General features: G+C 44.2%; 104 protein-coding genes, 1 tRNA gene and 2 other annotated features (1 of these 107 only partly in view). Of the genes, 14 read left to right on the top strand and 91 right to left on the bottom strand.

The genetic code is table 11. The features are described from left to right. Positions 1-419: 419 nt before the first annotated feature. From FT12353_RS06990 to gmk, 5 genes are read right to left on the bottom strand one after another with little or no spacing between them, the layout of a single operon-like run. The gene (locus FT12353_RS06990; protein ID WP_059393935.1) at positions 420-794 is read right to left on the bottom strand and encodes a hypothetical protein; all 375 of its coding nucleotides are present in this window, start codon (positions 792-794) and stop codon (positions 420-422) included. 10 nt (positions 795-804) lie between these two features. After that, entirely contained in the window at positions 805-1,185 is a 381-nt protein-coding gene (locus FT12353_RS06985) for a CvfD/Ygs/GSP13 family RNA-binding post-transcriptional regulator (protein WP_059393936.1), read from the bottom strand. Positions 1,186-1,232: 47 nt separating this feature from the next. Then, complete coding sequence (locus FT12353_RS06980) at positions 1,233-1,811, bottom strand: peptidylprolyl isomerase (protein ID WP_059393937.1); 579 nt, start codon at positions 1,809-1,811, stop codon at positions 1,233-1,235. A 1-nt stretch (position 1,812) separates the two neighbouring features. Continuing rightward, the gene (rpoZ, locus tag FT12353_RS06975) at positions 1,813-2,028 is read right to left on the bottom strand and encodes a DNA-directed RNA polymerase subunit omega (RefSeq protein ID WP_047974323.1); all 216 of its coding nucleotides are present in this window, start codon (positions 2,026-2,028) and stop codon (positions 1,813-1,815) included. A gap of 11 nt (positions 2,029-2,039) precedes the next feature. Beyond that, positions 2,040-2,639: a guanylate kinase gene (gene gmk / locus FT12353_RS06970; RefSeq protein ID WP_168779101.1), complete on the bottom strand. Its 600-nt coding sequence runs from the start codon at positions 2,637-2,639 to the stop codon at positions 2,040-2,042. 281 nt (positions 2,640-2,920) lie between these two features. Here gmk and FT12353_RS06965 point away from each other — a divergent pair, with 281 nt between their 5' ends. Beyond that, positions 2,921-3,250, top strand: a complete 330-nt coding sequence (locus FT12353_RS06965) for a hypothetical protein (RefSeq protein ID WP_059393939.1) — start codon at positions 2,921-2,923, stop codon at positions 3,248-3,250. 56 nt (positions 3,251-3,306) lie between these two features. Here the strand turns inward: FT12353_RS06965 and FT12353_RS06960 are convergent, their stop codons facing one another. From FT12353_RS06960 to FT12353_RS06945, 4 genes are all read right to left on the bottom strand, one after another. Then, the gene (locus FT12353_RS06960) at positions 3,307-4,389 is read right to left on the bottom strand and encodes a metaphase chromosome protein 1 (RefSeq protein WP_203619228.1); all 1,083 of its coding nucleotides are present in this window, start codon (positions 4,387-4,389) and stop codon (positions 3,307-3,309) included. Between the two features lie 15 nt (positions 4,390-4,404). Further along, complete coding sequence (locus FT12353_RS06955; protein ID WP_047974319.1) at positions 4,405-4,752, bottom strand: hypothetical protein; 348 nt, start codon at positions 4,750-4,752, stop codon at positions 4,405-4,407. Between the two features lie 151 nt (positions 4,753-4,903). Continuing rightward, positions 4,904-7,303, bottom strand: coding sequence for an endonuclease MutS2 (locus tag FT12353_RS06950; RefSeq protein WP_059393941.1), 2,400 nt, complete (start codon positions 7,301-7,303; stop codon positions 4,904-4,906). 19 nt (positions 7,304-7,322) lie between these two features. Beyond that, entirely contained in the window at positions 7,323-7,844 is a 522-nt protein-coding gene (locus FT12353_RS06945; RefSeq protein ID WP_059393942.1) for a CvpA family protein, read from the bottom strand. Between the two features lie 148 nt (positions 7,845-7,992). Here FT12353_RS06945 and rnhC point away from each other — a divergent pair, with 148 nt between their 5' ends. Beyond that, a complete protein-coding gene (rnhC, locus tag FT12353_RS06940; protein WP_059393943.1) occupies positions 7,993-8,943 on the top strand; it encodes a ribonuclease HIII in 951 nt (316 codons plus the stop codon). Positions 8,944-9,083: 140 nt separating this feature from the next. Here the strand turns inward: rnhC and FT12353_RS06935 are convergent, their stop codons facing one another. The 43 genes from FT12353_RS06935 to FT12353_RS06725 all read right to left on the bottom strand — a co-directional run bounded on the left by FT12353_RS06935 (position 9,084) and on the right by FT12353_RS06725 (position 55,754). Beyond that, entirely contained in the window at positions 9,084-9,389 is a 306-nt protein-coding gene (locus FT12353_RS06935) for a hypothetical protein (protein WP_059393944.1), read from the bottom strand. Positions 9,390-9,402: 13 nt separating this feature from the next. Further along, on the bottom strand, positions 9,403-9,777 hold the full coding sequence (locus tag FT12353_RS06930; protein ID WP_047974314.1) for a DUF948 domain-containing protein: 375 nt from the start codon (positions 9,775-9,777) through the stop codon (positions 9,403-9,405). A gap of 130 nt (positions 9,778-9,907) precedes the next feature. Next, the gene (gene rny, locus FT12353_RS06925) at positions 9,908-11,464 is read right to left on the bottom strand and encodes a ribonuclease Y (RefSeq protein WP_059393945.1); all 1,557 of its coding nucleotides are present in this window, start codon (positions 11,462-11,464) and stop codon (positions 9,908-9,910) included. Between the two features lie 208 nt (positions 11,465-11,672). Further along, positions 11,673-12,137, bottom strand: a complete 465-nt coding sequence (gene smpB, locus FT12353_RS06920; RefSeq protein ID WP_059393946.1) for an SsrA-binding protein SmpB — start codon at positions 12,135-12,137, stop codon at positions 11,673-11,675. 31 nt (positions 12,138-12,168) lie between these two features. After that, the gene (rnr, locus tag FT12353_RS06915; protein WP_203619227.1) at positions 12,169-14,664 is read right to left on the bottom strand and encodes a ribonuclease R; all 2,496 of its coding nucleotides are present in this window, start codon (positions 14,662-14,664) and stop codon (positions 12,169-12,171) included. 71 nt (positions 14,665-14,735) lie between these two features. Beyond that, positions 14,736-14,972 (bottom strand): preprotein translocase subunit SecG, encoded by a 237-nt coding sequence (secG, locus tag FT12353_RS06910; RefSeq protein ID WP_047974310.1) that lies wholly within the window; start codon positions 14,970-14,972, stop codon positions 14,736-14,738. A 52-nt stretch (positions 14,973-15,024) separates the two neighbouring features. Beyond that, positions 15,025-15,798, bottom strand: coding sequence for a TrmH family RNA methyltransferase (locus FT12353_RS06905; RefSeq protein ID WP_059393948.1), 774 nt, complete (start codon positions 15,796-15,798; stop codon positions 15,025-15,027). A gap of 17 nt (positions 15,799-15,815) precedes the next feature. After that, positions 15,816-16,763, bottom strand: a complete 948-nt coding sequence (yidC, locus tag FT12353_RS06900; RefSeq protein ID WP_059393949.1) for a membrane protein insertase YidC — start codon at positions 16,761-16,763, stop codon at positions 15,816-15,818. A 151-nt stretch (positions 16,764-16,914) separates the two neighbouring features. After that, positions 16,915-18,018 carry a sensor histidine kinase gene (locus tag FT12353_RS06895; protein ID WP_047974307.1) on the bottom strand — a complete coding sequence of 368 codons (1,104 nt, stop codon included), beginning with the start codon at positions 18,016-18,018 and terminating at the stop codon, positions 16,915-16,917. Between the two features lies 1 nt (position 18,019). Next, on the bottom strand, positions 18,020-18,709 hold the full coding sequence (locus FT12353_RS06890) for a response regulator transcription factor (protein ID WP_047974306.1): 690 nt from the start codon (positions 18,707-18,709) through the stop codon (positions 18,020-18,022). Positions 18,710-18,809: 100 nt separating this feature from the next. Continuing rightward, positions 18,810-19,373 (bottom strand): YceD family protein, encoded by a 564-nt coding sequence (locus FT12353_RS06885; RefSeq protein ID WP_059393950.1) that lies wholly within the window; start codon positions 19,371-19,373, stop codon positions 18,810-18,812. Between the two features lie 4 nt (positions 19,374-19,377). Further along, the gene (locus tag FT12353_RS06880) at positions 19,378-20,559 is read right to left on the bottom strand and encodes a nucleotidyltransferase (RefSeq protein ID WP_059393951.1); all 1,182 of its coding nucleotides are present in this window, start codon (positions 20,557-20,559) and stop codon (positions 19,378-19,380) included. Further along, positions 20,556-21,320: a class I SAM-dependent methyltransferase gene (locus tag FT12353_RS06875; RefSeq protein WP_059393952.1), complete on the bottom strand. Its 765-nt coding sequence runs from the start codon at positions 21,318-21,320 to the stop codon at positions 20,556-20,558. Before FT12353_RS06875 ends, FT12353_RS06880 begins: the two co-directional genes overlap by 4 nt. Before the next feature lie 78 nt (positions 21,321-21,398). Beyond that, complete coding sequence (rsfS, locus tag FT12353_RS06870) at positions 21,399-21,773, bottom strand: ribosome silencing factor (protein WP_047974302.1); 375 nt, start codon at positions 21,771-21,773, stop codon at positions 21,399-21,401. A gap of 12 nt (positions 21,774-21,785) precedes the next feature. Next, the gene (yqeK, locus tag FT12353_RS06865) at positions 21,786-22,370 is read right to left on the bottom strand and encodes a bis(5'-nucleosyl)-tetraphosphatase (symmetrical) YqeK (protein WP_203619226.1); all 585 of its coding nucleotides are present in this window, start codon (positions 22,368-22,370) and stop codon (positions 21,786-21,788) included. Between the two features lie 42 nt (positions 22,371-22,412). Further along, a complete protein-coding gene (yhbY, locus tag FT12353_RS06860; RefSeq protein WP_047974300.1) occupies positions 22,413-22,730 on the bottom strand; it encodes a ribosome assembly RNA-binding protein YhbY in 318 nt (105 codons plus the stop codon). Next, positions 22,730-23,884: a ribosome biogenesis GTPase YqeH gene (gene yqeH, locus FT12353_RS06855; RefSeq protein WP_059394008.1), complete on the bottom strand. Its 1,155-nt coding sequence runs from the start codon at positions 23,882-23,884 to the stop codon at positions 22,730-22,732. The genes yhbY and yqeH overlap by 1 nt, the downstream gene beginning before the upstream one ends. Before the next feature lie 29 nt (positions 23,885-23,913). Beyond that, a complete protein-coding gene (locus FT12353_RS06850) occupies positions 23,914-24,477 on the bottom strand; it encodes a YqeG family HAD IIIA-type phosphatase (protein ID WP_059393954.1) in 564 nt (187 codons plus the stop codon). A 109-nt stretch (positions 24,478-24,586) separates the two neighbouring features. Then, positions 24,587-25,243 carry an aggregation-promoting factor C-terminal-like domain-containing protein gene (locus tag FT12353_RS06845; RefSeq protein WP_083994444.1) on the bottom strand — a complete coding sequence of 219 codons (657 nt, stop codon included), beginning with the start codon at positions 25,241-25,243 and terminating at the stop codon, positions 24,587-24,589. A gap of 143 nt (positions 25,244-25,386) precedes the next feature. Continuing rightward, positions 25,387-26,706, bottom strand: coding sequence for an APC family permease (locus FT12353_RS06840; protein ID WP_059393956.1), 1,320 nt, complete (start codon positions 26,704-26,706; stop codon positions 25,387-25,389). Positions 26,707-26,948: 242 nt separating this feature from the next. Next, positions 26,949-28,103 carry a PTS sugar transporter subunit IIC gene (locus FT12353_RS06835; protein ID WP_168779089.1) on the bottom strand — a complete coding sequence of 385 codons (1,155 nt, stop codon included), beginning with the start codon at positions 28,101-28,103 and terminating at the stop codon, positions 26,949-26,951. Between the two features lie 273 nt (positions 28,104-28,376). Further along, positions 28,377-29,372 (bottom strand): D-2-hydroxyacid dehydrogenase, encoded by a 996-nt coding sequence (locus tag FT12353_RS06830; protein WP_059393957.1) that lies wholly within the window; start codon positions 29,370-29,372, stop codon positions 28,377-28,379. A gap of 227 nt (positions 29,373-29,599) precedes the next feature. Further along, positions 29,600-30,595, bottom strand: a complete 996-nt coding sequence (locus FT12353_RS06825) for a D-2-hydroxyacid dehydrogenase (protein ID WP_059393958.1) — start codon at positions 30,593-30,595, stop codon at positions 29,600-29,602. Between the two features lie 70 nt (positions 30,596-30,665). Beyond that, on the bottom strand, positions 30,666-31,274 hold the full coding sequence (locus FT12353_RS06820; RefSeq protein WP_047974296.1) for an ATP-dependent Clp protease proteolytic subunit: 609 nt from the start codon (positions 31,272-31,274) through the stop codon (positions 30,666-30,668). 83 nt (positions 31,275-31,357) lie between these two features. Continuing rightward, positions 31,358-32,302, bottom strand: coding sequence for a DNA-binding protein WhiA (whiA, locus tag FT12353_RS06815; protein WP_059393959.1), 945 nt, complete (start codon positions 32,300-32,302; stop codon positions 31,358-31,360). Between the two features lies 1 nt (position 32,303). Beyond that, entirely contained in the window at positions 32,304-33,269 is a 966-nt protein-coding gene (locus FT12353_RS06810; protein WP_059393960.1) for a gluconeogenesis factor YvcK family protein, read from the bottom strand. Positions 33,270-33,350: 81 nt separating this feature from the next. Continuing rightward, the gene (locus tag FT12353_RS06805; protein WP_047974293.1) at positions 33,351-33,983 is read right to left on the bottom strand and encodes a JAB domain-containing protein; all 633 of its coding nucleotides are present in this window, start codon (positions 33,981-33,983) and stop codon (positions 33,351-33,353) included. A gap of 68 nt (positions 33,984-34,051) precedes the next feature. Next, positions 34,052-35,452 (bottom strand): MFS transporter, encoded by a 1,401-nt coding sequence (locus FT12353_RS06800; protein WP_047974292.1) that lies wholly within the window; start codon positions 35,450-35,452, stop codon positions 34,052-34,054. Further along, positions 35,434-36,642: a bifunctional folylpolyglutamate synthase/dihydrofolate synthase gene (locus FT12353_RS06795; protein WP_059393961.1), complete on the bottom strand. Its 1,209-nt coding sequence runs from the start codon at positions 36,640-36,642 to the stop codon at positions 35,434-35,436. Before FT12353_RS06795 ends, FT12353_RS06800 begins: the two co-directional genes overlap by 19 nt. A 126-nt stretch (positions 36,643-36,768) precedes the next feature. Next, positions 36,769-38,319 (bottom strand): degradosome RNA helicase CshA, encoded by a 1,551-nt coding sequence (cshA, locus tag FT12353_RS06790; protein WP_059393962.1) that lies wholly within the window; start codon positions 38,317-38,319, stop codon positions 36,769-36,771. A 128-nt stretch (positions 38,320-38,447) separates the two neighbouring features. Further along, entirely contained in the window at positions 38,448-39,626 is a 1,179-nt protein-coding gene (locus FT12353_RS06785; RefSeq protein WP_059393963.1) for a serine hydrolase domain-containing protein, read from the bottom strand. Then, positions 39,619-40,983 carry a UDP-N-acetylmuramoyl-tripeptide--D-alanyl-D-alanine ligase gene (locus FT12353_RS06780; protein WP_203619225.1) on the bottom strand — a complete coding sequence of 455 codons (1,365 nt, stop codon included), beginning with the start codon at positions 40,981-40,983 and terminating at the stop codon, positions 39,619-39,621. The genes FT12353_RS06785 and FT12353_RS06780 overlap by 8 nt, the downstream gene beginning before the upstream one ends. A gap of 189 nt (positions 40,984-41,172) precedes the next feature. Further along, complete coding sequence (rlmD, locus tag FT12353_RS06775) at positions 41,173-42,561, bottom strand: 23S rRNA (uracil(1939)-C(5))-methyltransferase RlmD (protein WP_168779081.1); 1,389 nt, start codon at positions 42,559-42,561, stop codon at positions 41,173-41,175. 103 nt (positions 42,562-42,664) lie between these two features. Next, entirely contained in the window at positions 42,665-42,925 is a 261-nt protein-coding gene (locus tag FT12353_RS06770; protein ID WP_047974287.1) for a type B 50S ribosomal protein L31, read from the bottom strand. 87 nt (positions 42,926-43,012) lie between these two features. Next, entirely contained in the window at positions 43,013-44,299 is a 1,287-nt protein-coding gene (murA, locus tag FT12353_RS06765) for a UDP-N-acetylglucosamine 1-carboxyvinyltransferase (RefSeq protein WP_059393966.1), read from the bottom strand. A 69-nt stretch (positions 44,300-44,368) separates the two neighbouring features. Beyond that, entirely contained in the window at positions 44,369-46,825 is a 2,457-nt protein-coding gene (pheT, locus tag FT12353_RS06760; RefSeq protein ID WP_059393967.1) for a phenylalanine--tRNA ligase subunit beta, read from the bottom strand. A 2-nt stretch (positions 46,826-46,827) separates the two neighbouring features. Then, the gene (gene pheS / locus FT12353_RS06755) at positions 46,828-47,877 is read right to left on the bottom strand and encodes a phenylalanine--tRNA ligase subunit alpha (RefSeq protein ID WP_059393968.1); all 1,050 of its coding nucleotides are present in this window, start codon (positions 47,875-47,877) and stop codon (positions 46,828-46,830) included. 322 nt (positions 47,878-48,199) lie between these two features. Beyond that, positions 48,200-49,132, bottom strand: a complete 933-nt coding sequence (locus FT12353_RS06750; RefSeq protein WP_203619224.1) for a phosphoglycerate dehydrogenase — start codon at positions 49,130-49,132, stop codon at positions 48,200-48,202. Positions 49,133-49,151: 19 nt separating this feature from the next. Then, on the bottom strand, positions 49,152-50,945 hold the full coding sequence (gene pepF, locus FT12353_RS06745) for an oligoendopeptidase F (protein ID WP_203619234.1): 1,794 nt from the start codon (positions 50,943-50,945) through the stop codon (positions 49,152-49,154). Between the two features lie 392 nt (positions 50,946-51,337). After that, positions 51,338-52,015: a competence protein CoiA gene (locus FT12353_RS06740; RefSeq protein WP_059393970.1), complete on the bottom strand. Its 678-nt coding sequence runs from the start codon at positions 52,013-52,015 to the stop codon at positions 51,338-51,340. Between the two features lie 53 nt (positions 52,016-52,068). Beyond that, positions 52,069-53,514 carry an ABC transporter substrate-binding protein/permease gene (locus tag FT12353_RS06735; protein ID WP_059393971.1) on the bottom strand — a complete coding sequence of 482 codons (1,446 nt, stop codon included), beginning with the start codon at positions 53,512-53,514 and terminating at the stop codon, positions 52,069-52,071. Positions 53,515-53,559: 45 nt separating this feature from the next. Continuing rightward, positions 53,560-54,309, bottom strand: coding sequence for an amino acid ABC transporter ATP-binding protein (locus FT12353_RS06730; protein ID WP_047974281.1), 750 nt, complete (start codon positions 54,307-54,309; stop codon positions 53,560-53,562). Beyond that, a complete protein-coding gene (locus tag FT12353_RS06725; RefSeq protein WP_059393972.1) occupies positions 54,306-55,754 on the bottom strand; it encodes an ABC transporter substrate-binding protein/permease in 1,449 nt (482 codons plus the stop codon). Before FT12353_RS06725 ends, FT12353_RS06730 begins: the two co-directional genes overlap by 4 nt. Positions 55,755-55,881: 127 nt before the next feature. Here FT12353_RS06725 and FT12353_RS06720 point away from each other — a divergent pair, with 127 nt between their 5' ends. Beyond that, positions 55,882-56,880 (top strand): sugar transferase, encoded by a 999-nt coding sequence (locus FT12353_RS06720; RefSeq protein WP_203619223.1) that lies wholly within the window; start codon positions 55,882-55,884, stop codon positions 56,878-56,880. Positions 56,881-56,952: 72 nt separating this feature from the next. Here FT12353_RS06720 and FT12353_RS06715 read toward each other — a convergent pair whose 3' ends face one another. Both FT12353_RS06715 and FT12353_RS06710 read right to left on the bottom strand, forming a co-directional pair. Beyond that, complete coding sequence (locus FT12353_RS06715) at positions 56,953-57,390, bottom strand: hypothetical protein (RefSeq protein WP_047974276.1); 438 nt, start codon at positions 57,388-57,390, stop codon at positions 56,953-56,955. A gap of 6 nt (positions 57,391-57,396) precedes the next feature. After that, positions 57,397-60,075 carry a cation-translocating P-type ATPase gene (locus FT12353_RS06710; protein ID WP_059393974.1) on the bottom strand — a complete coding sequence of 893 codons (2,679 nt, stop codon included), beginning with the start codon at positions 60,073-60,075 and terminating at the stop codon, positions 57,397-57,399. A gap of 518 nt (positions 60,076-60,593) precedes the next feature. On the opposite strand from FT12353_RS06710, the gene FT12353_RS06705 reads away from it, so the two are divergent. Then, the gene (locus FT12353_RS06705) at positions 60,594-62,015 is read left to right on the top strand and encodes a cryptochrome/photolyase family protein (RefSeq protein ID WP_059393975.1); all 1,422 of its coding nucleotides are present in this window, start codon (positions 60,594-60,596) and stop codon (positions 62,013-62,015) included. A 67-nt stretch (positions 62,016-62,082) separates the two neighbouring features. Here FT12353_RS06705 and FT12353_RS06700 read toward each other — a convergent pair whose 3' ends face one another. The 3 genes from FT12353_RS06700 to FT12353_RS06690 form a co-directional block, all read right to left on the bottom strand. Continuing rightward, positions 62,083-63,270: an MFS transporter gene (locus tag FT12353_RS06700; protein WP_203619222.1), complete on the bottom strand. Its 1,188-nt coding sequence runs from the start codon at positions 63,268-63,270 to the stop codon at positions 62,083-62,085. A gap of 142 nt (positions 63,271-63,412) precedes the next feature. After that, positions 63,413-64,291, bottom strand: coding sequence for a LysR family transcriptional regulator (locus tag FT12353_RS06695; RefSeq protein ID WP_059393977.1), 879 nt, complete (start codon positions 64,289-64,291; stop codon positions 63,413-63,415). A gap of 82 nt (positions 64,292-64,373) precedes the next feature. Next, positions 64,374-64,862 (bottom strand): P-loop NTPase family protein, encoded by a 489-nt coding sequence (locus tag FT12353_RS06690; RefSeq protein WP_059393978.1) that lies wholly within the window; start codon positions 64,860-64,862, stop codon positions 64,374-64,376. Between the two features lie 235 nt (positions 64,863-65,097). Beyond that, positions 65,098-65,360, top strand: a binding site (T-box leader). A gap of 85 nt (positions 65,361-65,445) precedes the next feature. Here FT12353_RS06690 and FT12353_RS06685 point away from each other — a divergent pair. The 5 genes from FT12353_RS06685 to FT12353_RS06665 all read left to right on the top strand — a co-directional run bounded on the left by FT12353_RS06685 (position 65,446) and on the right by FT12353_RS06665 (position 70,379). Continuing rightward, positions 65,446-66,285 (top strand): MetQ/NlpA family ABC transporter substrate-binding protein, encoded by an 840-nt coding sequence (locus FT12353_RS06685; protein ID WP_059393979.1) that lies wholly within the window; start codon positions 65,446-65,448, stop codon positions 66,283-66,285. 36 nt (positions 66,286-66,321) lie between these two features. Continuing rightward, the gene (locus tag FT12353_RS06680; protein WP_059393980.1) at positions 66,322-67,161 is read left to right on the top strand and encodes a MetQ/NlpA family ABC transporter substrate-binding protein; all 840 of its coding nucleotides are present in this window, start codon (positions 66,322-66,324) and stop codon (positions 67,159-67,161) included. Positions 67,162-67,224: 63 nt separating this feature from the next. Continuing rightward, positions 67,225-68,562, top strand: coding sequence for a M20/M25/M40 family metallo-hydrolase (locus FT12353_RS06675; protein ID WP_203619221.1), 1,338 nt, complete (start codon positions 67,225-67,227; stop codon positions 68,560-68,562). Between the two features lie 42 nt (positions 68,563-68,604). After that, positions 68,605-69,687, top strand: a complete 1,083-nt coding sequence (locus FT12353_RS06670; RefSeq protein ID WP_059393982.1) for a methionine ABC transporter ATP-binding protein — start codon at positions 68,605-68,607, stop codon at positions 69,685-69,687. Beyond that, a complete protein-coding gene (locus tag FT12353_RS06665) occupies positions 69,684-70,379 on the top strand; it encodes a methionine ABC transporter permease (protein ID WP_047974268.1) in 696 nt (231 codons plus the stop codon). The genes FT12353_RS06670 and FT12353_RS06665 overlap by 4 nt, the downstream gene beginning before the upstream one ends. 61 nt (positions 70,380-70,440) lie before the next feature. On the opposite strand, the gene FT12353_RS06660 is transcribed toward FT12353_RS06665, so the two are convergent. Next, the gene (locus tag FT12353_RS06660; RefSeq protein ID WP_047974267.1) at positions 70,441-71,139 is read right to left on the bottom strand and encodes a GntR family transcriptional regulator; all 699 of its coding nucleotides are present in this window, start codon (positions 71,137-71,139) and stop codon (positions 70,441-70,443) included. Between the two features lie 236 nt (positions 71,140-71,375). Here FT12353_RS06660 and FT12353_RS06655 point away from each other — a divergent pair. The 4 genes from FT12353_RS06655 (at position 71,376) to FT12353_RS06640 (ending at position 73,856) form a co-directional block, all read left to right on the top strand. Then, a tRNA-Gln gene (locus FT12353_RS06655) sits at positions 71,376-71,447 on the top strand. Between the two features lie 116 nt (positions 71,448-71,563). Beyond that, complete coding sequence (locus FT12353_RS06650) at positions 71,564-72,067, top strand: GNAT family N-acetyltransferase (RefSeq protein WP_059393984.1); 504 nt, start codon at positions 71,564-71,566, stop codon at positions 72,065-72,067. A gap of 5 nt (positions 72,068-72,072) precedes the next feature. Beyond that, positions 72,073-72,648, top strand: a complete 576-nt coding sequence (locus FT12353_RS06645; RefSeq protein ID WP_059393985.1) for a TetR/AcrR family transcriptional regulator — start codon at positions 72,073-72,075, stop codon at positions 72,646-72,648. Between the two features lie 149 nt (positions 72,649-72,797). Next, positions 72,798-73,856: an ABC transporter permease gene (locus FT12353_RS06640; protein WP_059393986.1), complete on the top strand. Its 1,059-nt coding sequence runs from the start codon at positions 72,798-72,800 to the stop codon at positions 73,854-73,856. Positions 73,857-73,968: 112 nt separating this feature from the next. Here the strand turns inward: FT12353_RS06640 and metF are convergent, their stop codons facing one another. The 7 genes from metF to FT12353_RS06605 form a co-directional block, all read right to left on the bottom strand. Continuing rightward, positions 73,969-74,874, bottom strand: a complete 906-nt coding sequence (metF, locus tag FT12353_RS06635) for a methylenetetrahydrofolate reductase [NAD(P)H] (protein WP_059393987.1) — start codon at positions 74,872-74,874, stop codon at positions 73,969-73,971. Then, the gene (gene metE, locus FT12353_RS06630; RefSeq protein WP_203619220.1) at positions 74,861-77,140 is read right to left on the bottom strand and encodes a 5-methyltetrahydropteroyltriglutamate--homocysteine S-methyltransferase; all 2,280 of its coding nucleotides are present in this window, start codon (positions 77,138-77,140) and stop codon (positions 74,861-74,863) included. The genes metF and metE overlap by 14 nt, the downstream gene beginning before the upstream one ends. A gap of 75 nt (positions 77,141-77,215) precedes the next feature. Further along, positions 77,216-77,461: a binding site (T-box leader), on the bottom strand. Beyond that, positions 77,462-78,622, bottom strand: coding sequence for an aminotransferase class V-fold PLP-dependent enzyme (locus FT12353_RS06625; protein ID WP_059393989.1), 1,161 nt, complete (start codon positions 78,620-78,622; stop codon positions 77,462-77,464). Further along, on the bottom strand, positions 78,615-79,814 hold the full coding sequence (locus FT12353_RS06620; RefSeq protein ID WP_083994438.1) for a PLP-dependent transferase: 1,200 nt from the start codon (positions 79,812-79,814) through the stop codon (positions 78,615-78,617). The genes FT12353_RS06625 and FT12353_RS06620 overlap by 8 nt, the downstream gene beginning before the upstream one ends. 181 nt (positions 79,815-79,995) lie before the next feature. Further along, positions 79,996-81,276, bottom strand: a complete 1,281-nt coding sequence (locus FT12353_RS06615) for an O-acetylhomoserine aminocarboxypropyltransferase/cysteine synthase family protein (RefSeq protein WP_059393990.1) — start codon at positions 81,274-81,276, stop codon at positions 79,996-79,998. Continuing rightward, complete coding sequence (locus FT12353_RS06610) at positions 81,251-82,156, bottom strand: homoserine O-acetyltransferase/O-succinyltransferase family protein (protein ID WP_059393991.1); 906 nt, start codon at positions 82,154-82,156, stop codon at positions 81,251-81,253. The genes FT12353_RS06615 and FT12353_RS06610 overlap by 26 nt, the downstream gene beginning before the upstream one ends. Before the next feature lie 500 nt (positions 82,157-82,656). Then, positions 82,657-82,854, bottom strand: coding sequence for a hypothetical protein (locus tag FT12353_RS06605; RefSeq protein WP_059393992.1), 198 nt, complete (start codon positions 82,852-82,854; stop codon positions 82,657-82,659). Between the two features lie 187 nt (positions 82,855-83,041). On the opposite strand from FT12353_RS06605, the gene FT12353_RS06600 reads away from it, so the two are divergent. Beyond that, positions 83,042-83,707 (top strand): YoaK family protein, encoded by a 666-nt coding sequence (locus FT12353_RS06600; protein ID WP_158531871.1) that lies wholly within the window; start codon positions 83,042-83,044, stop codon positions 83,705-83,707. 166 nt (positions 83,708-83,873) lie between these two features. Here FT12353_RS06600 and FT12353_RS06595 read toward each other — a convergent pair whose 3' ends face one another. The 26 genes from FT12353_RS06595 to FT12353_RS06470 all read right to left on the bottom strand — a co-directional run. Then, positions 83,874-84,023: a hypothetical protein gene (locus FT12353_RS06595; protein ID WP_168779055.1), complete on the bottom strand. Its 150-nt coding sequence runs from the start codon at positions 84,021-84,023 to the stop codon at positions 83,874-83,876. A gap of 134 nt (positions 84,024-84,157) precedes the next feature. After that, positions 84,158-84,961: a CPBP family intramembrane glutamic endopeptidase gene (locus tag FT12353_RS06590; RefSeq protein ID WP_203619219.1), complete on the bottom strand. Its 804-nt coding sequence runs from the start codon at positions 84,959-84,961 to the stop codon at positions 84,158-84,160. 335 nt (positions 84,962-85,296) lie between these two features. After that, on the bottom strand, positions 85,297-85,518 hold the full coding sequence (locus FT12353_RS06585; RefSeq protein ID WP_203619218.1) for a hypothetical protein: 222 nt from the start codon (positions 85,516-85,518) through the stop codon (positions 85,297-85,299). Positions 85,519-86,130: 612 nt separating this feature from the next. Next, a complete protein-coding gene (locus FT12353_RS06580; protein WP_203619217.1) occupies positions 86,131-86,835 on the bottom strand; it encodes a DUF3800 domain-containing protein in 705 nt (234 codons plus the stop codon). 119 nt (positions 86,836-86,954) lie between these two features. Beyond that, positions 86,955-87,818: a peptidoglycan amidohydrolase family protein gene (locus FT12353_RS06575; RefSeq protein WP_203619216.1), complete on the bottom strand. Its 864-nt coding sequence runs from the start codon at positions 87,816-87,818 to the stop codon at positions 86,955-86,957. Continuing rightward, a complete protein-coding gene (locus FT12353_RS06570; protein ID WP_203619215.1) occupies positions 87,818-88,129 on the bottom strand; it encodes a phage holin, LLH family in 312 nt (103 codons plus the stop codon). The genes FT12353_RS06575 and FT12353_RS06570 overlap by 1 nt, the downstream gene beginning before the upstream one ends. A 30-nt stretch (positions 88,130-88,159) precedes the next feature. Further along, positions 88,160-88,447 (bottom strand): hypothetical protein, encoded by a 288-nt coding sequence (locus FT12353_RS06565; protein ID WP_203619214.1) that lies wholly within the window; start codon positions 88,445-88,447, stop codon positions 88,160-88,162. Further along, positions 88,434-88,835, bottom strand: a complete 402-nt coding sequence (locus tag FT12353_RS06560) for a hypothetical protein (protein WP_203619213.1) — start codon at positions 88,833-88,835, stop codon at positions 88,434-88,436. Before FT12353_RS06560 ends, FT12353_RS06565 begins: the two co-directional genes overlap by 14 nt. Next, complete coding sequence (locus FT12353_RS06555) at positions 88,836-88,964, bottom strand: XkdX family protein (protein WP_203619212.1); 129 nt, start codon at positions 88,962-88,964, stop codon at positions 88,836-88,838. Beyond that, on the bottom strand, positions 88,957-89,310 hold the full coding sequence (locus FT12353_RS06550) for a hypothetical protein (RefSeq protein WP_203619211.1): 354 nt from the start codon (positions 89,308-89,310) through the stop codon (positions 88,957-88,959). Before FT12353_RS06550 ends, FT12353_RS06555 begins: the two co-directional genes overlap by 8 nt. A gap of 11 nt (positions 89,311-89,321) precedes the next feature. Next, positions 89,322-91,292, bottom strand: coding sequence for a hypothetical protein (locus tag FT12353_RS06545; RefSeq protein WP_203619210.1), 1,971 nt, complete (start codon positions 91,290-91,292; stop codon positions 89,322-89,324). A 1-nt stretch (position 91,293) separates the two neighbouring features. After that, complete coding sequence (locus FT12353_RS06540) at positions 91,294-91,905, bottom strand: hypothetical protein (RefSeq protein ID WP_203619209.1); 612 nt, start codon at positions 91,903-91,905, stop codon at positions 91,294-91,296. Beyond that, positions 91,898-93,058 carry a baseplate J/gp47 family protein gene (locus FT12353_RS06535; protein WP_203619208.1) on the bottom strand — a complete coding sequence of 387 codons (1,161 nt, stop codon included), beginning with the start codon at positions 93,056-93,058 and terminating at the stop codon, positions 91,898-91,900. Before FT12353_RS06535 ends, FT12353_RS06540 begins: the two co-directional genes overlap by 8 nt. After that, positions 93,048-93,401: a GPW/gp25 family protein gene (locus FT12353_RS06530; RefSeq protein ID WP_203619207.1), complete on the bottom strand. Its 354-nt coding sequence runs from the start codon at positions 93,399-93,401 to the stop codon at positions 93,048-93,050. The genes FT12353_RS06535 and FT12353_RS06530 overlap by 11 nt, the downstream gene beginning before the upstream one ends. Continuing rightward, entirely contained in the window at positions 93,398-93,742 is a 345-nt protein-coding gene (locus FT12353_RS06525) for a hypothetical protein (protein ID WP_203619206.1), read from the bottom strand. Before FT12353_RS06525 ends, FT12353_RS06530 begins: the two co-directional genes overlap by 4 nt. Beyond that, positions 93,742-94,593 carry a phage protein gene (locus tag FT12353_RS06520; RefSeq protein ID WP_203619205.1) on the bottom strand — a complete coding sequence of 284 codons (852 nt, stop codon included), beginning with the start codon at positions 94,591-94,593 and terminating at the stop codon, positions 93,742-93,744. Before FT12353_RS06520 ends, FT12353_RS06525 begins: the two co-directional genes overlap by 1 nt. Beyond that, complete coding sequence (locus FT12353_RS06515; protein WP_203619204.1) at positions 94,586-94,951, bottom strand: phage baseplate plug family protein; 366 nt, start codon at positions 94,949-94,951, stop codon at positions 94,586-94,588. Before FT12353_RS06515 ends, FT12353_RS06520 begins: the two co-directional genes overlap by 8 nt. Positions 94,952-94,963: 12 nt before the next feature. Next, positions 94,964-95,536, bottom strand: a complete 573-nt coding sequence (locus tag FT12353_RS06510; protein ID WP_203619203.1) for a LysM peptidoglycan-binding domain-containing protein — start codon at positions 95,534-95,536, stop codon at positions 94,964-94,966. A 2-nt stretch (positions 95,537-95,538) separates the two neighbouring features. Continuing rightward, positions 95,539-100,056, bottom strand: a complete 4,518-nt coding sequence (locus FT12353_RS06505) for a tape measure protein (protein ID WP_203619202.1) — start codon at positions 100,054-100,056, stop codon at positions 95,539-95,541. Between the two features lie 241 nt (positions 100,057-100,297). Further along, positions 100,298-100,699 (bottom strand): hypothetical protein, encoded by a 402-nt coding sequence (locus FT12353_RS06500; protein ID WP_203619201.1) that lies wholly within the window; start codon positions 100,697-100,699, stop codon positions 100,298-100,300. A gap of 21 nt (positions 100,700-100,720) precedes the next feature. After that, positions 100,721-101,116, bottom strand: coding sequence for a hypothetical protein (locus FT12353_RS06495; protein ID WP_203619200.1), 396 nt, complete (start codon positions 101,114-101,116; stop codon positions 100,721-100,723). Between the two features lie 17 nt (positions 101,117-101,133). Further along, positions 101,134-102,156 (bottom strand): DUF3383 family protein, encoded by a 1,023-nt coding sequence (locus FT12353_RS06490; protein WP_203619199.1) that lies wholly within the window; start codon positions 102,154-102,156, stop codon positions 101,134-101,136. Positions 102,157-102,162: 6 nt separating this feature from the next. Beyond that, positions 102,163-102,651, bottom strand: coding sequence for a phage neck terminator protein (locus FT12353_RS06485; RefSeq protein ID WP_203619198.1), 489 nt, complete (start codon positions 102,649-102,651; stop codon positions 102,163-102,165). Further along, a complete protein-coding gene (locus FT12353_RS06480) occupies positions 102,648-103,019 on the bottom strand; it encodes a hypothetical protein (protein WP_203619197.1) in 372 nt (123 codons plus the stop codon). Before FT12353_RS06480 ends, FT12353_RS06485 begins: the two co-directional genes overlap by 4 nt. Beyond that, positions 103,016-103,504 (bottom strand): hypothetical protein, encoded by a 489-nt coding sequence (locus tag FT12353_RS06475; protein ID WP_203619196.1) that lies wholly within the window; start codon positions 103,502-103,504, stop codon positions 103,016-103,018. The genes FT12353_RS06480 and FT12353_RS06475 overlap by 4 nt, the downstream gene beginning before the upstream one ends. Continuing rightward, on the bottom strand, positions 103,497-103,583 hold the 3' portion of the coding sequence (locus tag FT12353_RS06470) for a hypothetical protein (protein ID WP_203619195.1). Its footprint extends 453 nt past the window's final position; 87 of the gene's 540 nt are visible here — the last part of the coding sequence; the start codon falls outside the window, past its right edge; it ends in the stop codon at positions 103,497-103,499. Before FT12353_RS06470 ends, FT12353_RS06475 begins: the two co-directional genes overlap by 8 nt.

The raw sequence follows: 103,583 nt of genomic DNA, 5'->3' as shown, positions 1-103,583 counted from the left end.
ACCGTTACAGATTTGTTTGTTCAAAGTTTTGTTCAGTTTTCAATGTGCGATGCCTTGTTGGGCAACTCATTTAGTTTACCATAGCTGTGAACCAAAGTCAACAACTAATTTGGAAAGTTATTTGAGCTGCTTTGTTAGGGCAACTTGATTAGTTTATCAGGAATGTTGAACGATGTCAACAACTTTCTGAAAAACTTTTATCAACTGCCGGCTACCAGAGATAACCAGCGCCTCGCTAGAAGCACGTTTGCTTCGTAACGAACAATAACTAGTATAGCGCCTACCTTCTTACTCGTCAACACTTTTTCCATGTTTTTTAAAGAGATTCTAAAAGGGCGAAAGATACTTTCTCTCGCCCTTTTATTAACGGATAAAATACGAACATTATTGCTATTGATTATTGAATCATCCATTAATATTTAACTAGCATCAAAGGATGTGAATGTTGATGGCTGAATCGTTGTCAACAATTCACGGATATCATCAGCACTCTTAAAGACCAATTCCTTCGGTAACTGCTTCTGTAATGCCTGATAATCAGTCACATGAAAGGAGTATAACGATTCGGCATGGCCTTCATCTTCGACTGCAGTGGCCAATTCACCCAAGCGCCAATCGTCAAAATTAGTCACCCCAATCTTTTGAAAGGCAGACAGAATCGTCCCCAAAGAAGTCTTTTCTTCATGATGGTGAACCTTCACTGCCCAAAAATGATCACCTGAATCTTTTTGATGGACTAAAAAATAGGGAATATCGTGGTCATATGCAATAACCGTCGCTGCTACCATTGTCATATAGTACTCCTCAGCTAATTCTTTTCTTTGCTTCCTCAATCCAACCTGGCAAGGCTAACGCAATTGGTTCAAAACCATAGTCCAAGTGATAGTTCGTCCAGAAATGTCGTTTCACGCTGTTGTTTTTAATAATTGGCGTGTCCTTGAGTGGCATGATGCCCACCTGACGAAGAGAGAGGGAAATTTTACCAGTGTACTGGTCAATATCCAATACAATCACCTGTACCTGGTCACCGACTTTCAATTCGCCGTTCAAATTTTTAACAATCCCTGATTTGAACTCCGAAATATGAACCAAACCTTGCGTTTGCTCGTCTAATTTAATAAAGCCACCATAGGGCTGAATACCGGTAACTGTTCCTGTCACCAGCTGTCCAATTTTATAAGGCATCTTTTTTCTCCTACTGTCCTCATTATAGCAAAAAGCGCCCAACACTTTTAGTGAAGGACGACTTTTTCAATGACAATATCATCGATTGGGCGGTCAGCATAGTCTGCTTTCGCCTTAGCAATCTTATCGACAACATCCATCCCAGCCACAACTTGACCAAAGACAGTGTGCTTGCCATCCAACCATGGGGTTCCCCCATTTTCTTGGTAGGCAGTTTGAATTTCTTCTGGCAATCCCTTGAGGGCTGCCTTCATTTGCTTAGGAAAATGACTCGCTTGAACAATAAAGAACTGTGATCCGTTCGTCTTTGGTCCAGCATTCGCCATTGACAAAGCACCGCGAAGGTTAAACAAGTCATCTGAGAACTCGTCTTCAAAAGGCTTGCCCCAAATACTTTCACCACCGCGACCAGATCCTTCAGGGTCTCCCCCTTGAATCATAAAATCAGGAATCACTCGATGGAAGATAACGCCATCGTAGTAACCTTCCTTGGCGTGGGTCAAAAAGTTTTCGACTGCCTTAGGTGCTTGTTCTTCAAAGAAAATCAGGTCAATATCACCATAGTTGGTTTGCAAAGTGGCTTGTGCTTCTTTTGCCGCCAAATCTAACTGTGGAAAATCAGCCATCTTATTCTCCTTCATCCTGAACAACAGGGTTAATGACAACATCCCCTGCTTCAATTTCTTCTAGAGCTTGCCCAACTGATTTGTTGGAATCAAACTTAACCTTTGTTGCTGGCATCCCGGCATCCAATTCACGGGCGCGCTTTGAAGCTAAGGCAATCAACTTATACCGTGAATCAACTCGCTCTAACAACTTATCTACTGATGGATACAATAACATGTGCTACTCCTTTAATCCGCAATTTGATCAAATACGCGGCTAACCTTCAAACGTTCAGCAGTAATAATTGCCTTAATTCGGTCAACGGCTAACTCGACGATATCATTCTCGACGGCATAATTATAATTGATCATCTTCTTCAATTCGTCCTTAGCGGCTTCAACACGTTGGTCGATGACTTCAGGCGAATCAGTTCCTCGGCCCTCTAATCGGGTACGGAGATTTTTAATGTCAGGTGGGGTCAAGAAAATATAAACCCCTTCTGGCATTTTTGTCTTCACTTGCAAGGCCCCTTGGACATCAATTTCCAAGAAAACATCCTTACCGGAAGCTAAAGTTTCATCAATGAAAGAACGTGGCGTTCCGTAGTAATTACCGACGTATTCGGCATATTCCAACATGTCACCTGCCTGAATCTTTTCCTCGAATTCCTCACGGGAAACAAAGAAGTAATCCTGGCCGTCCACTTCACCAACTCGTGGCTTACGAGTTGTTGCTGAAATGGAGTAACGGAAATCAACACCGTCATCTTCAAAGATTGCCTTACGAACTGTTCCTTTTCCGACACCAGATGGGCCTGAAAGGACGATTAACAAACCACGTTGTGTCATGCTCTTCCTCTTTAACATCAAAATCTACTTTAATGTTTGTATTTTACCAGAATTTTTCTCATTATTCAATGACGGGCTCAAGTAACCACTGATTTGTCAACCTAATTCTAACCTTCCCAGAGACATTTTAGAAAGTCTGTTCGCCTGAGGGGAACAAAGCCCTAAACGCCTTTAAATCAGCCTTAAACTAGTTCTTAATAAAAATTTAACCAAGAAAAGCACTTGCAATACCAAACATTTGTTCGTATACTAAAGGCAACAGTGAAAGAGGAGGCGGTCTCATGCAAGTCAATCTTGATAGCCGGACTTATTACAATCAAATCATTAAGCAAGGCAAGCATGTCTTTGCCCGCTTACGCGAACACTTTGCTGTCGTTCCATTGAAGCAGCAACAAAATAGCCAAGAACTCATTACTCGCTTAGAGTTGGCCATTAATCTCCAAGAACCGGTGGACGTCCAAATGAACTATGGCTTTGACCAAGAACAAATCCAGGACTTCCATGGCGTCTTATCTCAGACGCCAGCCGGCGCATTGTTGATTCAGGATCAAAAGACGAAGCAAATTCACCAATTGATGCCAGACCTCTTGCGCCATATCTCATTTTCATAATTCTGCTAAAAATGCCTGTTGGTTTTCATTGAAGACCAGCAGGCATTTTTTTATCTTTACTTTTCTTGGACTAGTTCTTCAACGTCAGCAATCGTCAACTGTCCTAAGAGCTTATTTAAGGCAGCAACGTCCAGGTAATGGTCAACGCCAGTTAGACCAGCTTCCATCTTCTTAAAGTCCGTCACGGCCTTCTTACTAGCTAAGAATTGCAAATAGCGGGTAATCTCGCCCCCTAAACCATCCAACGAGTCAAAAACCGGTTGCCAATAGTCAAAGAGGTCCTCTTTGACAAAGGTAGCAATCAAGCTAGCCGTCCACTGGTGGTGATCAGCCTGGAACTTTTCTGCCAATCCTTGGTGTAAGGCCTGCAAAAGCGCCATTTCCTGATCCGACACCACTCCGGCCGTCGATGTCTTTTGGAAGGTTTCCACCATCCGTTTGCCAAAGGCAATTTCTTCTTCCAGTTGGTCCGCCGTTAAAGCAGGTGTCAAAGGCTTCGCATCGGCATTTTTTAAATCAGGTAACGTAACCGTTAACCCGCGAAAGACTTCCTGAATCGTTTCCAGGTCAAAGTCATCGGCATCCCCGTTTTGCTTTAAGAATTTAAATTGCAAGTCATCGATTGCTGATGACTCACTCATCAACTTGGCAACATCCTGGCCCTGGAAACGGAAGTAATTCACCGCCATGACCGTTCGCATAATCATTTTCCAGAAATTTGGATCAAACTTAGTCGTTTGCACGCCATAACGTGGTGAAACCTGCCCTTCCTTGGCCAAAAAGGCTTGGATATCATACAAAACTGGCGTCAGCAAGACAAAGTAGCGCCAGTCACGGTCCGTTGACTGAACCAAAGTGGCTTGCATCGCCTCGTTTAAGTTGACGATTACCCGTTCATCACTCGTAAAGGCAGAAAAATTCTGCTGCACCATGGTGGCAATCAAGTCATCTAAGAAGAATGAGGCCGCCTCAAAGACAGCTGGTTGATAGGTATTATTCTTGGTCAAAAAGAACCGTGCCCGCAAGAAACCAGCAAATTCATTGTAATCAAATGGTGCTAACTTCTTATTTTCACGAAACTTGTGCTTTGTATTTTGGTGTTTAAATGCTTTAATTTGTGCGGACTTTCCTTGTTTCACATTGAGCCTCCTACCTTAAATTGATAAATCGAGTTGGTAACGTCCGTGACCAAACTCACGCAGCTTAAATTGGAAAATTTGTTCCTTACGCTCTAAGTTCGGTGTTTGAACCTTGGCCTGCAAGTCACCTTCAAGTTCTGCCACTTCGATGGCCTGGTTAATGGCCGACATGACCGGTGCAAAACTCTTAGGATCAGCAGAAGCATAAAAGAGCTCCGCATTCCCGTAGGTATTGGAGCGACGAACTAAGTTCACAGACACTTTAAAGCGGTTGGCTTCAAAGACCAAGTGATTATAGTTAAAATCGCGGGCGTATAAAAATAGTGCGGATAAAAATTCTCCGGCTGGGTACTTATCAGACATGTTGTCTTCCCTTCTCGTTGTTTCAAGTAATTGGTGGCGGATTAAATACGTTACTAACATCAGGACTAAGCACGCCTTTTATAAATAAAGACGGGATTATTGAGCTGCTGCAAGGCTGATTTTTCAACCTTGACCAAATCCAAATCAGGCCTTAGCGCAAGGTCACGATCGTGGCACCATCCCCGCCAGCATTAGCGGAAGCAAAATGGAAGTCCTTGACCCGACGGTCGGACCGCAGAAAATCAGTGACACCCTTGCGTAATGCACCGGTTCCCTTTCCGTGAATAATCTCCACGGAAGAGAGGTTGGCCAAAACTACCGTATCCAAGTACCGGTCCAAATCAGTAATGGCTGCCTCGTAGCGAACGCCACGCAAGTCAAGCTTAGCCTGCACGCGGCCGGTTGCTGAACTGCTGTGGGCCGTCTTAGCAACCTTTTGTCGGTGCTGCTTCTGCTTTTCCTTTTGGGCCTTAGCAGTTGCTTCAGTCTTCGTCAGGTCGTCTTCGTCAACCAGCATCTTTAAGATGCCCAATTGGACTTCCCACTGACCATTCTTATGCTTTTTCACCAGAGTTCCCTGCTGGTTATAGGATTGAACCACCACATCATCCCCAGGAGCAAGCACCTTGGCCCTCTTAGCCTTCTGGAGAATCTTATTTTTCTCCAAGTGATCACTTTGATGCAAGGAAGAGATTGCCTGCTTTTGCTTTTGCAGATCCTGCTCGGACAAGCCAGCCTTTTGGCCACCGGCCAAGCGTTCCTTGCGGATAGCGGCAATTAATTGGTCAGCCTCTTTTTTGGTCTTCGCAACCAAGTGGTTAGCTTCCTTCTTGGCATCCATCATGACCTTGGCCTGATTTTGCTCCAACTTTAACGTCTTTTCTTCCAGGAGTGTTTGTTCACTTTGAACTTGAGCCGTCTTCTTTGCCAAATCAGCTCGCTCGCCCTTGGCCAATTGGCGCTGGTCAACCAGGTCCTGAATCATCTTATTCAAGTTTTGGTCCTCAGGGTTCACCAATGATTGGGCATCCGCCAACAGCTCATCGTCAAAGCCTAAGCGCTTGGCAATAGCCAGGGCATTTGACTGTCCTGGTACACCAATTAAGAGCTGGTAAGTAGGCTTGAGCGTCTCCACATCAAAGACCATGGAGGCGTTTTCCGTTTCTGGACGGTCATAACCATAAAGCTTCAATTCTGGATAGTGGGTTGTAGCGATGGTTTTGGCCTGCAAAGAGCGCGTCCGATCCAAAATTGCCATGGCCAATGCGGCCCCCTCTTGCGGATCCGTTCCGGCTCCCAATTCATCAAAGATGACCAGGGATTGGTCATTGGTCTGTTGCAAAATCTGCTTGATGTTAGCCATATGTGAGGAGAACGTGGATAAGTTCTGCTCAATTGACTGTTCATCCCCAATATCAGCAAAAATCTGGTCAAAGACCGCTACCGTCGATGGCCGACCGGTCGTAATAAAGAGTCCCGACTGAGCCAAAAGCTGCAAAAGTCCCAACGTCTTGATGGTAATGGTTTTTCCACCGGTGTTCGGTCCGGTAATAATCAATGTTTGGTAGTCGATGCCAAGACTAATATCGTTTTTAACGGCCTTCTTTTCACCAATCAACGGGTGCCAGGCCTGGTTTAAGACAACCGACTGGTCGGTTGACAGAGCTGGTGCCTGAGCATTTTGGCTTTTCGCTAACCGTGCCTTGGCGTTGGCAAAATCCAATTGGCCCAAAATCAAAGCATTGGTGACCAGGTCTTCACTATGCAGGGCCAGTTCAGCAGAGAGTTCAGCTAAAATCCGATTTTCCTCAGCTCGGGCCAAAACATTTAATTCTGACCATTCATTGGCTAATTCAACCACCACCTGCGGTTCAATGTAGTAGGTCTGACCACTTTGGCTTTGGTCATGGACAACCCCTGGAATTTGGTGCCGGTATTCGGCCTTCACCGGCAAAACATAGCGGTCCGACCGTTTTGTGACAATCGGTTCCGAGAGGTACTGGGCTGATTTTCCCCGCGTGTACCCCTGCAGCTTCTGCCGGATAGCATTCTCATGCCCCGTCATTAGCCTTCTCAGGCTCGCCAGCGCCGAAGAAGCACTGTCCAATACTTGCCCCGTCTCATCAATGGCCTTGTTGACCTGAGCCGTCAATTCGGGCAAGAGTACCAGGTCGGCCGCTTTAGCAGCCAGACGGTCTACTGACCCCGCCAAATCATCATCTTGAATATTTTCAAAGAAATGAGCAATTGCGGCGGTAGCAGTTAACACTTGGGCCAAACTGACAATTTCCGCCCCGTTGAGGCTTGCCTGAATTTCCAATCGACGAACCTGATCCTTAATGTCCACCAAGGCCGGCAACAACATGCCGCCCTTTAATCGATCAATCAACACGGCCTCGTTGGTTTCCTGCAACCAGGCAGACACCTGGTCAAAATCAGAAGACGGTTGTAAGTGATCAACTAGGACTTGTCCCTGTTCGGTCTGAATAAAGGGATACAGTTGGTCTTTTACCTTTTCATATTCTAATGTCTGTAAGACTTTTTTATTCATACTATTTGTTCCTTATTACTTAAAGCCACCACTGATAAATCTGGTTCGAAAGAACCGGCGTGGTGTTCAAAAACTGATTTAAAATTGGGCTTTGGCTAAACTGCATCTGCAGCCAGGCATTGGGGACAACCGATAAGACCTGCAAAATAACAAAGCTTAAAACAACTCCGATTCCCAAATACAAGATGCCACCCAACAGGCCGTCAAGTGCTCCTAAAATTGGCAAACGACGGATAAAGCGGATGGGGCGCAATAAATAGTGGCCAACAAAAGAACCCAAGGCCATCACGACCATAAAGGCCAAGCCCGATGATAAGAACTGGGTTCCTTGACGAGAAACTTCTTCTGGCACACCTGGACGAGAGAACTGGCCCGAAACCCAGTTGGAGAAGAGATCAGCGAGTGGCTTGGAGTAAACCGTGGCCATATAAAAGACCAAACAAAAAATCGCTAAACGGGCCAAGACGTGGACCAAGCCTTCCCGGTATCCGGACAAGGCCATGAGGAAAATTACAACAGCAAAAATCAGTGAAAGAATCATTTTCAAGCTCCTATTTCGGCGCGATTTTATCTGGCTCTCCCCCAACCAAATGCGCTCAATTCACATACTTAATACGGTCAATTATACCATTAAAACTGCTATAATTAAGTGGTTACTACCCCATTTACCAAGAAGAAAGCGGGCTTCAATGCAAAGCGTACTATCCTTGTCAAAGGCAACCATTAAGAAATGTCAGGACTACTATGCAGGTCACATGAAAGAATCAGCACCGGCTGGCGCACTCTTCCAGGCCCAAACAAATGAGACGACCATCACAGCTTACCATTCCGGTAAAGTGCTCTTCCAAGGCAAAAATGCCAATCTAGAGGCAAACCGGTGGGCTGATCAGCAATTAGACCTCAGTAAAAGGGGTGAAAAAAGAGTCAAGGTACGACCCCAGCAGGATCAACCTGGCCAAAATCTTCCTGCTGGCTTTCAAAATTGGAGCGTCATCGGTTCTGACGAAGTTGGTGCCGGGGCCTACTTTGGTCCACTAACAACAGCGGCCGTTTATGTACCACAAGACCAAAATGCCTGGGTCAAAAGCCTTGGTATCGCTGATTCGAAGACACTGACCGACGAAAAAATTAAGGCCATGGCCCCTCAGATCATCGAACGCCTCCCGCACCACGTCGTCAACCTCATGCCGGATAAGTACAACCAATTGCAACAAAGCGGACAAAACGTGGTGGCAATGAAGGCCCTTTCGCACAACTTTGTTTTAGCAACCGTCCTCGGAAAAATCAGCCCGACAAAACCGGATGGTTTCTTAATTGACCAATTCGTCACACCCAATTCTTATTTTCGCTATCTAAAAAAGAACCACCAGCAGCCAATCGTGGAAAATCAGGTCTACTTCACCACCAAGGGTGAGCGGTACCACCTAGCCGTCGCCGCGGCTTCTATTCTCGCCCGCTACGTCGAACTGATTTCAATGGCCGAACTGAGCCAGGAAGCCGGTATTCACCTACCAATCGGTGCTGGTAAGGAAGCAGACCGCGTTGCTAGCCGCCTTATCAAAGAGGGAAAAGACTTGAACCACTTTGCCAAGGTCCACTTCGCCAACACCAAAAAGGCTGAAAAATTAGCCCGCGGGTGAGTTAATGCTAGTGAGCGGTAAAAGGTTCCAGGAACTCTCGGTCGCTTAAACCAAAACACTCCCCCAAAGCGACTCTATTCCAAACCAAATTTTATCGACAAGAAAACCACTAAGCAGAATCACCTGCCTAGTGGTTTTCTTTACTTGTCATCGTTTAAAGACAAGTCGTGTTCACTAATTTCAATATCATTGCGGTCCTGATCTTCCTGATCAACCACTTGATTGGCCAGTTCTGCCTTCTTAGCAGCCAAGGTTTCCTTGGCTTTCGAAACATAGGGCGCCAAATTGTCTTGAACGCGACTAGCAGCCTGCTTCGCCTGGTCGGCCTTCGCCTGAACCTTTTCTTTAAGCTCATCCTTTTGTTCTTCATGCATCAACTTGTAGGCCGCAGTGACACCAAGACCAAACAAGAAACCAGCAAAAATGCCATTCGTTGCTTTTGACATAGCAATTCCTCCGTTACTTTTTATTTTTTTTAGAAAAGAGACCGAAAACCTTCGACAATGCTAACGTAGCACCAGCCTTTGAGATTGTCCCCATCCCCGCTAAGTTATTTGATGCCTTTCGAACCGAACCATTCAAATCGGAAACTGTCTGTGATAAATCAGCAGCAGCCTGAACAGTAACGTCTAGCGTCGCCATCTTATCGTTGACATCATCCAACAACATGTTTGTGTTCGCCAAGACCTCGTTAGAAGAGCGGGCGATGGTATCGATATCAGTTGTCAAGATGCTGACCGATCGGGTTAATCGCAACAAAAAAATACCGATAAAAACAACCAAAAGCAAAAATGCTAAGGCAAAAATTAAAATTGAAAGTTCTCCAATAGTCATAAAGTGAGATTCTCCTCTCGTTTCAATAAAGGACAGGTGATTTGCTCCTATTGTAGCAGACTTGAAACATTATTGCAGGCTCAGACATTAATTTAGTCCCTCAAATAAAAAAGCCCCAAAGGGCTTTTCATTAACGAGCGTAATCAACTGCTCTCGTTTCTCGAACAACTGTCACCTTCACATGACCCGGATATTCGAGTTGTTCCTCGACTTCGGCCTTAATATCATGGGCCAAAACCGTTGCTTGAATGTCGGTCACCTTTGAAGGCTCAACAATCACGCGAACTTCTCGACCAGCTTGGATAGCATAGGCTGATTTAACACCCTGATAACCATCCGCAATATTTTCAAGGTCGGTCAGACGCTTCACGTAGTTTTCAAGCGATTCTGATCGAGCACCTGGACGAGCAGCAGAAATTGCATCCGCAGCTGCGACCAAGTCTGCTAGTGGTGAAATTGCCTCCGTATCGCCGTGGTGGGCGGCAATGGCATTCACAACCACTGGCTTTTCCTGATATTTCTCAGCTAAGCGAACGCCTAGTTCTACGTGAGAACCTTCAACTTCCGCATCAACAGCCTTACCAATATCATGTAAGAGACCAGCACGCTTTGCTTGTGCAACATCCATTTTAAATTCGGCAGCCATCAAACCGGTAATCTTCGCCACTTCAATTGAGTGTTGCAAGACATTTTGTCCGTATGATGTCCGATAATTCATTCGACCAATTAACTTAATTAAGTCTGGGTGTAGGCCACGCAGTCCTAGTTCAAAGACGGCTTCCTCACCCTTTTGTCGAATATTTTCATCCATTTGGCGACGCGCCTTTTCAACAGCTTCTTCAATCTTAGCTGGGTTAATGCGCCCGTCAGAAATCAGAGCCTCTAAGGCGTTTTTAGCAATTTGGCGACGCAGGGGGTCAAACCCTGACAAGACAACTGACTCTGGCGTATCATCGATAATCAAATCAATCCCAGTCAATGCCTCAAGCGTCCGAATGTTGCGGCCTTCACGACCAATAATCCGACCCTTCATCTCCTCACCAGGTAAGTTCACAACGGAAACCGTGACATCTGAAACGGTGTCAGCAGCCGAACGCTGGATCGCTTCCACTACCACGTTCCTTGCCCGCTTTTCGCCCTCGCTTTTAGCATCAATTTCATACTCTTGAATCAAAGCTGCTCGTTCACGATCCAACTGAGCACTCGTTTCAGCTAGAATTTGATCCTTGGCCTGTTCTCGAGTCAATGCCGCAATTTCCTGCAACTTCTCTTCCTGTGCAGTCAAAGTAGCCTGTGCAGCATCAGCCTTTTTTGTGGCTTCTGCTAATTGGCTTTGTACCTGGTTCTCTTTTTGAATCAGCGAAGCATCTCGCTGGTTCAAAGTTGCGTCTTTTTGATCCAAAGTATCTGTCCGGTCCTGCAGACGACTTTCTTGGGCTTCGACCTTTTTTTCCCGACCTGACAGTGATTCAATCACTTCATGACGGTACTTTTGGGCCAAGTCCTTTGCGTCAACTTCTGCATCCCGTTTGATACTTTTGGCTTCATCATTTGCTTGTTTTAAAATGTTTGCTGCAACCTGCTTGGCGCTATTGAAACGCATCTTGTCTAAGATTTGTTTTACAAAATAGCCACCAGCCAAGCCGATTATCAAAGCAAAGAATGCTGAAATAATAATCATACCCATCGTATTTTCTTCCTTTCAGCAGTGAATTTTTTTCAATTCACAATTCTAGTATAGACAAAAATAGTCTTTGGGTCAATTAGAAAAGAGAATGTCTTTTTCTTGTTTTTTTAAATAAAATATTTTAAAAATCTTCGATAAAATCAAAACAAAAGCACAATTAATGAAAACAGGTCTGTTCTTAAATGACACAAGAACAGACCTGTTATCCTTAATTTTTAAAACGACGATTTAAATCTCGTTCCTGGTCGCGCTTTTTAATTGATTGGCGCTTGTCATATTGCTTTTTTCCACGACCAACACCAATTAAAACCTTGGCAAAACCACGCTTCAGATAAACCTTCAACGGCACAATGGTTACCCCGGGTTCCTTTGCCAACCCGTTCAATCGGGCAATTTGTTTTTTGTGCAAAAGTAGCACCCGGTTGCGTAAAGGATCAACGTTAAATTGATTACCATTTTCATAGGCCGCAATATGAACATTGGTGAGGATTGCTTGACCATTGTTGATAGTCACAAAACCATCCCCAATCGTAATTTGACCGGCTCGAACTGATTTAATCTCGGTTCCAGTCAAAACAACCCCGGCCTCCAGGGTTTCTTCAATCGCATAGTTAAAGCGAGCCTTGCGGTTCTGCGCCAGGGCTGGATCGTCTTTGATTTTCTTTTTGGCCATCCGGCTTCCCTTCTGCAAGTTTTAAAACTGCTTACTTTCGATGGTTAACCTTAAATTGGTGTTTCCCGTTACTTGAGCCATTCTTTTGTTGGCCTGGTTTGGTTGAGTGATTCGAGTTATGACCACTAACACTACGATTACCACCGTGATTGCGTTGTTGGCTACCAGCTGGCTTCTGACCGTTCTGGCCGCCATGGTGACGGTTACCGCTACCGGAACGGTTATTTGAACCATGACCGTTCGACTTCTGGCTAGAGCCGTTCCCATGACCAGCACCCTTATTCTGGCCACCACGACGGTTGCCACGACCATTGCGGTCACGGCCAAACTTCCCCTGATTTTGTTGTGGTACCCGAATATCGGTCGTTGGTGCTTCCTCAGGATTCAAGAGCACAAAGTCAACAGTTGATTCTTCCTTATTGGCACGAATGACCTTGATTTTGACCTTTTGACCAATCTGGAAAATATGGTGCTTTGAACGACCAATTAGAGCAGCATGCTTTTCATCGTACTCATAGTGGTCATCCGTTAGGTTTGAGATATGGACCAAACCTTCGACCGTGTTTTCCAGGGAAACAAAGAGGCCAAACTTGAGGGCAGCATTGACAACACCATCGTATTCCATGCCAACCTTGTCTTCCATGTACTCGGCCTTCTTCATCGAATCAACTAATCGTTCCGTATCGATGGCCCGACGTTCACGCGTTGAGGTATCAATTCCAATCTGTCCCAATGAAGAGGCATACTTTTCTTGCGCTTCAGCACCTGTACCATTTTTGGCATACCACTTAATTAAGCGGTGAACAGTCAGATCAGGATAACGCCGGATTGGTGAGGTGTAGTGCGTATAGTAATCAGCACCAAGACCAAAGTGGCCCAGTGGTTCCGGTGAATACTTGGCCTGCTTCATTGCTCGTAGCATCATCGTTGAAATCATTTGCTCGGCTGGATCATCTTTGACTTGCTCCATCAAGGTCTGCAACATCATTGGCGTAACCTTGGCAGGATCTCCCTTGACAGGGTGTCCTAAAGCCTTACTAAACTCGAAGAAGGACTGTGCCCGTTCTTCATCTGGCACTTCGTGAATTCGATAAAGGAACGGTACTTTCAGACGGTCATAGTGTTCAGCCACGGTTTCATTGGCCGCCAACATAAATGATTCAATCATTCTTTCGGCCGTCCCTCGTTCGCGGACAACCACGTCAATCGCCTTCCCGTTTTCATCAACGACAATTGAGGCTTCTGGCGTATCGAATTCAATCGCACCACGGCGAACACGCTTTTGATACAAAATTTGGTGTAACTCACCCATTTGATCAAACATGTCAGTCAAACCGCTGTACTCTTCTCGGGTCTGATCATCCCCGGCCAAGATTTCGTTCACGGCCGTATAGGTCATTCGTGCATGAGAACGAATGACTGATTGCTTAATTTCATGCTTGACAACCTGGCCTTCGCGGTTAATTTCCATCTCCACGGACATAGCCAAGCGGTTGACGTCTGGGTTTAAAGAAGCAATCCCATTTGACAACTTTTGCGGTAGCATTGGAATTACTCGGTCTGTCAAATAGACAGACGTTCCTCGGTTGTAAGCTTCCTTATCGATGGCTGAACCAGGACGAACATAGTGAGAAACATCCGCAATATGGACACCAAGGTGGTAATTGCCGTTATCCTTTTTCCAGACTACGACGGCATCGTCAATATCCTTGGTGTCGGCACCATCAATCGTTACCAATGGTTGGTCAGTAATATCCTGACGGCCTTGATAATCTTCTTCCAACACTTCATTTGGAATCGCATCGGCCTCAGCCATGACCTCATCGGGGAAGTGGTTCGGTACCTTCTTATTTTCAACAATTTGCATGATATCCATGCCGGGTTCATTTTCATAACCCAAAATTTGGGTCACGGAAACCAAAAGTTGCTTAGGGTGAACACGGTCAGCAAAGCGGTCGACTTCTGCCACCACTACCTGGCCATCGTGCAATTCTAAGCCATCCTTAGCTTTTTGCACCAAAACCTGATAAGAGCCCGCCTTCTTATCGTTTAAACGAATTTGACCCAGGGCCCCCTCTTGTTGTGAGCCTGCCGTATAAATGCCAACAAGGCGTTGGTAGGCATGGTCAATAATTTCTTCAACGCGGCCTTCAGGACCGCGGTCTTCAGACTGTGCCGGTTTCACCATCGAAACGCGAACAGTATCGCCTTGCATTGCCTGGCCAGTATTGTCAGGGGCGATAAAGTAGTCGGGTAAGTTTTCATCATAGCGGACAAAGCCAAAGCCCTTGTCATTGGCCTTAAATTCACCCTCAATTTCACCGCTTACTGCTTGGTATTGATAGGCATCGCCCACCTGCTTAGCCGTCTTAGAAACGACCATCTGGTCCAAAACCCCAACTACCTGTCTGTAACCGGCTGCATCATTCATGCGCAGACCGTCAGCCAAGTTTTGTGCCGTAAAGGCCTGAGTTGAATTGGCCTTCAAAAAGCCCGCGATTTGTTCTTTTAATTGTTTTAATTCCATTATTTTCTTAATGTTCTCCTAAAAATGGTAAATAAAAAATCAGTCTACAAAAAAGTAAACTGACCTTTCAATTAATGAGCGGCAATATACATCAAGGCCAAGGCAATAATGAACCAGATGGCTCCCAAAATGGTTGTTGCCCGACGCAACACGGCTTCAAAGCCGCGTGACTTTCGCTCGGTAAATAAATCGGCTGCTCCACCAGACAAAGCTGACAAAGCATCCTGTTGTTTGCTTGGCTGCATCATGACTGTCACGACTAACAGAAAACCGACAACCAGCAAAAGGATGGTGAGAATATTCGTCACAATGACCGCCTCCACTCGCTATTTCATATTTCTTAGTATAGCAGAACTCGCCTTAATTTCCAAGGCTCAGCCGGAACATCAAAATTCCGCCAGCCACGGCAACGTTCAATGATTCTGCTTGACCCAAAATTGGAATGTAGAGGTTAGCCGTTGTCTTCTTGGCGAATTCAGGGTTAATGCCCTGACCTTCATTTCCAACAATCAAAGCACCAGCCGACAACCCTTGAATTTCTTGGTATGGCTTGGCTTCCTCATTCAATTCGGAACCGTAAACGGGCAAGTTGTTGTCTTCAAAAGCAGTAATCCAATCGTTTAGGTCCCCCTGCAAAACTTCCAAATGGAAGTGTGAGCCTTGCATAGCACGAACAACCTTCGGTGCATAGGCATCAGCAGTTCCTTCACCCAAAACAACTCCCTTAAAGCCAGCAGCATCCGCTGTTCGGATTAAGGTCCCAACGTTCCCTGGATCTTGGATGGCATCCAAGAAGAGCCAAAGGCCATCATGGACATAGGCAGGATCAAAAGTCTTTTCAGGTAAGGTTACTTCGGCAAAGATTCCCTGTGGCGTCTTTGACCCAGCAATATGGACAGCAACTTCCTTTGAAATTTCAAAGGCAGGCACACCATGGGGAACATCTGGCAAGTGTTCTGCCATCTGCTCTTCTGTTGCCATGATAGCGTGGAACTTTGCCCCCGCTTTGATAGCTTCCTGCACTAGGTGCCAGCCATCAAGCAAGTAAGTCTTTTGCTCAAGCCGTCCCTTTTTTGTGGCTAACTTGGCCCAAGCTTTCACTTTGGCATTTTGTTTGGATAAAATTCGTTCCATTATATGTCCTTTATTAATTATTTCTCGTTCCGGCGTTGTTGCTTGCCGGCATTTCGTGGGCCAGATTGTTGGCTCTTGTCATCATTTGTTACATCTCGAGGGCGCAAATCTTCGGGGCGAACACGATTCTGATTTGTCCCAAAGGCAGCGGAAGCTGGTTGGCTCAACAAATCATCGGCACCCTTTTTAAGAACAAAGTTCTTATCCACGTCGTCCTCTAACTTAGCATACATCAAATGCACGATGAATGCTTGCAAAACAACGGTAATTCCACCAACAATAAAGTAAAGACCCAAGGCCCCAGATGAAATCAGGGTAATCCCAGCAATCATTACTGGTGAAATCCACAACATTTGTCCGGCTGTCTTCTTTTGTTCAGCTGGCATGTGAATCAATGACAAGTATGCTTGAGCGGCATAGATCACAAAGACGACCAGTGACAGCAAGATTTCAGGCTTTGACAAAGGTAAACCAAAGAAGGTAGCCGTCTTCAGGCCATCAGCGTGTTGGATAGCCAGGTACAAACCAGAAAAGATTGGCAATTGAATGGCCATCGTCAACCAGGAAATCCCACCGGTCATCGAAACACCATTCTCACGGTACAAGGACATTGAGGCCATCGAAGCCGCCTGCTGCTCTTCTGGTGTCTTGGCACTCTTCACAGCCGCTTGAACCTTTTCCAACTCTGGTCGCAACTTTTGCATCTTTAATGATGACTTTGTCGTGTTAATTTGTTGGTTAACAAAAATTGGCAACAGGATTAAACGAATAATCGCCGTTAAGATAATAATGGCCCAACCAATGGCGTTGACACCGCCGACCCACTTGGCAATCTCCGTCAAAATGTGAGCAATTGGTGTCGAAACAAACCGATACATTCGGCCATGAACGCCGTAACCACCGGTCATTAAGTAGATATCTAACAGGACAAACAAAATCGTGAATGTCCGCTTTGCTGATTTCATGAAAAAATTCCTCTTTTAATAATTTAATTAGTCTTAAACATTATAACAAGAATGTTCGCGAAAAACTTTCTTTTCTGAATACAAATAAAAAAGACTAGTTCGTTGATACGCCAGAACTCCCAAAATTGGAAGTTAATAGCCAATCAGCCAATCAGTCTTTTTGATGGTTATCTGTTTCTTTCACCAGCGGGAAGCGCAACCGGAAAACCGAACCGGAACCAAGCGCTGATTCAACCTGAACCTGGCCACCATAGGCGGCGACCATCTTTTTCACGATACTCAAGCCTAAACCATTTCCACCAGTTTGGTGCACCCGCGCCTTATCGACACGGTAAAAACGATCAAAAACGCGATCCAAGTCCTCAGCGGCAATTCCTTGACCGAAGTCTTGGACGCCAATATCAACCCAAGAACCGGATTCCGCCAAAGCCAAGTGAATTTCCTTCCGGTCGGTTGAGTACTTCAGAGCATTGTCGATCAAAATAATCAGGAGTTGCTCCAAATGATCTGAACGCACTGCCACTTCAGCCGGAGCCCCCAAAGCATTGTCCAATGTCCACGAAAAATCTGGATGGACCATCTGCAAGTCGTGGTAAACCCGTTCCAAAACGGGTGCCACCTCAGTCTTTTCGGGTTGACTGCTGACCGTTAAGTTTTCTGCTCGAGTCAACATCAGCATTTCGTTGACCAAGGTTTCCATTCGAGATATCTCAGACAAGGAAGAGTGAATGGAATCTTCTAGGACCTCTGGATCATCCTTCCCCCAGCGTTCCAACAGCTCCAAATGTCCCTTAACGATGGCCACTGGGGTCCGCAATTCATGCGAGACATCTGAAACAAAATCCTGCTGAGCGTGGATAAGGCCCTGGACCTTATCCATCGTCTCGTTTTGCACCTGCCCCAAGTCATTGAGTTCCTTATTGTAGGCAACCGGCTTGACTCGGTCATCTGTCACAGGGTCCTCTTCAAAGGCCAGCATCGTTTCTTGTAACTTTTTAACTGGGCGCACCAAAAATTGAGCCAAAATCCAAGACAAGCAAATCGTCCAAATCACGGCGACAATGACTAGAAAAGCCCACCAATGGCTCAGCTTCTCAATCGTTTCACCATGAATATTTGGGCCTAAAATCAGGTCTAAACAAAATAAGATCACGGCTAACAATAGTAAAAAACCCACCGACAAGGCCAGCGTCAATAACGTCTGGATTGAAAGGGTCGGTGAGACATCTTTTGTTTTCTGCTTGCTTGCTTTCATCTTAGCTCCGCATTACATAACCCGTTCCACGAACAGTTTGGATATAAGAAGTCTTTGATTCTGGATCATCCAACTTATTACGCAAGTAACGGATATAAACATCAACAACGTTGGTTTCGATTTGTGTGTCAAAGCCCCAAACTTCTTTGAGTAACTTTTCGCGTGACTGAACAACATTAATGTTTTCAACCAATAGCAACAGCAAATCGTATTCACGCTTCGTCAAGTTAATCACTTGATCATCACGACGGGCAATCCGGTTTTCTTTTTCCAGTTGCAAGTTCTTAAAGCGAATAATCGAAGGTGACTTATCTGCTGGGTTTTGTTCAATATCGATTCGACGCAAAAGTGACCGCACGCGGGCCAACAATTCTTCAATGGCAAACGGCTTGACAACATAGTCATCAGCACCATAATCCAAACCTGAAACTCGGTCAATCACGGAGTCACGGGCCGTCATCATGATAATCGGTGTCTTCTTCACTTCACGCAAGCGACGAGCGACTTCAAAGCCATTTAATTCTGGCAACATCAAATCAAGCAAGATTAGGTCAAAGTCCTCGTTTAAGGCCTTGTCCAAGCCCTCGCGGCCGTTTAAGACCGTTTCCACGTCATAACCTTCATGCTTTAGCTCTAAACTGACGAACTTCGCCAAGTTTTCTTCATCTTCTACAATTAAAATCCGACTCATATTTTCCCTCACGACGTCCCTGGATGCTCAATAGCTCAAGCGCCATCGAACAAAAATGAATAAGTTCTAATCTTATTCTACCATAAACGTCAAAATTTTCTCATTTTTTAAAGAAATCATCCAGTTTCGACAGGCGGGGATCAAGAGCCTGTTTCTCATCTGTTGCTTCTTCTTTCTTTTCTTGTTCTTGTTTGGCAAAGTCCTCTTCTGAGATAACTTGCCAGTCCTGACCAGTTGGCAGGTCTGCCCCTGCGGCCTCTTCTGTGGTCAAAATTTGACTTGGCAAAACGGCTACCAAATTATCTAAGATAACCGAATCCAAGTCCAGGCTGCTTTCTTCTAAAACAAAAACTGTCTCATCCTCATCAAAACGTTGTAAGCGCTCTTCATCAGCAACATAGGTTTCATGGATATCAACAGCAGTTGACCAATCAACCGGTGCAAGTGACCGTGATGATGGCAGGATTAAATCAGCATGGACACTGGCAGACAAAATGATGTCTTCGTTTGCCAATGTTTTAATGGTCCCCTTAACCTGCACGAATGGCGCCTTAATAATTAAATCAGAAAAACGCTCATCAATCAAATATTGTAGGTCTAATTTTTCATCAATTACTAATGGGCTTTGTTGAAACTTTGCTAATTGTTGTTTGGCATACTTCATAATTTTACTCCTGACCTTGATAAATTGGCTTGCGGCCGACGTCTTGCCCCTGCTTGGCATGGGTTTGACCAGCTAATATCTGCCACATTTGTCCGGCCTTATAATCGAGTCGTAAATTAGCTTTCGCCAAGGACATGTCGACTCTTGAAATAATTGGCAGCGTTACTGTTCGCTTGACTTCACTCAAATAGGCCTGGCCCAAATCATTAAAGCCGAGCAAGCGGATATAAGAATCCGCCATCGCGGCCTGCATTTGATCGACCTTAATGTTCAAAAGTGTGTACAACAACGTTCGTTGAATGCGAGCAAAGGTGTAGCGCTTAGTCTTTACTGATTTAATAAAGGACTGGTAAGACTGTGGTCCTTCAACAGCAGCTGCAACACCCGCCAGTCGGTGTTCCAAACCTTCGGCCATTTGGTACACCTGGCCTAGCTGACCGACCGTATCAGTCAACAGGCGGTAGCGAAGCAACTCAAAGAAGGGCTTTTCAAACGCTAAAGCGGTTGGCTTTGTTGACAGGGCCTCGAAGGCTTGGTCAGAAACGACTGGCTTGATTTTTTCAAACTTGCCCTTGTGAAGAGCAAGTCGAATTGAAGAGGCCGAAGCAATCGTCTGCCCCTCCTCAAAGGTCTGATCATGGTAACTCGCTTCCAAACGGCCAATTGGGTGCAATTGCATTTCCTGACCACTCGCAACCACGGCTTTGGCATAGGAAAATGCCAAAATATCATTTGGATCTTCCATTTTAAAGCCAGTCTGCTCTTCTAGCTGTTGAGCGTAGGCCGAAGCATAGGTCTGAGTCCGGTCAGTAAACTGCCCTTCGCTTTCGATAGTCAAGGCTTGCTTGGCCAAATCCAGAAAGTCAACTTCCGGGTGTTCCGAACCAAAAACCAGGTCTTTAACACCCAGCGCTTGCAAAATTTGAATGGCGCCAGCTGCAAACAAGTGGCCAGGTTGCACCGCATAAAAGACCGGTAATTCAACCACCAAATCGGCACCAGCAGCCAAAGCCAGTTTGGTCCGCTCCCACTTATCCAAAATGGCCGGTTCACCACGCTGGACAAAGTTGCCAGACATCACCACTACTGCTAAATCAGCATTCGTTAGCTCTTTGGCCTTTTGAATATGATAGGCGTGGCCATTATGGAAGGGGTTATATTCTGCAATAATACCGACTGCTTTCATGATACTCCTCCTTTATGAGCCACAAAGAACCAGCGATCATCCTGATCATCAGCTGTTTTACGGCCAAAATCAGCACTGATTTCTACTTGGTCAAAGCCAGCCTTGCGCAAGGCCTTTTGGTAGTAAGCCATATCATAGGTCTGTTCGTGATGAACTTCGCGCACTAGGTTAAAGGCATCGATATCCTCATTGTACAAAAAGAACTTTAAATCATGATCAACGGAATTCTTTTCTTCACCGGGGAAACTAGTCCACATAAAGATTTGGTCCGGATCATCATCATTGTTATAGCAGTAATTGTCATACAAAACATTGACTTGGTAGGGCGTAATGACATCGAATAAGAAGGTCCCACCGGGCTCCAAGTGATCGTAAACCTGCTTAAGGCCCGCTTGAAAATCAGCTTTCCCAGGCAGGTAGTTAAAGGTATCCGCAAAGGAAACAATGGCCGGATACTTTTCTTCCCAATCTGAAAAATCGCGAATATCGGCCTCCAATAAACGTAGGTCAACATTTGCCTCTTCGGCATGCTTTTGCGCCAAGGAGAGCATGGCGGGTGCCATATCTAAGAGATCAACTGTAAAGCCTTTTTTCGCCAATAAAACAGCCAGGCGACCAGCGCCACCACCCAAATCAAGAATTTTACTAGCGGGTAGATGGTCTTCTACATAGTGCTGCCAGTCCACGTACAAATCACCATCGAAGAGATTGTCATAGAGGCTAGCAAAGGTTTGGTATGGTGCATTATTTTCGTCAGTCATCTTTTTCTCACTTAAACAACATTGGCTGGTGGCCAGTCCATCAAAGACCAACCCCCAGCCAGATATCTTACTGATTGATTAATATACTTCTTCTGCGAGGTAATTCGTTAAGTCGACATTTTCAGCATCGAACCAAAGGCGGTCCAGATGGTAGAAATCACGAGACTCTTCATCAAAAACATGGACGATAATATCACCGAGGTCTAATGAAACCCATTCGGCACGGTCGTAGCCCTCAATATTGAGTACCTGTCCCCCGGCCTTTTGGACTTCTTCCTTGACTTCACGGACAATCGCTTGCACCTGGCGGCTAGAACCCGCCGATGCAATCACAAAGTAGTCAGCCAGCAAGGATACCTTTTGCATATCTAAGGCGGTGATGCGATCACCGTGCTTGCTATCAATGGCGGAAACGACTGTTTGCAACAAATCCTTTGAATTGATGGTTGTCATGTAAACTCCTTCTTATTCTGCAAAATGACGAGCCCAGTCATTATAACTGGTGAAGGTCTTGGGATAGATCACGTTACCATTCTCGGCCAAAAACGAGAGGGTGTGCTGTAATTGATAAAACACACCCCGGTCCAAGGACTTATCCGTGATTTCTCGGGCCTCTTTGACACCGGGAAAATCACGACCAGTTTCCAAGTAATCGGCCATGAAAACAATCTTCGCTAAAGTCGGCATCTCAACACCGTCTCCAGTTGTGTGCAACCGAACTGCATCTAGGATGGCTGGGTCATCAATCCCCAGTTCATCTTGAATCATTTCTGTCCCAACAACACCGTGCCAAATAGCTCGGCTCCAGTTTTTCAAATCAGGATCCAAGTGAAAACGGTCAATTGCTGCTAAAAAGTCCTCAGCTGGCCGTTCTTTGGCGTAGTCGTGGACCAAACCGGCCAATGCCGCTTGGTTCTCATCAACACCATTTTCTTGAGCCAACTTACGGGCATAGTCTGAAACGCGTAAGCAATGTTGGAACCGGCCATCTGAAAGCTGGGCCGAAACCTTTTTTTCAACTGCATGCAACTCTTCTTCAAAAGCTGTCATCTGTTCCCCCTCTTCACAAAATTTAGTGGAAAAGTCCTCTGTCTAACGAATCTTTTCCACTTCAACTGAATACTTCACATATTTGGCATCCGTTGCTGGTTCATACAAGACCAAGGTCTTTCCAATTACCTGAGCAACCGTCACCGTTGATTCTTCTTCAATAAAGGCAGCCAAGTCCTTGGCTGACCAGTCACTTCCTTGTTGCAAGTTGACCTTAATCAACTCACGCTTAGCCAACGCCTTTTTGACCTCTGCCAACCATTCCTGGTTAGCTCCGGCTTTCCCAACAGAGAAAATCGGTGTTAACCCGTTCGCCTGTGACCGCAGGTAGCGTTTTTGTTTTCCAGTTAAATTTTGCATTAAATCATTGCCTTTCGTAAGAAGACCCCGACTCCCTTAGGAGCATAGGCCTGGACGTGAATCCCAGCTGGCAGGGTAATAAAGCCCAAACCAGCATAGACCAAGTCCGTCTTTTCGTTAATTTTAAATTCGTATTTAGCGAAGTCAACATTTTCATCAGCTGGTGCTGGTGTCAATAATTGCCCTTTGTGCTTTGCATAGAAATCATCTGCACCCTGACGTTTCGTGCGATGAATCATCAGATTATTTTCAAAGTAAGCCGTAACAGCCGCTTTTGCTCCGTCTGCAGGACCAGTTACCAAATCAAAGCGCGCTAGAGCTCCGAAGAAAAGTGTTTGATCCGGATTTAATTGATAAGTCCGGGATTTAATCTCAGCCTTTGGCAAAACATACTTTAAATCTTTATCAGTCACCCAATGGGCGTACTGATCCTTTTTAATAATCCCGGGTGTATCAATCAAAGATTGGCCATCGTCCAATGGAATCGCAATTTGATCCAAGGTCGTTCCTGGGAAGCGTGAAGTCGTGATTAACTCTTGAACACCTGTTTTTGACTTAATAATTTGATTAATCAAGGTTGATTTACCAACATTGGTTGTTCCAACGACGTAAACGTCACGGCCATCGCGCAGTGTATCAATTTTATCTAAAATTTGATCCAAATTTTTTGGATGGGCAGCAGAAACAAGTTCAATCCCAACGGGGTTAATGCCCTGTTCCTTTAACTGTCCTTGGACCCAATTCTTTAACTTATGTTCCTTTAAGGACTTAGGCAACAAATCCACCTTGTTGGCAAGGACCAAAATTGGATTCTCTTGGCCAACAAAGCGTGGTAGGCCAGGGATTGTTGACCCTGAAAAATCAAACAAATCCAAAACGTAGACAATCAAAGACTTCGTCTTAGAAACCTGGTGAAGCAAATTAGCAAAGTCATCATCCGTTAATTCAACAGGTTGAATTTCGTTATAATGGCGCAAACGGAAGCAACGTTGGCACAGTAACTCTTCGGCCATCAGTTGCTTCTTTAAAGCGGAAAGTGGCAAAAAACCAGCTTCTTCCTTATGATCAATTTGCATTTTAGCGCCACAACCAATGCAGTATAATCCCTCAGCTAAAGCTTCCTGGACTTCTTCATCGGTTGCAATCGTTTGCACTTGTTCTTGCTCAAATTCTTTTTCTGTCATCAATTTTTATCATTTTCCCTAGCAGAAACAGCTTCCTTGAAAGTTGCGTGCCAGATTAGCGGTTGCTTTTGGCTATAAATCAGTTTTTTAGCTAACTTTTCAAGTGACCGGTTGAACCAAGTTTGCCACATGTCTGATTCGACCAATTGCTTGACCAAAACAGATTTAACGCCAGCCAAGTGAGCCGCCCAAACATCGGTTAGCATCTGATCACCAACCATCAACACATCTTCTTTTTGCAAGCCCTGCTTTTTGAGTACCTTCAAAATGCCACGCGGCAACGGCTTCAAGGACCAGGCAACATAGTCAACATCCAAACCAGAAACAGCCTTCTCGACTCGATCCCAGGTGTTATTTGAAACGACGACAACCTCAATCCCGGCTGCTTTAAGTTCTTTTAACCAAGCATGCAATTCAGGTGTCCCATTGGGGTTATTCCAAGCCAGCAACGTATTATCTAAGTCTGTTAATACGGCTTTTACGCCTTGGTCTTTTAACTCCGCCACCGATAAGTTATAGACGGACTCAACCGTATAGGTGGGCTTTAAAAAATTAAGGGGCATATCTGTCTTCCTTTTTTATTTCCTTAGTCCCTATTATACACGATTAGGCCTTTCTTCGAGCAAAAAAGGACCCCTTAACGGGGCCCTTTTGTTTTCCGATTTTTATAGCTTAGTACCAACCATTACTTTGGAAGTGACTAATAGCATTTGCTACAGAACCATAGCGGGCAGCAATATAAGCCTGCATAGCCTGTAATTGAACGGCATAATTACCTTGGTAGTTTTGGCCAGGTACATAAGTTGCATAGGCCGCAGGAGACAATTGTCCGATACCATAGAATTGTCCGTTTTGTGCATTCACGTTTCCGCCTGATTCACGAGAAATCAACCAGTTAATGTCACCAGAGGCTGTTGAAGTTGTTGCAGCTGCTGATGTCGTTGCTGTTGATACGGAAGAAGTTGATGCAGCTGCCGTGCTTGTCGATGAAGCTTGGGCAGCAGTTGAAGTGGCCACAGGCGTAGCTTGCGCTGCCTGAGTTGTCGTTGCAGACAACGAAGTCACTTGGCTTTGACTGTTGGATGTATCGTCAGATGCACTGGCAGTGTCATCATCAGATGAAGCAACAGTCTGGCTAGCTGCAGTATTTTCCAAGCTCTTGAGATTATCAACAGATGAAACGGCAGTAGAAACCTTCTTGGTGTTCACTGAGTCAGTAACCTTGACCGCTTGGTCAGAGGTTGATTTTCCTTTATTAAATTGTGTGTTGGCGGCAGTCAGTGCTAAACCGGCTACGGCCATACTTGTAAGTAAAACTTTATTAAACATCATGGTTATTATTTTCCCCAATCAATATTACGAGAATATTAAAACAGATAACGCTTCCGTAACGTTCGTCAGGAAAATATACAAACACAGGATGTTTTGTATCAGAACTACTCGATTTCGAGAAATTCGCGTTTATCTAAGTGTCATTTCTTTCGATTCAACCACCAGTAAAGTGGCAAACCAGCTAGAACTATGATAACCGAAATTCCGATTCCATGCAAATCGTTAATAATTTCAGAAATCTCAACGTAGAGTGAACCCAAGATAGCCACAATGGGAATAACAGGGTACAACGGCATTGAGAAAGTTCTTTTCAGCCCCTTTGGATCTTGTCGGCGCAACTTAAAGGCACCAATAAAGACCAGGATATAGAACAAGAAAGTCACGAAGATCGCGTAATCCGATAATTGATCAGGGTCCGTCAAGGCCATCATTAAGTAGGCAATGGCAACCATTAACCAAATTGCGGCATTCGGCGTCTTGGACTTGTGGTTGATTTTAGCAAAAGTTTTAGCAAAAGGAAAGTCTCCTTTTTTAGCCATCACATACAAAATCCGTGGAAACGAGACAACCTTGCCGTTTAACGTACCGATTAATGAAACCAAAACAGCGACCGAAAGAACACGGCCACCCCAGTAACCAAAGGCATTTGTGGCCATCTTCAATGTGGTGTTTTCCCCCAAAGCAACAATTTCATTAGCAGTTAATGAACGATAGGCCCCGTAAGAAATACCCATATAGGCGACAATCACAATCAAGATTCCGGTAATGATTGCCTTTGGCAAGACTTTTTGTGGGTTTCTGATTTCACCAGAGATGTTTGCTAATGTCACCCAGCCATCATAGGCAAAAAGCGTAGCCAAAACAGCGACTCCAAAACCACCAGCACTTGAGTGCGACATCGTCGTCACCATCTGACCTAAGGCATCGTGCTTTCCAAAGAAAAGGCCGAAAATAATCAAAGCGATAATCGGCAACATCTTAATCACAGTTGTTAAGACCTGGAACCCAGCGGAAAAATGATTTGGAATCGAATTTAATAAACCAACCAGAGCGAGGGCCACCATACCGGCAGGCAACGACCACACACTCTTTAAACCAAACAGAGAAACAAATAAAACACCAAAGTAAGCAGAGATTGCCCCCATCATCGCTGGGCCGTAAAAAATCACCTGCATCCAACCAGCCAAATAACCGGTTGTTTTACCGTATAGATGAGTTAAGTAAGAATAGATGCCACCCGTTTCGGCCATTTGTGAGCCAACTTCGGCTACCGTCATGCCGGCGGTCAAGGTCAGGATTCCTCCCGCCAACCAGGCCCAAAGGGCAGTATTCGTGTCACCTGCGGTTTGCAGGACGGATCCCTGCTTAAAGAAAATCCCAGAACCGATGATGGTTCCGATCACTAATGCTAACGATGACCAGAGGCCAAATCCTCTGTTCAACTTTTCTTCTTCTGCCATGAGTGGCCCTCCAATTTAGATGAAAATTCAACATTTCTATTCTAGCATATCTTCGGACATTCTGACTATATTTTCTCATAATCAATTTAATATAATAAAAAAGCCGAACATTGTCAGCTTTTTATGTGATTTTATTTCTTTATATTTGCCGAAAGATTGAAAAAAGATACCATAATATTCTAACTAAGGTCTTCTCAAAAGGCAAGAAAAAAAGGACCTTGCGGTCCAATTTCATATTTATTTTAAAGTTCTTGTTTCAAGTCTTCTGGTTCGAAAAGGTGCAAAACTTTGACGAAAATAAATTGAGTCAACAAACCTACCACGACAGGAATAACTACCCAGGCTAATAGTGCAACAACTGGTGAGATAAAGTTATTCATGACTGAACTTGGTACGGCAGCATCCTTAATCATTGATTGCAATGGTGAAACCAAACCAATATAACCGAAACCGGCCGTTGTTGGCGTTCCTTGGATGTCAAAGAGTGCCACTGCGATACTTGATAATGCACCCGCAAACATGAAGGACAAAATCATCACAGGCTTCTTAAAGATTGAAGGCATCATTCCCTTCATCGCTCCTAAGAAGATGGCAACCGTTGTTCCCTTCTTATTGACCTTCCATGAGTTCAAAAGCAAGATAATTGTTGTTGCAACAACACCCATGGCTGCTGCACCGGAAGCCATTCCGTGCAAGTTAATGGCCAAGGCAATTCCAACTGTTGAAATTGGTGTGATAATGATGACGGCAAAAGCCATTCCAATCAAGATAGCCATTGGTAATGGGGCTAATTTCGTGAAAACTTCCACCATATCCCCAATCCAAGTTGTAATCCGAGCGACATAAGGTGCAATTACCTTACCAAACAAACCAACGCCACCAGCAACGATAATTGGTGACAAGATAATCGCCACTGAGCCAAAACCGGCCAGATAACGGTCAACCAGCCAGATAGCCAAAACAGCTAGACCAGCTACCAACATCGCATTGATCACATCACCAGCGCCGTTAGCAACAAAGAGACGCGTTGGAACAGCCAATGTCTTACCAGAAACGGGTTGTACCGTACCAGCCTTAACCATTGCCCATTGAATTGAGTTTGAAGCAGCAACTGTTGCCAGTGCTACAACGCCCGTGTCAAGAGCCTTCATCTTGAAGTTCATCGCCACGGCCATTCCGATTAGGAATGGAATCATTGATGTAAAAAGTGTCAAAATTGCTGAGTAATCAGCCCCAAGGGTTGTTTTACCCAGACCTGAGAATTGAATGATGTACTTCATCACGGCTGATGGTAGCACACCGATTAAGATTCCTTGGGCGGACCCGGAAAGAACCTTAAAGAAGAAGTCCTTCACGCCCAATGGCGTTTTACCGGAAAATTGTTCTGCTGTTGTCATATTTTTCCTCCGCTTCACGTCTTATAATTGTGAAGTTTTTATATTGCATAAAATAGTATAACAGGTCTTTTTGAAATTGTGAAGTCCATTACAGGAATTTTTGTGCCCATTGCCCCAATTTAATAGACTTTCACTTGTTTATAATCATTATTATTTCACTTATAAATCGCAAAAATATAACGTGAAATTCATAACTATATCATCAAAGTTCGGATTTTACAGAATTTTGTGCACAAAAAAAGCTCAAACTATTCCTAATTTGAGCTAAAATTCTTAATATTCTAAAGCGTTATCTGGTGTTTGACCATTCGCAAAAGCTAGTGCAGCACTCATTGATTGGTAAACCATCTCATGGATTGCCTTTGTTGTGTAAAAAGCAACGTGCGGCGTGATTAAGACGTTATCACGAGCAATCAAGTCGGCCAATTTTTCATCAGGCAACTTTTCATGCGACCAATCATGTTCAAAGATACCAACTTCGCCCTCGTAAACATCCAAGGCTAAATCAGAAATCTTACCAGAATCCAAAGCAGCAATCGCAGCATCCGTATCGATTAGGTTACCCCGTGATGTATTGACAATCACAACGCCATCCTTCATCTTAGCAAGACTTTCTTCATTAACTAAGTGAACGTTTTCAGGAACACCTGGCACATGCAATGAAATGGCATCGGCTTGAGCAAAGAGCTCATCCAAGGTGTCAACGTACAATCCTTCTTCTTGCAACTCCTTGTTTGGGAACTTATCATAGGCAATGACTTTAGCACCGAAGCCCTTCAAGATGTTAATGGCCTTACGACCAATGTTACCAGTACCGATAACACCAACAGTTTGCATCCGGACTTCACGACCAATTGTTGGCGCCCAGCGCAAATCATGCTTAGCAACCTTTGCATCCATTGGCTTCGTGCGGCGAAGCAAACGAGACAATTGAATCATCGCATGTTCGGCGATGGCATTTGGTGAATAAACAGGAACGTTTGAAAGATTAAAGCCTAAACGCTTAGCAGCTTCAAAATCAATTGTTTCCGTTCCGACATTACGTAGGGATAGGTTCTTGATGCCTAAATCAGCCAAACCTTCTAAGACATCTGCCCCATAAGGGTCGAGCTGCAAAGTGACAACAGAATTAGCTCCCTTAGCCAGGGCAACTGTATCAGCGGTCAACACTTCGTTCGTGTAATCAACCTCAACAGTGGGGTTTTCTTCTTGCCAGCTTTTCAAAGCTGGTACTTCGTCATCACGAATTCCATAAGCAAAAACTTTCATTTCGACCTCCATTAATCGAGTTATTTATCGCTAAAAGTATAATACGCTCTTTTAAGTAAAAGGTCAACTAAATTGCCCAATTATAAAAATCTAATTTAGCTCCTATAAACCCCTTGATAATCGCTCTTCAAACTAAAAAAGGAATCTCAGCGCTAATTTTTTAATCGACTGAAATGGCAAACAAATAAAAAAGCTAGGAACAATTATTCCTAGCTTTTTAAAATCAATTAAAACTTAACAGCGATGGCTGGTGTTTCGCCCTTAGCAAAAGCAACAGCGGCATCAAATGATTGGTGAACCATTTCGTCAACGGCCTTAGTAGTATAGAAGGCGATATGTGGCGTAACCAAGACATTGTCGCGAGCAATCAAGTCCGCAATCTTTGGATCAGGGAATTCCTTACCTGACCAGTCTTCGTTGAACAAGCCAACTTCTTCTTCATAAACATCCATGGCAAAGTCGGAAATCTTACCTGAGTTCAAACCATCGATAACATCATCGATGTCCATCAAGTTTCCACGAGAAACGTTAACCAAGACAACGCCGTCCTTCATCTTAGCGATGCTGTCCTTGTTAATCAAATGATGGTTTTCAGGAACACCAGGAACGTACAATGAAATGGCATCAGCTTGTGCATACAAGTCATCCAATGAATCAACGTACAATCCTTCTTCTTGCAATTCCTTGTTTGGGAACTTGTCGTAAGCAATAACCTTAGCGCCGAAGCCCTTCAAGATATTGATTGCCTTACGACCGATGTTACCAGTACCGATAACACCAACAGTTTGCATACGCATTTCACGACCGATAGTTGGTGCCCAACGCAAGTCATGCTTAGCAACCTTAGCGTCCATTGGCTTCGTACGACGAAGCAAACGAGACAATTGAATCATCGAATGTTCTGCAATGGCGTTTGGTGAATAAACTGGGACGTTTGAAACGTTGAAGCCCAATTCCTTGGCAGCATCGAAATCAATGTTGTCAGTTCCAACGTTACGCAAAGACAAGTTTGTTACCCCAACTTCAGCCAAGGCAGTCAAAGATTCCTTTGTGTAGTCCAATTGTTGGTAAACAACAGCTGAATCTGACCCCTTAGCCAATTGAGCAGTTTCGGGCGTCAACAATTCTTGCGTGTAACCAACCGTTACATCTGGGTTCTTCTTTTCCCAATCTTCCAAAGCTGGCTTTTCATCATCACGAATTCCGTAAGCAAAAATTTTCATTTTCGTCCTCCAAATTAACTTTCTAACAATATTATACACTAAAATTAGTCAAAAAATCTGGTTAAATTACTTATTTTTTCAAAGTAATTGGCTTTTCGCCAGCCTTTTCCATGATACCATCAATCAAACCGTATTCTAAGGTTTCTTCGGCAGACATCCAGAAGTCACGTTCTGTATCGTGTGCAATTTCATCCAAGCTCTTACCAGAACCATCGGCTAAAATCTTGTTCAACTTGTTACGCGTCTTAGTCAACTGGTCGGCAATAATGGCCATATCAGTTTGCTGTGTACCACCGGCTGCCCCACCCATTGGTTGGTGGATTAGGTATTCGGCGTTTGGCAACATAAAGCGGTGCCCCTTTTCACCAGAGGCGGCAATGATGGTTCCCATGGAAGCAGCCAATCCCATGACAATCGTTGTCACGGGGGCCTTGATGAAGTTCATCGTGTCTGTAATCGACAAACCAGCGGTCACAGAACCACCTGGTGAGTTAATATACATTGCAATTTCTTTTTCAGGATCTTGGGCTTCCAAGAAGAGTAGCTGGGCAACAATCGATGTTGCCATGCTATCCTCAACCTCACCTTGAACCAAAATAATTCGGTCCTTTAGTAAACGGGAAGGCAAGTCATAGGATTCACGCCCATTAGCGGTTTGTTCAATTACTCCTGGCCACATAGCAATACTCCTTTGTAGTGTTCTTAGAATATAATTGTAACGCACTTTATCAAGAAACTAAAATAAAGGCGAATGATTTCAAATTAAATGTTGTCCAAATCAAAGTCACCACCAGATTGAATTAAATCAGCTAATTTCGCTAATTTACGCATGCGGTGGTTTGCTCCTGATTTGGAAATCTCCAAAATATCGCCGATTTCAGCCAAGGAACCATCAGGATGGTCGAGTCGAGCTCTGGCAAAATCAGCTAACTTAGCTGGTAACTCATCAAGGTCACCAATTTCTTTTTGGATGGTCAAAATGGCTTGGACTTGGCTATTGGCTGCAACAGCCGTGCGCTGCATGTTGGCGACATCGGCGTTATTCATCCGATTGACCGAGTTCCGGGTATCGCGAGCAATTCGGATATCGGCAAAATGAAGCATGGTTTGTACAGCACCAATTAGTTTTAGAAAATCAACAATTTTCTCAGCTCGCTTCATATAAACAATGTAACCAGAATGCCGGGGAGTCACCTTGACCTGCAGGTCAAAGTTTGTCATCAATGCCACCAGTTGCTCAGCTAACTCCTCATGACCAGTGTAGATTTCCAAATGGTAATTGGCCTTCTCCGGTGAGTTTACCGAACCAGCGGCCAAAAAAGCTCCTCGCAAAAAGGCTTGCTGCTTTTTTTGGCTGTTCAATAACCAAGCCGGTACTTCCTGGTCAATTCCCAATGGATCAACGCCCAGCTCTTTTAAAATTTGCTCAACCTGACTTTGTAAAACAACTAAAAGCTTTTTACGGTCAGATAAAGCGGCCCGCTGATTAACCTGAACTTCCACCACTGCTGTTGGATAAATCTGCTTAATCAAAGTATAAATACGACGAGCAATAGCCGGATTTTCAGTTTGAACCCGGACTTCCTGCTCAATCCCCCAACTCGAAGCGCCATTCATTTGTAAAAGCGCAGCCAATTCTGATTTGGCAGCATCGTCTGAAACCGTTCGCCCGGTTAATTCTTTTTTTACTTCTGCTGCGTACGACATCTTACTCCTCTGTCAGTGAAACTAACACATCGGCAACCTTGTCGCCATCATGAAAGGCCCCGGCATCACGCAGGGCCAAGAAGTCTTTAGAAATACTCTTAGCCCCAGCTTGTCTGATTTTTTCTGGGTCTTGAACCACTTGTTTGGAAATTTCGCCCCACTTTTGGTAGTCAACGAAATCTGCTGGTACCTCTTGATCATTCGTTAAAACATAATCAATCAAGTTTTGCCCTAAATGGCGATTTAGGACCGCTAAGTGTTCGGCATCAGTATAGGAATCCGTTTCCCCTTTTTGGGTCATAATGTTGGCAATGTAAACCTGCTTAGCCTTCGTTTCTTGCAAGGCCTCTTTAATACCTGGCACCACAACATTCGGTAAAATCGATGTAAAGAGTGATCCCGGTCCAAAGACAATTAAATCAGCATCCAAAATAGCTGCAATGGCTTCCGGACTGGCGACAATTTCTTCACCTTCGTCATTTGGCTCTACCCAAACATGGTCCAAAGACTGGTGAGCAGCCGTAATGGCTGCCTCGCCCTCCAAAAATTGACCACTTTTCGTTTTGGCATGTAAAATCAGTGGCTGTTTCGCTACAGGAAAGACATGGCCCTTAATTTTTAAATAATGGGCTAAACGGGCAATCGCTTCCGAAATATCACCGGTCATTTCCGTTAAAGCCGCAATCAGTAAATTACCAACTGCATGTTTAGCCAAAAAAGCATCATTCGTTTTAAAGCGGTACTGGAAAAGGTCTAATAGTTCCTGGTCCCCTTCAGACATGGCTACTAAGATATTGCGAATATCCCCAGGTGGAATAATGTTCACGTAGTCACGCAATAAACCAGAAGAGCCACCATCATCAGCAACCGTTACGATTGCCGTCAAATCGACATCGTGTTGGATTAATGGGCGAATGATGACGGGTAATCCCGATCCCCCACCAATCATCACAATTTTTGCAGTCATCTTTCGATCCTCTCTCGTGCTATTACTAACAATATTTTACCATTTTTACTGGTTTACCATGAGAGCGAAAGAAAGAAATTTCTAAACAAAATCAGTGGCTTCATCAATTTCACCACCCAGTAATTGGCCATTTTCTTGCATCGACCAATAGCCATCCTTGGTCACGATAAAGGCATCAAGGAGTGGCAAGTTTAGGTCCTGCCCCAAACAGTATAGTCGTTTGGTAAACTGTTTGTCTTGAACCGAAGGTCGTAAGTTTCCTGACGGATGGTTATGAGCAATGATGATGGCATAGGCATTGGCCAACAAGGCTCGTTGGAAGATCTCACGCGGTGAAGCAGCCACTTCGGTTAAGGTGCCAACAAAGACGACTTCCCAACCAATCACGTCTAATTGCGTATTTAAGAGGGCCAAAAACAGTTGTTCCTGCTTTAACGGTCCTAATTTTTCCTTTGCAAAAGCGCCAACCATGTTGGAATGCCGGGCAGAAAGTAAGATTGGTCGACGTTCGGATGCAAAGGTTACTCCTAAGTGCATCGCAATCAACAAGGCCCGGTTCGGTCCCGGATTTTCAGCGATAAAATCAGCCTTTGTCTCATAATCGAGTTCCCAAAAAAGATATTTTTCGGGAAAATACAGCTGAAAAATTTCACTATTCTTTTGGCCATCCTCGCCAATCGCCTCGTAAAAATTAAAAACCTGATTTTTCATCATATTGCAATTCTCCTTCATGCAATCAGACGAAAAAATCAGGTTAAAATCATCAAAAAAGAAAAGAGTCTTTAGTCCTTAATGACCATTGGACCATCACCAGCATCTTTCATGACCTTCAACGACAAGTAAACAGCCAAGGCAATCAGAATCACATCAAAGCGATAAGTCCACTGAATACCATTCAAAGTTGCAGCAGACAAATTCGTTGCACCCTTTTGGAAAATAGAAATAATCGAGGCAGCCAAGGCGATTCCAACAGCGGCTGAATAATTATTAACTGCTGAAAAAATCGAGTTACCAGCACTATGAAAGACTCGGTCTAGGTGTGAAATGGCATTGGTCATATTGTTTCCAAACCAAAAACCACCACCCAACTGGGTAATCACAAAGGCAATCGTCATCGACCAGACGGTAAATGGTACCAAGACAATCCAGACCATGCCAAGAACAATGAATCCTAGACCAATCGCATTAGGCAACTTAGGGCCAAAGCGGTCATACAAGTTTCCAGAGATGATGGACATGATTGCAAAACCAATGGCACCAGGGAAAAGTGACAAACCAGCAACGCTTGAACTCTGCTTCAAAACCAGCTGCAACCCCATTGGGATTGCATAGTTAAAGGTCAAGTTAACGACCTGAATTAAGACGGCCGCTAGGACCGCCTGGCGAAACATTGGCAGTGCAAACATCTTTGGTGAAAGCAGTGGTTCCTCTTCTTTTTGAGCATAGAAATAGTACCCGAAGATTCCAACCAACATCACTGCTAAAGCCGTTAAGCTCAAAATGTTAAACAGACCGTGACCAGACAAACGATCGACCGTGATTAAGCCACCAACAAAGAAGCAAGACAACAATAACCAGCCAATCAAATCAAAGCGGGCTTTCTTAAGCGGATCAATTTGCTGAATGGTGAACCAACCAACGATTAGGGCAAAGAGCTGGATTGGCAAAACCACCCAGAAAATCATGTGCCAACCATAATAAGCCGTTAAGAAGCCACCAAAGGCTGGGCCCAAGGCCGGCGAAAAAGAAACAATTAAGGAAGCTAAACCAATCATCGTTCCCCGGCGATTGTCGGGAACCTGTTCAAAAACGACGTTGTTCATGAGGGGCAAGCCAACGCCGGCTCCAACACCTTGCAGGAGGCGGCCAAAAAGGATGAGACCAAATTGGTTAGAAGTGGCATCGATGAAAATTCCAATCAATGACACTACCCCGGCCACCATAAACTGAGACCGGTTACTAAAGCGGGCCTTCAACCAAGGCGACATAATGACAATCATCGACGTCAATAAGATGACCCCGGAGGTCAACCACTGAACCGTCGCTGAATCAACATGCAATTGCTTCATCAAGGCTGGAAAGGAAACGTTTAAAGCCGTCTCCAACATAATATCCGTAAAGCCAAGTAAGGCAATTGCCAAAATACTCAAAATGAGCCGAGGGCTTAAGACTTTTTCTGGCATAATTCTCTCCTAACATCACTAATAAAGTACAAAGACCCTGTAATCACAACGGTTTTCTCCTGATTTTCACTGAGGGCCTGGTCCAATGAATCGTACCAAATCAGGTCCTGATTTGCTAAGTCCACCTGGTCTTTTTGTAGGCCAGGGCGGCCGGCAACACCCTCAAATGGCACCAAGGCCAACGTAATCTGCGGGTCTTTTTCAAGTTCCAAGAAAGCTAAATCAACATTTTTATCGGCCAAAGAGCCAATAATAACTGTCACGGGGCCAGCCAAATTTTCCTTAATTGACCGGTGCAGGGCCTGAATACCAGCCTGGTTATGAGCACCATCTAAGTAAATCTTTGGCTGAATTTGTTCAAAGCGCCCGGCCAAAAAGGCCTGGTCCAAGCCGGCCTGAATCACCTCATCTTGCAAATTGGGACGCCAAGTTTTCAGTGCTAACACCGCAGTCGCCGTGTTATCAGCCTGAAAACTACCGGACAATGCCGAATGGAAGGAACCAACCTGCGCCACCAGTACCGGACTGCCCACCTCTTTGGCCTGGGCCTCAATCACCTCTTTGGCCTCAGCTGTGACACCTGGCCCAATCACCGTCTTTGAACCCGGCTTGATAATGCCGGCTTTTTGACCAGCGATCGCTGCAACGGTGTCACCTAGCATTGCCTGATGGTCTAAAGCCACAGTCGTCACCACGGCAACCTTGGTCGTCTTTAAAATATTGGTAGAATCAAAGCGACCACCAATCCCTACCTCGATCACAGCCAAATCAAGGTCTTGGTCAGCAAAGTACAAAAACATAATGGCCGTCACCACTTCAAATTCGGTTGGCGTCAGTTGGCCAGAAGATGCCTGCTCCACCCGGTCGGTTGCTTCCTTCACCTTATTGGTATACAAAATCAGGTCAGCCGGTGTGATTAATTCCCCATTGATTTGAAAACGTTCTCGAAAGTCGGTCATAAATGGTGACGTAAAGGTCCCAACACGCAGGCCGACTTCTTTAGCGACCGCCGTCACCATAGTCGCAACGGACCCCTTCCCGTTCGTACCAGTAATGTGAATGGTTTCTGCCAGACGGTCTTCGGGATGACCCAAAACCGTCATCAAGGCGTCTAAACGGGTGAAGCTATCTTTTTTGCCAGCCTTTGGCCGACCGTGAATATAGGCCAAGGCCTCTTCAATTCTCTTCACTAACGGTTCTCCCAACTATAGTTCTAATACTCATTATAACGAGATAGGGACAAAAAAACCGCCTGATTACAGACGGTTTTACACTTTTTTAAGCGACAAATCCGCTCAATTTGTAGTGTATCTAATTTAGTCTTTTTCGCGGACGGTAAAGTCACGGCGACGACGGTTGCCACCACCTTGGTGTCCACCACGGTTATCGCGATTTTCAGAATGTGAACGGTTACCACCACGGTAGCCGCCACCATTACCATTACGACGACCGCCGCCATTACCTCGGTAGCCACCACCGTTACCATTTGAACGACGATTGCCACCACGATAGCCACCACGACGTGATGATGAACCACCCTTGCGACGAGGCAAAGGACGTTCGCGTGACAAAACAACTGGTGCGTTTTGCTTATCCAAGCCAGCCACGGCAGCCAACAAACCGGCGGCCAATTGTTCGGCTGTGAATTGTGACGTCATTTGGTTAACTTGGTCTTGCAATTCAGCTGGGTTCAAGCCCTTAATAGTTGCGGCTGCGGTATCAATGGCACCATTAATCCGACCAATCCGAGCTTCCTTCAAAGTTGCTGGTTGCAATGGCGTCATGCGCTTCTTCGTCAATTCTTCAACGGCACGCAAGTAATCCATTTCGTTTGGTGCAACTAGGGTTACTGAAACACCTTCAGCACCGGCACGACCAGTACGACCGATACGGTGAACATATGATTCTGGATCTTGTGGAATATCGAAGTTATAAACGTGACTCACGTCCTTAACATCCAAACCACGGGCCGCAACATCGGTTGCAACCAAAAGATTGATTTCATGGGCCTTAAATTGGTCCAAGACACGTGAACGCATTTGTTGCGTCAAATCACCGTGCAAACCAGCGGCACGGTAACCACGAGCTTCCAAACCACGAGCCAATTCTTCAACTCGACGCTTTGTCCGACCAAAGACAATGCCCAAGAATGGTTCTTGGATATCGATTGTTCGAGTCAAGGCATCAAACTTTTCTTCGTGACGAACGCGAATGAAGTATTGGTCAACCAAATCAGTCGTCAATTGCTTGGCCTTGATTTGGATGTATTCAGGATCCGTCATAAACTTCATCCCGATTCGCTTGATAGCTTCAGGCATTGTTGCAGAGAACAACAGTGTCTGACGGTGGTCAGGCACCTGAGCGATGATGGCTTCAATGTCATCCAAGAAGCCCATGTTTAACATTTCATCGGCTTCATCCAAAACCAATGTCTTAACACCGCCAAGCTTGGCAGTCTTACGGTTAATATGGTCTAACAAACGACCAGGAGTTCCAACTAAAATTTGTGGGTGTGACTTCAAGCCCTTAATTTGTGGGCGGATATCGGCACCACCGAAGACAACTTGGACGTTAACTGATTTGTCAGAACCAAGCTTCTTCAATTCTTCGGCAGTTTGGATTGCTAATTCTCGTGTAGGTGAGATGATAACGGCTTGGATGTTTTGGTCATTCAAGTCGATGTTTTCCAAGATTGGCAGACCAAAAGCGGCTGTCTTACCAGTTCCTGTTTGGGCCTGGCCGATAACATCCTTACCTGCTAAGGTCAAAGGAATTGTCTTTTCTTGAATGGGGGTTGCTTCAACGTAGCCGTGGGCTTCGATTGACTGCAAAATGGCTTGTGACAAGCCGAGTTCATTAAACTTCAAAATTATCTCCTTTTTGCGCACTGGTTCAGCGCGCCCTGACTCATCACTGAGTCGTTTCCATCATAACGTGCCACCAGCACGTCAAAAATACGCCAAGCAGTTTATAGTCTAGCTGGGCTGACTAGTGTTTAGGAAGGAAACTTCGTTCCCGTTAGCTTCTCGTATAGGTCATGTGAGAGGCCCTCAAAACTGTGGCCATGGTAGTACTGATTTGCCAATAGAATCACAGCATCTTGGCTGTTCTTGCCCAAAACAACGGATGGCTCAAAACCGTTAAAAATCCCATGAGAGGTATAAACGTTGCCATAACGATAAAGACCAGAGACATAGTGGGCCGGCAAGTGCTGAACCAAGAGGTCCATTGGGTTCTGAAAGAAATCACCATGGAAGAAGAGCCAATAGGCTCGGTAAAGCATACCAGCTGACATCGCGAGGTTTCCTGTTCCGGTTTCTCGCTCATTTTCAACCTTGGTGACACCAGTTGGGCTAGTAGTATCTTTTTGATAACCCAAGGCAGCCTGATTATCCTCTGCAAACTGTGCATAATCGTCAATACCGAGCTTGTACTGCTTGTTATAGTAGTCTTTAACCATTTTGTCAAAGGACTGACCCGAAATCTTCATTAAAATACCAGCCAATAACCGGTAATTAACTGGCTGATAAGACCAACCAGCCCCAGAACCAATGGCCGCTCCGGTATTCTCCGTATTATCAGCCGAGAATTGAGCGTTATCTTGATCAGACGTAAAAGTCGTTGGTTGCAACTTTTGCTGCAACGAAGAGGTCATCGTCAACAAATCTCGAATCGAAATCTGATCAGCATTAGCAATGTTTGGATAAAACTGGCTGAGATGGTCGTCATAGGAAAGCTTCTTTTCAGAAACTGCCTGACCGACTAAAACAGCTGTCAAAAATTTAGCAGAAGACGCAATATGATAAACCGTTTGGGCATTATTGTGCACCTGCTTACTATAATTAGCAAAGCCATAACCCTGGTTCAAAATGATTTTGCCATCCTTGATGACTAGGGCTGTTCCGGTGAAATTTTCACTCTTTAATTTTTGATCAATTTCTTCAGCGGTCTGATTTTGCGGACTAAGGTCCTTTTTTAAATTTTTGACATTATCAGCCGAAAATATTTTTTGTTCAGTCAAAATCGCTTGTGGACTAGCTTTGGTTAACTTTGCTAAGCCAATTGCTCCCCCAATAAAAAGAATAATCAAGGTAATCGTTGACAAAGCCAGCCAATGGTCCCTAAACCATAGTGATTTTACTTTTTCTGGGAAAAGATCGACCCGTTTAAGCATGGATACCTCCCTGCTTGCCTTGATTAGCGACCAAATGGTCCACCACCTTCTCCAAATGGATGCCATGACTGGCCTTCAAGAAGATACAGTCATTTGAATCAAGGTCTTTTGTCAAATCAGTCATGAGTGCTTCTAACTGGTCAGTTTGATATAAGTGAACCTGATCAGATGGCAACGTTTCTTTCAAAACTGTTCCTAGGTTTTCCACCATCAAAGGACCGACTAGGTAAACCGCCTTTGGTTGTGACTGCAAAACAGCTTCCTTTAAGCCAGCGTGAAGAGCCGGTGCTGCTTCACCAAGTTCAAGCATATCACCGAGAACTAAGACCAAATTTTCAGTATGATCCTTTGCCAACGCCGCCAAAACTTCCTTGGTCGCCGTTGGGTTGGCGTTATAAACATCCGAAATGACCATTGCCCCATTAGCTGCCGTCAGCAACTGGGTGCGGTTTTTCGTTAACGCAAAATTTTTCAAGGCTGAAGCAATCGTTTGGAGGTCCAAATCGAAAGCTTGGCCAACACGAATTGCCGCCAAGGCATTCCTAACATTATAACGGCCCAGGAGCGGAATTGCAAATTCTTGACCCTGATCGCTAAATTTTGTTTCCTGCAGCGTTTCAACACAGTCCTTTGGTTCCGGTCCAAAACTAACCGTATTGGCTGGCAAACCTTCTGCATCCTGCAAGAGTGGTTCATCTTTTGGAATCAACAATTCCCCACCTGGCTTCAGACCAGCAATAATTTCCAACTTGGCTCTGGCAATGTTGGCTCGTGTCTTAAAGAATTCAAGATGGGCCTCACCAATCATGGTAATAACGGCCAAATCATTTTGAGCCAGCGTCGACAAAGCCGTCAGCTGACCCGGACGGTCCATGCCCATCTCCAAGACCAAGACCTCAGTTGTCTCTGGCATCGTCAAAATAGTCACCGGCAAACCAATTTCGTTATTAAAATTGGCTGGTGTCTTGAAAGTCTGATACTTCGTGGCCAAAATCGCGGCAACCATATCCTTAGTTGTCGTTTTGCCATTCGAACCAGTAATGGCAACGACCTTTGGCTGAATCGTTTGCAGGTGAAATTTCGCTAATTCCTGCAAGCCTACCAAAGTATCGTCAACAACCACCGCTGGTACAGCCCCATCGATGACATGTTGTGTCTGTGCTAGAACACCGGTGGCACCGTTTTTGAGTGCCTGATCAATATAATCATGACCATCTTGGTCACCAACTAAGGCGACAAACAGGTCACCGGCTTTCACCTGGCGAGAATCGAAGGCGACACCCGTCACAGTCTGTTCGGCTGGTCCTTGCAGACTTCCTTTAGTTGCTTGTGCAATTGTTTGTAACGAAAGGTTCATAGCAATTGATTTCCTTATTTAGTAAAAATTTAGGTGGCACTTGATCCTGTTGCTTTTTAAAAGACCAGCAGCTGATTTCAATGGTGCTTAATTTTAATGTCTTATAAACGACTAGCATCTGATTTCAATAGCACTTAATTTTAATGCCTTTAAATGACCAGTACCCGATTTCAATACCCCTTATAGCACTTAGTCTTCGCGCTTTTGTAAAACGGTAATCGTCTCGATATGAGCAGTCTGAGGGAATTGGTCCACCGGAACAACCGGCCCTTTGACCTCATAACCCAAGTCCTTAAACAGGGCGACATCACGAGCAGCCGTCACGGGATTACAAGAAACGTAAACCACGCGGTCAGGGCCCATTTCAGCTGTCTTTTCAATTAACTTCGGCGTCAATCCCCGGCGTGGTGGGTCGACAAAGACAACGTCTGGTCGAATCCCTTGCTTTTGCCAATCCTCAAACTGATCAGGCGCATCGCGCTCAATATAACTAGCATTGTCAATCTGATTTAATGCCAAATTTTTCTTAGCATCCAGTACTGCCCCGGGAACAACCTCAACACCAATCACTTCCTTGACACGGTCAGCGACTGAAATTCCGATTGTCCCAATTCCCGCATAGGCGTCAACGACAACATCCGTCGGCTTTAAATCAGCCAAATCAGCTGCCTTTTGATACAGCTTTTCCGTCATGACCGGATTAACCTGGTAGAAGGAATTTGGGCCGATTAAGAATTTTTTGCCGAGCAACGTGTCCTCAATGGTCGCCGAACCAAAGAGAACCCGGTTGTTGGCACTTAATTGGACATAATCTTTTTTAGGTGCAAAGTTCAAAATTAAGGAGGTCAAATCAGGCAAGGCATCCACGATATCAGCCACAAGACCCGCCTCGTCGGGCAAATTCTCCTCGTTAGTCACCAAAACCACCATTAACTGCTGGCTATAGTACCCCCGGCGCACCATCACATAGCGGATGGCCCCCTCTTCTTGGTCTGGATCATAGGCAGAAACGCCCCGTTTAGCAAGAATCTCACGAACGATGACAATCACTTGGTCTACCCGGGCATCATTAACATAGTAGTCTTCCATCGGTACCAAATGATGGCTACCTCGTTGATAAAAGCCGGATAAAAGCTGACCATCCTGCCACTTAAGGGGCACAACGGTTTTGTTGCGATAGTAGGTTGGCGTTGTATCCATCGTAATCGGATCAGCAACAGTGACCTTTAGGCCAGCATCGTGAAAGTTTTTTTGCACAATTTGCTGCTTAAATTCTTTCTGATTTGCATAAGCCCAGTTAACCAAGGGAGCCGTCCCGGCCTCAATCAAATATTGGCGGTTCTGATTTTTGCGCCCAGTACTCTCTTTAACCCAAGCCAAAATTTTTCCGTAGGCGGAATACTTATCCACCTGGATAATGTCAATTTCAACTTCTTCACCAAGCATGGCATCAGCTAAATAAATCGGATAATCTGGCCAACCCTCTAAAAAGGCCATGCCCATCCCATTTTGGCGAATCTCTTTGATAGTGACCGTCAATTTTTCATGTAATTTAACAGGTACGATTGTCTTTGCCATCATGCCTCCAGCACTTTGCTTGGTGATAACTCACTGCAAACAAATCCTTTTTCCACAAGCCAAGAAAAAACGCCCACCGAGGTGAGCGTTTTTATAAAACAACTTAGTCGTTGTTCTTGAAGCCGAAGTTAGCAAACTTCTTGTTAAACTTGTCAACCGCACCATCAGCTTGAGTAAACTTCTGCTTACCAGTGTAGAATGGGTGTGAATCTGAAGTGATTTCCATACGTACTGATGGATATTCTTGACCTTCAAAATCAGTAGTTGTGTCAGTTGCAACAACAGATGCTGACAAAAACTTCTTACCAGTTGCGGCATCAATAAAGACAACTGGACGGTAATCTGGATGGATTTCTTTTTTCATGAGTATCTCCTTAGCGCCCTGATTTTATTAAATCAGAGTCAGTTATTAACTTAACTATTCTATCACAGGGATATTATCCATGCAAGGTTAAGGCATCAAGTTGATTAAATCAACACCTTCAATTTTCAAGTCGACCCCTAGAGAAGCTAATTTATCAGCTAAACGGTCGTAACCGCGCAAAATATGCGTGGCATTTTCAATCACGGTTTGGCCGTCGGCCATAATACCGGCAATCACCAAAGCGGCTCCTGCACGAATCTCTGCCGCTTCCACAGTTGCGCCAACCAAACGCTCGGAATGGTTAACCTTAATTTCACCTGGGTTCAATGATGATAACTCTGCACCCATCCGTCGCAATTCAGCAATATGCTTATTGCGCATCGGATAAATGGTTTCGGTAATCGTGCTTTCACCGTCGGCTAAAAACAAGAGTGGCGTGATTGGCTGTTGCAAATCAGTGGCGAAACCTGGATACGGCATCGTCTTAATGGCAACAGGTTTCAAATCGTGGCTTGGTCCGATAAAGACGGAATCTTCACCGATTTGCATATCAACGCCCATTTCCAACAACTTTGAAGTGTATGACTCCAAGTGTTCTGGAATGACGTTTTTGATGGTTACGCCATCACCAAAGGCAGCGGCCATCGCCATGTATGTTCCCGCCTCAATTCGGTCAGGAATCACTGTGTGGGTATTGCGTGCTTCCAAACGATCAACACCAGTAATACGAATTGTGTCGGTTCCAGCACCGCGAATATTGGCCCCCATGTTGTTCAAGAAGGTCGCAATATCAATGATTTCTGGTTCCTTGGCGACGTTTTCGATAATCGTCTGCCCCTTGGCCCTTACGGCAGCCAAGATAATATTGATGGTGGCCCCAACAGAAACCGTATCAAGAGTCACACGTGCCCCAGTTAAACCATGGGCAGTTGCATCAAGGGTAATAATATCACCGACTTCAGTCACCGTTGCACCCAAAGCTTCAAAGCCCTTGATATGCTGGTCAATTGGTCGTGATCCGAGATTATCACCACCAGGGAAAGTTACCGTTGCTCGACCAAAGCGACCAAGCAACGCCCCCATGAAGTAATAAGAGGCGCGCAATGATTTAATGGCCGTTGAAGGCAATTCGGATTCCGTAATCGTAGTTGGATCAATCGAAAGGTCACCGTTTGCGAAATTAGAACGAACGTTCATCGCAGCGAGAATATACTGTAAGTTTTTAACATCTAAAATTTGTGGAACATTGTCAAAATTGACAGGCGTGTCGGCCAGAATTGCGGCTGGAATTAATGCAACCGTCGAGTTCTTAGCTCCGCCAATGGTCACCGCACCTGAAATCTTGTGGCCACCGTTAATAATAATTTTTGCCATAAGGGCTATCCTACTTGCTTGTGGTTTTACCCTAATTATATCGTTTTTGTTACAACAAGACAATCAAAATCAGCGGATTTCCGCACTTAATTCTGCCGTCAAAGTTGCCGTCATTTTTTCAAAAGCATCCGTCACAACTGATTCAACTAAGGTGTCAGTCTTATCTTGATAAGTCAACTGATAAGCCAATGACTTTTTACCTGCTGGCAATCCCTGACCTGTGTACAAGTCAAAGAAAGTCACGTTTTGAAGGTAATCCCCACCATTGGCTTTAATCACATCAAAGACCTGTTGTTGGTCGATACTGTCATCAACTAAGACGGCCAAATCACGACTGATTTGTGGGTACTTTGAAACAGGTTGATAAGCAACTGGTGCCTGCGAATGATCGATGACCACTTCCAGGTCAATTTCAAAGGCAAAGACTGCAGGTAGCTTGGCATTCGCCAAAACGGCCGGATGAATTTGACCAACAAAGCCAAGGTAAGTAGAGCCAAGATAAACATCCGCTGTCTGTCCCGGGTGCATGGCTTCGTGTTGTGCACTTTGCTCAAAGCGCACTGCACTTGAATCAAGACCAATCGTCTGCAAATATGCCTCTAAGCGTCCCTTGATATCGTAGAAATCAGCAACTTCATCTTTTTCACCCGTCTGCCAGCTTGATTCAGCCACATTGCCAACCAAAACGCCGGCTAGGTGTTCACGTTCTTCCGGTTGAACATTCTCGCCTTGGGCCAAAAAAATTCGTCCCTGCTCATATAGGGCAATGTCCTTAACTGACCGAGCAACGTTATAGGCGACATCATCCAACAGACCGGACAAAAGGTTTTGTCGAATCGTTGTCCGATCTGATGACATTGGGTAATCCAGGGCTACCACGCCACGGCCCTGGTCCAAGTTAAAGGCCGTTGCCTTTTCGGGAGTTGTCAGGGCATAAGAAATGGCCTGGTCAAAGCCGAGGCTTTCCATAATTTCTCGACTAGCACGAATTTTCTTTTGCCGTGGTGTCAAATCACCCGGCGTGCTCTGTCCTTCAACCAAGGCCGTTGGTAAATTGTCATAACCGTAAAGACGTCCCACCTCTTCAATCAAGTCAGCTGGGATGGTCAAATCCGTCCGACGACCAGGAATGGTTACTAAGTACTGCCCTTCCTTTTCATCAATCGGCAAAGCCAAGCGAGTGAAAATGGCAGAAATTGTGGCCACTGACAAATCAGTCCCCAAAATCTGATTGATGCGGTCGCGACTGATGGCAATCGTTTCCGGTGCCCGATAAGCAAAGCCAAACTTACTCAAACCAACAACAATCTTACCCTTAGTCAACATGGCCATTTCGGCAGCCACTTGATCAAGGACTTCAAGGGTTTGATCCAAGTCAATTCCGCGTTCAAAACGGAATGACGACTCTGACCGCAACGTGTGGCGGCGAGCACTTTGCCGCAAAAGACTTGGGTTAAATTGGCCGGCTTCAACAACGACCTTCGTCGTATCAGCCGTCACAGCAACTGCAGGGTTCGTGGCGATTCCAGCCAAGGACAAGATTTGATCACCTGCTGCAACCACAATATCCTGGCCAGCACGAAGAGCCATCGCCTCTTCTTCTCCTTGAGGCAAAGTTTCACCTTCTTTTGCCAAACGAACTTCCAGCTGCATCGTGGCTAATTTATCCAAGTCATAGACGTGCAAAGGTTGCCCCGTCAGCAAGAGCCAATAGTTGGCCAAATCAGTAATTTTGTTTTCTGGCTTGAAACCGGCATTCCACAGGCGGCTTTGCAACCAGAGAGGTGATGGGTCGTTTTTAACTTGGCCCAAGACACGAACTGCATACCCCGTTGCCAAATCAGCGTTTCCAGCAACCGTCACCACCGCATTTGACTCGGATTGATCACTCAAAACCGTTGTCTGTGGCAGCATCACCTTTTGGTCAGTCATGGCAGCCAATTCATAGGCCATCCCCCGCATTGACAAAAGATCAGCCCGGTTAGGGGTCAAATCGGTATCAATCATCGGATCGTTAAGGCCCAAGACTGCGAGTGCATCATCCCCTGGCTTGACACCATCTTCTTCTGTGAAGACGTGAATGCCTTCCTCAAAGTCCTGTGGTGCCACAGCATCAGCTAAGCCGATTTCTTGCAAGGCAACCAGCATCCCATATGAGGTTTCCCCACGAAGCTGGGCCTCCTTGATGGTCACCAAGTCACCGCTTTCACGGTCGACAATCTGAGCGCCAACACGAGCTAAGATTACCAACTGGCCTTCGGCCACGTTTGGTGCACCGGTCACAACCTGGATGGTCTCTTGACCATCAAAAACCTGTGTGATCACCATGTGATCAGAATCTGGATGGGGCACAACCGAATCAACTCGGACAACCACGAGACCAGACTGCTTGGCAGCAGCCGTTCCAACAGATTCCAATTCCACACTGGTCAATTCAATTTGCTGTGCCAAATCCAAGACAGCCTGTTCACTCAAATCAAGCCCCGGCTGTAAGTATTCGTTTAACCACTTTAAATTGGTCTTCATGATTAGTTCCCCCGCTTATTAAATTGATCCAAGAACCGGACATCGTTTAAGTAGAATTGACGAATGTCTTCCACGCCATACTTCAGCATTGCAAAACGATCAGGACCCAAGCCAAAGGCAAAGGCTGAGTATTCTTCTGGATCAACGCCATCCATCTTCAAGACATTTGGATGAGTCATCCCCGCTCCCAAAACTTCAATCCAACGGATATCTTCTGGCTTGGTATCTTCCGTCACTTCGTTCCAAGAAACGTCAACTTCGACAGAAGGTTCCGTAAATGGGAAGTAAGATGGGCGCAGACGAATTTGGTGCTTTTCACCGAAAAGCTCCTGCATGATTGACAGCAATGTTCCCTTCAAATCAGCCATGGTAATGTTCTTACCAACAACCAAACCTTCCACTTGGTGGAATTGGTGTGAGTGCGTTGCATCGTCAGTGTCACGGCGGTAAACCTTACCCGGCGCAATCATCTTCAATGGTCCCTTAGAAAAGTCATGCTTCTCCAAAGCACGTGATTGAACGGGTGACGTCTGCGTCCGCAGCAAAATTTCTGGCGTCACATAAAAAGTATCCTGCATATCACGGGCTGGGTGATCCTTTGGCAGGTTTTCCCGCTCAAAGTTGTATTCATCCGTTTCCACTTCAGGTGAATCGATTGGATCATCAATCACTTGATAGCCCAATCCCAAGAAATGGCTTTCGATTTCATCCATGATTTGTTGCAACACATGACGGTTACCCAACTTGGGCTTTGCTCCCGGCAGGGTCACATCAAGCGTTTCCGCCTGCAACTTGGCATCCATCGCCGCCTTTTCTTGAACGGCCTTCATGGCTGCTAAGCTATCTTGGATTTGTTGGCGGACCTGATTGCCCACCTGGCCGACGGCCTTCTTTTCATCGATTGAAAGGTCCTTCATCGACTTCAAAACCGTTGTGATTTTTCCCTTCTTACCAAGGTAAGCCACCCGGACTTGTTCCAAGTCGGCTCCCGTTGCTGCCAAATCAGCCTCAGCTTGCTTGGCGATTGCCTGTAATTCATCAATTAATGTCATTCATCTTCCTCTTTTTCCCAATAAAAAAGTCCCCTATGTTGTTCACACAACATAAGGGACGTAAGAGAACTTCCGCGGTACCACCCAGTTTCTGACCAAAAGGCCAGCACTCTTGGCCGGTATCGGCGGCTTACCGTTGACTGTTAGGCCAAAGTCTCCAGACTGAAATTCGAGGCACCAGCAGACGGTCTTGCACTAGACACCGTTCGCTTTGCTACTGGCTGACCCCTACTAGGTCCTTCATCGTAACTCTAGTATAACAAAAATCAGGAAAACCGCCTAGCCTGTTTTTAGCTCGACGGTTTGAAAAATTCCTATTGATCTAATCGTTAACTTGGTCCTCGGAAGGCTTCCCCTCGAAAACTGCTAAGACATTCTTAGCGGCTGTCTTGGCGACTTCAAAGTCAGCTTCCTTTGAGTGCGCTGCCACGTGTGGCAAGACAAAAGCATTTGGTAGGGATAACAGTTCGTTATCCGGACTAATTGGCTCTTGGTTAACCACATCCAGACCTGCAGCGGCAATCTTACCAGACTTTAGGCTAGCAATCATAGCAGCTTCATCAATCACTGGGCCACGACCAACATTGACCACCACTGTACTTGGCTTCATCTTGTCAAAGGCCTTTTGATCAATCAAGCCCGTCGTGCTTGGCGTTGCTGGCAAGGCTGAAACAACGAAATCAGCCTGTTGGAAGATTTCATCGAGGTCAGCCATTCGACCATTGGGAACATCACGGTCATGACGCGCATAGGCCAAGACGTGAACGCCAAAGCCAGTCAATAATTTAGCAATTTCTTGCCCGATATGACCAAAGCCGATAATCCCAACAATTTTACCTGAAACTTGCTGGCCACTCTTGCCAACCATGTAGTCAGCGGCCTTCTTGTCCGTAATGGCATCGTGACTTGTTTCAAACAAGCGCCCTGCCATCAACATCAACGTAATTGCTGTTTCAGCCACCGCACCGGCATTCGCACCAGGCGTGTTGGTCACAGCAATGCCGCGTTCACTAGCAGCTTGCAAATCAACGTTGTCATAGCCAACACCATGACGAGCGATAACCTTCAAATTTGGGAAGCGGTCCATGACTGCTCCGTCAACTGGATACATCATCAAGATGATACCAATAACCTCATCATCGCTTGCAAAATCCTCTGATGTTGCCTGTGGGTTTGAGACGATTTCTAACCCTGCTCGCTTCAATGGAGCAAGAGCGTTTTCATCAATCCCATCAAATACTAAAACTTTCGCCATGATTATCGAAACTCCCTTCTTACTTTGCCTGACCAAGTAATGCTTCAAGCTGATTTAACCGGTCTTCAAAGACGGCAAAGGCTTGATCTAAGTATGCACCTTCTGTCATATCAACGCCAGCCTTGGCGATAACTTCTAATGGACTCGCCGAGTTACCGGCCTTCAAATAGTCCTTATAGCGTTCCGCCTCACCCTTTTCCAAAATGTTTTGGGCCAGCGTTGTGGCAGCCGCTTCACCAGTGGCGTACTGGTAAACGTAGAAATTGTAATAGAAGTGTGGAATCCGTGACCATTCGTAAGCAATTTCTGGGTCCTTAGTCAAATCAGGACCATAGAACTTTGAATCCAAATCGCCATAGTAGGCAGCCATGGCTTCGGCTGTCAACGGTTGACCAGCAGCGTCCTGGTCATGAATCCAAGCTTCAAAATCAGCAAATTCCGTTTGACGGAAGACCGTCCCCTTAAAGCCATCTAAGTACTGGTTCAAAACATAAGCTTGGACCTTAGGGTCATCATAGGTCTTCAAAAGGTAATCCGTCAAGAGGGCTTCGTTAGTCGTTGAAGCAATTTCAGCCAAAAAGATTGGATAATCACCGTAGTGGTATGGCTGGTTGTGTCGAGTCAAATAAGAATGAACGGTGTGACCCATTTCGTGGACCAAAGTATAGACGTTATCCAGTGTATCCTGCCAATTCAGCAAGATATAAGGGTTGGTATCGTATGCCCCACCAGAGTAGGCCCCTGAGCGCTTTCCCTTGTTTTCGACAACGTCAATCCAGCGCTCAGCAAAGGCCTTCTTGACCACTTCCAGATAATCCTCGCCCAATGGTGCTAATGCCTTTAAGGCGATTGCCTTGGCATCTTCATAGGTAACAGGTAAATCCACATCATCCGTCAAGGAAACATACAAGTCGTATGAGTGAACCTCTTCCAAGCCCAAGACTTCCTTGCGCAAAGAAACGTAGCGATGCAAAAGCGGCAAGTTCTTTTCAACGCGGTCCGTCAAGGTATCATAAACGGCCGTTGGAATCTGATTTGACAGAACGGCTGCTTCCTTAGCGGATTGATAGTGGCGAGTCTTCGCCAAGAAGTTGTGCTTCTTAACCGTTGAGGACAAAGTGGAAGCAAAGGTATTCTTCAACGCCATATAAGCGTCGTAGAGTGTCGTAAAGGCCTGTTGACGGGTTGGCTGGTTCTTAGACCGCAGCATCACACCATAGAGGCCATTCGTTAATTCTTCAACTTCACCGTTTTCCGTTACAACATCACCAAAGTCCATGTCGGCGTTGTCGAGGGCCGAGAAGGTTTGTTCGGCCGATGACAAAACGGTTGAGGCACCCGCTAACAAAGCCTCTTGGTCTGCTGGCAGTGTGTGGGCCTTTTCCGAAAGCAAGACATCAAAGAAATGACGGTAAGGCACCAGTGCCTGATCTTCGAGATAAGCGGACAAAGTCTTTTCATCAATTGCCAAAACTTCTGGTTGGAAGAAGGCAGTTGCCTGGCTCACAGCGGCCAAAAGGTCCTGAGCTTGGGCATAAACACCGGCATAGTGGTTATTTGCCGTGTCTTCATCATATTTTTGATTGGCATAAACGTAAATCTTTTCAAATGACCGTTCGATTTGGAGGTCCGTTTCCAAACCGGCCAACAGGGTCTGGGCAGAATCACCAAGGTGACCGACATACTGGTCCAAGTCGACCAGGCTAGCCTTCAAAGCGGCAACCGCTTCTTCAAAGGCCTGGTCATCTGCAAAGACCGTGGTTAAATCCCAAGTCAGTTCCGTTGGCACTTCTTGTCGTTTGATTTGTCCCATATAGTTGTTGCCCAAGGCATTGGCTTGCTTCAGGCCCCCCTTTTCTGATATTTTACTCATTTTAACATAGCAATCTTAATCTGCGACAAATTGCAGAAGCTTTATCACTAAAATTTTGTTGTCTTGTAAGCAGATGACGCCGCTGGCTGCCAAATCAGCATATGTCGCTTTCAAAATTTTCTCGTGGTCTTGAAAACTGGGGTAAAAATACTGTCTTAATCGGGCACTAAGACTTTCCTCAAAAATCCAATGACTAAGTCCAACTCTTTCCAACAACAAGACAAGAACCAACCGAAAGTGCCAATTGGGGACTGCTAGGCCAAAGGCTTGCCCCAGTAAACACCAATCTGGCAGTTGATCAAGCCGATGCCCCCGTTCATAAAGATAGTTAATCAGGTCAACCTTGTCTGATTAACGATTAGTTGGCCGGTTAACTGCCTCCCTACTCGCTCGTCATTATCAGTACCATTAGCCACGCTGGACAAGACGACCCCAAAACCAGTCTGGCTTTCATACTGTAGTTTATGGAAGTCCGTTTTAGAAAAATTAAACCGAGTATCAAAACGTTTCTGCTTGGGCACATAAAAAAATAGTCGGCCGCCGTAGAGAAACCGACAAGTTAATTCGCCCGACAAACGTCGCTGATAGTAGGCCGGCCCCAAAACCCATAGGACCTCTAATCCGAGACTATGCATACCCTCATTGCGCTCTTGAAGGCGTTTTTTTCCAATGGGTGAACACTGGTATTCAATTGCCAAATCCGCCCCTCGCGGGCGTTTAACCAATAGATCCGGGCGCTGACTAATTTGACTTAAGACGGGTTCGACTACCACCTGATAGTCTTTTGCAAAATGTTGATACAGTGCCATCTTGCCTAAGAGATGATCGATTGTTTCGCCCTCCGTAAAAGAATGGCAGCCCTCTTGCACCTGATGAGCAAAGTGGGCCACATTTTGTTGGCCATGGCGAAGCACCACCGGCTTCTTGCAGGCCGGACAACGATAACTTTCGCTTCGATTGGCGAAGTTGGCAAAGCAATATTGGTTGGATGAATTAATCGCAAGTAACATAAAAAGGGCCTCTCAGTCAGTTAGACGAGAGAACCCTTTAAAATCATTTTTAATTAATCTAAACGCTTCTTTAACCAGTTTGAGAACCAAGTCAACAGCGTAATCACAATCATGTAAATCAGACCGATAATAGCCCAAACACGGAATCCTTGTGAGTTACGAGCAACAATCAATGTTCCCGTTTGTGTCAATTCCAAAATTCCGATAGCAGACAAGATTGACGTGTCCTTCAAAGTAATGATGAACTGGTTAACAAACGATGGCACCATAATCTTCAAACCTTGTGGCACCACGACCTTAGACATTGCCTTACCGTAAGGCAATCCCAATGAACGAGCAGCTTCCATCTGTCCTCGGTCAACGGCTTCAAAACCACCGCGAACAAAGGCACCGGTATAAGCACCCTCATTCAAAATCAGCGTCAACAAGCCGGCCGTAAAGGCAGGAATCTTCGTGCCAATAACACCTGGCAAACCAATATAAATGAAGAAGGCCAAGACCATCAGTGGCAAACCACGGAAAGCGTAAATAATCGTTGTGGATAACCCACGCAAGAACTTTGACTTAGCCACACCCATCAAACCAAGAACCAAGCCCCAAAGAGAAGCGAGGATAATACCGGCGACGGTCAACTCGATTGTTTGAACCAAACCATCGAAGAAGGCCTTCTTGTTTGAACGCAAGATACCCCAAGTAGAATTGTTATCTGCAGATGAACCCGTAAAGTTCTTCTGGTCTGATTTCAAATACTTATCAACAATCTTTTGATAAGAACCATCGGCCTTCATTTCCTTCAAGGTCTTGTTAAAATCAGCAATCAACTGTGGGTTTTGCCCCTTCTTAACGAAGAAGCCGTAACCACCGGCATTACCAGGGTTATTTGGATTCTTAACTTCCAAATCTAAGCCGTTTTTAATGGCGTACTGGATAACCGGCATGTCTTCAAAGGTTGCGGCACTGTTACCGTTGACAACATCGTTGTACATGGTATCAGTATCGTTAAAGTACTTAACCTTAAAGCCATACTTCTTCTGCAAAGACAAACCGTAGTTTGAGGCAGCCGTTCCAGACTTCAAGGCAACCGTCTTCCCCTTCAATTCGGATAATGACTTAATCTTTGAGCCCTTCTTGGTAATCCAAGCGACACCAGTCTTATAGTAAGGATCCGAAACATCATAGACTTGCTTCCGTTCGTCCGTGATGGCCATTCCGGCAATGATTCCATCTGCCTGGCCGTTAGCAACCATTTGGGCAGCGGCATTGAAAGACATTGGCTTCAATGTGTAGGTGAAGTGGTTTCTCTTGGCCACTTCCTTCAAAATATCTTGGTCAATACCGACGTACTCATTATTTTTGTCTTGGAAATCAAAGGGTGCATAAGTTGCATCCGTTGAGATGACATAATTGGGTTCAGCAGCATTTGCCTTCGTTCCAAAGGCAAAAAGCCCCAAGAAAAGCGTGAACGCCACCAAAATCGGCTTTACTCGTTGGTTGACCATTGTATTCATTCTTCCTATCTTTTCGTGTTAAGCGACCGATTGATCTTAGGCTTGCATTACCTTTGACAAGAAGGTTTGCAAACGCTCGTTCTTTGGTGCATTAAACACTTCTTCAGGCGTACCAGATTCTTGAATCTTACCAGATTCGAAGAAGACAACCCGGTCAGCCACTTGCTTGGCAAAGCCCATTTCGTGGGTAACAATAATCATCGTCATTCCTGACTTAGCCAAATCCTTCATAACATCCAAAACATCGCCAACCATTTCTGGATCCAAAGCTGATGTTGGCTCATCAAAGAGCATGATGTCCGGGTCCATTGCCAAAGCACGGGCAATGGCAACACGTTGCTTTTGTCCACCTGACAATGAATTAACTGATTTGTCAGCCTTATCTGACAGGCCAACAGTTGCTAACAATTCCTTACCACGCTTGTCTGCTTCTTCCTTTGTCATCTTGCCCAATTGAACAGGTGCCAAAGTAATGTTTTGCAAAACAGTGTAGTTGTTAAAGAGGTTAAAGTTTTGGAACACCATTCCGATGTTTTCGCGAACCTTATTAATATCAGTCTTTGGATCAGAGATGTCATAGCCATCAACTTCAACCAAACCAGAGTTTGGCATTTCCAACTGATTTAACATCCGCAAGAAGGTTGACTTTCCTGAACCAGAAGGCCCAATCATAACAACAACTTCGTTGGCCATCACGTCCAAAGAGATGTCACGCAAAACGTGGTTATCGCCATATGACTTGTTAACCTTGTCTACGTGTACTTTCACTTGCTTTTCTTCACTCATGCTCGTGTCCTTTTTTCAACCCAGTTACTCAACCATGTAAGTAACGTAATTACAATTAAGTATATCACAGCGATAATTGCCCAGACACGGAATCCCTGGGAATTCCGAGTAACAATCAATGTACCAGTCTGTGTCAATTCCAAAATACCAATAGCAGACAAGATTGACGTGTCCTTCAAGGTAATAATAAATTGGTTAATAAAACTTGGAATCATTAACTTCAAACCTTGCGGAATAATAACCTTACGCATGGCCTTTGAATGAGAAAGTCCCAATGAACGGGCAGCTTCCATCTGACCACCGTCAACAGAATTAAAACCACCACGAACGAAGGCCCCTGTATAAGCACCTTCATTTAAAATCAGTGTCAAAACACCGGCTGTAAAGGCAGGAATCTTCACGCCAATCACACCAGGCAAACCGATATAGATGAAGAAGGCCAAAACCATCATTGGCATTCCACGGAAGATATAGATAATCGTTGTTGACAAGCCACGCAAAAACTTTGACTTTGCCACACCCATGACACCCAAGAACAAGCCCCAGATAGTTGCCAGGATAATTCCAACAATCGTCAAGTAAAGTGTTTCCTTCAAGCCAGTCCAGAAAGCTGATGAGTTTGAACGCAAGATACCAAAGACGGAGTTGTTGTCAGAAGCTGAACCAGTAAAGGTTGATGCCTTCGCATCCAAGTACTTGTTGACGATTTTGTCGTAAGTACCATCCTTCTTGATGGCAGCAAAGCCCTTGTCAAAGGCAGCCAACAAAGCAGCGTTAGCACCCTTCTTAACGGCAAAGCCATAGTCACCGGCGTTAAATGGATCCTTAGGGTTTTGAACCTTCAATTCTGTTCCGTTCTTAACGGCGTACTGCAAAACTGGCAGATCACCGAACGTAGCGGCTGTGTTCCCGTTAATCACATCACGGTATGAAGTATCGGAATCAGAGAAGTAAGTAATCTTGAAACCATACTTTGATTGGATTGATTCGGCATACTGTGCACCGGCAGTTCCAGTCTTCAAAGCAACCGTCTTGCCCTTCAAATCAGACAAAGACTTGATCTTTGAATTTTTGGCAGTTGCCCAACCAATTCCACTACGGTAGTAAGGGGTTGAAAAATCAAAAACCTGACGGCGGGCGTCAGTAATTGACATTCCAGCAATCACCCCATCGGCCTGATCAGAAGCAACGGCCTGGGTAGCGGCGTTAAAGGACATTGGCTTTAATTCATATGTAAATCCTTCACGCTTGGCGATGGTGGCCAAGATGTCTTGGTCAATTCCAACGTACTTGTTATTCTTGTCTTGGAAATCAAAGGGTGCGTAAGTAGCATCCGTGGCGATAATGTAGTGGGGTTCGCTGGCCGAAGCTGGCTTTTGGCTTGCCACACCAAAGGCCAGGAAGGCTGCCACTGCAGTCACCAAAGTCATTAGTACTTTTTTCATAATAACCTCTTTTTCATAATGTTCCTATTATATCAAAAACTAACAGAGCATTTACTGACAATGTTAGTTTTTATTACGTTAGTGGTCTAGTCCGAAAGGGGGAATGGAGTCTGCTATAATAGACTTCATGACTAATTGGATTACCCAAACAATCGAACCGTGGATGCCAAAGGGCGCTTTAAAGGCCAAGGACGACTATGCCAAAATCGCTCAAGCAAGCGGTTTCTCTCGCCTTCCTCTTGAACGCTATAACGATCAGCGTTTTTCAAAAACCGAACGTCAAAAGCGAATCGAGGAGGCACTCAAGCTGATTGTACCAGGTGATACCGTGGTCCATCAATTCCCAACTTACATGAGTGCTGATTTTGAAGCCGAATGGTTGACAGCTATTAAAGACAAAAAAGCCAATTATGTCTTATTAATTCACGACTTTGAACCATTCCGAGTAACAAAAGCTAACCCGACGGAATTCACTCTAGCCCAAAAAGCCGACCTCATCATCACCCATTCAGAGGCGATGAGCCAATACTTAGCAAAAATGGGTGTTAACAAAAAAACGATTGTCCAACCCCTTTTTGACTATTTGGGACCAAATCCGCCCCTAGCCAGTTACCAAAAAATTCTAAATTATGCCGGCACTTGGCAAAAGGCCCCCTGGCTACAAGATTATCAAGGACCGGCGCTGAAGCTTTTTGGTAATCGGCCTAAGAAGTGGCGCGATTGGCAAACACCAGCAGACATCGAATGGACCGGCAACTTCGAACCAGACGATATTCAAAACCACTTGGACAGCGGGTTTGGCTTACTTTGGGATAGCGATTTCGATACCCTCCACTATCAAAGCTACACGAAAATCAATGCGCCACATAAGGCCAGCCTCTACCTCAAGGCTGGCCTGCCCCTCATCGCCTGGCAAGAAAGCCATATCGGCCGGTTGATTGACCGCTACCAAATCGGTTTCACCATCAACGATTTGGATGAACTGGAAGACCTGATGAAAACCTTGACGGCCGACCAGTATCAAAGCTGGCAGGCTAATCTCTTGCCACTGCGAGAACAGGTTAGCGAAGGATTCTTTACTAAAACAACGCTTGAGGCTGTCACTGATTTCTTCCATAGAAGTTAACTGATTGCATTAGCACATAGAAAAAGCACCGCGAAGCGACCAAATTTACTTGGTCGTCCGCAGTGCTCTTTTTTATACACCAAAGATTTTAGCAACTTGCGCTTGAACCTTGTTCAAGTAAGTTTCCTGATCAGCTTCAGATTGAGCAAACTTTTCGTCGTCAACCTTTTGGCCATCAAGGATCAATGCATCAGCCATCATGGCTGTTGCGTCGGCGTAATCCTGGTAAGCCTTCGCCAACGTCTTGTGAGCACCCATAAAACGAACGGGTACGGTCAAGGCGGCTAAAGTCTTAGCGTTTTCTTGGTAAACAGCCACAGCATCATCAAATTCCGCCTTTACTTCGGCAAAATCAGCCTTGGGCATGTCAGCGACTGCTGATTCTTGCTTAGCTGAATCTAATTTGACGAAAAATGGTGAAACGTGGTCAGCTGTCTCCTGTGTCTTTGTCAAGACATCTTGGAGTGCTTGGAGATAATACTGTAATTGCTTGGGGTTAAATTTTGCCACTATGCTTTATCCTTTATTGAAAAATTGTCGTTGCACCCATTTTACCAGTTCGACAATCACAATGATAGAGAAAGCTGCTAGGACAACGGTCAACCACTGGTGACTATCAAGGTAAGTCACGTGGAAGATTGGGTTCAATGGCTTGATAAAGACAACGGCCATCATAGCAAAGAGTGAGAAGACCAAGGCCCAGTTGAAGAACTTGTTGGCAAAGGCCTGTGGTCCCAACTCCGATTGGTAAACGCTCTTAACGTTAATGGCATTAAACATTTGCATCAATCCTAAGGTCATAAAGGCCATCGTCAAGGCATCCCCGTGAATCAATTCTGATCCTTGGTGCTCTGGGAAGGCCAAGGCAATGCCATAAACTGCCAAAACAAGGATGGCCTGCATCGTTCCCTGCCAGATAATAGCTGGGCCGACCCCACCAGACAAGAAGTTAGCGGTCTTACCACGTGGCTTCTGTGACATCACGCCCTTTTGAGCTGGTTCCAGTCCCAAGGCAATAGCTGGCAAGGTATCCGTTACTAAGTTAATCCACAAGATCATCACGGGTGCGAGCACTTCCCAACCAAGCAACGTCATCATAAAGATGGCAATCACTTCGGCCAAGTTTGATGCCAGCAAGTATTGTAAGGCCTTTTGAATATTGGCAAAGACCTTCCGGCCTTCCTTTACGGCCGCAACAATCGTGGAGAAGTTATCATCGGCCAAAACCATGTCGGCCGCTTCCTTAGAAACTTCCGTTCCAGTAATTCCCATGGCCACCCCGATATCGGCAGTCTTCAAGGCTGGCGCATCGTTGACACCGTCTCCAGTCATGGCCACGACCTTGCCCTTACCCTGCCAAGCCTGAACAATCTTAACCTTGTGGGCTGGTGCCACTCGGGCATAGACACGAACATCCTTAACTCGGTCTTGGAAGTCTTCTTCCGGCATTTCATCCAATTCCGCACCTGTCATCACGGCCTTGGTACGGTCATCTTCATCCGTTAAGATGCCCAAACGACCGGCAATCGCAGCGGCGGTCTTAGGATGGTCACCCGTAATCATAATTGGTTGGATGCCAGCCTTCTTGGCTTCAGCAACGGCGCCCTTAACTTCAGGACGTTCCGGATCGATCATGGCGATTAAGCCAACCAAGATTAAGTCCTTTTCCACATCATCAGCTTGCGGATTGTCTGGCACTGCTGCCAAATCCTTGTAGGCAAAAGCCAAGACACGGAGGGCCTGATCGGCTAACTCAGCGTTGATGTCTTGGTACTTGGCCAAATCAGCATCGGTCACGGGCCTGATTTCACCGTGGTCTAAGACCTGGCTGACGCGAGCCAAAATCGAATCTGGTGCCCCCTTAACCGTTGCTTCAAAACCACTAGCAACCGGGTGAATCGTTGTCATCAACTTTCGTTCGGAGTCGAACGGAATTTCACTGACACGTGGCATTTGAGCAAGCGTGTCCTTGTAAGCCGGACGGTACTTCTTATTAAAGGCAATCAAGGCAGTTTCGGTTGGATCACCCAGCAAGCCGTCATCGATTTCCTTCGTATCGTTATTCAAAGCCAGCAAGTCGGCCAACTTCAGCAAATCAGGGTTCACCTGGTCGGCCTCGAAAGGATTTTCAGCCTTCAAATCAACGATTTCCCCATCCAAGACCAACTTTTCAACGGTCATCTTGTTTTGGGTCAAGGTTCCAGTCTTATCGGAACCAATGATATCCGTTGATCCCAAAGTTTCAACGGCAGGCAACTTCCGAACCAAGGCGGCCTTCTTGGCCATTCGGGCTGTTCCCAAGGCCAGAGTAACCGTGACGATGGCTGGCAACCCTTCAGGAATGGCAGCCACGGCCAAGGAAATCGAAGTCAAAATCAAGTCAATTACTTTAGCATCTTGGGTAAAGTAACCAACCACGAAGGTCAAGGTTGCAATCGCCAAGATCAGGTAAGTCAAAATCCGACCCAACTGTGCCAAATTTTCCTGCAATGGTGACTTGGTTTCATCTGTTGACTGCAGTGATTCCGCAATCTGACCGACCTGAGTCTGCATTCCGGTCGCAATCACGATACCAGTTGCCTTTCCATAGGTCACGTTGGCGTTCATAAAGGCCAAGTTCGCTTGGTCACCCAACGGCAAGTTGTCACCGGTCAAAACGGCATCCGTCTTTTCCACCGGCACTGATTCACCGGTCAATGTTGATTCTTCCACCTGTAGGTTGGCAACAGAAACTAAACGCAAATCGGCTGGGACAACATCCCCAGCTTCCAAATACACAAGGTCACCCACGACCAAATCAGGGGCAAGCACTTCCTGGTCGCGACCAGCACGGACAACTCTAGCCTTTGGTGTTGCCAAAGCCTTCAAGGCTTCGATAGCTCCTTCAGCCTTGCTTTCTTGGAAGACACCGAAGACCGCGTTAATAATCACGATAGCCAAAATAAAGGCAGCATCGGTTGTTTCCCCCGTAAAGGCAGCCACTAGGGCGGCGGCCAACAGGATACCAATCATCAAGTCCTTAAATTGGTCGACAAACTTTTGAAAAAGGCTACGCTTTTTCTTAGCGACCAGGGCGTTTGGACCATCCTTTGCCAAGCGTTCTTGGACTTGTTCTTCGGTTAAACCAGTTTGCACATTGGTTTTGAGCTCGCTGGTCAAATCAGTGACATCAATTTGATACGGTTGTTTTGCCACAATTCTCTCCTTTTCTGACTACTCTCTTTTTTATCTGGTCTGGGTAAAAGAAAAAAGACCCATACCAAACGCAAAAAAGCGTTATGGTATGAGTCTCACTGTTTAAGGCTGAGCCGGTGCAATAAAGCTTGCACGATATAAAACACTACTGTTTTGCTTTGACGGTTATCAGCCACGAACATTTCGTCAGTTACTCCCTCAGAAATTTTATTATGTCTTTAGTATAACAGAATTTTTACAGCTGTATAGTGCTTTTTGGTATTTCTAAATGAATTAAAAAAATTAGAACAACGAGGTCCTTCCGACCGGCAATTAATCGCATTTTGCCGACAACAACAAGTAGGATAAAATAGGAAATAATTGCAAATCAGCCAAGCATTCGCTTGAACAAAAATCTATGGTCAAAAAGCAGATTTTTCCCGTCCAATTAAGCGAAACAATCAAAGCACAGTTAGCACCGCTGATTTTTCATTTCTACACTCGGTAATTCAAAAGCAATCATTTAATAAGGAAAATAAATGGCAAAAACAAGTATTATGTGGTTTCGCAGGGACCTGCGACTGACCGATAACCAGGCGCTGCATGCCGCCATACAAAATAGCGACCAGGTCATCTTCATTTTTATCATTGACCCACAACAAGTCCAAAATAATGCAAGCGTTAACCAGAGCGCCTTCTTTGCTAGTGTCTTACATTTTAAAGAGACCCTTGCCGAAGACAATATCACTCTCTCAATCCAAAATGGTTCGGTGACCGATGTTATTACAGAAATCAAAGAAGCAGTTCCCTCCATCAGCGACATCTACCTCAATTTCGATGAGCGTGGTTACGGTCGCAAAAGGGACCAGCAAACCATCCGCTACCTCTCACAAGAACTCGGTATCGTCGCTCACCCCTTTTTGGACTTTACCTTGACCAGCGCCTCTTCAATCAAAAAACAGGACGGAAGCGCCTACCAAATCTTTACTCCTTACTATAAAAAGTGGTTACCTTCTAAAAAAGACCAGCCATTGCCGGTTCTAGCCAGCACTGCAATTCGTAATAAACAGGTGGCGAAACCTTTCGAGGACCGCATTGATGACCTAAGAAAATTAATCAATCCCAACCACAGCTATGCCTACCAGGACAGTCTTGGTGAGCAGCAAGCAAGCAGCACTTTAGAGGACTTTGTCTCTAATAAATTAGCCGACTACAACCAAAACCGAGATATTCCAGCGCTGGATGGTACCAGCCATTTATCACGGTACTTAAGAACTGGTGAAATTTCCATCCGAACGGTTTACGATGCGGTCAACCGCCAACCTGATAGTCTGGGAAAAGAGACTTTTATCAAGGAACTCTGCTGGCGCGACTTTTATAATATGATTTACACCGTTTACCCTGACCAAAAGGACCAGGCTATTAACACGAAGTTCCAAAGCATTCCCTGGATTAACGACGAGGCCCAGTTTGAAGCCTGGAAAAACGGCACGACCGGCTTTCCTATTATCGATGCGGCCATGCAGCAGTTGAACCAAACCGGTTGGCTCCATAACCGTTTGCGCATGATTGTTGCTTCCTTTTTAACCAAGGACTTACTGATTAATTGGACATGGGGCGAGCAATACTTTCAAGAAAAACTAGTCGACTATGACCCCGCTAGCAATATCGGTGGCTGGCAGTGGGCTGCCTCAACCGGCACGGACAGCGTTCCTTACTTTCGAATCTTTAATCCATTTACCCAGGCCGAAAAATTTGATCCGGATGCCAAGTTTATTAAGCAATACATCCCCGCCCTCGCTGATTTGCCAGCCGATAAAATTCACCATATCGACCGCCTGAGCGAAGCCGACCAGCAACAATACCAGGTAATTCTTGGAAAAGATTATCCAAAACCAATCGTCGACCATGCCCTTGCCCGCAAACGGGCAATCGCTAGCTATAAGAATTTAAACGCATAAAAAAGAAGGAACTTTACTGTAAGTTCCTTCTTTTTTTTCGTTCAATCAATTACTATAAAAAATCAGCTTAGCTTTCTGCACCAATCTTCTTACTAAAGATAATTCCGAATCCTAAGAAGCCCAAAGAAATCGACAGAATCAAATAAATGGCAAAAATCATGTCCCAAGAATGGAATTGGTTAATTAAGTAACCAGAGGCAATTGGCCCAATTGCAGCCGACAAGTAACCGGCTGACTGAGCGGTTCCCGATAATTCGGCCGTTTGTTCAAAGCGAACAGTCTTCTGTTGGAAAAAGACAATACTTAAGGTAAAGGCAGACGCTGTCCCCATTCCAGACAGAGCTGACCAAAGGGCGTTCAAGAAAAAGCTATGAGTAGGGAAAAGCATGCCAAAAGTTGCCACTGAAACAGCAATAGCACTAAATAACGCCATCCCAATCATCCCTGGCTTCCGCTTGGCAATCATTGGGGTCACAATGGCCATTGGATTCCCAAAAATCTGGAAAAAAGTAGCCAAGACGCCGGATGTTGTTGCCACAAAACCATGGTCAATCCAATATTTTGGCATCCAAGTCATTAATGAGTAGGCCAACAATGACTGAATTCCAAAGAACAACGTAATCAACCAGGTTACGCGATAATTTTTGACCGAAAAATCACCTTCAGCTTCTTCTTCGCTTTCCAGCTGATGGTTAGTTTGTGGTAATTGCTTAAAAGCACTTCCCCATACGATCAACGTTAAGACCGTTAAGACAGCAAAAACCATCATAGTTGTGGAAAAATTTGTTGCCTTTAAAATTGGTACCACCGTTGCTGTCCCGATACCAGAAAAGAGTGTCATCATCGCTGGGTAAATTCCTGTCAATAAAGCACTTTGCTTTGGAAAATACTCCTGAATAATACTTGGTAACAAAACGTTCCCACCGGACAGACCAATCCCAATTAAAATCATCCCCACAAAGAGCAAAATCGGATTCGTAATGACCCGAATAGCTACTCCAACCGTTAATAGTAACAGAGAATAGAATAAGACTTGCGGATTCCCAGCACGCACGCCCCATTTCCCAATTGCTGGTGATACTAAGGCAAACATCAAAACTGGAATCGTGGTGAGCCAGCCACTCACGCTGGTTGGCAAACCTAAAATGGTATGTAATTGAGGCAAAATTGGTGGCAAAATCGTAATTGGCAAACGTAAGTCAGCACCAATTAAAATGATGCCGAGTCCGGCTAACAAATAAACTCTTTTTTTCAAAAATCAGTTCCTCACATTCTATAAAATCGCACAAAAAAGGTCGCTAACGCGACCAGAGCAAACTTTGCTTCTTTCGTATATTTTTATCTTAACCCCAAAATTGATATACGTATAATACTTATTAAGCTGATTTTCATGCCTTTTAGGCATTTTTGACCAATTGAATAAATTCCTGAGCAGTTGGATTTAAAATACGGTCCTTCTTCCAGACCAGCATTCGGTCATTTTCCAACCGTGGCTCTAAAGGAATAAACTTTGTCCCATCCGTATTTTCATTGCTGGCCCCCTCGATTGCCAAAGCAACGCCAACCCCTTCTCGAACCAGTGGCAAGACATTAAAGAGCAAGTTGTACATGCCAATAATATTCATCTTCTCGGGATCAAACTGGCCCCACTGATAAAAACTCTCTTGCACTGCATCCCGCTTGGCGCCAATGATTGGCAAAGGTAAAAGATCGGCGGGTGTCACAGACTTTTTATCGGCTAGCGAACTCTGCGAGGCAACCACAATCCCCAAGGCTTCCGTACCGGGTAACTTGACCACGTTAAAATCAGCCTGGTCGAGAGTTAAAGGACCAACCATAAAGGCCAAATCAAGCAGCCCCTTCTCAAGTTTGTCCAGGAGATCATTTCCATTGCCACTATAAAGTTCAAAGGTCACCCGGTCGTGTTTTTTTCGCATGGTCTTCATAATTTTAGCCAAAAAAGTTGAGTTATCCGACTCAATACAACCGATGGTGACCTTTCCAGTTAGTTCCCGGTCCTGATAGGTTGCAAATTCTTGCTCGGTTTTTTGATCCAAAGCAACCAACTCTTCCGCCTTGGCCTTCAAAAACCGGCCCGAATCAGTCAGCGTCAGCTTTTTATTATCACGGATAAACAAATTAGTTTGCAAACGTTCCTCAAAGGCGTGAATTTGCCGGCTTAATGTTGGTTGCGTGATATGTAAATCAGCAGCGGCCTGGGTAATATTTTGTGTCTCGGCCACTTTTAAAAAATATTGTAATAAGCGAATTTCCATCCGTCACTCCTTCAGAATTCATCGATAGTCATATAGGACGATTCCTTTAATCAGCACTAAATTCGAGTAACCTAGCATACCCTTAATGAGCTAAATCACCCATGATTTTTCGAACAACTGCTTCTTGGCCAAGGCTTGGGTCAATGACCCTTTCACCTGTAACCTGTAATAAATCATGGGGTCGAAACCACTTTGCTAAATCAACTTCATCAAAACCTGGGTTCATTTTTTCTTGATGACGTTTAACAGTTTCCTCAAATGGCAAATCATAATAATAGATAAAGCTTTGGTCAGCCTGGTCAATCATTTCGAACAGCATTTGGCCATATTTTGAAGCTGGGAGAATCCCTTCGATAATTGTATACCGACAATTTTTAATCCCAAACAAAGCCATCTCCTTGATTAGATCAATTGATAGATTTTTGGGTGTATCCTTTACTCGTAACATTGTCCGCCGGACATAATCCTGCGGAATTAATAAATTATTTTCACCAAGTTGTTCATGTAAAGCGTTCGCAGTGACCGTTTTGCCACTACCCGAATTTCCTCGAATCACGATTAGATTTCCCATTTATGTCCCCCCACCATCACCTCATTGCTACTACTATATCAATAAATCAAAAGCCACATTCAAATGCTACGCCGGCCCGTATAAAACACCGAAACCTCAACCTAATTGTTTCAATGAAATCAGTAACATCTTTGATATAATAATTCTAAACAAAGCCTGATTTGGCACTTTTATTAAAATTTTTATCATTTTTGTTGACAAGGAAGCTAACATCTTGTAATATAGACACATCATATCAAACAAGTTGATCAGGAAAGTAAAAAGTAACTTTAGCCTAGAGACTTACCGGTTGGTGCAAGGTAAGGTAAAGAAGCTTTTGAAAATGACCTGTGATTGGCAACTACGAATCGGTTTACCGTTAGTAGTTGACGGATTGGCCCTCGTTACTTGGGCACACCATTCGGCTAGGATCATTCCCCGGGGCCCGATGGTTAGTGAGCAGCCTGAAGGTAACTTTGGGCAAAAACTCAGAATGGTAACGCGAAAGTCGCTTCTGTCTTAAATCTTAAAGATAGAAGTGGCTTTTTTTGTTGCTAAAATTAAAATAAAGATACAAGGACAAAAAGGAGATAATAACAAGAAAATGTCAAAAAAAGGTTGGTTGATTTCCGGTATCGCAGTTGTTGCTGTCGCAGCACTAGCTTACGTCAGCTTTGGTAATCACGGTACAAGCAGTAATAAAACGGTGACAGTCGGCATTATGTCAGCGAACAAAGATGACGATGATATTTGGAAGAGTGTTGCTCAAACGGCCAAGGATAAGTACGGTGTGACGATTAAGTTCAAGCAGTTCTCCGATTACTCACAGCCAAACAAGGCTTTGCAAAACGGCGACATTGATTTGAACTCTTTCCAGCACTACGCCTTCCTGGATGCCTATAACAAGAAGAACGGCAACGAATTAACCTCAATTGGTGAAACGGCCATTAGCCCAATCCGCCTATATTCCAACTCATACAAGAACGTCAGCGACTTTAAGGATGGCGACACCATCGTCATTCCAAATGACCCATCAAACGAAAGTCGGGCCCTTTACCTCTTGAAGTACGCTGGATTAATTGAGTTGAAATCAGGATTAACGCTGGCAACAACGAAGGACATCACTTCAAATCCAAAGAATTTGAAGATTAAGGAAGTTTCAGCCGATCAAACCGCTCGTAACCTTCCAGATGTTCAGGGGGCCGTCATCAATGGTAATTATGCACAGTCAGCTGGCCTAAAGTACCAAGATGCCATCTTCGTGGAACCTTTGAACAAAGATTCACACCAGTGGGTCAACATCATCGTTGCCCAAAAGAAGAACAAGAACAAGAAGATTTACCAAGACGTCGTTAAGGCTTACCAAACAAACAAGACCAAGCAATTGATCAAGGAAAAGTATGGTGAATCAGAAGTCGCCGCTTGGGACAAGCAATTTAATTAAAGTGATTGAGTAACATAGGAAAGAGAGAAAGATATTATGAGTGCAAAAAAGACGATTATTGGAATTGTAGCCGCCGCAGCCATTGTTGGAATTGGTTATTTCAGCTTCTTCAACCACGGTAGCCAAGACGACAAGGTGGTTAAGATTGGTGTCATGAACGGTGACAAATCAGAAGACCAGATCTGGGCAGAAGCAGCCAAGACTGCCAAGGATAAGTATGGTATTACTTTGAAGACCGTTAAGTTCTCTGATTACTCACAGCCAAACAAGGCCTTAAGCAACCACGACATCGACTTGAACGCCTTTCAAAACTACCCATTCTTGGAAAACTGGAACAAGGCTAACAAGACAGACATCGTTTCAATCGGTGACACTTGGACTACACCATTGCGTGTCTACTCAGACAAGTACAAGTCAATCAAGGACATCCCTGATGGTAGCCAAATCGCCGTTGCCAATGATGTTACCAACGAAAACCGTGGTATTCACCTCTTGGCTGAAGCTGGTTTGATTAAGGTGAAGGACACGAACAAGGCTACACCAAACGACATCACTTCAAACCCTAAGAACTTGAAGATTGTGCCAGTTGATGCTTCACAGACTGCAACTTCATTGAAGGATCCTAAGTTTGCCGGTGCTGTGATTAACACGAACTTTGCTAAGTCAGCAGGAATCGACTTCAACACTGCCATCTATGTTGAAGGTTTGAACAAGAACACGACTCAATTCTTCAACTTCGTTGCGGCTAACAAGTCTGACAAGGATAAGAAGATTTACAAGGATGTTGTGAAGTCAATCCAAACTGCTAAGACCAAGGAATTGGTTAAGAAGAACTACGACGGTGCCGAAATCACTGTTTGGGATTACAAGAAGTAATTCAACCATGCGGGCTTGCCCCGCGTACATATTTAATCACCACCACGAAAGGAAAAATTACTCATGTCAAATCGTAAAGAAGAATACCTCACTTTCTTAAAAGAATTGATTGCCCTCCCCAGTGTTTCAGCAAAACACGAAAAGTTGCCCGAAACAGCTGCCCTGCTAGGTCAAGCATTGGAAAAACTTGGTGGCCAAGTCGAAATCGACGACAGTTACTTTGCCCCACTGGTCATTGCGCACTTTAACAGTAACCAAGCCGGTGCCAAGAATCTCATTATCTACAACCACTACGATGTGCAACCAGCTGAACCCTTTAACCTTTGGGACCAAGACCCTTGGACTTTGACTGAAAAGGACGGTCACCTAATTGGTCGCGGTGTCGATGACGATAAGGGAAATATCACGGCCCGTTTCACGGCCTTAGCCGAATACCTGGACGAAAACGATGGCCAATTGCCCGTCAACATTACCTTCCTAATTGAAGGATCTGAGGAAACCGCCTCACAACACTTGGATGACTACTTAGCCAAGCATCCAGAACTGAAAGCTGATTTAATCATCTGGGAGTCCGGTAATAAAGACGATCAGGGACAAATCGAACTTGGTGGTGGTAATAAGGGAATCGTGACCTTCGATGTGACGGCCAAGACAGCCGGCATCGACCTCCACTCCTCATTAGCAACCGTTGTTGATTCCGCTGCCTGGCGCTTAAGCCAAGGGTTAGCAACCCTTTTTGATCCAAAGACGGGCCGCATTCAAGTCCCTAACTTCTATGAAGACGTCATCGCCCCTAACCAGCGAGAGAAGGACTTGGTTGCTGCTTTGCCCGGCACCAAGGAAGAGTTTATCAAGGGACATCAAATCACTGCCCCACTGTTAACCGACAAGCGTGGTGACGATTGGAAGGAAGCCCTCTACTTCGAACCAAGTATTAATATTGAGGGTATCTCCTCTGGCTACGAAGATCAGGGTGTCAAGACAGTGCTACCAGCGGAAGCAACCGCTAAGTTGGAAGCCCGTCTGGTTCCCGGCATGGGCCCAGACAAGACCTTAAAGCAGATTCAAGACTATTTGGCCGACCAGGGCTTTTCTGATTTAACAGTGACAAAGACCCTTGGCCAACCAGGCTACCGATCAGATATGTCAGATCCTGAAATCAAAAAGGTTATCGACCTGGCTAAGGACTTTTACCCCGGTGAACCCGTTGTTTCCCCAACCTCACCAGGAACCGGCCCAATGGCCTATGTCAACAATGCTATCAAGGCTCCCATTATTTCTTTGGGTGTCGGCTACCAAGGCGCCTTAGACCATGCACCAAATGAGAACATTCGCCTGACTGATTACGAAGACAACATAAAGTTTGTTAAACTAATCATTGGTAGCTATGCTAATCACTAGTAGCAAACAGAAAGGAAAGTGCGCAAGCACCAGAATTTATCAATGACGAATCCAATTATTTCTTTAAAAAATATTGATGTGACCTTCCAACAAAAGAAGCGAACGATTGAAGCGGTTAAAAACGTTTCTATCGACGTGAACCGTGGCGACGTCTTCGGAATTGTTGGTTATTCCGGCGCCGGTAAGTCAACTTTGGTCCGGGTCATTAACCTGCTCCAGGTCCCAACGAGTGGCCAGGTCATCGTGAATGGTGAAACCTTCTTTGACGGCCAAGGCGCTGGCAAGACCGGTGTGCAAATTAAGCCAAATGAGCTTCGCGACCGCCGTCGTAAGATTGGGATGATTTTCCAACACTTTAACTTGCTCAACGAGCGTACGGTCGCCGAAAACGTGGCCTTTGCCCTCCAGCACAGCCCATTGAAGGCCGATGAAAAGAAGACTAAGGTTGCTGAACTGCTTGAATTAGTTGAATTAACTGATCGAGCAGAACAATACCCTTCTCAACTTTCAGGTGGTCAGAAGCAGCGTGTCGCCATCGCCCGCGCCTTGGCCAATGACCCTGAAATTCTGATTTCCGATGAAGCAACCTCTGCCTTGGATCCAAAGACGACCAACCAAATTTTGGCCCTTTTGAAGAAGTTAAATCAGCAGTACAACTTGACCATTCTTTTGATTACCCACGAAATGGACGCGGTCAAGGAAGTCGCTAACAAGGTCGCTGTGATGCAAGATGGGCAGGTCCTAGAAGAAGGTTCAACTTTGGACATCTTCACCAAGCCACAGGCCGCCTTAACTAAGGAATTTATCGAAACGGCCACAAACCAGGATAAGGCTTTGGCAACAATTGCTGAATCAGACGCCATTACGTCCCTAAGCGACAACGAGGTCTTTGCTCGTTTGACTTACTCTGGTAACAGCACAAATGAACCATTGATTACCACCCTTTATCAGAAGTATGAAGTTGTCGCCAACATCTTGTACGGTAACGTTGAGATTCTACAAGGAACAGAAGTTGGTTCCCTGTTGGTCATCCTCTCAGGCTCAGCCGATGGTTTGGCCGCCGGCTTGCAGTCCTTAAAAGACCAAGGCGTTACTGTTGATATCTTGAAAGGAAAGCAAGCATGAGTAATTGGTTTTCACAAACATTTCCAAACGTCGTTTATCAAGGCTGGTCCGGTGATACCGGTTGGCTAACTGCGATTAACCAAACAATCTTTATGACCTTCTGGTCCGCTATCTTCGGTGGTCTTTTGGGCTTAATTTTTGGCTTTGGCCTTGTTGTCACAAGCCCTCGTGGTATTACCCCAAACAAAGTCCTCTTCTGGATCTTTGATAAGATTGTTTCGATTTTCCGAGCAATTCCGTTCATTATCCTCTTGGCCTTCATTGCTCCCGTCACCAAGACCATTGTTGGAACGCAAATCGGTTCTACTGCCGCTTTGGTGCCATTGTCATTGGGAGTCTTCCCCTTCTATGCCCGTCAGGTTCAGGTTGCCTTGACCGAAGTTGATTCCGGGATTGTCGAAGCCGCTCAAGCAGTTGGGGCTTCCTTCACCGAAATCGTCTTTGGTGTCTACCTCCGCGAAGGTCGGTCAGAATTGATTCGTGTGTCAACAGTGACACTGATTTCCTTGATTGGGTTAACAGCCATGGCCGGTGCCATTGGTGCTGGTGGTCTGGGAAACATGGCCATCGCTTACGGTTACAACCGTTTTGCCAATGATACAACCCTGGTGGCCACTTTCTTGGTTCTCGTCCTCGTCTTGATTGTCCAAGTCGTGGGTGACTATCTAGCAAAGCGCTATAATCACAAATAAAAAATCAGTACAAAAGAAGCTCAACACAATGTGTTGAGCTCCTTTTTTGTCAAACTATTAATTAGCGAGTCAATTGGAATTCGAAGCGATCACCAACGTAGTATGAGCGAACATATTCAAAGGGGTGGTCCTCCTGGTCATATGAAACCTGACGGACGGCCAAAATTGGATCGCCACGCTTGATTTGCAAGAAATCAGCTTGTCGCTCCGTTGCCAGCGCCGCTGTGACCGTTTGCTCGGCCCGCCCTGGCTGAATACCGGCCTGGATTAAAGTGGCGTAGAGCGACTCTGTCAGGCTTGAACGAGTAAAGTTATTCACCAGCTTCACAGGTAAGGTCGTCTGTTCCAGCAAGATTGGCTCATCATCACCCAAACGCAAGCGTTCCATCACCAAAACTTCGTCCTCTGGTTTGAGTTGCAAGTGCTCCAACTCCGAAACGGATGGGGTCGTCACCTTATAAGAAACGGTTACGGTCTGGGCCTCCCGGCCTGATTTTTTCATCAACTCCGTAAAGGAAGTCACACCGAGCGCGCGTTCTGAAACCTTTTTCTCAGCCACATAGGTCCCGGATCCAACACGGCGTTCCAAGATGCCTTCATCGACCAAGGTTTGAATCGCCTGACGCAGGGTCATCCGGGAAACGTGAAAGGATTCGGCCAAGTCACGTTCGGCCGGAAGGCGTTTATTCGTCCCCCATTCGCCAGCTGCAATGCGCTGACGAATCTCATTATGAATCTCAATATAGCGTGGTATAGCCATAATTATTGCCGCTCCTGACTGTCATTATTGGTTGAAAACTAGGATAACTTGCTAGTATCTCTTTTCTCATTATAATTGGTCTAGGCAGATATTTCAAATCAGTCATCTTTTTTTACCAAATTTTTGATTCCCCTCAACCCATCTAACTTTTATAGAATTCATTGAAAAAAATTCCAGAAAAATTCTAAAAACCCCTTGCAAAATGAGAGAAAAGCGGGTAATATATATCAAGTAATTGCCCCTTAGCCAAGCGGTAAGGCGGTGGCTTCTGGTGCCATTATGCGCTGGTTCGAATCCAGCAGGGGCAATACGATAACTTAGAAAAGGCGGTCTTGCTAGTGTAAGGCCGCCTTTTATGTTATCTTGGTAGTATAGCGTAATTCCTTTACTAGATATTCTAGTAGCAGACGAAATGGAGACAAAAGTGAACATCCGTCCTCTTGCTAAGCAAGATTTGCCTCATATCTACCAGCAAAAAAATTCACGGTCTGTGATGGCCCTCTGGTTCGAGGAACCCTTTAATTCCCTAGACGAATTAACCATCCTCTATGACCGCCACGTCCTTGATCAAAGCGAACGGCGTTTCGTGATTGAGGAAGACAACCAATTTGTCGGTGTCGTTGAATTAATCGATATCAATACTATTCACCGTCACTGTGAAATCCAAATCATTATTGATACCAAATTCCAGGGCCAAGGTTTGGCCCAAGAAGGAATGCACGCTGGGATTGAATACGCCTTTTCAGTCTTAAATCTTCACAAGATTTACCTGTACGTCGATGTAGAAAATCCAGCTGCTATCCACATTTATAAAAAATTCGGCTTTCAAGAAGAAGGTCGACTCCGCCAACACTACTTTGCCGAAGGACGTTACCATGATTCCTTAATGATGGGACTCTTCGCTAACGAATTTTATCAAGAAAAATAACCATTATGAAAACTGATGCCCGTTATACCAAAGCTGATGCCGCTATTCGTGCTACCTTTTTAGAAATTTTGGCCCATAAGGACTTTCATAAAATTTCTGTCCAAGAAATCATTAAGCAGGCTGATATTAACCGTTCAACCTTCTACGCTCATTTCTTAGATAAGGATGACTTGATGGAAACCATCCAAATGGACCTCTTAGAAGAAACCATGGGTGCTCTGCCTTCCTTAAACATTGAAAACTTCGATGTTGCTGAAATCTTCCAGCATCGAGCTGATTTTTTGGTTCAAAAGCTCTACGAGCAAAAGGAATTAGCCGCCCTTCTCCTTTCAAAGCATGCCGAGCATTCCTTTGAAAATCGAATGGTTGAACAGGCGAAGAAGGCCTTCTTCAATACAACCGATGGCCACGATTTAGCGATTCCACCGCGTTATGCCCTCAATATTTTGACAGGAACCGCCACAAATTTGATTATTACTTGGATTCGTTCTGGCTTTCAAGAATCAACCGAAGAGTTTTCGGCCATCCTTGTTAAGGTTGTCCCACCACTTTTGACCAAGGTTATCCATGCCCAAAACTAGTTCTTCAACAAAACCACCCATCAATGGGTGGTTTTTTGTTGGATAAAACGCCTAAAATCCCCCTATCCAACTTTTAAGCGACAATTGTTGGTTTTATTTTTTTGACAGTTTATTATACTAAAGTCAGTAAATGAAACGAGGAAGTACACATGAAATCATCAAATAAGTTGATTTTGGGTCTGGCTCTTGGTTTGACGGTCGTCTTAGGAATTATGATGACTGCCTTCTCATTACCAGCCGTAAAATCAGGTATTAACAATGTACCAATTGGTGTCGTTGCTCAAAATGATGCAACGTACGAAAAGTTGGCCAAGCCTTTGTCCGATAAGGGCTTTAAGGTTACCCAATATGACAGCGAAAAAGACGTTAAGTCTGCTATCAAGGAACGTAAGATCTACGGTGCCTTTGAAATGTCAGCAACTGGTGACTTGAGCTTGTACCAAGCAACTGCCGCTTCTGCAGCCGTTGCGCAAGGCTTGAACCAAATCGGTCAAGGTGTTGTTACCCAGCAAAAGGCCGCTGCTAAGGCGCAATTAGCACCAATGATGGCGCAAGCAAATGACGTCAACACATTGAAGGCTTTGAACCAAAAGTCAGCAGCAATCGATGCTAAGACATTGAAGGTTGTTGAATTACGTGCCTTCCCTAAGGATGACCCTAAGGGAACTGGTTTGGCTGCTGGTGCTTTGCCAATTGCCCTTGGTGGTTGGATTGGTGCCGTTGCTATTGCCAACGTGATTAAGGGTAAGAAGCAAAAGTTCTTTGCTGCCTTGGCCTTCGCCTTCGTTGGTGGACTTGGCCTTGTTGGTGTTATCCAATTCGGTGTTGGTACTTTCGATGGTAACTACTGGTTAACATCACTTGGTGCCATGGTTGGTATCGCCGCAACTGCATTCTTTGTTCTGGGTATTTTGGAAGTGATGGGAAACGGTGGTTTGATTATCGCCGCCATCATGTTGATCTTGCTTGGAAACCCACTTTCAGGGCTCTCATCAGCTCCTGAAATGTTGCCAAAGGGCTGGGGCTTCTTCGGACAACTCTTACCACCTGGAGCAACTGGAACGCTCTTGCGTGACATCGCCTTCTTCGATGGTAATGCAATCGCCTTGCCATTGACTGTATTGCTTAGCTATGTTGCCGTTGGTTTGATTCTCTTCGCCATCGGTAAAAAGTCAACAATCGTTGTTTCTGAAACAACAACTGACTAATCCACAATATTTTTTCTGCTTGAAAAAGCCGCTCGCAAGTCTGATTTCAGACAAGCAAGCGGTTTTTTTACTCTTTTTATGAGGGTCGATATTAAGCAAACAAGAACCCGGTTCAATGAACCAGTTCGATTTCAACGCTATCCTTTGTTTGGTTAGCCGCAAAAATCGTCTTGGTGGCAGCCCAGATTTTCTCGGCAATTTCCGGCTTATTCATCGTATACAAATGAATGCCGTCGACCCCCTGGGAAACCAAATCAACAATTTGTTCAATTGCATAGGCAATGCCGGCATCCTTTAACGCCAGCGGATTATCCGCATAGCGATCAAGCATTTTTTGATACTTTTTAGGCACTGGCACACCCGAAAATTTCGTTATCCGCTCAATTTGCTTTTTATTGGTACAGGGCATAATACCGGCTTCAACCGGCACTTGGATGCCAGCCAGGGCTAGCCGTTCCTGAAATTCATAAAAATGCTGATTGTCAAAAAATAGCTGTGAAATCAGGTGGTCCGCCCCCGCATCGACCTTACGCCTCAGCCCCTCAATATCAGCCACCACAGATGGTGACTCCTGGTGCACTTCCGGATAGCAAGCAGCGGCAACGTCAAAATTAGGATACTCGCGGTCAATATAAGCAACCAAATCAGAAGCATGGTGGAAGGTCCCATTTGGTGATAACCCGTCTACTGGGTCACCACGCAGTGCCAGCACGTTTTGAATATTATCGGCCGCCAATTGGTCAAGCAGTTCGTCCACCTGCTGTTGGCTCCGATACAAACTAGGAATATGGGCAACCGCTGGTACGTGTAGCTGATTTTGAATAAGATTGGCAACCTCAATCGTTTCATTACCCTGGGCCGTTCCGCCCGCACCCAGTGTCACCGAAATAAAATCAGGCGAAACATCATTTAAAGAAGATAGCGTTGGCAGAATACTTTCTTTGGAAGTATTCTTTCGTGGTGGAAAAACCTCGAGGGAAAAAACTGTTTTTTTCTCGAATAAATCAACTAGCTTCATCGACATCCTCCCTGATTGCTTGAATGGCAGCAATCATGTTTTCCAAACTGGCGAATGATTCCGCCTCGGACCGGGTCTTCAAACCGCAATCTGGATTGATCCAAACGTTTTCGGCAGGAATTTTTTCGATCACCTGCTCAATCAAACCTTGAATTTCATTTTGACTTGGTCCCCGTGGTGAATGAATATCATAGACACCTGGACCTACCTGAGTTTGGAACTGGTGGTCAACTAGGTCATCAATCAAGGTGAAATCAGCTCGAGAGGCTTCAAACGAAATCACATCGGCATCCAAGTCGTCGATTGCTTGAAGAATATCTGAAAACTCGCTATAGCACATGTGAGTGTGAATTTGTGTTGTTGGTGCAACGCCAGAGTGAACCAGGCGGAAGGCCGGAACAGCCCAATCTAGGTACTGGCTAAACCAATCTGATTTTCTTAATGGCAAATTCTCACGTAAGGCTGGTTCATCGATTTGAATAATCTTAATTTCATGCTTTTCCAAATCCAAGACTTCATCGCGCAGTGCCAAAGCGATTTGGGTCACGACTTCCTTGCGCTCGATGTCCTCACGAGGGAACGACCAGTTAAAGATGGTCACTGGACCCGTCAGCATCCCCTTCACGAGCTTATCCGTCAGGCCATTCGCATAGACCGAAGCTGCAACCGTAATCGGTGCCGTACGGCTAACATCCCCCCAAATAATTGGTGGTTTAACAGCTCGGCTACCGTATGACTGGACCCAACCATTTTGGGTGAAGACAAATCCACCTAATTTTTCACCGAAGTACTCGACCATGTCATTGCGTTCGTATTCCCCATGAACCAAGACATCCAGACCTAACTCCTCCTGCTTACGGATAATCCGGGCAATCTTGTCTTCATTGAATTGGTCATATTCTTCTTGGCTGATTTCATGGTGCTTAAATTGACGACGGTTGGCTCGAACATCAGCTGTTTGTGGGAAGGAACCGATTGTCGTCGTTGGGAACAGTGGCAAGTCTAATTCTTCGTTTTGCAAAGCAATCCGTGTTTTTCGATCTGACAATCGAGTATAGTCATCGTCGCGCAACGCCTCCACTCTCTTCTGGACCGCCACATTAACTGGGTGTTTGACGTCAGCAAAGAGTCGTTGATTTTCTTCCAAATACTTCTCGCTACCGTCTCGGCCAGCAACAATCGCAGCCAATTCACTGAGTTCGTGCAATTTTTCAATAGCGAAGGCCAAATGTTGGGCAACGTCTTGGTCCAACTGATTTTCATTAGCAACGGTATAAGGCACGTGCAACAAAGAGGAAGAAGTATTTAAGACAACAGGTACTTCTGTTGGCAACTGATGCAATTGCTGCAAGGTTGTCTGGTAATGGTTACGCCAAATGTTCTTACCATTCACAACCCCAGCAAAGAGCGTCTTATCGGTTGGAAAACCGTATTGCTCAATCAATTGCCAATTTTCTTGCCCCTCAACAAGGTCCAAACCAATCCCTGCAAAAGGCTTTTGAATCAAATCTTGGTAGACATCCCTGACATCGCCAAAGTAAGTCTGCAAAACGACTTTGACTGTGGTTGGTTGGGCCAAAAGTTGGTCATAAAGTTGATCAAACAGTTCTTGGTCTTGTTGACTGACATCAAACGTTAGTGCTGGTTCATCAACTTGCAAATAGTCGACCCCTAACTCCTGCAGGTTAGCCAAAAGTGCTTGATAGGCCTGGACCAAATCAGTAATAAAATCAGATGGCTTGGCGCCATCCACAAACCGCGCTAATTTCAAAAGTGTATAGGGACCGATAAAGACAGCCTTAATCGAATCAATCCCTGCTGCCTGGGCTTCACGAATTTCATCAAGTAGCCTTTGACCATTAAACTGCACATGTGTCTCTGGCGTAAATTCAGAAACGATATAGTGATAATTCGTATTAAACCACTTCTTCATTGGCAACGCCTTAACCGTTTGGTCACCATCCTGATAACCCCGAGCCTGAGCAAAATACTCATCTAATTTTGACAATCCTAATTGTCGGTAACGATCAGAAACAATATTTAAATCGTTGGCAACGTCCAAAAAATTATCAAAGAAAGAAAAGTCGCCAACTGGAATCAAGTCAATGCCAGCTTCCTGCTGGGCCCGCCAATGCGCCAACTTAATCTCATGCGCCTTTTGCAATAACTCGTCCTGGTTCAACTGCTTCTTCCAATAATGCTCTGTCGCAAACTTTAGTTCTCGCTTTTCACCAATCCGTGGGAAACCAATAATTGTTGTTGTCATGTCCTTTTCTCCTCATCTTTTCTTTACTATTCTTGGCCGCACATAAAAACGCCCCTAGATAAACAATCACGTCTATCTAGGGGCGCCTTTTGGCACGGTACCACCCTAATTGTCTGATAACCATCAGACTTACTCAATACCCCAAAATACATCGGAGCCACACAAGATAACGGCTGTGAACCGTGGCCATCTCACGCAAACTGCGCTCGACCGGCCAGTAACTCCAAGACCATCTTCTCTAACCATTTTTCTACCAATTCTCATCATCATGGCTCTCTGTCAGAAATTCGGATTAGATACTCATCTTTTCATTGTTTGTTTTCATTCTTTAATTTTCAAAAAGGCCTGATGTAAATCAGCCTTCAAATCGTTGATATCTTCGAGGCCAACCGAGTAGCGGACCAAGCCATCCGTAATGCCACGGTCATGGCGTTCTTCCACGTTCATTTCAGCATGGGACATCTTTGGTGGATAGGAAATAATCGATTCCACCGCTCCCAAAGAAACCGAGAAAATCGGAATCTTTAATTCGGCTACCAGCTGACGCACATTGTCTTCACTACCAATATCAAAGGACAAGACCGCCCCACCTGATTTGGCCTGACTACTTTGAACTGCGTAGCCAGCATCCGCTTCCAAGCCCGGATAATTAACCTTTGTCACAAGTTCCTGTTGTTCGAGCCATTGAGCCAACTCTAGGGCGTTTTGTGACTCCTTTTCCATCCGGACCGCTAAGGTCTTAATGCCGCGCATCAAGAGCCAGGAATCCGAAACGCCAAGCGTTGCACCCATGGCATTTTGGAGAAAGTAGATTTGCTTACCGAGGTCTTCGTCCTTGGTCACCACCAATCCAGCCAAAATATCACTATGGCCGGCTAAGAACTTCGTGGCACTATGCACGACCAAATCAGCACCAAGGTCCAATGGCTTTTGCAAAACCGGGGTCATAAAGGTATTATCGGCAAAAACTAAGGCCCCATGGTCGTGGGCAATTTTGGCCACTAAACGAATATCCGTGACCTGCAAAGTTGGGTTTGAAGGAGTTTCCACATAAACTACCTTGGTATTATCCTGGAAAGCCTCTTCCAAATCAGCTGGGTTTCCCAAGTCCACAAAGGTATGCGAAATTCCGTACTTGGTCAAAACTTCTTCTACCAAGCGGAAGGTCCCACCATAAACATTCTTGGTCAAAATTACGTGATCGCCCTGGTTCAACGTCAACAAGGCCGTCGAAATCGCTGCCATCCCCGTTGCAAAGGCAAAGCCCCGGGTGCCATGCTCCAACTCCGCAATACTTTCCTCTAGAACATCTCGTGTTGGGTTCCCTGACCGGGCATAATCCCAGTGACCGAAATGATCAAAATCACGCTGCTCGAATGTTGAGGACAACTGGATTGCTGGGTTAATCGCCCCGCTTTCCTTATCTGGTTTAGTCGTGGTTTTAATGACCTTCGTCCAATCAGAAAATGCATCCTTAGTCATGAATTAACTCCTTTTCTACGCCAAATGTCTCTGCCACCTGTTTCTTAACCGAATTGGCCTCAGCCACATTGTCATCTGTTGCAGCAGCCAGAGCCTGATGGAAGTCTAAAATCAGGTCCGAACTAGCCTCAATCCCACAGGAGACACGCAACAAGTTTTCCGTAATCCCTGTTTTTTCACGTTCGTCCGGTGTCATGTCGGCATGGGTTTGCACGGCCGGAACGGTCACCAAGGTTTCCGTCCCACCCAGGCTTTCAGCAAAGGAAATCACCTTCAAGGCGCCCAAGAAACGGTCAATATCAACTGATTTGTTCACATAAATACTGACCATACCACCACGGCCAGGGTAGCGCACTTCGTCAATCAACTCACTTTGATTAAAGTCTGCCACCAAGGCCTGAGCGTTTTCTTCCTGTTTAGCCAAGCGCAAAGGCAGCGTCTTCAGACTACGCAAGAGTAACCAAGAGTCGAAGGGTGCCAAATTAGGACCCGTCGTGATCAGATTTTGACCAATAACTGCGGCTGTTTTTTCGGTTTTACAAACCACCACACCGGCTAACAGGTCATTGTGCCCTGACAAATATTTCGTAGCAGAATGAACCACGATGTCTGCCCCCTCATTTAAGGGTTGTTGAATCAAGGGTGTGTAGAAAGTGTTATCAACGAGCAATTGGGCCGAAGTGGCATGAGCATGATTGGCCGTCTTTTGGATATCAATCACCTTCATGGTTGGGTTTGAAGGGGTCTCAATCCAAACAGCCTTCCCGCCATCCGCCAAAAGCCGGTCGAGTTCTTGGTAATCCTGACCATCCCACTTGCTGAAGCGTAGATGGTACTGATTTGCTAAAAGATCAAAGAAGCGGAAGGAACCACCGTACAAGTCATCGGACACAATGATGTGGTCATCACTCTTAAATTGGCTAAAGACTAGTTGAATTGCCGCCATACCCGAGGAAACGGCAAAGGCCTTTGCCCCATTTTCCATCTGAGCCAAGACGTCCTCTAAGACATCTCTGGTTGGTTCCGTCATTCGGGAATAGTCATAACCCGTCGACTTACCCAAACCCTCGTGCCGATAAGCAGTCGAGAAGTACAGGGGCATCGAAATCGACCCCGTCACATTATCAACTCGGTTACCCGCTTGAGCCAAAATCGTTTCAATCTTCTTTTGCCAAGAACAGTCAATTGCCATTAATTTTTACCTTTCCTTATTCCAATCTTTTGCACAACCTGATTTTTTTGCCAGGATTTATAGCGCGTTTTAAATTCGGCTAGTGCTAACTCGCCGCGCACGTTTTTTAAAACATAACAACAGCTTCATTCACCACGAGCGCCCTCAAATCTGATCCCGGGTTTCATCATCACGCACGCCTTTAAATCTTAGCCAAGGCCTGGTCCAAATCAGCGATAATATCGTCAACATTCTCTACCCCAATTGAGAGGCGAATCAAGTCCGGCGTCACACCGGCTGCCCGCAGTTCTTCCTCATTCAACTGGGCATGGGTCGTAGAAGCCGGATGAATAATCAGCGACTTCGCATCGGCGACATTGGCCAAGAGCGAGAAGAGCTTCAAGTTCTTAATCAATTCCTTACCGGCCTCTTCGCCACCAGTCAAACCGATAGTGAAGATTGAACCAACCCCGTTAGGGAAATACTTTTCTGCCAAAGCATGATAAGGGCTATCAGCCAATTTTGGATACTTAACCCAGGCAACTTTTGGATGGTTATTCAGGTAGTCGACCACCTTTTCGGCGTTTGAAACGTGACGCTCAACCCGCAAAGAAAGCGACTCCAATCCCTGCAGTAACAAGAAGGAGTTGAAGGGGCTAATCGTTGCTCCCAGGTCGCGCAAGCTTTCGGCTCGAACCTTGGTTGTAAAGGCTGCCGGTCCCAAATCAGCAAAGACCAAGCCGTTATACTGGGCGTTTGGCGTTGTGAAACCTGGGTACTTGCCGCTAGCCTTATAATCAAAGTCGCCCTTTTCAACAATGACGCCACCCATCGTTGTCCCGTGACCACCAATAAACTTCGTGGCCGAATGAATCACAATGTCAGCGCCATGGTCCAAGGGCCGAACTAAGTAAGGCGTCCCGAATGTGTTATCCACCAAGAAGAGGATTTGGTGACGGTGGGCAATTTCGCCAATGGCCTCAAAGTCAACCAAGTTAATATTGGGGTTCCCGATACTTTCCACATAAACCGCCTTGGTCTTATCCGTAATCGCCTTTTCAAAGTTTTCGGGGTCATCTGGATCGACAAAGGTCGTTTTAATTCCTAATTTTGGTAGCGTGACCGCAAAGAGGTCATAAGTCCCGCCATACAGTGTACTGGCAGCAACAATCTCATCTCCCTGACCAGCAATGTTGAGAATCGCCGCCGTAATAGCTGCTGAACCTGTGGCTAAAGTCACCCCTGCACTGGCGTTTTCCAAAGCCGCCACGCGATCATCGACAACCGCTGTCGTTGGGTTAGTCAAGCGTGTATAAATATTGCCGGGCTCCGTTAAGCCAAAACGATTGGCTGCCTGATCAGCGTCCTTAAAGACGTAAGAAGTTGTTTGATAAATTGGCACGGCCCGTGACCCGGTTTCTGGATCAACTGTTTGGCCAGCGTGTACTTGTAATGTTTCAAAGTGTAATTTCTTGTCGGTCATAATTTTTCTCCTTATTGACAATCAGGTTCAACCAGTTTTGATAGAGCTGGCGGCTGCTAGCCGTCCAAGTGTTTTCAATCTCTTCGCCACGGTCGTAATAGCCTTCTGGGTAGTAGTTAGCTGGTTCATGAATGGCCAAATGTTTAGCCAGGTCGCGACGGTATTCGGCATCCAACGTTTTCGTTTGATATTCCGAATGCCCCGTCAGATAAGTTTGCTTCCTCTCGGCCGAATGTAGTAGAAGCGGTCCCGCTTGATCATTGGTTAAGAGGACTTGTAAATCAGCTGGCAAATCGTCAACATCAATCACCGACTCCGAATACCGCGACTGCGGTGTCTTGAAATTTGAGAGGCCAGCGGTCAGTCCTGATTTTTCAGTGGCAGTTTCTTGGGCCAGTTGCTTGGCCTCATAAATTCCAAACAATTTTGCCGGTAAGCGCCGCTTTTTGATGCCAAAGTCTTGGTACAGCGCTGCCTGAGCCGACCAACAGGCGTTGATGGTTTGACCAACATGGTCTTTCGCCCAATCCTTAATGGTCAAAAATTCCTGCCAGTAATCAACGTCCTCAAAGGGTAGCTGCTCTACCGGTGCCCCCGTTAAAATCAGACCATCGAAGTTTTGATCCTTAATTTGGTGCCAACAGGCATAACAGTCGGCGACCGCATCCTTTGGAACAGTCTTGAAGTGGTGACTACAGGCATATAAAAAGGTCAATTCGACATCCTGGTCCAAATCATTTAACAAGGACAAAAACTGTTCCTCTGTATTTTCCTTGGTTGGCATCAGGTTCCAAACCAAGATTTGCAGTGGTTGGATTAATTTCTGATTTTGCCACGCTTGCTTTTGGTGCAAGAACCCATTCTTTGCATTCGCCGTCATCGCCATTCTCCTTTTTTAAAACAAAAAAACGCCCCTAGAATCACTATAAAAGTCATTCTAGGGGCGCCAAATAGCCTGGCACGGTACCACCCTATTGCTGGCTTATTGGCCAGCACTTAAGACACTAAAGAAGCTATCTCTTAACACGGTAACGTGTGTCAATCCGTAAGGGGCTCATCGACAAGACTCACCGCTTATACCGTAACCAAAGACCATCTTCAACATTTGCTCAAATACCCGCTTACACCGACCCGGGCTCTCTGTTAAAATCAGCTGAACGTTTACTCATCTTTTCTCAGTAATTTATAATTTATCTGTTGACACGTATAATAAACCGTTCTATTTTCTTTGTCAACAGTGTTTTGATTTTTTAATGAAATCGGCTAGATATGATTGTTCCAAATAAAAAAGCGCCTCAATGAGCCTTTCGTCTTGCTCTATCGCCACTTGTTTCCCTTTTTAATTGCCAAAAATCGGTTTGAGTCCGCTAGTCGGCATTTTCACTTAAACAAGTCAAACAAACTAAAAGTTGTCTTGCTATAAACCCTGTTATACATCTTCTTTTTTGGGTTCATCCAACCCCGTCCCCGGGTTCCATAACCCGGAATCAAGGCCTTCTTAACCGCCCGCGTTGCCCGGCCGGATGTTCGAGCCGCAATCGACTTTTTCAAACTTGGTGTCCGCATTCCATACTTCATATTCTGTACTCCTTCTCATCATTCTAGGTTGAGTATAGCACTTTTATCGGAACCATTCTTTTTTAAATCTAAAAGAGTGATTTCGAATCCTATTTTGAAAATCGTATAACCCTTGAAAATCAGCGACTTTATCCACGCAAACAAAACAAATTGCAGTACAATGGTATCCGTATTGGAGGTGACGGATTTGTCTAAAAATTTATTTCCATCACATGAACGACTCCTCTTTGGAAGTCTCTTAACCTTCACCGCTGGATCACTGGATGCTTATTCTTACCTAATCCACGGCGAGGTCTTTGCCGGTCTGCAAACCGGAAACCTAATTTTGCTTGGTATCAACTTAGGGAAAATGCACTTTTCCACTGCAAGTCACTACCTGATTTCACTGCTTGCTTTCGGTGTTGGTACTCTCTTAATCAAGGTTCTACAACATGTACTAGAAAATAAAGGCGCTAGTAAAACAACCGAACGCCGTTTTGTCCTTTGGTATATGACAGCCATTTTGGTGTTGTCTGCAATCCTACAGAAGCACGTGCCCAACCTCGTTGGTACTTCAATTCTTTCCTTTGCCGCTGCTGCCGAGTTACAGGAATTCCGTAAGCTCAAAGGTGCCCCATTCATGCCACTAATGATGACCGGAAATTTCCGGACACTCTACGAGGCCCTCTATGAAAGCCTCTTCCGTGGCAACACTAAGATGGCACAAACAGCCATCGATATCGCCACGGTCATTTTCACCTTCTTCTTGGGAGCACTGTTGATCAGTGCAACGGTTCCAGTCTTGGCTGGATTGGCCATCCTCATTCCAGCTCTGGTAACACTCATTATGAGCCAACTGGTCACAATGAAATAAGTAAACAGCCTCTGATCGTTTTTTGGTCAAGGCTTTTTCTTTTGATTCATTTGCCAAACAACACCACCGAACCACCGCAGAGCAAACTGAGTATAAATTAAAAAAGGTAAGACGTTTAAAAACGTCTTACCTTCAACAGCTACCGGACATCCATGAAATCCGTTAGCTACTTTTTAAAAGCATCCTTTGTTTTGTCGGCAAAATCTTTGGTGGCATCTTTAGCATCAGCTGCAAATTCCTTTGCCTTGCCCTCAGCCACTTTAGCCTCACCTTCCAACTTGTCCTTTGCTGCATCAAATTTTTCTTCGAATGACATATAATGTTCCTCCTTTAAATTTGATTGCCCTCAGTATACACCAAAGCTCATTGATGTAAAGTAAAATGTTATATAAAAAATAAAAAAATCAGGCCCTGATAAATGGAGTCTAATTTTTCCTTCGTTAATGTCAGCTAAGGTTTCGATTCCACAATCTGCTTCTGTTCAATAGTTTTATCCAGTGAAACTAGCCAGACAATAGCAATAACTATCAACGGCAAGAAAGTCAACAAAATGTCGGACCAAGGGCTGACTGGTAAGTTACCAGTAATCGTGCTCTGCCAATCGAAAAGAAAGTGTGCTACGGCAACGACTAGAATGGAATTTGTCAGTACGCGGAAAATCATGAATAATAAACCAGATCCAAAAGCATAAAATACTTGCTGATATACAGCTAAACTAGATGGATAAACAGATAAATTTAAAAGATGAAGAGCTGAAAAAGCTAAGCTTGTTGAGATAGAAATAATAATCAATCTGTTGTGTTGAATTTTAAAACGATTCAAAATACGTTGTGTCAAATTTACCAGATAACCTCTGAAAAGGTACTCTTCAAAAAAGCCAGCACCTAAAGCGACCATTGTGCAACTAAGTATCATTTTGGGTGATTCTTTGAAAAGCTCCAAGAGGCTTTGAATATTGCCATTAATAGCATATAACACAACAAAATACACCAACAGACCAAAAATTAAAAATTTTTGTGGTTTCGAAAGCGGTAGCTTTTCTTGATAAATTTTCTCTTGATTGGCTACTTTACGAATCAAATAAACGTCAATCATCAAAACGATGGACATCAATACTGACAACACAATTGTCGCGCCAAAAGACACTATATCCGGGTGCCCAGGCTCAAAAAACGAACCTACAAAAAATAGAAAGATTATCAATATGTCGTAATGCGTTATTTTGTTCTTGATTTCTTCACTATCTTGTTTCATGCAAAACCTCCAATTTTTATTGAATTTCTTAAATATATCGTAACACGTTTAATAAATTTAATGTATATTTTGGTTATTTATACTTTTTTTTATATTTTTTAATTAGAGGCACGAGATTAATGCCAGATTACCCCGTGCGAGATAAAAACATTAATGGCTTTCTTCAAATAAAAAAATTACGACAAAAAAGGTAGAACACCTTGTGTTCTACCTTTTGGAAAAGTCTTGCTCTACGAGCCTTATGCCGACTAGCGGTATTGAAAGCGCTTATTTATCAACGTTTATCAGTAAAAGTGTCACAAAAGTGTCACTGTTATTAAAAACGTCACAACTCATCAATCATTGTTTGTGTTGGCTCGCCTTTCCTGAATAAGTTGTTCTAACTCATTGAGGTCGTCTTCTGTTGCTAACTTGCGAATGAACGATCGTGATGTTGAACGGTAATTTAAATACTTTTTATGTTCCTTATTCTTTTCAGCCCAGCGCTTATTAGCCTCATTTTGTGCAGTCGTTGAACTTTCATAAACTGCAGGCCGACCCATTTTCTTATCTGCCATTAAAAAAACACTCTCCAAATTAGCACTACTATTGCAACAATAGAAAGAGCGATTAAGAATTGTCGTTTTTCTTTCTTAGTTGTCTTTTGCGCCTCCACTGTTATTTCTTTGCCATTCTTAGTTTTGATTACTTTTTTCATAAATGTTAAGATGAGTGTACGCGAAAGGGCTTGCGCCCCGTGGTATTTTTACCACTTAATCGCAAATTTAAGCTTGAAGAAGTAGATGTTGATTGCTAACTCAAATGTTACTTCTTTAGGTTTTTTTATTTTACTCATCTTTTTCCTCCTTTCTCTATAATTATATAATATCATGATTATATATGATTTGTCAATAAATTTAGGATATTTTTGCACAAAAAAAAGACGGGCGCACGTCTGCGTTTTACCCGTCAATTCCGCTATCCCACTGCGTACAGCCCGAGTAGCTTTCTTTTAAATTATAGCATTGTTTACAAAAAAAATACCTGCCAAAGAGCAGGTATCCCAATGTATCTCGCGTACTTTGTTAATAGGATAACATTACGCTTAACGTTTTTCAGTGAGGATTACATTGTAGCAGAATTACTTCTTACAAACATAATAACAGTTACTGACATTTTTATCAAACAAGTTATGGCATTTCTTTTTTTATATGAAAAAATTTGTTATCGACACCATTTTCGTAATTATGCCATAGTCTATTTACTAGCATATCTGCCGATTGCCCTAGTGGCTCACATTCTGAATTAAACTGCTGAACATTAATATCAATTTCTGGTTTTGATTTATCAAACACAGGTTTAATATCTTTCAAATAATTATATTTACCAACTAACAGTTCTTTTCGAATAGATTCATCTAACTCATACCATCCACTAGTTGAGCGCTTGTCCTGATCAATATATAATTTTAATTCAATAGATTGTTGGTCATCTATTATGTTTTTAAATAGCAATTGCTGAAATAATTCTCTTATTAATAGAGTCATACAATACACTTTATAATTATTAATGTGCTTTTTTTCAGTTATATTTTCTCGTTTATATATTTTAGAACGATCAACATGAACATACATTGATTGGTACTTATTCATTAACCGAATTAATTTTGTTTGCTCTTTCGGATGGTCAAATGCCAGATTCTTAGCCTTAAGTTCGCCTTGATGTTTTATTTTATTTCTGACTGCCTTAGATTTTTTTATGTATTCACGCTTAGCAGAATCTCTTTCTTGATATGAAAAAAATACATACCCTCCTAATATAAAATGTGAAGATGGATCATTTTCATGTAAATTACCAGCCCCATCAAAATATATTAATATTGTTTTATCAGCCATATTTTTACCCTTTAGTTTAATAAAAATATTATAGCAAAAATAGGCATATATTATCCGAAAATGAATTATGTACGCCCCGAAGGGCTTTTGAGGCCATCAAAGATGATGGTCTCAAATTATTATTCGTGGTGCCAAGCCTTGTCGGCGTCCATCCAGATACGTCCGTATCCCTTAATAAAGTCGATTCCGATAGCATTTTCGGCTTCGTCATACTCGTCAATAGTCCCAGAACGGTAGTCGTCCTTAAACTTAACACGGTCTCCAACTTCAAAATTACGAGCTCCGCTCTCTGTATCGAGGACGACACACGGAATGCCGTTGTCAGTCCAGTCAAATGGTTCTTTTGCCAATTCGTCAATACGAACCTGCCAAATATCATTGACTTGCTGAACGTCTTGAACGGCCATCCAACCACCAATGTAAAACTTGTTTCCGCCATTCTTGAACTTATCAATAGAAGTGGCCTCTTGGTAAGCATTACCAGTGTTCGTGTTACTGTCATCTTGTGGTGTAACGTTTGCTGGTGTTCCGCCTTGGTAGTGGAAGAAGTGATACTCAGGCTTACCGTCAAGGGCCCAGTAGTAGTCGTGGTTTAACTCCTGTACTGCTGTCCCAGCCTGTCCCAACGTGTAGTAACAAGCTGAAATTTCAGTGTCATTGGAAGTCATGAATCCAGTATGGCAAGCACCGCCTGCTTCTGCTCCATAATTACCGCCCCAGATAAATACGTCTCCCGCTTGTGTTTGATCGCCAGATACTTCAACAAAGCCAGCCGCTTCCAAATCACGCTTCAACGTTCCAGTATAGTGTGATCGCTTCAAGTACGACTTATCAATCGCTCCAGTTTCTGACAAGATGTAGTACACCATGCCTGAACAGTCGAAATAAGCCATCCCATCTCGCTTATCCCAATCCATTGAATAGGTTACATGCCCCTTTAACGAGCGTGCTAATTCGATTGCTGCTTGTGCATTATATGCCATTACTTTTCCTCCTTGTTAAGCTGTGCCACTGCCTGTTCAATCACTGCTGACAACTGTTCTTGTGAGAACTTTCCTGTCAGCTTGTTAGCGGCCAATCGAGTCGCTACATAGTCAATTGCGTGTTGCTTCTTGTCAGATCCGCCTAAGTCACTCTTCTCCATCAGAGAAACGGCCTGGTCTGCCCATGTGAGCAACAATTGCAAGTTGCCGTTCTTGGTCTTAGTCCGCAACCATCGAACCAAGGAGTGTTCTGCTGGCGCTGCAATCGTCAATGATGTAGCTGCCAATACTAATGTGTTAGTTAAATTCATAATTTCCTCCAAATAAAAAAGCCTTAACGGCTATTTAGTAATATCTTTAATTTGTTCGCTGTAGTCTTTGCCATAACGTTTTAGGTCACTGTTCATTTCCTGTATAAGGACAATGAGTTTGTTAACCTGAGTGCTTAGCTTTCGATTTTCTTCTAAAATCGTTAGGTTATAATCTTTCAATTCCTGATTATCCTGTCGTATTTGAGTCAATACGGAGGTGATCGTGTTCTCATGGGTGCCTCGAAACCCTAAATAGGCAGTCCCTAATCCAACGACTGCACTGATACCAGCAACGATTAATTCATTAATGGTGCTCACCGCCTTTCATCTTGTGTGGTGGCTCTTGCCAAGCTACATAGATTATCCGCAGTGTTATAACAAGAAACAGGTATGGCATTACTTCAACGTCGTGTGAATAAATCATATCTAGACCGAAGCTAAGCGTTAGCATTGTCCACATAACCGCAGACAGTGCTAACAGAAAGATTCGAATACGATACCAATAGAAATCCCATAACGAGTTCACCAACAACAATGAACCAAGAACTAAATAAACCATTCCCGGAACTACATCATCAGTCCAATCAAGAATTGGTGGCAGTACATTATGCAATTTAGTCGATTGCATTAAAATAACAATTCCCATAAATATTTGTTCAACGGAAATAAAAATCAATTGGCTGTTTTTAATGAAATGACGTTTCATTTAGTCTCCATTCTCGCCAGACACGATGCTATCAGCCTGTTCCTGCGTGACCCATTTAGTCGTGACGGCCATTTGAACGTCTTCTTTAGTCCAATACTTCGGATACATTGCTTTTACAAAATCAAACATTCTTGGCCTCCTTTTCGGCTTCCAGTGCGGTAATACGAGCGTTTAGCTTTTGGTTAATTGTCATTACTTGAATCGCCAAATTAGCTAACTGCTGTTTTTGTGGATCTACATTTTGCTGGGCAGTTTTCTGTTGCTCGGCCAAGTAATCTTCCATCGACTGGCCTGTCCATGAATTAGTTGATGGATTCCATACAGGATTTAAAATACCTGCTGGATCAACATCAGTTGAATTATCAACCTGTTCATGCACCGCACCAGGAATGAATGCGTATGTTTGTGGGTCAAATTTGAAGTACCACTTGCTGGTATCGACCGTTTGCTGTGTATTATCTGTGTTATCTGACATTTATATCCTCCTTACGATGGTAAATCATCGAGTGTTGTCCACGTTCCGATAACTCTTACTTGTTTGTCGTAATCCCCATTAAAGACGTTCCAAACACCACCGTTATAAAGCGAACCGTCAGACCCAACTTGGATAAATCCGGCCGCATTTCCAACAAAAATTACAGCATTTGTGTTGTGAGCCGGCCGATATCCAACTGGCACACTGGCAGCAAACGCTACCCAACCGTCAATTTTCACGTTAGACCAACCAGAAATATCAACAGTTACTGTGTTACCTATCCTGTCAAACCAGAACCTAAACCCTTGCCATGCATCAGAATAACCAACATAACGTTTCTTAGAAATGACGCTATCTTCGGCTGCAATATTTTTTCTTGAATAGACGCTATCTGAATTTAACCATCCATCAATAGAAACACCGTTTTTAAATTGGGCACCAACATTAAATACTGACCAGCCGTTCGAATAAACGCTTCCAGTATCCACTTCAGCCGATCCAAGTTTACCAATAATGTTAACGTTTTTATTTGCATTAACATTTCCGTCAATAGTTATATCACCACGAGAATATAAGCTAGCAAAATTAGACCAACCGTTGTTAGTGATGCCGTTATTAACCTCGATTCCGCCATCAAACTTCGACCAATTCTTAGCATTTAGTGACTTGGCATAGGTATCGCCGCTGATGTCTGTGTTGCCTTTAATCGATGCTCCAGCGTTAGCTAACAAAGCACCATTCGTCTGGAGTCCATTAACCTGATATCCGTTATTCGGGTTCAGTGCGTTGGCAGTATCTGATGTACCAGATTTATCTGCATACGATGATTTATCTGCTTGTCCTGCCCCGTTTGCCCATCCAGATGAACCAGCTTTATCAGCATAACTTGATTTATCAGAATGGACGGCGTTATCAGCGTTTGCATGCAAAGAACCAGTAACTGTTAAGTTGTGAATTGTCTGATTATTATTAGGGTTAACATATTCAGATTGCCAAGAACCATTAGCCCAATCAGCTTTCCCGGCTTTATCTGAATTTAATGCGTGTTCAGAATTATGTGACCAATCAGCATTTGCATGCAAATCACCACCGACTGTCACATTTTTGTCGAAAACTGTGTTTTCTTTAAACTCATTTTGAGAGTTAATATTAGCTATTTGGCTGTCATCAACTGTAAATTTTTTAAAATCAGACCATTTATTGTTGTAGTAACGGATATAAGTTGAACTTGTCCCGTCTTGATTGAACACTGATTTAGTTTGTTTGACAGATTGTCCACTTACTTCAACAATTAATGAAAACGTTTCTTTACTTGGTGATTGAATAACTTTAACGTTGTTAGCCGAATACATTCCAGCTGTCTTAAGGCTATCCAAATCATAACCGTCCCAGAGTTGACGGACGTTAATGTCGGCAACGCCTTTAATTGGCTGTGTAAACGTCTTAACTCCATCAATTGTTTCATTACCGATATTATGAACGGACGTTGAATCAACATGCTGTAAATCTGAATTGGTTGCCAACCCAGCTTCATTAAATTGAACTTTTGCATCAACCACATTTGACACTTGGATATAAACAGCCAATTCAATCGTGACTGGTGTCCCCTTATCAGCATCGAATGCTGGTAACAATTCTGGTTCATTTAATCGTGATGTTGCTACAAGAATTTTATTTCCGTTGTAGTTTGCAAAAATCATGATCGTTGAAATTTTAACGTCAGCACTTAATGATTGGTTGCTAACTTTAACGTTTGCTACGATTGTGTTCGTATCAGCGTTTTTATAACCGGTAACAATACCAGTTACATCACGAGAATAGCTTTGAGACTTCTGATAATTGTTATTCATTGCCTGGTCGTCTGACAATGATGCTGAACTTGCCACGCTTTCGGCAAAAGAAATTGCATTTTGATTTTGAACCGAATCTGTAACTGATGAAATAAATTCTTTAGATATTACTGTCGGTTTAAATTTTTCCATTTTATACTCCAATCACTGTATTTTTAACAGCATATTTTTTCCGAACTGACTGTGATGCACTCACATACATTGACGTGTTGCTATAATCCAAGAAACTGATATTACCGATTCTAATTCCAACAGCAGCACTAGACTCAATACGCTTTAACAAATAACGCTTTTGAAAATCATTAGTTGTAAATGATAGTGGTAAGCGCTCAATCATAATCGTGTATGGTGATCCAACAAATGAATCTGTTTTTTCGTCATACAATCTATCAGGTCGAACGATGACGTTACTTGCATCAACGTTAAGCGACTTTGATATGAGATGGATAATGTCGTTTGTTGTTCCCTTTGAACGAGCAGCGAGAATGTTTGATTTAATCATGAAACGATAAAACTCATCATCAGCTTCTCCACGAAATTCACCATAGTTAGCGCCAATGTTATCAAGAGCAACACCAGACGCATTGTCAATATCTATCCAGTCATCTTGTCGGTTCAGGTTGTTGTAAAGATCTAAACCGTGCGACATGATCAAATCAAACAGTTTGTAGTTATTGCTTCCAAAGTCAAGATTGAACGTTGCCTTGTTTAAAAACTGTGTCCAGTTATTAATTTTATTAACCATTAACAACCTCCACATTTACCAAATCAGGATTATAAACAGGCAACTCGAAAGGAGTAACTATAACGTCTTTTGATTGAAGATTATCTTTGTCTTCATCTACTCCAATCAGAACATTTGCAAATTCAATTCCAGCAACGTTGTCATAGATATATTTGTACATATACGAAAAACGAACTGCCTTTCCCATTTCTAGCGTTGTCATATAGTCGCTAATTTGTTGCTTAATCTTGTTAACGCCATCAACTGGGAAGCTGTCGTTCGTTGTTGCGGTAACCTTAACGTGTATTTGCTTTTCAGTTGGCCGGTCAAACATGACAGTGTGCTTATTGTGTGCCTCATCTTCAACGGATGATGAAATATTTCCGTATGTGTTGATTCCAATCGCTAACGATTTGAAGATAGCTGATCCAATCAATGAATCATCGCCACCCGAAGCATAGATATGAATAGTGTATGGTGGGTTACCATATTGGTCTGTTTGTTCGCTATGATTTTCAACTATTCGCACCATCGTGACACCAGGAACAGCACGTATTGACGAAACAACCCCGCCATATGTTGAGCTATTCAAGCCTTTAGTGGCATACATAATACGGTTGCGAAGCTCGGTGTCAGTTTCGGCATCAGCACCACCAGTTGCATTGCTTTTCGTCAGAATGCTATACAAATCTCCAACTGGTTGTACCTGTTTCAAATCATTATTAGAAGAGATATTGTATTTCTTGCCAGTTTCATTTGCGTATGCAATTCCTGTTCCGCGCCCTTGATTATCTAATTGAACATCAGAAGACAGCGTAAACATCAATCCATCACCATTTTTGTAACTAGTATTAGCCTTAACCACGTATCCAGGCTTTCCTACAAAAGCTAAATCAACAATTGCGTAGGTGTCTATTTTTCTATCAAGTCCGAAATTTTTGGCCAATCTGTCCAAAGACACACCAGTTGCCGTACTTACAAACGAACTGTAATAACTATCTTCTTGCTTTTGTTCGATTTCATTATAAGTTGAAGCAACAAGTCTTAAAATTCCACCCATAACGCTGTTTTGATCGATTGCAATATCCGCACCGAATCGTTCCTGTGCGCTTTTTATCAATCCAGAAAGAATGTCTTCATAACTGTTCTTTTTAAAACCTTTTTCATCCAACATCTAAGTTCCCTCCAATTTCTACATTACCTCCCTCTTTTGTGACGATTTTCAAATCAATCTTCAGAGTTCTATTTTTATTAGAAAATGAAATTGAATTAATTTGTGTAGTAGCAATTCGTTCATCAAAATCAACAAGCAAACGACTAATAACATTCGAAATGTACTCTTCGTTCAAATGTTTACCAAGGATAACGTTTCCGTTTCCTGGAATGATATTGCTTAAATTAGTATTTAAAAGTGTCCAAACACTTTGAGCTAACTGTTCGTCATCACGAACATAGCCAATATCGTTTTGAGTCATTTGAATTGTTTTTGTCATAGAATCTAATTCTAAATCTTTCATAAAACACCAATAACAACACCATCATTAACACTGTGCGCCCTTTCATCTTTAATTTTAAAAGTTTCAGGACTACCGTTGAAATTGCTGCTGTTTCTGTCCATGAACAAGACAACAACAATTCCACCAACACCGATTAATTCCTGACAATTCTTAGTCACCGGAACATCAATTAAAACTGCTCTTTCAACACCTTCATCAGTCTGTGCCAACGGTTGAACAGTGGCCATTTTGTTATTTTCTTTTAACGAAATAACGGAACAAATATGAGCAACGTTTAGCTTCCTCATCACATTATTTTCAGCCGTGTTCATCAAGATATTAAGGTTGTTTCTTTTAGCCATTATGCTTCCTCCTGGACTTCAAGATTTGTCTCCGCACTCACACCATCAAATGAATGGTTACCGCTTTTAACCCGGAAACGTCCCTTAACATAGCGAGAACTAATATCAATGATTGATGCTGTAGCAAAACGATGGTTGAAGATACTCTGAACCGAATAACCTTCCCAATCATCGTCTTCTTCCCTTGACGGTGTAGACAATAAGCCAGAAATAGCGCTTAACGTAAACGACTCATCATAGCCAGCGTTAATATCTCGAACAATCAGTTCCCCACGTCGGTAGTACAGACTACTTTCTGCAAATTTAGCAACCTCTTCCAAACAATCAATTGGCTTACCACTTGCAGAATACGCCTCGTCATATGTCTTATCGTTTCTGAGAGATACTATTTGCAAACCAATGTTAGCGGCCCTAGATAGCGTTTCTAACACGTATCGAGCAGTTACACCGGCTGTGAAAGACACTTGTATTTGATTGCTCTTGACATTTTCTTTTTCGTCCGTAAATTCACGGTTGTCATGCGAATAATCAGTTCCATCAAAACACACCAATTCCAACATGTTGTCACCTCCTTCAGACACAGGAGGATGAATGTACTTAATCTTCCCATTAGAGATGACACCAGTATCGCCAGAAAAACCAGCCGATAATGTTATCTGCTGGTCTTTCTTAAAACGGTTAATTGTTGTTTGGTTCTGATTGTAAATTTGAATATTTGTTTGACTAGGGGTTGGATCATCACTAAATTCAACGTTGAAATGAATCTCAAAGTTGTCACTATCAATTGTCAGTATGCCATCTCCTGTATTGACGGTCAGCTTAACATTGAAGCCAAACTGTTCATTAGCCATTCTTCAACACCCCGCTTTCTCTGTCCAAGTCTTCTGGGCTTAATACGTCCAGAAACAAAAAGACGGTCTTACCAAAGTTATCTTTGGTGATTTCCGTCTCGTTTCCCGACTCGTCCATCGGTACAATCCGTTCGATTGGCAGCTTACTGTTAGAGTTAGCATCCCATAGCGGCTGATTAATGACCATCTTTTCCCCGATAACGATTGGGTTCATGTTGTAGTCGTAGATTGTCACTGTGAAGAAATCGCCCACTGTGTTGTAGTGAACTTCGATATTAAATGTCTTTATCCCAAACGAAAACTCAAATCTAACTGGTAGATTGTCAGTATCGATATCAATATAAGGTCTTAATGACATGTTCTACTCCTCTCACTTAACTCTAGCCCTAGCGCCAATCGGGATGAAACGGTCTGGCCAATGATTCCAATCTCTCAATTGCTGAATTGAAGTCCCATATCGAACCATCCACCCCCAATAAGTATTACCACTAACGACTGTCACATATGTCGCAGACGGAGGAGTTGATGGTTGAACTCGACCTGAATTCTTCATTCCTGCAAACGATCCGACAGGTTTCCTAATTTTAACCAAAGTAATATCAACATAGATTGCGTTTTTGTTGTTATCACTAATCTTCTTATTGAATGATTTGATTAAATAATCACTGTCATTAATACCATTGATAAGTGTAATCATTGCCGTTGGCTGACGTTGCCAGTCGTATAAAGAAGTTGCTCTTCGATTTGCCTCGTTAAAATCCTTACCAACGATATATCCAGTAATGTTGACATTGTTACTACTGAACTTTGAATTATCGCTAATCGTTCCCCCATCTTCAACTGGATATTGAGCAACATCTGATTCTGACTGTTGGTTCTCCTGATCAGCATAGATGACAATTTGTTCCTTATTTCTTTCTAAAATAATTCCCTTGTTCGTCATAATTAAGCTCCTAACGCTGAATAGTTACTGTTAAACTTACGCAACACTTCTTCTAGCTTCTTCTCTACTTGTCGGCCAATTTCATCAGCCATGTCTTTAGCATTTCCGCTAGTGTCATTAATGTTGATTTCAATCTTACCAATGCTTAATTTTGTTTCTGTCTTCGTCTTTGCTAGCTGATTGCTAGACCCATTGTTAGCCTTGCTTGACTTACGGTTGTTAATAGCTTCAACAGCACCTTCTGTCCCTTCAGCATAGCGAGTAAGTCCAGAACCAAACTTTCGCTTCGTATCGTCCCCGTTAAGGACGTGAGCGCCTGCTGGTAAGTCAACAATCATGTTGCGTTTCTTTGGAAATAGTCCAATGAATCCATTCGGAAGCATGTAGGCTTCACGGTAGTTTTCTCCCTTGCCATCATTAACTAATGCCAATCCACCTTGGTGTCCACCACCAGATCCGCCAGCATACGCAGGAATTCTAGCAAACGCAGAAACTGCACCATAAGTACCAGTGGCAAGTTTACTTGCTCCCTTTCCTGCAACGTTAGCAGTGATAGTAATTGTCTTAGACTTCAATCCATTAATAGCTGCTGCTAAACTATTAACTTTATTTGTTGCGGAACTAGCGGAAGAACCAATGTTTGAAATAGATCCAGCAACTTTTGAACTTGACGAAGTTCCGGAACTAGCCATCTTGTTGAAGGCACTAGTCATTGGAGAAACAGATTTGTTTGCTCCAGAATTAATTGCACCGTAAACAATTGCCATCCCAGCAGTGACTGCAGCAGCAACTTTTGCCATTCCGCTAGTCGCTACACTTGAAACCTTAGACATTGAACTAGACATCGAACTAGACATCTTGTTGAAACCGCTAGATGAAACCGTTCCTAATTTGCTTAATCCAGAATTAATGGTTGAAACAATTTTACTTGCTCCGGACGAAGCAGCACTTTTTGCTTTGCTAATACCAGAACGAACGGAAGAAGCAAGACCACTCATTGCAGATTTTGCAGAAGAATTTACATTCTTCAAACCTGAACTGATGGCCTTTCCAATGCCAGAAGAACCACTCGAAGCAGCAGATTTTGCCTTGTTCATTCCAGACTTAACGCTACTTACTAATTTATTAAAAGCTCCCCTAGCTGAGCTATCCATCCCCTTGAAAGAGCTCTTAAACGAATTCGTTAGCCCTTTAGCACCAGACTTAGCGGCATTTTGAGCCTTTTTAATTCCTGACGAAAGCGAAGAACCAATCTTAGAAGAACCAGACTTAATGCTATTAAATGCAGAATTGAAAGACTTTCCAAGTGCTGCCCCAGCTTTCTTACCAGCGCTACTAGTTTTACTAATATTTTTATTAGCAGAACTAGCAGATTTACTGACATTTTTAGCTTCGTTATTAGCTCCCTTGGCTGAACTTTTGGCGTGGCCAAACGGATTAAGCTTACTTAACCAATTAGGTAACTTTGGAAACTTGATTTTTGGAAACTTGAAGTCTTTAAAAGGGTTTTTAATCTTTGGAATTTTAGGAAGACTAATCTTAGGCATTTTCCAGCCAGCAAATGGATTTTTAATGCGTGGCAACTTAGGCATTTTTAAGTTAGGAAACTTCCAACTCTTAAATGGATTTGTCATCTTTGGAAGCTTTGGCATATTCAGCTTTGGCATCTTCCAATTAGCGAACGGATTTTTAAGCTTTGGCATGCTGCCTTCTCGGTCATTTCTATTAAATGCCGATTTATGATCAGTACGCTTGAACAGTGTTGGGAAATGGAAGCCTTTAAATAGATCATTGGAATGATTACTATTTCTATGACTCTTATCTTCCGGCAATACTCGATTGTGCATTACCTTATCGCCAAACTTCATCAAGCCGTTCCAGTTAGAACCGACAAAACCACCAGCTTTATCTCCTAACCAAGAACCAGCCAATCCTCCGGCTACAGTCCCAACAGGTCCAACAAAAGATCCCAGAGCCGCTCCTAAAGTGCCGCCTATACCTGCACCAACTGCTGAACCAACTCCTTCATGGCGTTTCTTAGTCCCTGCCTTGCTGTTCTTCATGGCACTATAAATGTCAAAACCAGCAAATGCAGCGTTTAATGCTCCGCCACCTCGGCTAAAGATACTCTTTCCCACTCGTCCAGCTCCAACTGCAAGACCTCCGAGCTTTGTACCCCCAACACGGCTTAGTAAATTAGCAGAACCAATTCCTAACTTGCCAATTCCGGTTGAAGATGCCATGAGTGCCTTACCCATAACACCCTTAATGCCGCCTTTACTTGCTAAGCCAGCACCTTTAAGGAACATATTATCAACGCCTGCACCAAATTTAGAGTTGGCCATCTTTTCGGCAAGAGTAAACTTTCCAGCACTTGAAACAACTCGACCTTTGTTTGCCAATCCTCCCCCAGCTAATTCAGAAGCACCAGCAATACCATTAGCTCCTGCCATCTTGGTAGCGGCGGCCATCATGGTATCGGCTGCTGTCATCATCTTGTCGCCAGCTTTTATATGTGGTTGACCACCGATAATCTTTGAAAGTGAACCACCAATAATCGGCAACTTTCCAGCTAATTCAGAAGCATATCCCAGCAATTTTTCAAACGGCTTCCCAATAACAGGCAAGTGCTTAGCTGCTTTCAAAGCAACAATGAACGCCGTTACCTTACCAGTTATTTCGCCTATATCCTTGGCTTTATCACCAGCACCTTTCGGAAGAATATCAATTAATTTTTGATACTGTTTTCCAACAAACTTGGCAGTATCTCCTACAGCATTCTTAATATTGCCGAATTCAGTAACGAAACCGTCAGCAAATCCAGAACGGAACTGAGACGTTGCTCCCCAAATCTTACCGACACCGTTACCAACTTCAAAGGCAAAGTTAGTGAATTTGACAGTTATATCTGATAGTGACTTACCAACTGATTCTGCCCACTTATCTGAATCTGTACCATTAATCCATTTAGTCGCTTTTTCAAATAGACCAGATGAAGCCTTTCCAAGTGGTTCTAAGAAACTGTTCTCAAACTTACCAACCAAACGCGGCAGTCCGTTTTCAAAAGAACGCACCATTCCTGGAATCGTCTTTTGAGCGTTTTCGGCAGCGTGCTTAAACTTATCATCTCCCAAGTAATTCAAAGCATCTTCCAGCATCGCTGCAGACACTTCTTTATTCTTGATTCTATCTCGCAAAGAACCTTTGTTTCTTTCGACATCTTTTTCATCAACGTCTGCAATGTTCTTATGCTGTGTTTGAGCCAAATAGGCACGGGTCAAGGCGCTATTTAACGCTGGTGCATATTGAACCATTTGGTTCATTGCACCACCGGTAACATATCCTCGATCGAGCGAGTGACCAACACCATACATTGCGAATCTACTTGCCTGCGCGTCCGACATGTTCATTGCGTCCGCAATCATCATTTCTGAATGAACTAATCGCTTCGTTCGATCGGCATTTTCGGTAGCGTGATACATCTGCTGATAGCCTTCATTGACTAAATCAAGTGAACGGCCTGTCGTTCTAGATGTGCTTTGGATTCCACTAATAATGCCACTAGCGGTTCCAGAATCTCTTGCGCTGATTCCTTCACCACGAGCACCATCAACCAAAGTACCCCATGTTCCGCCCATTCCAGATACTTCGCTGTTGTACTTTGCACCTTCCTTGAACAGGTCTTGGACATATTCAGCTCCTCTCATGACTCCGCTGGCCATCAGCATTCCCGGAGCAAACAAAGCCAAGCTTTCTTTAGCAGCACTCTTAATTCGCCCCTCACTCTTTGCGCCACCATTCGAAGAACCAAGCATGGAACTTCGTGCAGCCGCTTGATTGATTGAATTTGTCTGTGCTTGGTATTTTTCTGCTAACGCCAGATCTTTTTGACGAGCAGCCGCTAACTTTTCAGCCGCTGCAACACTTTTTTCAATCGATGCAGTTTCTTTGTCTTGTGCGTTAGCTGCCTTCACAGCATATTCACTTGCCTTAGATTGTTCCTGCGCCAATTTAGCAGATGCTTCAGCACTCTTGGTCTGTGCTTGTGTTAGCTTTTCAGCACTAATTTCAGCCTTGTTAGCCTTTTCAACCGTTTGCGATTGAGATTGAGCTACCTTTTCGGCACTAATGACTGCCTTATCGTTTGCAACGCTTTCTTTCGCCTTATTTTCGGCTATTTTGGCGCTTGAAGCTGATAAACGTTCAGACATACTCAATTGTTCAGAAAGAGCGCTAGTGCCTCGCTGGAGCTTTTCAGCAACACCCGCTCCAGAATTTGCCGCACTTTCTAAGTTTTCTTTAAAACGATTAACGTTTTCAGATGCGAGCTTTGTTTCCTCGACAATTTTGCCAATTCCACCATTAGCTCCTCCTGACATTCCAAATCCACGAGATGTCAATTCATCTAACTTTGTCAAACTAGCGATGGTACTGTTAGTCGCTTCATTAAGCTTTTCCAATTCGCTTATACCACTAACTGAAACGGATACCTGAGCTTCAGTATCTCTTAATCCTGCCATTTTTAACCTCCTTTCTTGTTTAGATATAAAAAAAAGACCAATCACGAATGATTGGCCTTAATTGAGAACGTCTAGGCCTTCGCCGTTCCTTACTTTAATGCTTTGAGAGGCACAGTATAGCAACAAATCTCTGCGCTTTTGTGTCGCGTATTTGTAATCATTACGATCAATACTCAATGCTCCTAGTAAATATGGCAACCATGCAGACAAATTTCTCTTTATTTCTTCTTCAATTTCAAAATTAGACGCGTACCCCGTCAAGCATTTCCCCAAGAAACGTATCAAGAGCTTGAAGGACTTCAAACATCCCCTTATGAGTATCGAACCATTCAAGTCCCTTTGAGCGAACTTCTGGATCAGTTACCAACTGCTTAACCATCTGTTGACGGTATTCAGTTAAGTTAGATGCAACCAAGTCAGTAATCTTCAATCCAGCTTCAATTCCTGGGAATTGGAAGTGATATTCACGTAACACGTTGCCATCATTATCCTTGTATTCAAAAGTCTTTGTTTGGCCAAATGCACTTTGGACTTCATCAGTAGCTGTTGTTGACTTAGCTTGTGGTTGATCATTAACTGGTGTTTCCGTTACCTCTTGAGTTTCGTTTGGTTGTGTAGCTGCTTGTTCGTTAAATTCTGACATTATAGGATCTCCTCTTTAATTTTAGTCTTGCGCTTCGTATTGGTAATCGATTACCTTGATTTGAAATTCACGACTTGGGTTGTTTTCAGTGACGTTTCCATTAGGCTTGCGAACGATAATCGCTTCCGTTCCACCAACCCGTTCAGCAGAAGTCTTAATCATCACACCAAAAGTGGAACGTTGACCAGCCAATTGCATCATCTTCTTAAATGAAGGCGTTCCTGGGATTAGACGAACAGTGATTGTTCCACCCGTGTGATTCTTATCCAACACATAACCGTTTCCGAAAGCGTCCTGTTGGACTTGAGCGTTGTCTTGGTCTTGCGTCCATGAAACAGGGTCAGCGCCAGCAACGAAATTTGACAATGAAAAACCATCAACGATGATTGAATCAGTGTTCACATTAAATCGAATCATGCTTTAATCTCCTTTTCTTAAATTGCATCAGCGATTTGTCCAGAAACAACAATGTTATGAATTGCGCCTGCCTGAACATACTTAAATGCAGCACCACGGTAAGTTCGTGTATGAACGTCTGAAGAAGATTGACTAGAACGAGGCGTTGCTGTCACAACATACGCTGGTCGTCCTGTCTTATCATCAGTTGCAATAATTCCGTTGTTTGCTGCTGACATCAATACCAAATCAATTGCTGATTGAATTTGAATAATTCCGCGTTGGTCGTATGACAACTTTGCTGTATTCGTCAACAACTCTTGCAATGATGCCTTGATTTCATTTTCAATCCAAATCCGAGCGTGAATTTCATCAATGTAATCACCAGTAATTGTCCAACCTTCAGACAACATGTACGCACCACCAACGGCCTTTACATAACTAATACCGTTGGCCTTCTTAATCTGTCCAAGTTCGCTTGATGTGTACCCATTAGGGGCAATTCCTGTCACCGAACGGAACTTCCATGTTGTTGATCCTGGTTGCAAATTAGCAATGTTACCAACTGCCGCTGCATCTAGACGTCCCTTATCCAACGGATGAACGAATGCAATCAAATTCTTACTTGTTGACAAAGATGACAACTTTGCAGAATCTGATACTTGGACAACCGTAAACTTGTCACCAATTTCAGTTGTAGCCCCCGCAAAAGTAGCGACTTCGTTTTGATCCGATACATCATCCAACAATGCAAACATCCAATCAGCGTCTGCAAACATATTAACCGCTGTCTCAATGTCTGTATATTGAATAATGTCAACATGGTCTGGTCGGTTTGATTGCGCAAAAATCAATTGCGCCACCTTTGATACCGTTGAACCAGAACCAAATGCAGTCGCAACGTCTGTTGAACTATTAAATTCTTGCAGTGTTGGCTTAAACGAAGGGTCACCACCAGTCTTCTTTGTAAAGATTGCTGGCGTACCTAATCCCTGTGCAATAACAGGGCTTTGAGCAGAAATAACGACATCTACATCGCTTTGAAGTGCTTCAATACTCATATTTAATTAACCTTTCTTTATTCTAATGTTGTCATTCGTGACAACTTCTTCAATTGCTGGATTAGTTTCATCTTCTGGAACGTTGATTACTCTAAATCTAGCTTCAAATTTAACTCGACGGTCAGTATCAATCGCCATCGGATTATTAAGAACCGATTGATCATAGATTTGTATGACATCAATCCCTTTATCTGATAACTGATACTGAATCTCTCTATCCTTCAGCCACATCATCATCTTATTTCCAGCTTCTAGGCTTTCTGACAATAGATTCGAGTGTCCAATAAACATCAATACGATATCAAATTGGTCTTGCAACTCAACTGATGAGCCGATATCAATGTGCGTGTCGATAAAGTCGTAAGTGACATAAGGATATTCAGGAACAGTTGCGTTTCCATAACTAGGGCGCAAGGTCAATCCTAGGTCTTCCTTGAATCCAACAACAAACTGCGACATAAATTTTTCATAATCAAAAATATGCAACTCTTTCATAAGTTTGTCTGTCCCTTCAAGTAGTAAATAACAACGTCTGAATAATCAGAGTAGTCATCAACAGCAATAACCTCGTACTCGTTACCATTGTGGTAAACACGAGAACCAACTGGAACGCTAATCAACGAATACCATACGTGGTCTGTTGTTTGCACAACTCCTGCATCAGTAATTGATTGTCTAACCGTCTGATTAGCACCTACAGGCATGTCTCCTTGGTTATAAGGAAGAATAACCTCGTGAACCGATACCTTATCGCCAAATCCTTTAACTGTTTCTCCAAGAGCGTTGGTTTTGTCCTCCCGTTTGGCATATTGAAAATCAATCGCATATTTGCGAATCATTTTTGCAAATGATTTCTTTTTCATTTCTCAACCTCCCCTCGAACTGCACCTTGTAACGCTCCTGTGTCAATCAAAGGACGTGAACCGTTCTTGTTTGCAATGGTGATCGGCGCATTCGCTTTAAAATCACCATTAAACATCGTCGTCTTGATGTCTAATGCCATTTTGTCTGCCAAATTTTTCTTTAAACCTTTGACATTTTTGCCACTAATGGCAGAAATAGCCATTTCATTAACAATCTTTCCCCACTCTTCCGAATGTCTTAGAACTGTCTGTGCTATGAAAGGCCTAGCAGGTATGGTTACTGATTTAAGCTTTCTAAAACTACCATCACGCATTGGAATAGTTAAGTATTCACCATTCTTAGGTGTAATGGTTGCCCCGTATTCTTGCACATGTGCAATCATGTGTTCCTTACCATCGTCCAACACCCCCGCCCTTAAATTTGAACCATTTAGCTCATTAAGAGACTGAATTGCTTCTGGGATGTTGTTGGTATCTTTAATCATGAGGTAAACGACTCACCTTAATTCGCAACATCCAATATTGACCACCGTACGAGGCGAAACGGCGTTCGTAAGTTTGCGG

Origin of the sequence: Fructobacillus tropaeoli (assembly GCF_016860625.1) — a bacterium.
Taxonomy (GTDB): Bacteria; Bacillota; Bacilli; order Lactobacillales; family Lactobacillaceae; genus Fructobacillus; species Fructobacillus tropaeoli.
Note: the sequence above shows the minus strand (reverse complement) of the source record. Positions and strands in the feature narration are given on the sequence as shown.

Excerpts from the sequence above, each read along its gene's own strand:
- FT12353_RS06785 (WP_059393963.1), bottom strand. The coding sequence starts at position 39,626 with ATGCTTAAACGGGTCGATCTTTTCCCAGAAAAAGTAAAATCACTATGG.
- FT12353_RS06575 (WP_203619216.1), bottom strand. The coding sequence starts at position 87,818 with ATGGCATATAATGCACAAGCAGCAATCGAATTAGCACGCTCGTTAAAG.
- rlmD (WP_168779081.1), bottom strand. The coding sequence starts at position 42,561 with ATGGCAAAGACAATCGTACCTGTTAAATTACATGAAAAATTGACGGTC.
- rpoZ (WP_047974323.1), bottom strand. The coding sequence starts at position 2,028 with ATGTTATTGTATCCATCAGTAGATAAGTTGTTAGAGCGAGTTGATTCA.
- yidC (WP_059393949.1), bottom strand. The coding sequence starts at position 16,763 with ATGAAATCAGCAAAGCGGACATTCACGATTTTGTTTGTCCTGTTAGAT.
- FT12353_RS06930 (WP_047974314.1), bottom strand. The coding sequence starts at position 9,777 with ATGACTATTGGAGAACTTTCAATTTTAATTTTTGCCTTAGCATTTTTG.
- FT12353_RS06585 (WP_203619218.1), bottom strand. The coding sequence starts at position 85,518 with ATGGCAGATAAGAAAATGGGTCGGCCTGCAGTTTATGAAAGTTCAACG.
- FT12353_RS06540 (WP_203619209.1), bottom strand. The coding sequence starts at position 91,905 with ATGGTTAATAAAATTAATAACTGGACACAGTTTTTAAACAAGGCAACG.
- FT12353_RS06625 (WP_059393989.1), bottom strand. The coding sequence starts at position 78,622 with ATGACTAAGGATGCATTTTCTGATTGGACGAAGGTCATTAAAACCACG.
- FT12353_RS06990 (WP_059393935.1), bottom strand. The coding sequence starts at position 794 with ATGACAATGGTAGCAGCGACGGTTATTGCATATGACCACGATATTCCC.
- FT12353_RS06515 (WP_203619204.1), bottom strand. The coding sequence starts at position 94,951 with ATGTCATTAAGACCTTATATTGATATCGATACTGACAATCTACCAGTT.
- FT12353_RS06500 (WP_203619201.1), bottom strand. The coding sequence starts at position 100,699 with ATGTCAGAATTTAACGAACAAGCAGCTACACAACCAAACGAAACTCAA.
- FT12353_RS06965 (WP_059393939.1), top strand. The coding sequence starts at position 2,921 with ATGCAAGTCAATCTTGATAGCCGGACTTATTACAATCAAATCATTAAG.
- rsfS (WP_047974302.1), bottom strand. The coding sequence starts at position 21,773 with ATGACAACCATCAATTCAAAGGATTTGTTGCAAACAGTCGTTTCCGCC.
- FT12353_RS06935 (WP_059393944.1), bottom strand. The coding sequence starts at position 9,389 with ATGTCAAAAGCAACGAATGGCATTTTTGCTGGTTTCTTGTTTGGTCTT.
- FT12353_RS06945 (WP_059393942.1), bottom strand. The coding sequence starts at position 7,844 with ATGATTCTTTCACTGATTTTTGCTGTTGTAATTTTCCTCATGGCCTTG.
- FT12353_RS06800 (WP_047974292.1), bottom strand. The coding sequence starts at position 35,452 with ATGCCAGAAAAAGTCTTAAGCCCTCGGCTCATTTTGAGTATTTTGGCA.
- FT12353_RS06840 (WP_059393956.1), bottom strand. The coding sequence starts at position 26,706 with ATGGCAGAAGAAGAAAAGTTGAACAGAGGATTTGGCCTCTGGTCATCG.
- FT12353_RS06495 (WP_203619200.1), bottom strand. The coding sequence starts at position 101,116 with ATGATTCGATTTAATGTGAACACTGATTCAATCATCGTTGATGGTTTT.
- FT12353_RS06875 (WP_059393952.1), bottom strand. The coding sequence starts at position 21,320 with ATGACTGACGAAAATAATGCACCATACCAAACCTTTGCTAGCCTCTAT.
- FT12353_RS06595 (WP_168779055.1), bottom strand. The coding sequence starts at position 84,023 with ATGTCATTCGAAGAAAAATTTGATGCAGCAAAGGACAAGTTGGAAGGT.
- FT12353_RS06740 (WP_059393970.1), bottom strand. The coding sequence starts at position 52,015 with ATGTTACTTGCGATTAATTCATCCAACCAATATTGCTTTGCCAACTTC.
- metF (WP_059393987.1), bottom strand. The coding sequence starts at position 74,874 with ATGAAGCTAGTTGATTTATTCGAGAAAAAAACAGTTTTTTCCCTCGAG.
- yqeK (WP_203619226.1), bottom strand. The coding sequence starts at position 22,370 with ATGACAGCTTTTGAAGAAGAGTTGCATGCAGTTGAAAAAAAGGTTTCG.
- FT12353_RS06560 (WP_203619213.1), bottom strand. The coding sequence starts at position 88,835 with ATGAAACGTCATTTCATTAAAAACAGCCAATTGATTTTTATTTCCGTT.
- FT12353_RS06490 (WP_203619199.1), bottom strand. The coding sequence starts at position 102,156 with ATGAGTATTGAAGCACTTCAAAGCGATGTAGATGTCGTTATTTCTGCT.
- FT12353_RS06820 (WP_047974296.1), bottom strand. The coding sequence starts at position 31,274 with ATGTGGCCAGGAGTAATTGAACAAACCGCTAATGGGCGTGAATCCTAT.
- FT12353_RS06570 (WP_203619215.1), bottom strand. The coding sequence starts at position 88,129 with ATGAATTTAACTAACACATTAGTATTGGCAGCTACATCATTGACGATT.
- FT12353_RS06665 (WP_047974268.1), top strand. The coding sequence starts at position 69,684 with ATGAGTAATTGGTTTTCACAAACATTTCCAAACGTCGTTTATCAAGGC.
- FT12353_RS06545 (WP_203619210.1), bottom strand. The coding sequence starts at position 91,292 with ATGGAAAAATTTAAACCGACAGTAATATCTAAAGAATTTATTTCATCA.
- FT12353_RS06690 (WP_059393978.1), bottom strand. The coding sequence starts at position 64,862 with ATGGGAAATCTAATCGTGATTCGAGGAAATTCGGGTAGTGGCAAAACG.
- FT12353_RS06880 (WP_059393951.1), bottom strand. The coding sequence starts at position 20,559 with ATGAAAGCAGTCGGTATTATTGCAGAATATAACCCCTTCCATAATGGC.
- murA (WP_059393966.1), bottom strand. The coding sequence starts at position 44,299 with ATGGCAAAAATTATTATTAACGGTGGCCACAAGATTTCAGGTGCGGTG.
- FT12353_RS06895 (WP_047974307.1), bottom strand. The coding sequence starts at position 18,018 with ATGAAAGCAAGCAAGCAGAAAACAAAAGATGTCTCACCGACCCTTTCA.
- FT12353_RS06640 (WP_059393986.1), top strand. The coding sequence starts at position 72,798 with ATGAAATCATCAAATAAGTTGATTTTGGGTCTGGCTCTTGGTTTGACG.
- FT12353_RS06950 (WP_059393941.1), bottom strand. The coding sequence starts at position 7,303 with ATGAATAAAAAAGTCTTACAGACATTAGAATATGAAAAGGTAAAAGAC.
- FT12353_RS06680 (WP_059393980.1), top strand. The coding sequence starts at position 66,322 with ATGAGTGCAAAAAAGACGATTATTGGAATTGTAGCCGCCGCAGCCATT.
- FT12353_RS06555 (WP_203619212.1), bottom strand. The coding sequence starts at position 88,964 with ATGTTTGATTTTGTAAAAGCAATGTATCCGAAGTATTGGACTAAAGAA.
- FT12353_RS06730 (WP_047974281.1), bottom strand. The coding sequence starts at position 54,309 with ATGAGTGAAGAAAAGCAAGTGAAAGTACACGTAGACAAGGTTAACAAG.
- FT12353_RS06615 (WP_059393990.1), bottom strand. The coding sequence starts at position 81,276 with ATGACCGACAAGAAATTACACTTTGAAACATTACAAGTACACGCTGGC.
- FT12353_RS06475 (WP_203619196.1), bottom strand. The coding sequence starts at position 103,504 with ATGATTAAAGATACCAACAACATCCCAGAAGCAATTCAGTCTCTTAAT.
- FT12353_RS06980 (WP_059393937.1), bottom strand. The coding sequence starts at position 1,811 with ATGGCTGATTTTCCACAGTTAGATTTGGCGGCAAAAGAAGCACAAGCC.
- FT12353_RS06720 (WP_203619223.1), top strand. The coding sequence starts at position 55,882 with ATGACTAATTGGATTACCCAAACAATCGAACCGTGGATGCCAAAGGGC.
- FT12353_RS06685 (WP_059393979.1), top strand. The coding sequence starts at position 65,446 with ATGTCAAAAAAAGGTTGGTTGATTTCCGGTATCGCAGTTGTTGCTGTC.
- FT12353_RS06670 (WP_059393982.1), top strand. The coding sequence starts at position 68,605 with ATGACGAATCCAATTATTTCTTTAAAAAATATTGATGTGACCTTCCAA.
- FT12353_RS06485 (WP_203619198.1), bottom strand. The coding sequence starts at position 102,651 with ATGAAAGAGTTGCATATTTTTGATTATGAAAAATTTATGTCGCAGTTT.
- FT12353_RS06750 (WP_203619224.1), bottom strand. The coding sequence starts at position 49,132 with ATGGCGAAAGTTTTAGTATTTGATGGGATTGATGAAAACGCTCTTGCT.
- FT12353_RS06845 (WP_083994444.1), bottom strand. The coding sequence starts at position 25,243 with ATGTTTAATAAAGTTTTACTTACAAGTATGGCCGTAGCCGGTTTAGCA.
- FT12353_RS06480 (WP_203619197.1), bottom strand. The coding sequence starts at position 103,019 with ATGAAAAAGAAATCATTTGCAAAAATGATTCGCAAATATGCGATTGAT.
- FT12353_RS06885 (WP_059393950.1), bottom strand. The coding sequence starts at position 19,373 with ATGAAGTATGCCAAACAACAATTAGCAAAGTTTCAACAAAGCCCATTA.
- smpB (WP_059393946.1), bottom strand. The coding sequence starts at position 12,137 with ATGGCCAAAAAGAAAATCAAAGACGATCCAGCCCTGGCGCAGAACCGC.
- FT12353_RS06705 (WP_059393975.1), top strand. The coding sequence starts at position 60,594 with ATGGCAAAAACAAGTATTATGTGGTTTCGCAGGGACCTGCGACTGACC.
- pepF (WP_203619234.1), bottom strand. The coding sequence starts at position 50,945 with ATGGGACAAATCAAACGACAAGAAGTGCCAACGGAACTGACTTGGGAT.
- FT12353_RS06810 (WP_059393960.1), bottom strand. The coding sequence starts at position 33,269 with ATGACTGCAAAAATTGTGATGATTGGTGGGGGATCGGGATTACCCGTC.
- gmk (WP_168779101.1), bottom strand. The coding sequence starts at position 2,639 with ATGACACAACGTGGTTTGTTAATCGTCCTTTCAGGCCCATCTGGTGTC.
- pheT (WP_059393967.1), bottom strand. The coding sequence starts at position 46,825 with ATGAAGACCAATTTAAAGTGGTTAAACGAATACTTACAGCCGGGGCTT.
- rnr (WP_203619227.1), bottom strand. The coding sequence starts at position 14,664 with ATGGAATTAAAACAATTAAAAGAACAAATCGCGGGCTTTTTGAAGGCC.
- rny (WP_059393945.1), bottom strand. The coding sequence starts at position 11,464 with ATGGGTATGATTATTATTTCAGCATTCTTTGCTTTGATAATCGGCTTG.
- FT12353_RS06985 (WP_059393936.1), bottom strand. The coding sequence starts at position 1,185 with ATGCCTTATAAAATTGGACAGCTGGTGACAGGAACAGTTACCGGTATT.
- rnhC (WP_059393943.1), top strand. The coding sequence starts at position 7,993 with ATGCAAAGCGTACTATCCTTGTCAAAGGCAACCATTAAGAAATGTCAG.
- FT12353_RS06645 (WP_059393985.1), top strand. The coding sequence starts at position 72,073 with ATGAAAACTGATGCCCGTTATACCAAAGCTGATGCCGCTATTCGTGCT.
- FT12353_RS06805 (WP_047974293.1), bottom strand. The coding sequence starts at position 33,983 with ATGATGAAAAATCAGGTTTTTAATTTTTACGAGGCGATTGGCGAGGAT.
- FT12353_RS06610 (WP_059393991.1), bottom strand. The coding sequence starts at position 82,156 with ATGACGGCGAATGCAAAGAATGGGTTCTTGCACCAAAAGCAAGCGTGG.
- FT12353_RS06605 (WP_059393992.1), bottom strand. The coding sequence starts at position 82,854 with ATGAAGTATGGAATGCGGACACCAAGTTTGAAAAAGTCGATTGCGGCT.
- FT12353_RS06905 (WP_059393948.1), bottom strand. The coding sequence starts at position 15,798 with ATGGAACGAATTTTATCCAAACAAAATGCCAAAGTGAAAGCTTGGGCC.
- FT12353_RS06725 (WP_059393972.1), bottom strand. The coding sequence starts at position 55,754 with ATGAAAAAAGTACTAATGACTTTGGTGACTGCAGTGGCAGCCTTCCTG.
- yhbY (WP_047974300.1), bottom strand. The coding sequence starts at position 22,730 with ATGCAAAATTTAACTGGAAAACAAAAACGCTACCTGCGGTCACAGGCG.
- FT12353_RS06835 (WP_168779089.1), bottom strand. The coding sequence starts at position 28,103 with ATGACAACAGCAGAACAATTTTCCGGTAAAACGCCATTGGGCGTGAAG.
- FT12353_RS06530 (WP_203619207.1), bottom strand. The coding sequence starts at position 93,401 with ATGAAAGATTTAGAATTAGATTCTATGACAAAAACAATTCAAATGACT.
- FT12353_RS06505 (WP_203619202.1), bottom strand. The coding sequence starts at position 100,056 with ATGGCAGGATTAAGAGATACTGAAGCTCAGGTATCCGTTTCAGTTAGT.
- FT12353_RS06520 (WP_203619205.1), bottom strand. The coding sequence starts at position 94,593 with ATGGCTAATGAACAGTTTGGCTTCAATGTTAAGCTGACCGTCAATACA.
- metE (WP_203619220.1), bottom strand. The coding sequence starts at position 77,140 with ATGACAACAACAATTATTGGTTTCCCACGGATTGGTGAAAAGCGAGAA.
- FT12353_RS06660 (WP_047974267.1), bottom strand. The coding sequence starts at position 71,139 with ATGGCTATACCACGCTATATTGAGATTCATAATGAGATTCGTCAGCGC.
- FT12353_RS06535 (WP_203619208.1), bottom strand. The coding sequence starts at position 93,058 with ATGTTGGATGAAAAAGGTTTTAAAAAGAACAGTTATGAAGACATTCTT.
- FT12353_RS06620 (WP_083994438.1), bottom strand. The coding sequence starts at position 79,814 with ATGGCAATTGACTGTTCTTGGCAAAAGAAGATTGAAACGATTTTGGCT.
- FT12353_RS06735 (WP_059393971.1), bottom strand. The coding sequence starts at position 53,514 with ATGGTCAACCAACGAGTAAAGCCGATTTTGGTGGCGTTCACGCTTTTC.
- FT12353_RS06590 (WP_203619219.1), bottom strand. The coding sequence starts at position 84,961 with ATGAAACAAGATAGTGAAGAAATCAAGAACAAAATAACGCATTACGAC.
- FT12353_RS06850 (WP_059393954.1), bottom strand. The coding sequence starts at position 24,477 with ATGCCCCTTAATTTTTTAAAGCCCACCTATACGGTTGAGTCCGTCTAT.
- FT12353_RS06830 (WP_059393957.1), bottom strand. The coding sequence starts at position 29,372 with ATGAAAGTTTTTGCTTATGGAATTCGTGATGACGAAGTACCAGCTTTG.
- FT12353_RS06675 (WP_203619221.1), top strand. The coding sequence starts at position 67,225 with ATGTCAAATCGTAAAGAAGAATACCTCACTTTCTTAAAAGAATTGATT.
- FT12353_RS06770 (WP_047974287.1), bottom strand. The coding sequence starts at position 42,925 with ATGAAAAAAGAAATCCATCCAGATTACCGTCCAGTTGTCTTTATTGAT.
- FT12353_RS06580 (WP_203619217.1), bottom strand. The coding sequence starts at position 86,835 with ATGGCTGATAAAACAATATTAATATATTTTGATGGGGCTGGTAATTTA.
- FT12353_RS06550 (WP_203619211.1), bottom strand. The coding sequence starts at position 89,310 with ATGTCAGATAACACAGATAATACACAGCAAACGGTCGATACCAGCAAG.
- FT12353_RS06955 (WP_047974319.1), bottom strand. The coding sequence starts at position 4,752 with ATGTCTGATAAGTACCCAGCCGGAGAATTTTTATCCGCACTATTTTTA.
- FT12353_RS06525 (WP_203619206.1), bottom strand. The coding sequence starts at position 93,742 with ATGGCTAAAAGAAACAACCTTAATATCTTGATGAACACGGCTGAAAAT.
- pheS (WP_059393968.1), bottom strand. The coding sequence starts at position 47,877 with ATGACATTAATTGATGAATTACAGGCAATCGCCAAGCAAGCTGAGGCT.
- FT12353_RS06510 (WP_203619203.1), bottom strand. The coding sequence starts at position 95,536 with ATGACGAACAAGGGAATTATTTTAGAAAGAAATAAGGAACAAATTGTC.
- FT12353_RS06825 (WP_059393958.1), bottom strand. The coding sequence starts at position 30,595 with ATGAAAATTTTTGCTTACGGAATTCGTGATGATGAAAAGCCAGCTTTG.
- FT12353_RS06695 (WP_059393977.1), bottom strand. The coding sequence starts at position 64,291 with ATGGAAATTCGCTTATTACAATATTTTTTAAAAGTGGCCGAGACACAA.
- FT12353_RS06780 (WP_203619225.1), bottom strand. The coding sequence starts at position 40,983 with ATGAACCTTTCGTTACAAACAATTGCACAAGCAACTAAAGGAAGTCTG.
- whiA (WP_059393959.1), bottom strand. The coding sequence starts at position 32,302 with ATGTCGTACGCAGCAGAAGTAAAAAAAGAATTAACCGGGCGAACGGTT.
- FT12353_RS06890 (WP_047974306.1), bottom strand. The coding sequence starts at position 18,709 with ATGAGTCGGATTTTAATTGTAGAAGATGAAGAAAACTTGGCGAAGTTC.